84 protein-coding genes (2 of these 84 running past the window's edge) are annotated in these 115,343 nt (G+C 66.7%); 47 read left to right on the top strand and 37 right to left on the bottom strand.

Annotated features, from left to right (window positions below):
* From POL67_RS45705 to POL67_RS45690, 4 genes are all read left to right on the top strand, one after another.
* A protein-coding gene (locus POL67_RS45705; RefSeq protein ID WP_373372389.1) for a DUF6968 family protein crosses the window boundary here: on the top strand, positions 1-56 show its final stretch. The gene continues 334 nt to the left of window position 1, outside the view; the window shows 56 of its 390 coding nt (coding positions 335-390); its start codon lies off the left edge, out of view; it ends in the stop codon at positions 54-56.
* 355 nt (positions 57-411) lie between these two features.
* A complete protein-coding gene (locus tag POL67_RS45700) occupies positions 412-1,470 on the top strand; it encodes a hypothetical protein (RefSeq protein ID WP_271927755.1) in 1,059 nt (352 codons plus the stop codon).
* A 259-nt stretch (positions 1,471-1,729) separates the two neighbouring features.
* Positions 1,730-2,620, top strand: coding sequence for a hypothetical protein (locus POL67_RS45695; protein WP_271927754.1), 891 nt, complete (start codon positions 1,730-1,732; stop codon positions 2,618-2,620).
* 42 nt (positions 2,621-2,662) lie between these two features.
* On the top strand, positions 2,663-3,595 hold the full coding sequence (locus tag POL67_RS45690; RefSeq protein ID WP_271927752.1) for an RNA polymerase sigma factor: 933 nt from the start codon (positions 2,663-2,665) through the stop codon (positions 3,593-3,595).
* 177 nt (positions 3,596-3,772) lie between these two features.
* On the opposite strand, the gene POL67_RS45685 is transcribed toward POL67_RS45690, so the two are convergent.
* The 3 genes from POL67_RS45685 to POL67_RS45675 all read right to left on the bottom strand — a co-directional run bounded on the left by POL67_RS45685 (position 3,773) and on the right by POL67_RS45675 (position 6,984).
* The gene (locus POL67_RS45685; RefSeq protein WP_271927750.1) at positions 3,773-4,432 is read right to left on the bottom strand and encodes a CAP domain-containing protein; all 660 of its coding nucleotides are present in this window, start codon (positions 4,430-4,432) and stop codon (positions 3,773-3,775) included.
* Between the two features lie 117 nt (positions 4,433-4,549).
* Complete coding sequence (locus POL67_RS45680; RefSeq protein WP_271927748.1) at positions 4,550-5,782, bottom strand: PAS domain S-box protein; 1,233 nt, start codon at positions 5,780-5,782, stop codon at positions 4,550-4,552.
* The gene (locus tag POL67_RS45675) at positions 5,779-6,984 is read right to left on the bottom strand and encodes a PAS domain-containing protein (protein ID WP_271927746.1); all 1,206 of its coding nucleotides are present in this window, start codon (positions 6,982-6,984) and stop codon (positions 5,779-5,781) included. The genes POL67_RS45680 and POL67_RS45675 overlap by 4 nt, the downstream gene beginning before the upstream one ends.
* A gap of 295 nt (positions 6,985-7,279) precedes the next feature.
* Between POL67_RS45675 and POL67_RS45670 the strand changes: the two genes are divergently transcribed.
* The 7 genes from POL67_RS45670 (at position 7,280) to POL67_RS45640 (ending at position 17,062) form a co-directional block, all read left to right on the top strand.
* A complete protein-coding gene (locus POL67_RS45670) occupies positions 7,280-8,728 on the top strand; it encodes a CoA-acylating methylmalonate-semialdehyde dehydrogenase (protein WP_271927744.1) in 1,449 nt (482 codons plus the stop codon).
* Complete coding sequence (locus tag POL67_RS45665; RefSeq protein WP_271927742.1) at positions 8,728-9,603, top strand: nitrilase-related carbon-nitrogen hydrolase; 876 nt, start codon at positions 8,728-8,730, stop codon at positions 9,601-9,603. The genes POL67_RS45670 and POL67_RS45665 overlap by 1 nt, the downstream gene beginning before the upstream one ends.
* 24 nt (positions 9,604-9,627) lie before the next feature.
* The gene (gene hydA, locus POL67_RS45660) at positions 9,628-11,034 is read left to right on the top strand and encodes a dihydropyrimidinase (protein WP_271927741.1); all 1,407 of its coding nucleotides are present in this window, start codon (positions 9,628-9,630) and stop codon (positions 11,032-11,034) included.
* Entirely contained in the window at positions 11,031-12,386 is a 1,356-nt protein-coding gene (locus tag POL67_RS45655; RefSeq protein ID WP_271927740.1) for an FAD-dependent oxidoreductase, read from the top strand. The genes hydA and POL67_RS45655 overlap by 4 nt, the downstream gene beginning before the upstream one ends.
* A gap of 3 nt (positions 12,387-12,389) precedes the next feature.
* Positions 12,390-13,775, top strand: a complete 1,386-nt coding sequence (preA, locus tag POL67_RS45650) for an NAD-dependent dihydropyrimidine dehydrogenase subunit PreA (protein WP_271927738.1) — start codon at positions 12,390-12,392, stop codon at positions 13,773-13,775.
* 35 nt (positions 13,776-13,810) lie between these two features.
* On the top strand, positions 13,811-15,334 hold the full coding sequence (locus tag POL67_RS45645) for an NCS1 family nucleobase:cation symporter-1 (protein ID WP_271927736.1): 1,524 nt from the start codon (positions 13,811-13,813) through the stop codon (positions 15,332-15,334).
* Positions 15,335-15,487: 153 nt separating this feature from the next.
* Positions 15,488-17,062, top strand: a complete 1,575-nt coding sequence (locus POL67_RS45640; RefSeq protein ID WP_271927735.1) for a hypothetical protein — start codon at positions 15,488-15,490, stop codon at positions 17,060-17,062.
* On the opposite strand, the gene POL67_RS45635 is transcribed toward POL67_RS45640, so the two are convergent.
* The 4 genes from POL67_RS45635 to murA form a co-directional block, all read right to left on the bottom strand.
* On the bottom strand, positions 17,063-18,496 hold the full coding sequence (locus tag POL67_RS45635) for an Ig-like domain-containing protein (protein ID WP_271927733.1): 1,434 nt from the start codon (positions 18,494-18,496) through the stop codon (positions 17,063-17,065).
* Positions 18,497-18,516: 20 nt separating this feature from the next.
* Positions 18,517-20,805: an FG-GAP repeat domain-containing protein gene (locus POL67_RS45630; RefSeq protein ID WP_271927731.1), complete on the bottom strand. Its 2,289-nt coding sequence runs from the start codon at positions 20,803-20,805 to the stop codon at positions 18,517-18,519.
* Between the two features lie 61 nt (positions 20,806-20,866).
* Positions 20,867-21,508 carry an ATP phosphoribosyltransferase gene (gene hisG / locus POL67_RS45625; RefSeq protein ID WP_271927730.1) on the bottom strand — a complete coding sequence of 214 codons (642 nt, stop codon included), beginning with the start codon at positions 21,506-21,508 and terminating at the stop codon, positions 20,867-20,869.
* A complete protein-coding gene (gene murA / locus POL67_RS45620; protein ID WP_271927728.1) occupies positions 21,505-22,776 on the bottom strand; it encodes a UDP-N-acetylglucosamine 1-carboxyvinyltransferase in 1,272 nt (423 codons plus the stop codon). Before murA ends, hisG begins: the two co-directional genes overlap by 4 nt.
* A gap of 135 nt (positions 22,777-22,911) precedes the next feature.
* On the opposite strand from murA, the gene POL67_RS45615 reads away from it, so the two are divergent.
* Complete coding sequence (locus POL67_RS45615; protein ID WP_271927726.1) at positions 22,912-24,282, top strand: DUF6688 domain-containing protein; 1,371 nt, start codon at positions 22,912-22,914, stop codon at positions 24,280-24,282.
* A 6-nt stretch (positions 24,283-24,288) separates the two neighbouring features.
* Here POL67_RS45615 and POL67_RS45610 read toward each other — a convergent pair whose 3' ends face one another.
* Positions 24,289-26,031 carry an AAA family ATPase gene (locus POL67_RS45610; RefSeq protein ID WP_271927724.1) on the bottom strand — a complete coding sequence of 581 codons (1,743 nt, stop codon included), beginning with the start codon at positions 26,029-26,031 and terminating at the stop codon, positions 24,289-24,291.
* 151 nt (positions 26,032-26,182) lie between these two features.
* On the opposite strand from POL67_RS45610, the gene POL67_RS45605 reads away from it, so the two are divergent.
* Together POL67_RS45605 and POL67_RS45600 are read left to right on the top strand one after the other, a co-directional pair.
* Positions 26,183-27,391, top strand: a complete 1,209-nt coding sequence (locus POL67_RS45605) for a hypothetical protein (protein ID WP_271927723.1) — start codon at positions 26,183-26,185, stop codon at positions 27,389-27,391.
* A gap of 114 nt (positions 27,392-27,505) precedes the next feature.
* A complete protein-coding gene (locus tag POL67_RS45600) occupies positions 27,506-27,919 on the top strand; it encodes a hypothetical protein (RefSeq protein WP_271927722.1) in 414 nt (137 codons plus the stop codon).
* 21 nt (positions 27,920-27,940) lie between these two features.
* Here POL67_RS45600 and POL67_RS45595 read toward each other — a convergent pair whose 3' ends face one another.
* The gene (locus POL67_RS45595; protein ID WP_271927720.1) at positions 27,941-29,365 is read right to left on the bottom strand and encodes a Kelch repeat-containing protein; all 1,425 of its coding nucleotides are present in this window, start codon (positions 29,363-29,365) and stop codon (positions 27,941-27,943) included.
* Between the two features lie 171 nt (positions 29,366-29,536).
* On the bottom strand, positions 29,537-31,405 hold the full coding sequence (locus POL67_RS45590) for a radical SAM protein (protein WP_271927718.1): 1,869 nt from the start codon (positions 31,403-31,405) through the stop codon (positions 29,537-29,539).
* Positions 31,406-32,330: 925 nt separating this feature from the next.
* On the opposite strand from POL67_RS45590, the gene POL67_RS45585 reads away from it, so the two are divergent.
* The 15 genes from POL67_RS45585 to POL67_RS45515 all read left to right on the top strand — a co-directional run bounded on the left by POL67_RS45585 (position 32,331) and on the right by POL67_RS45515 (position 50,907).
* The gene (locus POL67_RS45585; RefSeq protein WP_271927717.1) at positions 32,331-32,966 is read left to right on the top strand and encodes a DUF2589 domain-containing protein; all 636 of its coding nucleotides are present in this window, start codon (positions 32,331-32,333) and stop codon (positions 32,964-32,966) included.
* 57 nt (positions 32,967-33,023) lie between these two features.
* On the top strand, positions 33,024-33,314 hold the full coding sequence (locus POL67_RS45580; RefSeq protein WP_271927715.1) for a hypothetical protein: 291 nt from the start codon (positions 33,024-33,026) through the stop codon (positions 33,312-33,314).
* A gap of 9 nt (positions 33,315-33,323) precedes the next feature.
* Complete coding sequence (locus tag POL67_RS45575) at positions 33,324-33,824, top strand: DUF2589 domain-containing protein (protein ID WP_271927713.1); 501 nt, start codon at positions 33,324-33,326, stop codon at positions 33,822-33,824.
* Between the two features lie 44 nt (positions 33,825-33,868).
* Positions 33,869-34,117 (top strand): hypothetical protein, encoded by a 249-nt coding sequence (locus POL67_RS45570; RefSeq protein ID WP_271927712.1) that lies wholly within the window; start codon positions 33,869-33,871, stop codon positions 34,115-34,117.
* A 3-nt stretch (positions 34,118-34,120) separates the two neighbouring features.
* The gene (locus POL67_RS45565; protein WP_271927711.1) at positions 34,121-35,104 is read left to right on the top strand and encodes a hypothetical protein; all 984 of its coding nucleotides are present in this window, start codon (positions 34,121-34,123) and stop codon (positions 35,102-35,104) included.
* Between the two features lie 57 nt (positions 35,105-35,161).
* On the top strand, positions 35,162-37,348 hold the full coding sequence (locus tag POL67_RS45560; protein ID WP_271927710.1) for a HEAT repeat domain-containing protein: 2,187 nt from the start codon (positions 35,162-35,164) through the stop codon (positions 37,346-37,348).
* The gene (gene xseB, locus POL67_RS45555; protein ID WP_271927709.1) at positions 37,345-37,617 is read left to right on the top strand and encodes an exodeoxyribonuclease VII small subunit; all 273 of its coding nucleotides are present in this window, start codon (positions 37,345-37,347) and stop codon (positions 37,615-37,617) included. Before POL67_RS45560 ends, xseB begins: the two co-directional genes overlap by 4 nt.
* Before the next feature lie 11 nt (positions 37,618-37,628).
* Positions 37,629-38,357, top strand: a complete 729-nt coding sequence (locus POL67_RS45550; protein ID WP_271927708.1) for a competence/damage-inducible protein A — start codon at positions 37,629-37,631, stop codon at positions 38,355-38,357.
* A gap of 208 nt (positions 38,358-38,565) precedes the next feature.
* Positions 38,566-40,422 (top strand): FAD-binding oxidoreductase, encoded by a 1,857-nt coding sequence (locus POL67_RS45545; protein WP_271927707.1) that lies wholly within the window; start codon positions 38,566-38,568, stop codon positions 40,420-40,422.
* Positions 40,423-40,438: 16 nt separating this feature from the next.
* On the top strand, positions 40,439-41,854 hold the full coding sequence (locus POL67_RS45540) for a 1-acyl-sn-glycerol-3-phosphate acyltransferase (protein ID WP_271927706.1): 1,416 nt from the start codon (positions 40,439-40,441) through the stop codon (positions 41,852-41,854).
* An 850-nt stretch (positions 41,855-42,704) separates the two neighbouring features.
* Positions 42,705-43,379 carry a tyrosine-type recombinase/integrase gene (locus POL67_RS45535; RefSeq protein WP_271927705.1) on the top strand — a complete coding sequence of 225 codons (675 nt, stop codon included), beginning with the start codon at positions 42,705-42,707 and terminating at the stop codon, positions 43,377-43,379.
* Positions 43,380-43,507: 128 nt separating this feature from the next.
* Complete coding sequence (locus POL67_RS45530; RefSeq protein ID WP_271927704.1) at positions 43,508-47,611, top strand: phosphorylase family protein; 4,104 nt, start codon at positions 43,508-43,510, stop codon at positions 47,609-47,611.
* Between the two features lie 840 nt (positions 47,612-48,451).
* Positions 48,452-48,877 (top strand): site-specific integrase, encoded by a 426-nt coding sequence (locus tag POL67_RS45525; RefSeq protein ID WP_271927702.1) that lies wholly within the window; start codon positions 48,452-48,454, stop codon positions 48,875-48,877.
* 374 nt (positions 48,878-49,251) lie between these two features.
* On the top strand, positions 49,252-50,031 hold the full coding sequence (locus tag POL67_RS45520) for a hypothetical protein (RefSeq protein WP_271927700.1): 780 nt from the start codon (positions 49,252-49,254) through the stop codon (positions 50,029-50,031).
* 66 nt (positions 50,032-50,097) lie between these two features.
* Positions 50,098-50,907: a hypothetical protein gene (locus tag POL67_RS45515; protein ID WP_271927699.1), complete on the top strand. Its 810-nt coding sequence runs from the start codon at positions 50,098-50,100 to the stop codon at positions 50,905-50,907.
* Between the two features lie 268 nt (positions 50,908-51,175).
* On the opposite strand, the gene POL67_RS45510 is transcribed toward POL67_RS45515, so the two are convergent.
* The 7 genes from POL67_RS45510 to POL67_RS45480 form a co-directional block, all read right to left on the bottom strand.
* Positions 51,176-51,550 (bottom strand): hypothetical protein, encoded by a 375-nt coding sequence (locus POL67_RS45510; protein WP_271927698.1) that lies wholly within the window; start codon positions 51,548-51,550, stop codon positions 51,176-51,178.
* Positions 51,551-52,013: 463 nt separating this feature from the next.
* Positions 52,014-52,424, bottom strand: a complete 411-nt coding sequence (locus POL67_RS45505; RefSeq protein ID WP_271927697.1) for a hypothetical protein — start codon at positions 52,422-52,424, stop codon at positions 52,014-52,016.
* Between the two features lie 254 nt (positions 52,425-52,678).
* A complete protein-coding gene (locus tag POL67_RS45500) occupies positions 52,679-53,719 on the bottom strand; it encodes a hypothetical protein (protein WP_271927696.1) in 1,041 nt (346 codons plus the stop codon).
* A gap of 120 nt (positions 53,720-53,839) precedes the next feature.
* The gene (locus tag POL67_RS45495) at positions 53,840-53,983 is read right to left on the bottom strand and encodes a hypothetical protein (protein ID WP_271927694.1); all 144 of its coding nucleotides are present in this window, start codon (positions 53,981-53,983) and stop codon (positions 53,840-53,842) included.
* 422 nt (positions 53,984-54,405) lie between these two features.
* Positions 54,406-55,350, bottom strand: a complete 945-nt coding sequence (locus POL67_RS45490) for a hypothetical protein (protein WP_271927692.1) — start codon at positions 55,348-55,350, stop codon at positions 54,406-54,408.
* A gap of 148 nt (positions 55,351-55,498) precedes the next feature.
* Complete coding sequence (locus POL67_RS45485; RefSeq protein ID WP_271927690.1) at positions 55,499-55,795, bottom strand: helix-turn-helix transcriptional regulator; 297 nt, start codon at positions 55,793-55,795, stop codon at positions 55,499-55,501.
* Positions 55,796-55,931: 136 nt separating this feature from the next.
* Positions 55,932-56,900, bottom strand: coding sequence for a sigma-70 family RNA polymerase sigma factor (locus POL67_RS45480; protein ID WP_271927688.1), 969 nt, complete (start codon positions 56,898-56,900; stop codon positions 55,932-55,934).
* Between the two features lie 146 nt (positions 56,901-57,046).
* Between POL67_RS45480 and POL67_RS45475 the strand changes: the two genes are divergently transcribed.
* Positions 57,047-58,045 (top strand): hypothetical protein, encoded by a 999-nt coding sequence (locus POL67_RS45475; protein WP_271927687.1) that lies wholly within the window; start codon positions 57,047-57,049, stop codon positions 58,043-58,045.
* On the opposite strand, the gene POL67_RS45470 is transcribed toward POL67_RS45475, so the two are convergent.
* Positions 58,042-59,337 carry a hypothetical protein gene (locus POL67_RS45470; protein ID WP_271927685.1) on the bottom strand — a complete coding sequence of 432 codons (1,296 nt, stop codon included), beginning with the start codon at positions 59,335-59,337 and terminating at the stop codon, positions 58,042-58,044. The two genes, POL67_RS45475 and POL67_RS45470, sit on opposite strands and share 4 nt — an antisense overlap.
* A 234-nt stretch (positions 59,338-59,571) precedes the next feature.
* Between POL67_RS45470 and POL67_RS45465 the strand changes: the two genes are divergently transcribed.
* Positions 59,572-60,045, top strand: a complete 474-nt coding sequence (locus tag POL67_RS45465) for a GNAT family N-acetyltransferase (protein WP_271927683.1) — start codon at positions 59,572-59,574, stop codon at positions 60,043-60,045.
* A gap of 28 nt (positions 60,046-60,073) precedes the next feature.
* On the opposite strand, the gene POL67_RS45460 is transcribed toward POL67_RS45465, so the two are convergent.
* A complete protein-coding gene (locus tag POL67_RS45460; RefSeq protein ID WP_271927682.1) occupies positions 60,074-61,534 on the bottom strand; it encodes a rhomboid family intramembrane serine protease in 1,461 nt (486 codons plus the stop codon).
* Positions 61,535-61,601: 67 nt separating this feature from the next.
* On the bottom strand, positions 61,602-61,766 hold the full coding sequence (locus tag POL67_RS45455; protein WP_271927681.1) for a hypothetical protein: 165 nt from the start codon (positions 61,764-61,766) through the stop codon (positions 61,602-61,604).
* Positions 61,767-62,177: 411 nt separating this feature from the next.
* Here POL67_RS45455 and POL67_RS45450 point away from each other — a divergent pair, with 411 nt between their 5' ends.
* The 5 genes from POL67_RS45450 (at position 62,178) to POL67_RS45430 (ending at position 68,188) form a co-directional block, all read left to right on the top strand.
* The gene (locus tag POL67_RS45450) at positions 62,178-63,185 is read left to right on the top strand and encodes an MBL fold metallo-hydrolase (RefSeq protein ID WP_271927679.1); all 1,008 of its coding nucleotides are present in this window, start codon (positions 62,178-62,180) and stop codon (positions 63,183-63,185) included.
* 802 nt (positions 63,186-63,987) lie between these two features.
* A complete protein-coding gene (locus tag POL67_RS45445; protein ID WP_271927677.1) occupies positions 63,988-65,103 on the top strand; it encodes an alpha/beta hydrolase-fold protein in 1,116 nt (371 codons plus the stop codon).
* Between the two features lie 384 nt (positions 65,104-65,487).
* A complete protein-coding gene (locus POL67_RS45440; RefSeq protein ID WP_271927675.1) occupies positions 65,488-66,273 on the top strand; it encodes a hypothetical protein in 786 nt (261 codons plus the stop codon).
* A 718-nt stretch (positions 66,274-66,991) separates the two neighbouring features.
* Positions 66,992-67,324: a hypothetical protein gene (locus POL67_RS45435; RefSeq protein WP_271927674.1), complete on the top strand. Its 333-nt coding sequence runs from the start codon at positions 66,992-66,994 to the stop codon at positions 67,322-67,324.
* Between the two features lie 153 nt (positions 67,325-67,477).
* A complete protein-coding gene (locus tag POL67_RS45430) occupies positions 67,478-68,188 on the top strand; it encodes a tyrosine-type recombinase/integrase (RefSeq protein WP_271927673.1) in 711 nt (236 codons plus the stop codon).
* Between the two features lie 47 nt (positions 68,189-68,235).
* On the opposite strand, the gene POL67_RS45425 is transcribed toward POL67_RS45430, so the two are convergent.
* Positions 68,236-68,862, bottom strand: coding sequence for a hypothetical protein (locus POL67_RS45425; protein ID WP_271927671.1), 627 nt, complete (start codon positions 68,860-68,862; stop codon positions 68,236-68,238).
* Between the two features lie 1,544 nt (positions 68,863-70,406).
* Between POL67_RS45425 and POL67_RS45420 the strand changes: the two genes are divergently transcribed.
* From POL67_RS45420 to POL67_RS45400, 5 genes are all read left to right on the top strand, one after another.
* A complete protein-coding gene (locus POL67_RS45420; protein WP_271927669.1) occupies positions 70,407-71,846 on the top strand; it encodes an RCC1 domain-containing protein in 1,440 nt (479 codons plus the stop codon).
* A gap of 230 nt (positions 71,847-72,076) precedes the next feature.
* Positions 72,077-72,451 (top strand): nuclear transport factor 2 family protein, encoded by a 375-nt coding sequence (locus POL67_RS45415; protein WP_271927667.1) that lies wholly within the window; start codon positions 72,077-72,079, stop codon positions 72,449-72,451.
* 192 nt (positions 72,452-72,643) lie between these two features.
* Positions 72,644-75,172 (top strand): FG-GAP repeat domain-containing protein, encoded by a 2,529-nt coding sequence (locus POL67_RS45410; protein ID WP_271927665.1) that lies wholly within the window; start codon positions 72,644-72,646, stop codon positions 75,170-75,172.
* 503 nt (positions 75,173-75,675) lie between these two features.
* A complete protein-coding gene (locus tag POL67_RS45405; protein WP_271927663.1) occupies positions 75,676-76,464 on the top strand; it encodes an AAA family ATPase in 789 nt (262 codons plus the stop codon).
* 797 nt (positions 76,465-77,261) lie between these two features.
* Positions 77,262-77,786, top strand: a complete 525-nt coding sequence (locus POL67_RS45400; RefSeq protein WP_271927661.1) for a hypothetical protein — start codon at positions 77,262-77,264, stop codon at positions 77,784-77,786.
* A 19-nt stretch (positions 77,787-77,805) separates the two neighbouring features.
* Here POL67_RS45400 and POL67_RS45395 read toward each other — a convergent pair whose 3' ends face one another.
* Positions 77,806-78,858: a phosphotriesterase family protein gene (locus POL67_RS45395; protein WP_271927660.1), complete on the bottom strand. Its 1,053-nt coding sequence runs from the start codon at positions 78,856-78,858 to the stop codon at positions 77,806-77,808.
* Between the two features lie 277 nt (positions 78,859-79,135).
* On the opposite strand from POL67_RS45395, the gene POL67_RS45390 reads away from it, so the two are divergent.
* Complete coding sequence (locus POL67_RS45390) at positions 79,136-81,082, top strand: CocE/NonD family hydrolase (RefSeq protein WP_271927659.1); 1,947 nt, start codon at positions 79,136-79,138, stop codon at positions 81,080-81,082.
* A 59-nt stretch (positions 81,083-81,141) separates the two neighbouring features.
* Here POL67_RS45390 and POL67_RS45385 read toward each other — a convergent pair whose 3' ends face one another.
* From POL67_RS45385 to POL67_RS45375, 3 genes are all read right to left on the bottom strand, one after another.
* Positions 81,142-81,996 (bottom strand): hypothetical protein, encoded by an 855-nt coding sequence (locus tag POL67_RS45385; protein ID WP_271927658.1) that lies wholly within the window; start codon positions 81,994-81,996, stop codon positions 81,142-81,144.
* Between the two features lie 241 nt (positions 81,997-82,237).
* Positions 82,238-82,624 (bottom strand): hypothetical protein, encoded by a 387-nt coding sequence (locus POL67_RS45380; RefSeq protein WP_271927657.1) that lies wholly within the window; start codon positions 82,622-82,624, stop codon positions 82,238-82,240.
* A 396-nt stretch (positions 82,625-83,020) separates the two neighbouring features.
* Positions 83,021-83,980, bottom strand: coding sequence for a LysR family transcriptional regulator (locus POL67_RS45375; RefSeq protein WP_271927656.1), 960 nt, complete (start codon positions 83,978-83,980; stop codon positions 83,021-83,023).
* 87 nt (positions 83,981-84,067) lie between these two features.
* Here POL67_RS45375 and POL67_RS45370 point away from each other — a divergent pair, with 87 nt between their 5' ends.
* Entirely contained in the window at positions 84,068-85,273 is a 1,206-nt protein-coding gene (locus POL67_RS45370; protein ID WP_271927655.1) for an FAD-dependent monooxygenase, read from the top strand.
* A gap of 38 nt (positions 85,274-85,311) precedes the next feature.
* Here POL67_RS45370 and POL67_RS45365 read toward each other — a convergent pair whose 3' ends face one another.
* Together POL67_RS45365 and POL67_RS45360 are read right to left on the bottom strand one after the other, a co-directional pair.
* Entirely contained in the window at positions 85,312-85,911 is a 600-nt protein-coding gene (locus POL67_RS45365) for a cadmium resistance transporter (protein ID WP_271927654.1), read from the bottom strand.
* A 560-nt stretch (positions 85,912-86,471) separates the two neighbouring features.
* Positions 86,472-87,437 carry an RNA polymerase sigma factor gene (locus POL67_RS45360; protein ID WP_271927653.1) on the bottom strand — a complete coding sequence of 322 codons (966 nt, stop codon included), beginning with the start codon at positions 87,435-87,437 and terminating at the stop codon, positions 86,472-86,474.
* A 133-nt stretch (positions 87,438-87,570) separates the two neighbouring features.
* On the opposite strand from POL67_RS45360, the gene POL67_RS45355 reads away from it, so the two are divergent.
* The gene (locus POL67_RS45355) at positions 87,571-87,954 is read left to right on the top strand and encodes a hypothetical protein (protein WP_271927652.1); all 384 of its coding nucleotides are present in this window, start codon (positions 87,571-87,573) and stop codon (positions 87,952-87,954) included.
* A 160-nt stretch (positions 87,955-88,114) separates the two neighbouring features.
* Here the strand turns inward: POL67_RS45355 and POL67_RS45350 are convergent, their stop codons facing one another.
* From POL67_RS45350 to POL67_RS45335, 4 genes are all read right to left on the bottom strand, one after another.
* Positions 88,115-90,610, bottom strand: a complete 2,496-nt coding sequence (locus tag POL67_RS45350; protein WP_271927650.1) for a MopE-related protein — start codon at positions 90,608-90,610, stop codon at positions 88,115-88,117.
* A gap of 11 nt (positions 90,611-90,621) precedes the next feature.
* Complete coding sequence (locus POL67_RS45345) at positions 90,622-92,529, bottom strand: OmpA family protein (protein ID WP_271927648.1); 1,908 nt, start codon at positions 92,527-92,529, stop codon at positions 90,622-90,624.
* A gap of 1,074 nt (positions 92,530-93,603) precedes the next feature.
* Positions 93,604-98,049, bottom strand: a complete 4,446-nt coding sequence (locus tag POL67_RS45340) for an nSTAND1 domain-containing NTPase (RefSeq protein WP_271927646.1) — start codon at positions 98,047-98,049, stop codon at positions 93,604-93,606.
* A 125-nt stretch (positions 98,050-98,174) separates the two neighbouring features.
* Positions 98,175-99,923 carry a sigma-54-dependent transcriptional regulator gene (locus POL67_RS45335; protein WP_271927645.1) on the bottom strand — a complete coding sequence of 583 codons (1,749 nt, stop codon included), beginning with the start codon at positions 99,921-99,923 and terminating at the stop codon, positions 98,175-98,177.
* Between the two features lie 553 nt (positions 99,924-100,476).
* Between POL67_RS45335 and POL67_RS45330 the strand changes: the two genes are divergently transcribed.
* Entirely contained in the window at positions 100,477-100,701 is a 225-nt protein-coding gene (locus POL67_RS45330; RefSeq protein ID WP_271927644.1) for a hypothetical protein, read from the top strand.
* Between the two features lie 258 nt (positions 100,702-100,959).
* Here the strand turns inward: POL67_RS45330 and POL67_RS45325 are convergent, their stop codons facing one another.
* The 6 genes from POL67_RS45325 to POL67_RS45300 form a co-directional block, all read right to left on the bottom strand.
* The gene (locus tag POL67_RS45325) at positions 100,960-103,815 is read right to left on the bottom strand and encodes a serine hydrolase domain-containing protein (protein ID WP_271927643.1); all 2,856 of its coding nucleotides are present in this window, start codon (positions 103,813-103,815) and stop codon (positions 100,960-100,962) included.
* A gap of 361 nt (positions 103,816-104,176) precedes the next feature.
* Positions 104,177-108,916, bottom strand: coding sequence for a multicopper oxidase domain-containing protein (locus POL67_RS45320; protein WP_271927642.1), 4,740 nt, complete (start codon positions 108,914-108,916; stop codon positions 104,177-104,179).
* 90 nt (positions 108,917-109,006) lie between these two features.
* Entirely contained in the window at positions 109,007-110,581 is a 1,575-nt protein-coding gene (locus POL67_RS45315; RefSeq protein WP_271927641.1) for an ABC transporter substrate-binding protein, read from the bottom strand.
* Positions 110,578-111,225: an SCO family protein gene (locus POL67_RS45310; protein ID WP_271927640.1), complete on the bottom strand. Its 648-nt coding sequence runs from the start codon at positions 111,223-111,225 to the stop codon at positions 110,578-110,580. The genes POL67_RS45315 and POL67_RS45310 overlap by 4 nt, the downstream gene beginning before the upstream one ends.
* Positions 111,222-111,824 (bottom strand): SCO family protein, encoded by a 603-nt coding sequence (locus tag POL67_RS45305; protein ID WP_271927639.1) that lies wholly within the window; start codon positions 111,822-111,824, stop codon positions 111,222-111,224. The genes POL67_RS45310 and POL67_RS45305 overlap by 4 nt, the downstream gene beginning before the upstream one ends.
* Positions 111,821-113,845 (bottom strand): YncE family protein, encoded by a 2,025-nt coding sequence (locus POL67_RS45300; RefSeq protein ID WP_271927638.1) that lies wholly within the window; start codon positions 113,843-113,845, stop codon positions 111,821-111,823. The genes POL67_RS45305 and POL67_RS45300 overlap by 4 nt, the downstream gene beginning before the upstream one ends.
* A gap of 322 nt (positions 113,846-114,167) precedes the next feature.
* Here POL67_RS45300 and POL67_RS45295 point away from each other — a divergent pair, with 322 nt between their 5' ends.
* Both POL67_RS45295 and POL67_RS45290 read left to right on the top strand, forming a co-directional pair.
* Positions 114,168-114,581, top strand: coding sequence for a hypothetical protein (locus POL67_RS45295; protein WP_271927636.1), 414 nt, complete (start codon positions 114,168-114,170; stop codon positions 114,579-114,581).
* Positions 114,582-115,311: 730 nt separating this feature from the next.
* Positions 115,312-115,343, top strand: partial view of a type 2 periplasmic-binding domain-containing protein gene (locus POL67_RS45290; RefSeq protein ID WP_271927635.1) — the 5' portion only. Its footprint extends 1,096 nt past the window's final position; only the first 32 of its 1,128 coding nucleotides appear in the window; the start codon lies at positions 115,312-115,314; its stop codon lies beyond the right edge, outside the window.

Here is a 115,343-nt window from a genome sequence, read left to right as displayed (position 1 = left end):
TGAACGGACAGATCCAACTGGACGTCGCCGACATCGAATCCCCGTCGCGGCCTTGAGCCCATCCGCCTCCCCCTTCAACGTGCTCCTTCGGACGGTTTGTCCGCCCGGACCGCGGGCGGCCTCGGGGCCGCGCATGCATGTATAAGGAGCGGGCCGAGGCCTGGCTCCTCCGCTTCGACGGGACGGCAAGTGCCCCCCGTTCGTCCTGGAACAAAACGTTTGTCTCGGGCTTGACATCCACGTTTGTCTCGGGTAGGGTCATCTTCAGAGGCCGACGCGGTGCTCTGCGCTCCTGACCCGAGACCCAATCAGCGTGTCCGCGTCGGCCTCGCTTTCGTCTTCCTCGCGCCGTTGAGATGGTTTCTCACGTGACGCTTCTCCGGACCAACCTGGATGCGGTAAAGTCCGGGCATGCGTCACTTTTCCGTGCTCCTCGGCCTTGCGCTCATCACCGCGCCCGCGCTTGCGAGCGCCAACGAGGAGGTGTCCTTTCGTCTCGATTACCAGCCGGCGCGCGGGTGCATGGATCGCGACACGCTGGTGTTGTTCCTCGAAGGAGACTTCGGTTACCGCGTCGTGCGTGACGACGCCCGTCCACTCGTGCGGATTGCCCTGAAAGGCAGCGGGCGGAAGATGGAAGCGCATGTCTCCGCCTCGGACGACGCAGGGGTGGAGCGCTGGCAGGCGGTGATCCCGGGGCCGATCGATTGTCGCGAGCTGATGCAGGACACCGCCTACGCGATCTCGTTGAACCTCGGGAAGTGGGAGCTGAAGAAGCAGGAAGCGCCGTCGTGGCTCCTGCGTGTGCCGGAATTCGAGGTCGGTACGGCGGCGCCGTCTCCTCCTTTGCGTCCCTTTGTGGCGTACGATGACGACGGGCCCCTTCGCCGCCGAACCCTGGACCCGTTCTATCGTGTAGAGACGACGTCGGAGCCGCCGCCGCCTACGCCGACCGAACAGGGTTTGGCCGGTCCGACCTGGGCGGTTGGCGCGAGCGCGTTGTTTGTCCCCGCGGGTTTGCCCGGAATAGGGGCGGGTGGAGGTTTGTCCCTTGACGCGCGCTGGCGTTTATGGTCTGTCGGCGTAGAGTTTCGTGGGATGGGTACATGGGAACAGGAGGTTGGCGTGGTACCCGTCCAGGCCGCGACATGGGCTGGGCTCGGGATCGGCTGCGTGACGCCCCATGAGCGGTTTGGTCTGTGCGGCATGGGGGGCGGAGGCAGTCTCAACGTGACGTACACCACGGAGATTTCGCCAGTCGATTGGTCGGACACGCTGGTATGGGCAGGCGCGCGCGCAACGTTTTTTATGTATCGCGGCGAGCGGATGTCCGTCGCCCTGTTCGGGGAGGTCTTGGCGCCGCTTCAGGAGACGAAAGTGCTGATGAGGTCTACCTCGGGTGAGTTGATCCTCTGGCGAACCGGAGCCCTATGGACTTTGGGGATTTCGCCACGGTTCGAGTTCAAGTGAGGGTTGTGTGAATTCGAAAATTTATCTGATTTTAAGTTGTTGTTTCTTGCCGGTGATGGTCGCGGTAGCAGTGCCTGCATGTGGGAACGGCGAGATTGTAGGCCAGGCGCCCGACTGTTGGACGCCGGCGACCGGCTTCGATAACTGCTGTTGCATCGATGGCCGTTTCTGTGAGTTCTGCGATGCCGGCCCAGGTGAAGACGCCGGCACCGACGCTTCCATGGAGGAGGACGCCTCCCCAAAATGTGAGGGCACGTGCGTGCCTCTCCGGCCGACCAACGATGCGTGGAACTTCCCCCACCTGGTTTGGTTTGGCCCGGCAGACGAGGCGCCCACGTGCCCTAGCCATCTTCTCCATCAGTTCACCCGCTACCGTGATCTCATCGTCCCGGACGCGTCGTGCAAGGCGTGCACGTGCAGCTCCTCCACCGGGAGCTGCACGCCGCCGAGCACCTTCGTGGCGCATGCAGCGGTCTGCGATTTCGTATCCGGTTCCGTCGAGACCCCCTTCACCCCACCCGACGCGTGGGACGGCGCATGCACCGCGGAGAACGCCGTCCCCGCGAGCCTCGACTGCGGCGGGGTGCCGTGTGTCCAGTCGCTCGACGTCGGGCCGCTGGGCAAGACGGACGTCGGCTGCGCGCCCTCGGCGCCCTCGACGTTGCCGCTCCCCGAGCCGAAGTGGGGAGAGGTCGCCCTTGCTTGCGAAGGGCTCGAAGACACCGGGCTCTCCGCGTGCGAGGAGAACGAGATGTGCGTCCCACGCGCCGACGCAGGGTTCCGCTCCTGCGTCTTTCTCGACGGCGACTCCGTGTGCCCGGCCGAAGGCTACACGGAGCGGCACGTGTACTACCGGACCTTCACGAACACACGGACGTGTACCGCGTGCACGTGTGGCGCTGTGGAGGGCAGCGCCTGCAAGGCCGCGGTGACGGCCTACACGGACGACGCGTGCGACGCGTTCCTCCTCGGGACGTCGATCTCCTCGGACAAGGGCGCGTGCATCGACATGAGCCCCTTGGGGCAGTCCCTCGGCAGCAAGCGCGTCACGAACCTGATGTACGCCGCCGGCACGTGCGCCCCGAGCGGCGGCGAACTGGAAGGCAGCGCCGAACCCTCCGGCCCCGTCACATTCTGCTGCGTGCCTTGACGATCCCGGGAACCTTTTCCCGGCGAAACGCCAAGCATGCGCATGAGCCACGTTCCGAGCCCAAGGGACGCGATCCTCGCGCTGCGGTCCTTCGTCGTCCTCTGGATGCGATCCTTCGGTCACCAGCCCGCAGACGCTGAAGACCTCGCGCAGAAGGTCATCGCGGCCGCCATGGCCAGCGCGGACGCCTACGATCCCGCGCGCGCCACGGTGAAGAGCTGGGTGTACGGCTTCGCCGTCCGGATCTCGAAGAACCACAAGCGAGAGCTGCGACGTCACGGCGAGATCTTCGGCGAATCCGAAGGTGATCTCTTTTCCGCGCCATCCCCGTCCGCCACGCCCGAAGACATCGTCGCTTCGCGCAGCGTGCATGCGTTCGTCCTCGCCCGGCTCGAAGGCATGCGCCCCGAGCTGCTCGACATCCTTCTCGCATGCGACATGAACGGGCTGTCGGAGGAAGAGGCCGCGGAGGCGTTCAACATCCCCAAGGGGACCGTGAAGTCGCGGCGCTCGCGGGCCCGCGAGCAGGCCTATGAGCGGTTGAAGGGGTACCGCGACGAGCTCCACGCGGTCCTTCCCGCGCTGCTCGTGGCGTCGGAGATGCAAAGGCAGGGGGGCGCATGGGCGACCACGACGACGGTGCTCCTCGCCGCGGCGGGCGTGTCCGTGGCGATATGGGTCTTCATGCACGCCGAGCCGCCCAGGGTCGCCACGTCCTCGTCGCCGCGCCTGTTCGTCAGCGTCGTCGCGGGCAACGCGTGTGAAGACCTGCCGTCAAGGGAACCCCCGCCGGTTCGTGCATGCGACGAGCCGATGGGCGCGAGTCGGCCGCGGGCCATGGTGGAGGCCGTCGAGCGCGCGGTCACGCAAGGCAACGTGCATGCCGCGCGTGGCGCCCTGGAGCGGTATCTCCGCGCGTACCCGGCCGACCCGATCCGCGCGCGGGCGATGTTCGGCTGGCTCCTCGCAAAGTAGGCACCTGCCCGAAAATCGACCGAGCCGCGGAACCTTTTTCGCGCGACGAACCAACCAGGTTCATTCGCTGAACGATCCGTAGAAGCGGGCGATGGAGGTTGCGCGCGTTCTGGGCAAGCACCTCGCGTCTCCATCGCCCCCTTGTGCGGGTCGCTCCGAATCAAGACAGCATGGATTTCAGGGCGTCCCGAAATCCTGCGTCCAGTATTTCTTGTACCCCGTCGTCCCCTGGTAATACCCCACGCCGATCTGCTTGAGCGAGGCATTCATGATGTTCTTGCAATGTCCCGTGCTCGCCATCCACCCATTCACCACGGCGGCCGGGGTGGCATACCCGGCGGCGATGTTCTCGGCCGCCATCTTGTACGTGTAGCCGGCGCTCTTGATGCGTGCCCACGGCGTCGATCCATTCGATCCGGTGTGGCTGAAGAAATTCTTCACGCCCATGTCCTTCGAATGTTTGCGCGCCGCACACCGCAGCCGTTCCTCGGCCACGAGCGGGGGCGCCGGCGCATACGCCACGCCTCCACAACTCGCGCCGGCCGCGCGCCGCTGGTTCACCAGCGTCAGCACCTGCGCCTCGTAATCCAACCAGGCCTGATCCCAGGTCACGACGTCGTCGCACCACGCCACGAGATCCGCCGTGTCCGCGTCCTGGGGGAGCGCCTTTGCGTTCTCGTCGTCGGCAGCGGTGGTCTCCAGGGCCTCGCCCAGCGCCCCGCCGATTTCATCGGCCGAATCGTCCGCGTATTCGTCCTCTGCCTCCATGGGGCCGCCGCAGCCGATCACCGTGAGCGAGCCCATCACGAGGAGCAGGGACAATGAGATGTTTTTCATAGCCAAGGATGGTAACACCCTGGCCTCGATTCACGAATACCTCAATGGCGCCGCATTCGTGCTTCCATCGTATTCGTAATGGTTCGTCGTCAGCGGCGTCCGTTTGACGTAGAACCATCAGCGACGCGGGGCCTGCCCCCGCGCTACACGGAGCGCGTAGGCCACGCCGTCCCGCAAGGTCCCCTTGGTCACGATCGTTCCAAGCTCTGCCCCATTTTCCACAAATGTCCGCGCGAGCTCCGGCCCCGTCCCCGTCGTGACCACCTCCGCGCCGAGCAGCCGCGCCGCCTGCGCCGCGCGGAGGAGCGCATCGGCCGCCTCCGCGGTCGCCTCTTTCACGCCCGTCAGGTCGAGGATCACGACCTTCGCGTTCTGCTGGCCGATCCCTTCGAGGAGCACGCCGAGCATCCGCTCGGCCCGCGCAGGCTCGATCGCTCCGACGAGCGGCATCACGAGCACGCCCTCCGCGATCGGCACGAGCGGCGTCCCGACCTCTTCGAGCGCCGCACGTTGCGCCGCGATCACTTCGGCCGCGAGCCTGCGCCGCTCCTCCTCCGCGCGCCGCGCCTGCGTCAGGTCACGGACGATCGCGCAGCGCGCGATGCCCCGACCTTGCTCGTCGCGCACGAGGAACGCCGTCACCTGCGCGTCGAACGTCGTGCCATCGGCGCGCTGGTACGGGAGCACCCCGCTCCACGAGCCTTGCTCGAGCACCGCGGTCAGCACCTGCCCGCGGTGCTCAGCCTCGGCCTGCGGCGCGAGCGTGTCGTGGACCGAGCGGCCCACGAGATCGTCGCGCCCGAGCAGCCGTTCGAACGCCGGGTTCACGTAGCGCAGCGTCCCGTCCGGAGACGCGACGCCCACCCCGTCCGGCGCGTTGTGGATCAGCGCCTCGAAGATCTGCGCCTTGCGGTGCAGGTGCTCCACCCGTGTGCGGAGCTCCTCGTCGATGAGGCAGAGCGCCTCGCTCGACGTGCGGATGAACGTGCGGATCCGCGACGTCGCGTCCGGCACGCCCGCCGCGTGGAGCTCGAGCCCCACGTCGACGAACACCTGCCGCATCGCGCCGAGGACGCCCTGGAGCGTCGTCACCGACCAGCCGCGCTGCACCGAGCTGTCGATCCAGCGCTTCCAGCTCTCGACCGCGAACGGCATGCTGCCGTCGCGGAGCGCCGCGATGGCCGCGTCGACCTCCACGGCGCGGTCGGCACGGAAGGCCTCCATCGGCGCCCCGAGCGTCCCGCCGAGCACCACGAGCGCCTCCTCGGTCAGCCGATCGATGAGCTTGTCCCGGCGCGCGGCGAACACCTCCGCGAACACCACGCCCTTCGTCCCCACGGGCTCGCTCATCGCTTCGGCCCCGCCCCTCGGCGCATCTGCCGCTTCAGCCGCTCGTGCCCGATCGCGTGCGCCACGCCCGCGCGCAGCGTGCTCCACGTCTCCATGCCGCCGAGGTCCACGTCGAGATCGAGCAGCGTCTTCGCCACCGCGCCCCGCACGCCCGTCAGCACCACCTCCGCGCCGACGAGCTCCGCGGCCCTCGCCGCGCGCACGATCGACTCGGCCACCTCCGCGTCGACCACCGGCACGCCCGTGATGTCCACGATCACGTGCCCCGCGCCCGTCCGCGTGATCCCTTCCAGCATCACCTCGATGATCCGCGGCGTCCGCGAGGCGTCGAGCGCGCCGACGAGCGGCATCGCCAGCACCCCTTCGGCGAGCGGCAAGAGCGGCGCTGCGAGCTCCCGCAGCGCTGCCGCCTGCGCCCTTTGCATGTCCTCTTCGAGCGCGCGCCGCTCCTCCTCGTCCCGCTCCTCCGGCGTCGCGTCGCGTACGAGTACGCACCGCGCGATCGTCTCGCCCGCCTCCGACTTCACGCGGAACGCCTTGAGCCGCGCGTTGAACGACACCCCGTCCGCGCGCAGGTACCGCAGGCTCCCCTCCCAGTACCCCACGCGCTGCGACACCTCGGCCATGTGCGCGAGCTTCGTGTACTCGTCCGGGTGCACGAAGTTCTTGAAGTGCCCGCGCCCGGCCTCTTCCGAGCCCATCATCGTGCAGAACGCCGGGTTCGCGTAGATCACCGTCCCGTCGGGGGTGGCGATCCCGATCCCGTCCGGCGCGTTTTGCGCCACCGCGCGCAGCACCATCGCGCGGTTTGCCGCTTCTTCGGCTTTTGTCCGGAATGCCCGATTGAACGTGGCTGCCGCGGCGTTCATCGCGCCGATGATGCGCCGCGCGCCCGTGTCCGCGCCGGGCACGCCCTCGTCCACGGCTTCGAGCGCGGCTTCGAGCAGGCCTTGGCCCGTGCGTTCGAGCCACGCGAGCACCTTGCGCATGTCCCAGCCTCGCTCCCTGGCCACGTCGCCGAGGCGGTGGACCCAGGTCTCGAGCTCGCCCGTGGCCGGGTTTTCCACGGCGTCGAGCCATGCCTCGAAGCTCGCGCCGAGCTCGACGTGCAGCTCGGGCGGCACCTCGCTGAGGTCGCAGGACACGATGTCTGCGCTCGTCTCCACGAGGCGAGCGAGGATCTCCGGGCGCCTTTGCGACATCGCCTGTCGGAACGCGGAAACGTCGGCTCCCGGCATGTACGCCTCAGCGTAAGAGCATCCTGGGCGCGCTCGCAAGCGCCCGCGCGGCGCTGCACGCGCCCGAACCGTGCCCGCGACGACGCGGGGCGGCATCGGTCGTTGCGGTGCAGGGGTTCGCCCTTGGGCCTTGTCGCGGAGAGAAAATCACGGTTGATTGTGCTCGGCGCGTCTCGCGCGGCCCCCGTCGGGGCTCGGGCAACGCGCGCAGGGGGGATGGGCGAAGGCCCACGTCAGTCACGAGGAGGATCGTCGTTTTATGCGCGTGCTCGAGAACTTCATCAACGGCGCCTGGGTTGCTTCGACGGGCACCACGTTGCTCGACGTGAAGAACCCCGCGACCGGGGAGCTGCTCGCCAAGGTCCCGCTCTCGACCTCGGCCGACGTCGACGCCGCGGTGCAGGCGGCCAAGGCTGCGTTTCCTGCGTGGCGCGCCGTCCCGCCGGTGCAGCGCGCGCGGTACCTCTTCAAGTTGAAGAGCCTCTTCGAACAGCACCGCGAGGAGATCGCGGGCATCTGCACGAGCGAACACGGCAAGACGTTCTCCGAGTCGTACAACGATTTCGGCCGCGGCATCGAGAACGTCGAGCACGCGTGTGGCATCCCGTCGCTGCTCATGGGGCAGAACCTCGAGGACGTCGCCTCGGGCATCGACACCCGCGTCTTGCGCCAGCCGCTCGGCGTCTTCGCGGCGATCACGCCGTTCAACTTTCCGCCGATGGTGCCCCTCTGGTTCCTCCCGTACGCGATCGCCACGGGCAACACCTTCGTGCTCAAGCCGAGCGAGCAGGTGCCGCTCTCGCAGCGCCGCATCTTCGAGCTCATCCAGCAGATCGGCCTGCCGAACGGCGTCGTGAACCTGGTGAACGGCGGCCGTGAGGTCGTCGAGGCGATCTGCGAGCACGCGGACGTGAAGGGCGTCTCCTTCGTCGGCTCCTCGAACGTCGCGAAGATCGTCTACCGGAAGTGCGGCGAGACCGGCAAGCGCGTCCAGGCGCTCGGCGGTGCCAAGAACTTCATCGTGATCATGCCCGACGCGGACATGGAGCGCGCCGTGCAGAACGCGGTCGAGTCCTGCTACGGCTGCGCGGGCCAGCGTTGCCTCGCGGGCAGCGTGATCGTGCCCGTCGGCGACGCGTACGAGCGCGTGCGCGACCTCTTCATCGCGTACGCGAAGAAGCTCGTGCTCGGCGACGGCAAGGCGCCCGGCACCACGCTCGGCCCCGTCGTCTCGGGGGCGCACAAGGACCGCGTGCTCTCGTACATCGAGAAGGGCATCCAGGAGGGCGCGCGGCTCGTGCTCGACGGCCGCAACGCGACGGTGGAGGGCCTGCCGGATGGCAACTGGATCGGGCCGACGATCTTCGAGGACGTGCGCCCCGACATGGTGATCGGGCGCGAGGAGATCTTCGGGCCGGTCGCGTGTTTCATGCGGGCGAAGGACCTCGACGAGGCGATCCGGCTCGCGAATGCGAGCGAATACGGCAACGCGTCGAGCATCTACACGACGAACGGCAAGGCCGCGCGCGAGTTCGGCGCTCGTGTCGAGGCGGGCATGGTCGGCGTGAACATCGGCGTCGCGGCGCCCATGGCCTTCTTCCCGTTCGGCGGCCAGAAGGCGAGCCTCTATGGTGACACGAAGGCGCACGGCGCGGCCGGCGTCGACTTCTACACCGAGCGCAAGATCGTCATCGAGAGGTGGTTCTAATGGCCAGGAAAGTCATCGGCGGGCTCATCCAGTGTAGCAATCCGCTCAATGATCCGAGCGCCTCGGTGCTCGCGATCCGCGACGCGATGTACGAAAAGCACCTCCCGTACATCGAGGAGGCGGGCAAGAAGGGCGTGCAGATCCTCTGCTTGCAGGAGGTCTTCAACACCCCGTATTTCTGCCCCTCGCAGGACGCGAAATGGTGCGACACGGCTGAGGCAGTCCCGAACGGCCCCACGGTCACGCGCCTCGCCGAGTACGCGAAGAAGTACCAGATGGCGATGATCATTCCCGTCTACGAGCGGGAGCAGGCCGGCGTGTATTACAACACGGCGGCCGTCATCGACGCGGACGGGACGTACCTCGGCAAATACCGGAAGAACCACATCCCGCAGACGAACGGCTTCTGGGAGAAATATTTCTTCAAGCCGGGCAACCTCGGGTATCCCACGTTCCAGACGCGGTATGCGAAGATCGGCGTCTACATCTGCTACGACCGCCATTTCCCCGAGGGCGCGCGCCTGCTCGGCCTGAACGGCGCCGAGATCGTCTTCAACCCCTCGGCGACCGTGGCCGGTTTGTCCCAATACCTCTGGAAGCTGGAGCAGCCCGCGCACGCCGTGGCGAACGGGTATTACATCGCGGCGAGTAACCGCGTCGGCACCGAGGCGCCGTGGAACATCGGCAAATTCTACGGGACCAGCTATTTCTGCGATCCGCGGGGCAATTTCCTCGCCGTCGGAAGCGAGGACCGTGACGAGCTCGTCGTCGCGGAGATGGACCTCGACCTGATCGAGGAAGTGCGGCGCACCTGGCAGTTCTATCGCGACCGCCGGCCCGAGACGTACGAGGACATGGTCAAGCTCTTGCCCTGATCGAGGGGCGTTCGGGAGGACGAGATGGGCATCCTGATCAAGAATGGCGAGATCGTCACCGCGTCCGACAAGTTTGTCGGCGACGTGTATTGCGATGGCGACAAGATCGTGGCGGTCGGGTCCGGGCTCGTGAAGCAGGGCGCGGACGACGTCGTCATCGACGCCTCGGGCCAGCTCGTCTTCCCGGGCGGCATCGACGCGCACGTGCACATGGAGCTGCCGTTCATGGGCACGGAGAGCTCCGACGATTTCGAGACGGGCACCGCGGCGGGCGTCGCCGGCGGCACCACGTCGATCATCGATTTCGTCATCCCTGCGCGCGGCCAGCATTTGCTCGACGGCCTGGCCATGTGGAAGGAGAAGGCGAAGAAGGCCGTCGCCGATTATGCCTTCCACATGGCGGTCACCTGGTGGGGCGACCGCACGAAGTCCGAGATGGAGCAATGCGTCCGCGAGGAGGGCATTCCCTCCTTCAAGACGTTCATGGCCTATCGCGGCGCGATCGGCGTCGACGACGTCGAGCTCATCCAGGTCATGCAGACGGCGAAGGACCTCGGCGCGCTCGTCACGGTGCACGCCGAGCACGGCGATGTCGTCGTCGCCTTGCAGAAGAAGCTCGTGGCCGAGGGCAAGCTCGACCCGAAGTACCACGCCCTCTCGCGCCCCTCGCCCGTCGAGGGCGAGGCGACGAACCGCGCGATCATGATGGCGCGTATGATCGGCGAGCCCATTTACATCGTCCACCTCACGTGTCGCGAGGCGCTCGACGCCGTCACCGACGCGCGCCGGCGCGGCCAGCTCGTCTTCGCCGAAACGTGCCCGCAATACCTGATCCTCGACGATTCGGTCTACGACAAGCCCGATTTCGAGGGCGCGGCGTACGTCATGAGCCCGCCGATCCGGCCGAAGGGCCACCAGGAAGCGCTCTGGGCGGGCATCGCCTCGGGGCTCATTCAAGTGGTCGCGACGGACCATTGCCCGTTCAATCAGGTCGGCCAGAAGGACATGGGCCGGGACAATTTCACGAAGATCCCGAACGGCGCGGCGGGCATCGAGAATCGCCTCGGCCTGCTCTGGACCTACGGCGTCCTCGGCGGCCACATCGACGTGAACCGCTTCGTTGATCTCTTCTCCACGCAGCCCGCGAAGATTTTCGGCCTCTATCCGCGCAAGGGCGCGATCGTGCCGGGCGCCGACGCCGACATCGTGATCTTCGATCCCAAGGGGTCGAGCGTCATTTCGGCGAAGACGCACCACCACCGCTGCGATCGCAACATCTTCGAGGGATTCGAGGTCAAGGGCAAGGTGAGCCACACCATCGTCCACGGCCGCGTCCAATACAAGGACGGCAAGCTCGACGTCGTGCGCGGCGCGGGGCGTTATCTCCCGCGCAAGCTCGAGGCGCCGGCTGCCGCAAGGGAGGTCCGATGACCCATCATTCGCCGCACATCCCGGACGTCGAGGGGGATCGGCTCGAGGTCCTTTACGAGGACAAGAAGCCGCCGTACGAGGACGCCGAGGCCATCGCCGAGGCGAACCGATGCCTGTATTGCGTGGACGCGCCCTGCATCAAGGCGTGCCCGACCGCGATCGACATTCCCACGTTCATCCGGAAGATCGGCACGGGCAACGTCAAGGGCGCGGCGCGCACCATTCTCTCGCAGAACCTGCTCGGCAAGTCGTGTGGCCAGGTATGTCCGGTGGAGGTCCTCTGCGCCGGCGCTTGCGTCTACAACGACTGGCATCGCGATCCGATCAAGATCGGCCGGCTCCAGCGGTATGCCGTGGAGAAGGCGCTCGCCGAGGATCCGCAGATCTTCAAGCCCAAGGCGCCGACGGGCAAGCGCATCGCGCTCGTCGGCGCGGGCCCGGCGTCCATCGCGGCGGCCGGCTGGCTCGCGCTCGAAGGGCACGAGGCGGCCATTTACGAAAAGAAGCTCCTGCCGGGCGGCCTCAATACGCTGGGCATCGCCCCGTACAAGATGAAGGTCGAGGACGCGCTCCAGGAGATCACCTGGGTGCTCTCGCTCGGAAACGTCGAGCTTTTTCAGGGTGTGGAGATCGTCCCCGTCTCGGGCTCGCCCGAGGAGGTCTCGGCCTCGGCGCTGCTTCGGCAATACGACGCGGTCTTCCTCGGCCTCGGCCTCGGCCCGGATTCGCGCCTCAAGATCCCCGGCGAGGACGGCGGCGGCGTGGTGGGCGCGACGCACCTCATCGAGCGGCTCAAGGCCGACCCGACGCTGCGCTTCAAGGGCGTCGACCGGGTGATCGTCGTCGGCGGCGGCAATACGGCCGTCGACGTCGCGCACGAGCTCGCCTTGCTCGGCATCGACGCGACCATGCTCTATCGCGGCGGCGAGGAAGACCTCTCGGCTTACGAGCATGAGCTCGCGAGCGGACGCGTCGACGGCATGAAGGTCCTCTGCGAGCGCTCCCCGGTCGCGGTTTTACGGGACAACATGGGCAAGGTCACGGGCATGCGCGTGATCCGGACCGAGGACAAAAAGCCCGTCGCCGGCACCGAGGAAGACCTCCGGGCGGACCTCGTGGTCGTCGCGGTCGGCCAGAGCCGCATGACCGAGGTCGCGCGCTCGTTCCCGGGCGTCGAGCTCGACATGCGCGGCCGGGTCATCGTCGATCCGAAGACCTACCGCACCGGCAACCCCAAGGTCTGGAGCGCCGGCGATTGCGTCAACGGCGGCAAAGAGGTCGTGAACGCGGTCGGCGAGGCGAAGATCGCGGTCACGAGCATGCACGCGTACCTGATGGGCGTGGGAGCCTGAGACATGGCAGATCTATCGATTGATTTCGCGGGTATCAAGAGCCCGAACCCGTTCTGGCTCGCCTCGGCGCCGCCCACGAACACGGGCGACCAGGTCATGCGCGCGTTCGACGCCGGCTGGGGCGGCGCCGTGTGGAAGACGCTCGGCAACCCGATCGTCAACGTGTCGAGCCGGTTTGGCGGCATCGATTACGGCAATACGCGCATGATGGGGCTCAACAACATCGAGCTCATCACGGACCGCCCGCTCGAAGTGAACCTCCGCGAGATTCGCGAAGTCAAGCGCCGCTACCCGAACCACGCCGTCATCACTTCGCTCATGGTCGAGACGAAGGAGGAGTGGAAGGAGATCATCCAGCGCGCCGAGGAGGCGGGCTCGGACGGCCACGAGCTGAATTTCGGCTGCCCGCACGGCATGTGCGAGCGCGGGATGGGCTCGGCCGTGAGCTCGGAGCCGAAGGTGCTCCGGGAAATCGCGCGCTGGGCCGTCGAATTCGCGACGAAGCCGGTCATCGTCAAGCTCAGCCCGAACGTGACGGACATCGTCGAGCCGGGCGAGGCGGTGCTCGAATCCGGGGCGCATGGGATCTCCTTGATCAATACGATCAAGTCGATCATGGCCATCGACCTCGACCGGATGGTGCCCTTGCCGCGCGTCGGGAACGCCTCGACGAACGGCGGTTATTGCGGACCGGCGGTCAAGCCCGTCGCGCTGCACATGGTCGGCGAATTGACGCGGCATCCGTACGTCGCGAAGCTCCCGATCTCGGGCATCGGCGGCATCTCGAACTGGCGCGACGCGGCCGAGTTCATCGCGCTCGGCTGCACGAGCGTGCAGGTTTGCACGGCGGTCATGCATTATGGCTACCGCATCGTCGAGGACATGATCGAGGGCCTGAACGATTTCCTCGATTCGAAGGGCATGAAATCGATCCTGGACCTCCGGGGCCGGGCCGCGCCGCAATACAAGAACTGGGGCGAGCTCGACCTCGGCTATCGTGTCGTCGCGGACATCTCGACCGACAAATGCATCGGCTGCCAGCTCTGCTACGTCGCCTGCATGGACGGCGCGCACCAGTGCATCCACCTGCCTGGCCGCACCGAGGAGCAGGCGCGCAAGGCCGGGCATACCCACATCCCGAAGCTCATCCCGGACCGCGCGGTCACGGCGAGGGGAGGGGCGCCGGGCGCGCGCGTCCCGTTCGTCGACGATGACGAGTGCATCGGCTGCAATCTTTGCCAGCTCGTTTGCCCCGTCTCGGGCTGCATCACGATGAAGGAAGTGCCCTCGGGCAAACCGAACGAGAGCTGGAACGATCGTGTCCAGCGCGGCGCCGATTTCGTCCCCGGGGGCCTTCACGTCACCGAGGTCGAGCGTGCCAAACGTTAGCGGCTGATCAGATCCCATCTCTGCGGGGGCCCTCCATGACGACCGACGCTCGCCTCGCCGTCCGCGTCTCCGGTGACATTCACGAGATCGAGGGCGAGATCGTCTCGCCCTACATCAACCACGACCTCGAACCGACACGGATCAAGGATCGCAAGTGGGCGATGAAGGACATCGCCGCGCTCTGGATCTCGATGTCGGCCTGCGTGCCCACGTACATGCTCGCCTCCTCGCTCATCGCCGAGGGGATGAGCTGGTGGCAGGCCGTGGTGACGATTTTCCTCGGCAACACGATCGTCCTCTTGCCGATGATCTTGAATGCGCACGCGGGCACCAAGTACGGCATTCCTTTCCCGGTGTACTGCCGCCCGTCGTTTGGCATTCTCGGCGCGAACATCCCGGCGATCCTGCGCGCGCTCGTCGCGTGCGGCTGGTTCGGGATCCAGGCGTGGATCGGGGGCTGGGCGATTTACAAGATCATCGCCGTGTTCGTCCCCTCGTGGGAGAGCGCGCCCGCGGACATCCTCGGCATCAGCGTCCCCCAGCTCCTCTGCTTCCTGTTTTTCTGGGGGATCAACATGTGGGTCATCCACAAGGGGATCGATTCGATCCGGGTCCTCCTGAACATCAAAGCCCCCTTGCTCATCGCGCTCGGGCTCGCGCTGCTCGCGTGGGCCTATGGCAAGGCGGGCGGGTTCGGGCCGATGCTCGACACGCCCTCGGCGTTCGCCGCGGGCGGGAAAAAAGAGGGCCAGTTCTGGTCGTTCTTCTTCCCCGCGCTCACGGGCATGATCGGCTTCTGGGCGACGCTCTCGCTGAACATCCCTGATTTCACGCGGTACGCGTATTCGCAGCGGGATCAGGTCGTGGGGCAGGCGCTCGGGCTGCCCACCACGATGGGCCTCTATTCGTTCATCGGCGTGGCGGTCACCTCGGCGACGGCGGTGATCTACGGCGAGACGATCTGGGATCCGGTCGTGCTCATCACGAAGTTCAAGAACCCGGTCCTGCTCGTGGTCGCGCTCTTCTCGCTCTGCATCGCGACGCTCGCCACGAACATCGCGGCGAACGTGGTGAGCCCGGCGAACGATTTCGCGAACCTCTGGCCGAAGGGCATCTCCTTCCGCACGGGCGGCTTCATCACGGGCGTGATCGGCATTCTGATCCAGCCCTGGCGGCTCGTTTCGGACCCGTCGGGGTACATCTTCACGTGGCTCGTCGGGTATTCGGCGCTGCTCGGCGCGATCGGCGGTATTCTCATCGCGGATTATTTCATCATCCGCAAAACGAAGCTCGACCTCGTGCAGCTCTACGTGCGCGAGGGCTCCTACTGGTACCGGGGCGGCTTCAACCTGGCGGCGATCATCGCCCTCTGCGCGGGCATCCTGCCGAACCTGCCGGGGTTCCTCGGGACGATCAAGGTCATGACCGTCGACCCGATGTGGATGAAGCTCTACAACTATGCCTGGTTCGTGGGCTTCTTCGTCTCGGGTGCCCTCTACGTCGTCCTCACGCGGATCTTCGGCAAGACCGAGGCGACGGCCGTGAAGGCCGAAATCTGACGACGCCTCCGTTTTTGCGGCCGGCGCGCCCCCCTCCTGCCGGGCGTACATCGACAAAACAATTGAACTTTCCGCCGATCTGGATAATCGTGCCCGAGGTCGCGGTTTTCCCCGACGGAGGCGTCGATGCGGTTTGGTGTTTTGTCTGCCCTCATGGCCTTGGCCCTCGCGGGCCTGGGTGTCGCGAGCTGTACCCAGGATTTCGATCAGTTCGAACCGACGGGGGGCAGCGGTGGCAATGGCGGCTCGTCTGCGTGCCCGACCGGCCAGGTGAGCTGCAATGACGTGTGCGTCGCCGCCGACGATCCGGCCTTCGGCTGCGGCGCGGGGTGCAGCCCCTGCAACGTCGCGAATGCGACGGCCGTGTGTGTCGACGGCGCCTGCGCCGTGGGCACGTGCGAGGCGGGGTTCTCCGATTGCGACGGCCTCGCGACGAGCGGGTGCGAGTCGAACACGGCCACCGACCCGAGCAACTGCGGCGGGTGCGGCACGGCCTGCATGGCGGCGAACGCGACGGCGACGTGCGAGGCGGGCCAGTGCGGGCTCGGCCCGTGCACGCCGGGGTTCGCCGATTGCGACATGATGGCGCAGACCGGCTGCGAGGCGAACACCCAGGCGGATCCGCTGCATTGCGGCGGCTGTGACTCGGCCTGCACCGTCTTCGAGTCCTGCGTCGAGGGCAAGTGCGAGCCGAACCCCTGCGAACCGGGGACGGCCGATTGCAACATGAACACGAGCGACGGCTGCGAGACCGCGCTCGGCACGCTGCTCGATTGCAACTTCTGCGGCGACACGTGCGACTTCGCGAACGCGGCCGAGACGTGCGACATGGGCACGTGCACGCTCGGCGCGTGCGAAAACGGCTTCGGCGATTGCGACATGATGGACGCCACGGGCTGCGAGCTGAACCTCCAGAACGACCCGATGAACTGCGGCGCGTGCAACAACGTCTGTCCCGGCGGCCCGCTGGCGACATGCACGAACGGGATGTGCACGCTCGGCTGCGCGGCGGGGACGGGCGATTGCAACAACGATCCCTCGGACGGCTGCGAGACGAACACGGCGACGAACATCGACCATTGCGGCGTCTGCGGCCGCGCGTGCTCCGGGACGAACGTCGCCTCGAAGAGCTGCACGGCCGGCGTCTGCGATTCGACGTGTGATCTCGGGTTCGCGAACTGCACGATGCCCGCGTTGGGCAACGACAACGGCTGCGAGCGGAACGCCCAGCAAGACGACGCCAACTGCGGCGGCTGCGGCAACGATTGCAGCGGCGGTCTCGACTGCGACCGCGGCCCCCTCCAGCAGAAGTTCTGCGGCTGCAGCACGAACAACGAGTGCGGCGGAGGCGGCAGCTGCCCCTCCCCCCAGGCGGGGCTCTGTAGCTGCAATGGGACGACCTGCGCGGCCGGCGAGGTGTGCATGGGCAATGCATGCACGTGCAACGGCGGCGCCGCGTGCGCCGCGAACATGCTCTGCTGCCAGAGCCCCGCGGCCTGCGTGAATCCCTACACGGACGCCGCGAACTGCGGCGCTTGTGGCCGCGCGTGCCCGACCGGCTTCGTCTGCGGCGGCATGATCCCGCAGGCGCCCACGTGCCGCTGCGACGCGGACGCCGATTGTAATGCCGGAACGGCGGGCACGTGCGGGGGCAACGGGCAGTGCACCTGCGGCGGCACGGCATGCGGCGTGGGCGAGCGGTGCTTGCCGAACGGGATGTGCGGCTGATCAGGGACGACGGCCGCGCCGCCGTGCGACGAGCGCCATGCATGCGCCGGCGAGCGCAAGAAGCGACCCGGCGCTCGCCTCGCGGCGGGCCGGCGCGGCCGTACAGCTGCTCTCGTCCTGCGTGACGGGATCCACGTTCGTCGGCGGAGGCGGCTCCTCCTCCTCCGGCGGCATCTCCTCGGGCCGCATCGTATACCCCGCGTCGAGCTTCGGGCAGGACGAGGCGGGCGGCGGCCCGACCTGCACCGGGCAATCGCCGCCCGGGGACGCCGGCGTGCAGGTCGTGAACGAAAAGACGTGATCCTCGGTCGGCGAGACGCCGGCGAGCGTCTTGATCGACTTGTGCAAGGTCGCCGTGTATTTCGTCGACGGCTGCCAGGGCTGCTGCGCCGCAATGCGCAGCACGTTCGCCCACTGGTCGCCGCGATACACGCTGACCGTCGTGGGAACCACGGCCCCTGCGCCGTCGCGCACGGTCACGACCGCGTCGTCGATCGTGGCCCGGTCCATTCCCTCGCCGAAGAACAACACGATGTTCCCGTCGGGCCGCGTGTTCTCGAGCGTCGCGAGCGGATAAGCCTCGTCCGGGTATTGGCCGATGACCACGGCGTCGGCCGAGGGATCGCCGTCGAGGCGGCGGAGGATCTCGCGGTAATACCCCATCGTGACCCGGGCGCCGAACGGATATCCGCCGGGCGTCCGCGGATCACGCAGGCTTTGCCGGGCCCAGGGGAACCTCTCCCCGTACTCGTCGGCGCCGATGTACAGGTAGTTCGCCACCAAGAAGATGCCGGACCTGGCCGTCGACATGGCCTTCTGGATCGCCTCGGGCGTCACGGGATGGGCGATCTTCTGCTCGAAGATCTCGCTTTGTGTCTTCGCGTCGACGGCGACCTCGGGCAGGTAATACCGCGGATGGTCGTGGACGAGGAAGATGTCCATCGCCATGTCGAAGGTATCCATGTCGCCCGGGTCGACCTGGTCCGCGCGCTCGTAGAGCAGCGAATCAAACGTCGAATCCGTGATCCCATGCGCCGCGAGCCCCATCAAGAACGCCACGTGCACCGCGGCTTCCGGGTTGTCGAGCGGCTTGTCCCCGTACCGCGCGCGGATCAGCTCGACGTATCCTTGCACGTATTGCTCCCAGTGCGGGATTTCGCCTTGATCGTGGTCCTCGGCGGTGTAGCCGGAGTCGGGGAAAAATGCGCCGTTCGAGAGGTCGTTCAGGTGGGCATCGAAGACGGCGCGGAGCCGCGGCTCCGTGACCTGCTCGGCGGCGCACTGGGCCATGTAGATATGGCCCTGCATGCCCGTGGCCGAGGCGGTCTTTGCGGCGCCGAGCGTCGCGAGGAGAACGCCGAGGGCGGCGAGGGGGCTCTTTATCGAGGAAAAGCGCGGGGCGTGCATCATCACCTCCAGGGAGGGATGATACATGGGAGCACGAAGGGAGGGCGTCAGTTCGGCACGGCGCCGCACTCGACGCCGGTATAAAGGGCGTCGTTGTTCTTCTCGTGGCACTCGAGCGTCTGCGTCTGCGGGTCGACGCGGACGTAGATGTCGAGCTTCTTGCCGCCGAGATCCGCCTGGCAACTCACGATCGTGCACTCCTTCACGCCGAGCGCGACCGGGATCGCGGCCGTGCAGAGCGCGGGCCCCATCGCCGAGCCGTCATAAAACGTGACCTCGGTGCCGCTCACCATCGGGAGCGTGCCGCGGTTGCATACCCGGGCCTCGATCGTCGCGAGGGTCCCCACGCATTTCACGGCGCCCACGTCCCCGCCCGCCGTGAGATCGGGCTGCCCGAGCGCTTCGAGGTCGCCCTGCACGTTCTGGCGGAAATTGTTGAGCTCCGGCGCCTTCCAGTTGATCGCCACGCTCGACGTCTTGGGGATCTCGCCGTGATCGCCGACGTGCGTGACGGCGTACGCGTGCTGATTCCACACCGGCCGCGAGGCCGCCCAGCGCTCCTGCTCGTCGCGCAGGACCAGAATGCCGTGGTTCTGGCTGAACGTCGCGTTCGGGAAGAGCGGATCCGTGGCGGGGCAGCCGAGGTTGCCCGCGTAGTTGTTCACGGCCGTGACGATCTCCGTGTGGTAATCCCCGTCCACGTCCACGATCACGGGGTTCTCGTAGGTCGTCCCCGACGAACGCGCGACGCTGTAAATGACGGCGCCCGTCGTCCCGTCGTAGACGCGGAGGAAACATTCGTCGGCGTAGACCGCCTCGGCCTTGCCGTCGTAATCGAAGTCGAAGACGCTCGACCCGGTCACGTTGGAGCTCGCGTCCTTCGAAGGCTGGCTCCAGAGGATGCCCGTGCCCGGCGCTTGCCCGCCGCATTTCGCGGGGTCGCCGCCCGCGAGGCAGTCGAAATCGAAGACGACGTACTGCGTCCCGCCCGCGCTCGCGAATTCGCGCCGGCCATCCCCGTCGAAATCGGCGATCGTGGGGGGACCGCCCGTGCCGCCGCCCGGGATCGTGACGGGCCCGAAGACCACGGTGCCGGTGAGCGTCTGCACGCGAATGCTCCCGCCCGACACGACCACGACCTCCGCGCGATCCTGTCCGCCGAACGCCTCCAGCGGGAAGTTGCCGAGCTCGGCCACGGCCACCTGACCCGCGGCGAGGCCGCCGGGCGCGAAATAAGCCTCCACGACCCAATCGCCGGCCGCGGCATCCCATTGATAGATGCCATTGCCGAGCACGAGCTCCATCTTCCCATCCTCGTCGACATCGGCGACGACGGGCACGAGGCCCTTGCTGTAGGCAGGGAAGCCGAGGCTGTTCGACGCCATGCAGCCATCGGCGCGGTAGACCGTGGCGCCGTAGAGGATCTCGGGTTTGCCGTCGTCGTCGAGGTCGTGAATCGAAGGCCCGCTCCATTTGTCCGCGCCGCCCGTCGTGTCGAACGTGGTCGGCGGGCCGGAGCCTCCGGGGCACGTGCCGGAGCGCCAGAGCTGGGCGAACGTATTCGTCGCGGGATCGAAGCGGAACGCAAGGACGCCGCCGCCGTGGCGCGCCGCGACGATTTCCGCCCGGCCATCGCCGTCGAGGTCACCGACGGCCACCGACGCGGGCGACATGGTCGCGTCCGCCGCGGCGTCGAAGCTGAATTGTTGCGAGCAATCCTTCCCGCTGATGACGCGCAGGACGCCGGGGTTCGTGTAGCTGCCCGCCGTGGGGAACGAGGTGAAGACGATGGAGGGCGAGAGCGTGTTCGGGTCGCTGTCGAAATCGAAATCGACGACGACGGGCGTGGCCATCACCTGAAAGTTGTTCGGATGCGCGTCGCCGTCGGGCGGCCCGGTCCAGCGGCATTGCTCGGACGGCACGATGGCGCCGATTTCCACGGGGCTCGTGCAGCTCGGATCGTTCTCCTGCGCGCCGGGAATGCCATAGGGGACGCATTTCCCCTCGTGGCAGTAGCTATCGAACAAGCAATCGTCGTTCGTCGTGCAAGGCGGCTGCTCGCGGGCGCACGTCGTCCCGAGCGCGCAGGTCTCGCCCGTGGGGCAGCACGCGTCGCCGCAGATTTGCGCCGTCGGGCATCCGGCGTCCGTGAACACGTCGCCGCCCGACCCCGCATCTCCGCCCGTCCCGCCGCCGCCTGTAGCGCCGCCCGCGCCCCCGGAGCCGCCCGCGTTCGTGCCCGTGGAGGTCGTGCTCCCGCCGTCTCCGCAGGCGAACACCATTCCGCCCGCGAGCAGCCCGAGCGCCGCGACGCGCATCGTTCCGCGCATGTTCATGATGGATTCCTCGCTTTCTACGATATCGTAGGCCGGCTTCGAGAGCGAGGTCAACGCCGGATCAGGGAGAGGCAGCCTCCGCCACGGCCTTGCCGAGGGCCTCACAAAGCGGCCGGATCTCCGCCGCGCGGAGCTTGTACGCGGCGCGGTTCGCGATGAGCATCGTGCTCACCTCGGCGACCGTCTCGATCACTTCGAGGTCATTCTCTTCGAGGGTTTTCCCCGTCTCGACCACGTCGACGATCAGGTCCGACAAACCCACGAGCGGCGCGAGCTCCACCGAGCCGGAGACGGGGATCACCTCGGCCTGAATCCCCTTTTTGGCGAAAAAATCCGCAGCGATACGCGGGTATTTCGTGGCCACGCGCGGCACGTCCGGCGCCGGTTTGCCCCGCGGCCCCGCCACCGCGAGGCGGCATCGGCCGATTCCGAGGTCGAGCGGCGTGTAGAGGTCCGCCTTTTTTTCGAGCAACGTATCCCGCCCGGCGATGCCGAGGTCCACCGCGCCGTACTCCACGTACGTCGGCACGTCGTCGGGCTTGAGGAACACGTAGCGCAGGCGGCCGGCGGCGTCGTCACGCACGAGCCGCCGGTCGTCGGCGAGCAGCGGGCCCACGTCGAGGCCCGCCCGGGAAAACAGGGGCGCGAGCGCCTTGAGAATGCGGCCTTTCGGGACGGCGATCGAGAGCGGACCCTCGTTCACCCCGGCTGCCCCTTGATCCGCACCGTATCCGCGCCAAGCGTCGCGAGCTTGCGCTCCATGTATTCGTAGCCGCGATCGAGGTGGTAGACGCGCAAGACCTCGGTCTCGCCCTCCGTCGCGAGCAGCCCCGCGATGACGAGCGACGCGCTCGCGCGAAGATCCGTGGCCATGACCTTCGCGCCCGAGAGCGGGCGACCGCCGTGCACGTGCGCCGTGTGCCCGTCCGTGTCGATCTCCGCGCCCATGCGGCGCAGCTCCGGCACGTGCATGAACCGGTTCTCGAAGATCGTCTCGACGATCCGCGACGTCCCGCGCGCCAGGCACATCAGCACCATGAACTGCGCTTGCATGTCCGTCGGGAAGCCGGGATGCGGCGCGGTCACCACGTCCACCGCGCGCAGCGGCCGGTCGGGGTCGCGGCGGATGCGCACGCAGTCGCCCTCGCGCCCGACCTCCACGCCCGTCGCGCGGAGCTTCGCCACCACGGCTTCGAGGTCCTCGAGCGGCGCGTTCTCGAGCAGCACGTCGCCGCCCGCTGCCGCCGCCGCGACCATGTACGTCCCGGTCTCGATGCGGTCCGAGATGATCGCATGGTCGAACGGGTCGAGCTCGTCACGCCCCTCGATGTGGATGACGTCCGTGCCCGCGCCGTCGACGCGCGCGCCCATCTTGTTCAGCACGCGGCCGAGCTCCTCGACCTCCGGCTCGCGGGCGCAGTTGACCAGCGTGCTGCGGCCCTTCGCGAGCGCCGCGGCCATCATGATGTTCTCGGTGCCCGTCACGGTCGGCATGTCGAAGACGACCTCGGCGCCCTTCAGCCGCTTGCACTCGGCGTTGATGTAGCCGTTCGCGAGGCGGATCGTCGCGCCGAGCGCTTCGAGGCCCTTCAAGTGCTGGTCGACCGGGCGCGAGCCGATCTGGCATCCGCCGGGGAGGCTCACCTTGGCGCGGCCGTAGCGCGCGACGAGGGGCCCGAGCACGAGCACGCTGGCGCGCATCTGCTTGACGAGCTCGTAGGGGGCCTCGGGGTTCGCCTCGGGGCCGCCGGCGACGCGCACGAGGGGCGGGTCGACCATCACGTTGCGCCCGAGCACCCGGAGCAGCTCCCCCGTGGTCTCGATGTCCTTCAGCGCCGGCACGTTGCGCAGGATGCTCTCGCCGTCCGAGAGGAGCGTCGCGCACAGGATCGGCAGCGCCGCGTTCTTCGCGCCGCTCACGCGGATCTTGCCCTGAAGCTGCTTTCCACCGCGAATCCGGATGACGTCCATGGCTCCGACTCTTCGCATGATTCGCGCGGGAAGGCGAACGTTTGGCGCGCTGCGCACCGTACCGCGTATGTAGGCGTGGGTAGGATCCGCGTGTCAGCTCGCAGGGCACGAGGTACGATGGGCCGCGGAGAGCGCATGGATTCCGAGGAACACGAACGCGACAAGGGGCCTGAGGCACCCGCCGACGAACATGCGATCCTGCCGCGTTCCGAGCCGCTCCTCACGTGGCCGCCTGGGTCTTTGCCTGAGGCTCCGCCCGAGGCTCCGCCCGAGGCTCCGCTCGTGGTGCCCGAACCGACGCCCTCCACGCACAGCCGCCTCGCGGACGCCGCGCTCGTGACGTTGCTCGTCATCGGGTACGTCTCACCGACCGTCGCGGCTCTCGTCGCGCTCGCCACGGGAGCCCGCGGCCTCGCGTTCATCTGCTTCGGGATCGCGGCCGTCGGCATCGGGATCTGGGCCGTCATCAAGCTCTACCGTCGCACCCGAACGCAGGGGCGCGGCGCGGCTCTGGCGTGGGCGGACGTCCTCGTCCTCGGCATCCTCCCCGCGTGGGGGCTTTTCTACAACCACATCGTCAACGCGACGTGCCAGGTGATGGAGTGCGAGGCGAGCGGCGAGGTCTTCCGCCCGCTCGCCGAGCCCGAGGTCTTCGGCCTGCTCGCGTTTCACCTCGTGACGGCGCTCGCGTACGTGGTCTCGCGGCGCAGGCGCGCGGCGTTGCACCCGGCGATGGCCGAGCTCCTCGTGCACGCGGGCATGCTCGCGGGAATGGCCATCCACGTGCTGCTCGCGGTGCATTTCGGCAAATGGGTGCTCATTGGCGTGGTGTTCCCGCCGGCCTTCTTGCCCTGTTTGTCCCCGGTCCTGACCGTGATCCTCTACGGCGCGGAGCTCCGCCACCGCCTGCGCTCGCGGGGCGCGGAGGCGCGGGCCATCGGAAAACCGCTTACCGTGTATCGTGAAGGCCCGGAGCAATCCTTCCTGCCCGACAAGATCCATCTCCCGACCCTGCTCCGCGCCCTCGCCTTGTCGCCGGTGCTGCTCGGCGCGCACGCGGTCCTCCAGGCGGTTTGGCTGGGCCACGCGGCGGGCGCGCTCCAGGTCTTCACGCGGACGTGCGACTACACGCTCTCGCGGCTCCCGGTGGAGGTGCTCCCCGGCGATTGCCATTACCTCTGCACCGTGGCCGCGCGCGGTCATTCCTGGCTCGTGCGCCCGCTCCGCATGGGCCGGCGCGGCGGCGTACCGATCGTGGTGAACCGGCAGCTCGCGGTGGCGAACGCGTTCGAGGATCTCCTCCACGAGCGCTGGCCCCGCTTCGGTCGTTTGGCCCGACGAACATACGACCTCCTCGCGCGGCCCGTGTGCAACCACCTGCGCCCGGCGTGGGTGTCGGACGTGGTGTACCTCGTGATGAAGCCGGCGGAGTGGGTGTTCTACGTGGCGCTCGTGCTCTTCGATCCGCGGTCGCCGGAGACGCGGATCGATCGGATGTATCGCTGACGCAGCTCAGCGCTTGCGCGCTTTTTTCCGGGGGGAGGGCTCCTCCGGCGAGAGCGTCGCGGCGCGGACCCATACGCGTTTTCCGTCGAACGCGGCGGCGAACGCGTGCACCGGCTCGGCCCCTGCGGCCCGTAGCTCGGCGGCGTACTCCTTCTCGCGGATCTGCGCGAGGCCTTCGGCGAGCGCTTTCTCCGGGGCGCGGCGCGCGGCCTTGACGACCTTCAATTCGAGCACGACGCCCGGCTTTCCCGGACGAGCCGGGCGCACGAGGACGTCCGCGCGCCCGTGGCCGGATTCGCGGTCCGAGCGGACCTGGTAGTCCGGCTCCAGCGTCGCCAGCAGGCCCACGATGAACGCCTGGTACACGCGCTCCGGCCCGAAGAACCCGACGTCATGGTGCGAAAGGACGTTCGTCACGAACGCCTGGAGCAGCCGCTCCAATCGCTCCGCGTCTCCCCGCAGCAATGCGTCGAGCAGCGCATCGAGAGCCCCGCCCCGACCGCCGAGGCGCGCGGCCATCCATCCCCGGAAGGTGCTCGTGTAAAGCTCGCGCACCTCTCGATTGGGGATCGAGAGCCGGTGCATGGGGCGCTCCATGGGCCCGCGCGAGTGGCGCTCGGCCTTCAGGTATCCGGCGAAGACGAGCAGGCTCCAGAGCGCGTTTTCGCTCGTGCGCAGCTCCCCGAGCGGGACGTGCTCGTCGAGCACCTTTTCCACGGAGTCCCCGGTCAGGAGGGCTTCGAAGAGGGGTTCGAGCTCGACGGCGCGCTCTTGGAGGAGCTCGCGGATGAGATCGTTCGAGCTCGTCGAAAGCCAGTAGGGCTCGGGGTCCTTGTCCTCGGCGGCCAGGAAGTTGAGGACAGACCAGGGATTGTAGATGACCTCGCCTCCGAAGAGATACCCGTTGTACCAGGCGCGCAGCGTCTCCAGACGGTCCGTCCGGCCGGCGGCGGTGAGGAGGCGCTCGACCTCCGGCTCGGTGAAGCCGAAGCAGGTATTGAACTCCGAGCGCAGCAGGGAATAGACGGTGACGTTGTTCAGGCCGGAGAAGATGCTCTCGCGCGCGACGCGCAAAATACCGGTGAGCACCGCGCGGAAGAGGTGCGGATTGCCCTTTAATCCTTCACCGTAGAAGGCGCGGCAGAAATCCAGGATGCGGGGCGCGTACCCGTGCGTGTACCCCGCGTGGATGGGCTCGTCGTACTCGTCGATGAGCAGGAGCACGCGCTCGCCGTGCGCTCGGTGGAGGTAGTGGCAAAGGTCGAGGAGAGCCCGCCCGTACAGCACGTCGTCGGCGGTGCCATCGAGGATGGCGCGGTACTTCTCCTCCTCCCGTGCATCGAGCGCGCCGCTCGTGAGCAGCGCCTTGTGCTCCCGGAAGAGCGCCTCGATCTTCTCGCGGATGGTCTTCCAGCACGCCTCGAAGGTCGCCTGCTTGGCGCCCTTCATCGTCAAGTGAATGACCGGATACCGCTGGAAATGCGCGCGGACTGCGTCGCCGGCCTGCCAAACCCGGAGGTCCCGAAAGAGAGGCGAGAGGTCCTCCGCGCGCTTCTCGAAGAAGCAGCGGACCATCGAGAGGTTCAGGCTCTTGCCGAACCGCCGCGGCCGCGGGAGCAGGACGACCTCGGCGCCGGCCTTTTCGAGCAAGTCCGTCACGAGGTGCGTCTTGTCGACGTAGAGCAGACCGCCCTCCCGGACCTTCTGGAAGTCGTCGATGCCGAGAGGGACGCGCAGCGGGGCGTTCATGACGGGCCGGGCCGGAGCCTACTGCTCGCGGGGGGCCAGGGGCAAGGACAGCCCGCGCCGTCGGGAGGTTTGTCCGTTTGGGACGAAGAACCGCCGAACAACCGCGCCCCTTTTCTCCGAGGTTTCACCTGGGCTAACCTACGCCCGCGTCATGCCTTTCTTCTCTTTGCGACTTGCCACGGGCCTCGCGCTGGCCGCGTCCCTCGTGACGCGCTCGGCCGCTGCGATCGAGCCTGATCCCGTGCCCTCGCTCGATCTGCGCGGGTACCGTCCTTCCACCGATCCTGCCGGGAGCCTCTTCCTCGAACCCGTCTCCACGCCCGCGCACGGCGACTGGAACCTCGCCGTCTACGGCTCGTATGCGTACAAACCGATCACGCTCCGTGATCCCGTGACGAACGAGCACGCGTTCGACGTCCTCAGCCATCAGCTCACCGGCGACCTCGTCGCCAACATCGGCGCCCTCGGCCGCCTCTCCTTCGGCGCGGACCTCCCGTTCGCCCTGTACCAGCGGGGCGACACCCCCGACTTCGACTCCGTCGCCACGCTCGGACCCACGAACATCCCCCAGCAGGCCCTCGGCGACCTCGCGTTCACCGGCAAGCTGGTCATCATCGCGCCCACCGGCGGCGACCTCGGCGGCTTCGCACTCGGCCTTCACGAGCGGTTCACCGTCCCCACCGGCGATCGTGGTTCCTTCCTCGGCGAAGGCGCCGTCACCAGCACCACGCGCTTGCTCGCCGAGTACCGCCTCCTCGTCCTCGGCTTCCACCTCGCCGCGGGCGTCAAGCTCCGCGCCGAGACCGAGAACTTCGCCTGCGCGCACATCCCCGTCTCCGACCTTCCCTACGGCTGCCGCCAGCGCGTCGGACACGAGCTCCCGTTCTCCTTCGGCCTCTCCTTCCGGCCGCAGGCCCTCGGCATCGACGAAGCTGGCCGCTTCACCGTCTTCGTCGAGACGAACGGGCACGTGCCGATCTACCCCATGAACCCTGCGCAGAACCGCACCCTCACCGCGTTCGAGGCGGGGCTCGGGGCGCGCGCGCAGCTCGGGGATTTTTCCCTCCTCGCCGGCGTGTCGCGGGGGTTTTTCGGCGGGCTCGGCACCGGACCCTTGCGTGCCATGTTGGGCATCGGTTGGGCCCCGCGTGTGCGGGATGTCGACCAGGACGGTGTGCCGGACGAGGCCGATCAGTGCCGCGAGCTCCCCGAGGACAAGGACGGGTTCGAGGACCACGACGGCTGCCCCGACGGCGACAACGACGACGACGGCGTGCCCGACAACGAAGACAAGTGCCCCAAGGTCAAGGAAGACGAGGACGGCAAGGACGACGACGACGGCTGCCCCGAGCCGGACTGAGTGTAAGTGTCCCTTGGACGGACAAATCCTCGTCGTGAGGAATCCGTTGCGATCGATGTCGTGAGGTGGTTGACGAGCGGGGAGTTCGCGTAGGATGGTGGGTGGTCTGCCTCGATGGCGCAACACTGGTTCCACTTCACGACGACTCCGCCGGATCGGGTGACGATCGAGATCGGCGGTGCGCTCGGGGATCTGATCGCGGAGGAGCTCACCGCGCAGACCGTGGACGCGCTCGCCAACCAGGCGGGCACGAAGCTCGTGCTCATGGACATCCGCGGGCTCACCGATTTTACGGTGATGGCGCGCGTGGGCCTCGGGACCTGCCAGAAGCTGCTCCGGCGGCGGCAGATCCGGACGGCGTGGCTCGTCACGACGCCGCGGCAGCACGGGCTCGCGACGCTCGTCGCGCACAACGCCGCCGATGACGGGGCCGCCGTGTTTCAGACGGTCGCGCAGGCCGAGGCGTGGTTCTTGTCGAGCGGGGGCCGGCTCGAAGGCATGATGGCGCGCGCCAAAAAGCGCCCGTGAGCGAGGCGCTCGCGCGCGCCACTAGCGCTTGCGACGGCGCGCGGCGGCGAGCAGCGGCAGGCAGAGCCAGAGGCCCGCGCTCGGCACCGCCTCGGGCCTGCGGAAGCTACACCCCTTGCCGACTTCGGTGCCTCCGCCCGAGGAAGCTCCCGCGCCTGTACTGGTCGCGGCCATTCCTCCAGCGCCGCCGCCAGCTCCTCCAGCTCCGCCGCCGCCGCCAGCTCCTCCAGCTCCGCCGCCGCCAGCTCCTCCAGCGCCCATTCCTCCAGCTCCACCCGCACCGGCTTCGCCCGATGCGTCGAAGACCTCGGCGCTGTTCAGGCGATTCCCCGGATGTTCGTACCCTCCGAGGACGAGCACCCTGCCATCGGCGAGGCGCGTGGAGGCGTGCAGGTAGCGCTTTTCGGCCATCGGCGGGCCGGCGGACCATGTGTCGGTTGCCGAATCGTAGATCTCCGTGGACGCCATCGACACATCTTCGATCGCGCCGCCCGCGACCATGAATGCGCCCCCGTCGAGCGCAACACCGGTATGGCCGTAGCGGCCCGTGAGGAGCGGGGCGGCGAGCGACCACTGGTTCGTGGCCGGATCGTACACTTCGGCGCTCGAGCCGTTCGTGAACAGCACCTTCCCCGTTGAGAGCAACGCGGACGTGGCGTCGGTGCAATCGGTGATGGGCGCGCCGATCCAGCTCCAGGAGTTGCTTGCGGGATCGTAAAGCTCCGCCGCATCAACGCCGCGGACGAACACCTTGCCATCCGGCAGCTCGGTCGCCGAGCCGCAGGAATACTCGGCGCTGGTCCCACCGGCGCTCGACCATGTATTCGTCTGTGGATCGTAGAGCTCGGCCGCGGTCTGACCGCTGCCCCCCACGATGAGCACCTGGCCGTTCGAGAGGAGCGCCGCGGAATGTGCCTTGTGCACGGCGTCCGGATGGGTCGCGTAAACCCAAGTATCCGTCGCCGGATCGTAGATCTCGGCGCTCGGCTCCGGGGGGTAAAACCCTTCCTCATCGGACGAATTGAACGAGAACCCCCCCACGACGAGGACCCGGCCGTCCGGGAGGCGCGTGGCCGTATGCCAGTTGCGTGGTCTGATCATCGACGCGGCCGCCGAGAAGGTATTCGTCTGCGGATCGTAGAGCTCGGCCGAGGCCAGCACCGTCTCGACTCCGTCCTCGAAGCCCGAGCCGCCCGTGACGAGCACCCGGCCATCCGTGAGCAGCGTCGCCCTCGGCACCCCGCGGTCTGTGGCCATCCACGCGGCCTGCGTCCAGGCGAAATCCATGCGCGTCGTTGTCCCCGGGGCCTGGGCGTGCAATGCGCCCCCGCGCGCGACGTCCACCCCCGGGAGCGGCGCACCTTGGTCCGTGCAACCGCCGATCGCCCAGGACCACACACCCAAAAACAGACACGAGCCCAACATGTAACGGTTCGCCCCACGCATGGCGCCACCTCCTCATGGTGGCGCATATCCTGGATGTGTGGTGACCCCAACACAGAGCACGGACCCGACCCGCGCCCACGTCCATCCTTCGGCGGGCGGCGTGCAATCGCGCGCGCGCATGCACGCCTCACGTCGTCGTGTGTGCGTCGCTCAGGACACGAGACCTGGGGACTAGGACGGCACGATCGGCAAGCGGACGGCCTTCTTCCGCTCCTGCTTGGCGAGTTCGTGTTCCTTCACGGTGAGGGAGTTCTCGAAGTCGGGCAGGGCGAGGTCCTTGTTCTTCGCGTAGATCGGGTGCCTGCCGTATTTGCGGTACCACTCGGCGACCGTGGCGTTCGCCTTGATCTTTTCGAGCACGTTGCGCCAGCCCACGCCCGTGTTGTACGCGCAGAAGCTGATCTCGCCCATCTGCGTGCCGTAGGGGATGATGCACATCTCCGTCCGGCGGAAATCGTAATTGAAGAGATCCTGGAACCACATGCCGGCCACGAAGAGCACGCGCCACTCGTACTCCTTCGCGTCGCTCTCGCCCGCGTGCGCGGCGCCGGTCTGGCTCATGAATTGTTTCACGAGCGTCTTCACGTCGAACCCGGGCGGCGCCTTCTCCGGCTTGTAATGGCGGAGGATGCTCGTGAGCACCTGCGCCTTCGTCCATTTCGAGCCCCGGCCCGCCTCGAAGATCGTCCGGAAATCCCGCAGGATCCCTTCCATGTCGAGGAACTCGAGCAAGGGGACCATCTGCTTCGTCTTCTTGTTGACGAAGAGCACGGTGCCAATGCCGCAGTTCGGGTGACACCCGCAATTGAGCTGACCGAAATCCTTGTCCGGCCCGTCGAGCAGATCAACGACGTCGCCGAACGGCGAGAGCGCCGAGAGCGGGAACCAATCGCGCAAGGGCTCGGTCACGCCGGTCTGCGCCTTCACGTCGCGCGCGAGGTGGCTCAGCGTGTACCTTTGCTGTTCGCGTAGCTCGTCGGAAATGTCCTCGTCCCGCCCGGTGAAGCTCACGGGCTGGAAGCTCACGACCGTGACCTTGTCGGCGTTCTCGATGGCGAACTCGATGATCGGCCCGATCATGTCGTTGTTCACGCCATTGACGACCGTCACGACCAGGATGACGTCGATGCCCGCCGCCGCGAGCTCCTCGATCGCCCGGAGCTTGACGTCGTAGAGGTTCGCGATCTTGCGATGGCTGTTCGCCTCGTTCGTGACCCCGTCGAACTGCAGGTAGGCCATGCGCAGGCCCGCCTCCTTGCATTGCTGGGCGAAGCCGGGCTCCTGCGCGAAGCGCAGCCCGTTCGTCGCGCATTGCACGGCGAAATACCCCTTCTTGCGGGCGTAGCGGATCGCGTCGAGGAAATGGGGCGAGAGCGTGGGCTCGCCGCCGGAGAACTGGATCGACATCTGCCGACGCGGCCGTACCTCGGCCGCGTCGTCGAGGATCTGCGTGACCTCCTCCCAGGAGAGCTCGTGCACGTAGCCGACCTGATTCGCGTCCATGAAGCACGGGTCGCACATCATGTTGCAGCGATTCGTGAGGTCGACCGTGAGCACCGCGCCGCGGCCGTACTGGATCGAGCTCGAACCGTGCTGGTGGATACGGTCGGGCGTCATCGCCACGTCGCGGCCCTGGAAGAGGCTCTCGATCCGCTCGAGGAATTTCGGGTCGATCGAGAGGACGTCGCTCACGCGCCCGTGCTTCGGGCACTCCTTCTCCATCCGGATCTGGCCGTCGCGCTCGACGATGTGCGCCTTGATCTCCCCGGGCTTGTCCGTGACGAGCTTCGTCCAGTCTGCGTCGCCGCGCAGGATTTCCGCGCGCGCTTCCTTGACGCAGGTGGGGCACAGGCTGTCCGTCATCCGTGGCCAGCCGAGCGGCGGCTTCGTCCGCTCCTTGCCGCGCGGGATGGGGCGATCACTCCATCGAGGTTTGAACGGCAAAGGCTCGGGGCCGAGCGTGTTCAGCCTTTGCATCACCGGCCAGACTCGGTTTGCGGAGGCCGTGACGAATTTCTCCAGATGGCGCACGGACAACATCGATGCTGCTTTCCTCCTCGGGCCCGCCCGGGACGGGTGACGTAACGTAGTTGCCAGCCGCCAGCCCGACCAGCAATTTCGTTCCGTTCTGACGATACGGAATAGTGCTGCGCCGCGGCGAGGTGGGCCGGCGCGCGCGGAGGCACGACCAAGATGGGTCTTGACAGGGGGGAGGGACCTGGGGGCGCGGGCGGAAGGCCCCGCGGCGGCCGGCGTCGGTCTCATGGAACGGTTGGGCGCGACGCGCGGGGCGTGCGGGAGCGGAGGCCCTCGCGGAGGCGGGCGAGGGTGCGTCGCCGCTCGCAGGATGGCGATCGATCGTGGCCGAACCTGCGCTGTCGCGTGACCAGGGACGGGCGCGATCCGCGTTTGGCAACGGGCAGGTGGATCGGAGGTGATCCAGGGAGGGGCGCCGCGGGGGTGCGTCCGAGCGCGATTGCGGATCGAATCCGCGGCGAAACGTGGCGTCGCGCGACGCGCCGATATCGTTGGTCGAGCCGTACGTGTCGATCACCCCCGTTTGACTCGAACGACAATGGCGCGAATCTCGCGGGAAAATACGCTGAATCTCGTTGTCAAACGACCGGGCTCGGCGGGCCTGAAACGTATGAATTCGTAACGATCCTGTCGTGGGACGAAAATTTGTTGCTCCCGAGGATCGACCGGCCGTATCTGTAGAGCACCGGCGAGCGGCCGATAGCTGCAGCCGGGGCTCGCGACTTCTTTGGCTCGGGGGTCTGCGTCTCGCTGCTTTGCCGTGATTCGCGGGCGTGATCCCACGCGACGGCGACGTGTGTCGTGCGTGGGCGCCATGAATCGTTCTTTTCGGCCAAGCGGCGTATCTCGACCTGCTTGCCTTGTTCTTGCGGTGCTCCGGTGGTGCCTCCGTTTTCGGCGCCCGGCGGCATAAAAAAGGAGTCTTCCCATGGGCGATACAGGATCCGGCGAAGCCACCGGCGGCGATCAGCAAGCCGCGACGCAGCTCCTCAGTCAGATCCCCTTCGGGGCGATCATCGGCGGTCCGCTCGTCGCGGGCGTCGAAGCGCAGACCTTGGCGGCGAACGCCACGCTGAAGTACGTGCTGGGTGTCCTCTTTGGCCTCGACAAAGACGGCAACCCCCAGATGTCGACGGACAATGCAAAGCCGACGGCCGTGATGTCCGTCACGTTCACATTCTCGCGAGGCGGCGAGACGGCGCAGCTCACGGTGCCGCTCTTGACCCTGGTACCGATCCCGTACCTGCTCGTCGAGACGATGGACATCAACTTCAAGGCGGCCATCAATGCCACGTCGAGCTTCGACACGAAGCAAAGCTCGGAGAGCCAGGCGGGCGGCGAGACCAGCGGATCCGTCGGCTTCCTCTTCGACAAGGTCAATTTCAAGGGGAGCTATTCGAGCAAGTCGGACTCGAGCTCGACGAGGGACTCGAAGTACTCCGTCGAGTACACGGTCAACGTCAACGTGCACGCCACGGGGCACGACATGCCTGCGGGCACCTCGAAGGTGCTCAACATGCTGAACGACGCCATCAAGGCGGTGCCCGGCAAGACGACGACGTGAGCTGAACGAGGGCGATGGTCGCGATCTCCACCTGCTTGCGGTTCGGGGTGAGCGTCGATGCAGGAGCGAGTCGAGCGGATGGTCACTGCAGTGCTGCATGAAATCGAGCGAGGGCTCGCGCTCGTTCGCGTGCCTGCGCGCGAGCTCTCCGGAGCGCAGCAGGTGGAGCGTTTTCGTTCGAACCTGCGCCCGACCCACGTCGTGTGCACGTTCGAATGGCCGATCGCGGAGAAGGAACGAGCGGAGCTGGGGCCGCTCCTCTTGGTGAAGATGTCGATCGAGATCGACGCGTCGGGCGTGCCGCGGCTCCAGGGAGTCACGGCCGAAGCGCCCCACGCGATCGTGTAGGAGTCCGTCATGCCGGAGAACACCGTTTCTCAGATCCCGTTGAGTCAGCTCGTGGGGAGCCTCGTCCGCGACGTCGTCGATGCGGATGGAATGGCCGCCAGGGCCACGTCGGACTTCATTCAGAACGTGGGCTTCGACGAGAAGGGCGAGCTGCGCACGGTGCAGTTCAGCTACCAGCAGGTCGTGCCGGGCGTGGGCGTCAAGCGATACACCGTCTCCGTACCGCTCTTGACGCTCGTCCCGATCCCCATTCTCGGCATCGACAAGGCGGAGATCTCGTTCACGACGAAGATCGTGGAGATGAGCCAGGGCGATTCGCAAGCGCCGAAGCTGCTCGCGAAGATCGCGGCGGACGCGCAGTCGAAGAACGACGCCACGTCCGAGACGACCAACATCAAGTTCACGCTGACGATGTCGCGCAGCGACGTGCCCGCGGGGATCACGGGCATCTTCGGGCTGCTCAGCAACAACATCCAGGTCACCGGGGCGCCCGTCGGCGGCCAAGAATAACGCAATCGCACGAACCAGGACCATCGAGCAAGGAGAGGATCGTCATGCTGCAAGGGTTGAAGGCTCAGTCCGACAATCATGGCTTCCCGTGCCCGTGCTGCAATTTCAAGATCAAGGCCACGATCGAGCAGATCCTGACCGGCCACTCCATTTTTTGCGCGGGCTGCGGCCTCCAGCTCGACATCGATCGGCAAGGCTCGGCGCATGCCATCGAGGCGCTGCAGACGCTGAACGAGGCCGTCTCGCAGGCCGAGGCCCAGGTGGCGAAGGCGAAGAAGCCCGGAGCGAGGTGAGCGATGCCCACGCTCGTGGACCTCATCAAGGGTGAGAGCAGTCGGAGCGACAAGGACAAGATCTTTGGCCCGAGCTTTCAGACGCCGGCCGACTGGTCCAAGTACCTGAAGGATCGGTTTGGACAAGGAAGTGAACCCGTGAGCGCGCTCCTCCGGTCGGCGGTGGGTCTCGACGGGTTCCAGGCCCTGTACATCGTGTGCTGGATCCATCAGCCCGTCGAGAAGGGCTCATTCATGATCGAGCTCGAGAGTCCGGGGCAGGTGAGACAAGGGTACGACGCGCTGCCGGATCGGTGGTCGAGCCATCTCGGCGAGCGCGGCAAGAGCGCGGGCGCCGGCTGGCAATTCCTCAAGGGATACAGTGAGCTCCTCGTCCAGCTCGAAAGTGTCGGATCGGCCTCGTCGGCTCTGTTCCTGAAGTCCGAAGGACATGCCGCCATCTCGGTGAAGCACATGCTGAGTTACTTCACCAAGAAGATCACCGGAGCGGGCAATACCGTCAACAAAGCCTTGCAGGCGCAAGGGAAGGACCCCGCAAGCGTGGTCGAGCCGCGCGCGGCCGAGAATTACAGCAAGTCGTACGAGAAGGTCCTCAAGGCGGTGGGCTTGAAGCCGAAGGATACGATGAACACGGTCCCGAACGTCGCGTCCGCGATGTGGAAGTACCTCGCCGCGCGCGAGAGCACGACCCTCACCGCGTATTCGAACAGCGGCGGGCCGCGGGACGCTTCCCGTGTGGCTGCGCTCCGGGGCGTGAAGCTTTCGGAATGCCTGGACAAGCTCCGCGGCGCGGCGACGAACGACCTCGGGCCGAAGGACAAGCTGCGCGTGGCCGTGCTCGCGGCCAAGGGCGATCTCGACACGATCATCGCGAACCTGAAGACCGATCCCGCGGGGACCCAGCGCATCTTCGCCGAGGTCAAGGTGACGCCGAGAGACCTCGACGAAAGCCTTCGCGACTTCCTGGCCCAGCTCGATCGAGCCTAGAACCCCCCGAGGATGAGGCGTGACAACCCGGCCTCCCTCGCCGATAGTTGCGCCGCGATGTCTCGCTGCTCCCGGGCCCTCACCGCGCTCTCCTTCGCTGCCCTTTCGTTCGTCGCGTCCTCGCTCCTGCCTACCCGCGCGGCCGAGGCCCAGGGGCTCGCCGTGGGCGTGTCGCGCAAGGCCGTCGTCGAGGCCGACGACGAGGCCGAGGCCCCGGGCCGCGGGACGCTGCGTGGCTTGTTCGGGATCCCCGTTGCCGAGCGGCTGCTCGTGTCGGGGACGGTCGAGGGGCGGCTGCGTGGCGTGCGGCGGCTCGGCGCGATCGGGACGCCCGAGGCGCTCGACGCCCTGACGAACGCGTTCGAGCAGTCGTCGCTCCTCGCGCGCGACGGGCGCACGCGCCTCGAAGGCATCCGGATCCTCGCGGCGCACGCCGATCGCGAGGCGGTGCGGCCGCTGCTCATCCGGGAGCTGACCGAAGGCGGGCCCGAGGCGCGCGCGGCCTCGCACGGAGGGCTCGCGCGTGGGGCCGCGGCGCTCGCGCTCGCGAGGAGCCGCGACAAGAAGGCCACGTCGGCGCTCGTGGGCGCCGTGATGCAAGGCGGGCCGGGTGGTGAGGCGGCGTCGGCGGCGCTCGTGGTGTACCCGCCGGCGTCGATCGCGGCGCTGCTCGAAGGGCGTCGCCGGATCGAGCCGGCCCTCGCCGCGCTGCTCGGCGACCTCGGGGACGTGCGGGCGATTCCGCGGCTCCGGCAGGGGCTCGAAGACGTGGATCTGGCCTACCGCGCGGCTGCGGCGCTCGCGCTCGCGCGGCTCGGGGACTCGAGCGCGCAAGCCGCGGCGCGCACGTGGGTGAAGAGCGACGACGTGAAGCAGAAGCGCGCGGGCGCCGAGGTGCTCGCGCGGCTCGGCGTGGAAGGCGCGTCCGAGGCGATCACGGCGCTGCTCGCGGCCGGCCCGACGCGCCTCGACGGCGTGCGCCTCGCGCTCACCGCGCCCTCGCCCGCGCTGGTCAAACCCCTCGTCGCGGCGCTCGATGCGCTCGACGGAGACGATCGGGAGCAAGCCATCGCGGCGATCGGGCGCGCGGGCGGGCCGGAGGCGGCGGCGGCGCTGCTCGTGCAGCTCGGCAAGCCCGAACATGCGACGGCCGCGGCGTTCGCGCTGGCGCGGATGCCAGGCCAGGACGCGCGCGCGGCCCTCTCGCGGGCGCTCGGCAGCACGTCGGCGAAGAAGGGCGCGCCGCGCCGGCTGATCACGCGCGCGGCGCTCGTGCGTTGGCTCGTGCTCGGGGACGAGCCGGACGGCCTCGGCGACGCGCTCGTGGCCATGGCGAACGAAAAAGACCCGGCCGACCGCGCCGTGAGCGCCTTTGGTCGGGTCGCGACGGGCCGCACGAGCGTCCGCTCCGCCCTCGACGCAGCTTGCCCCGAGAAACGCCCCTGCGACGTGGCGATCGTGGCCGCGGTGGCGCGCGCCTCGCTCGCGCGCGCGGCGCTCGGCAAGGACGACGCGCCGGCGGAGCTCGGGCGCGTGCTCGGCGCGAACGCGAAGGCGACGGGGAAGGGGGACGTTCCTTCGGCGATCGAGGTCGCGGCGGGCGTCGCGCTCCTCGCCGATCCGAGCGGCGCGGGCCTGCCCACGGCGCTGCTCGCGCGCTGGGCCGAAGGGGAGAGCCCGCTCGCCGCGCTCGCCGCGCGCGCCTTGCCGAGCCGCGACGACGAGGCGATCCGCAGCCGCATCAAGCGCCTGCTCGCCGGCACCGATCCGGTCATCCGCGCGCACACGGCGCTCGGCCTCGCGCTCGATCCGGAGCCGGACGCGACGTCGCTGCTCGCGAATGCCTACCGCTTCGAGGAGGACCCGACCGTGCGCCGCGCCGTCGTGCGCGCCCTCTCCGTGCGTCGCGAGCCCTTGCGCGCGGCGACGCTCGAACTCGCGCGGGACCTCGATCCGGACGACCAGGTCCGCGCCTTGGCCCGCGCGGCTTTGTCCGGCCGCACGCTCCTTCCGGCGCTCGCCGTGCCTCGCGGCCCGGTCGCGTGGGTCTCGCTCGTGGCGAACGCGCCGGCGGCGCTCCCGTCGATTCAAGGCCGCGCGGCGCGGCTCGTTCGCTCCGACGGCGTGGCTGTGCCGATCGTGGCGGATCCGGACGGCGTGGTGCTCGTCCCGGGCCTGCCGGACGGCCCTGCCGCGCTCACGCTTGCGCCCGAGGCCATCCCGGGGGACGCTGGGTCGCCATGAGCCAAGAGACGGCTTCGATCACCAAGCCTGCCGCCCCGGAGCAGGCGTCCGCGCTCTCGTTCGAGGAGTCCACGCGGCGGCTCTCCGCCATCGTGGAGGAGCTCGAAGGCGGGGAGCTGCCGCTCGAGCGCTCGCTCGCGCTCTTCGAGGAGGGCGTGCGCCTCGCGCGCGCCGCGAAGGACCGGCTCGACCGGGCCGAGCGCCGCGTCGAGGAGCTCCTCGGCATCGACGCCCAGGGCAAGCCCATCGTGCGCGAGTTCGAGAGCTAGGAGTTTTTTCCGTGCGAACGGCGGCGGCGCTCATCATCGGCAACGAGCTGCTCAGCGGCAAGATCGCGGACGCGAACATCGTCGTGCTCGCGCGGGCCCTGCGCTCGCTCGGCGTGGTCTTCCGGCGCGTGGTGATGGTGCTCGACGACATCGACGTCATCGCCGAGGAAGTGCGGACGTTGTCGAAGACGCACGACTGGCTCTTCACCTCGGGTGGGGTCGGCCCGACGCACGACGACGTGACCATCGACGGCGTGGCGCGGGCCTTCGGCACGCACGTGGTGACCGACCCGTCGATGGAGGCGATGCTGCGGACCTACTACGGCGAGAAGGTGACCGAGGGGCACCTCTTGATGGCGCGCATGCCGCATGGTGCGCGCCTCGCGTCGACGAAGTCGATGCCGTGGCCGACGGTCGTCATGAACAACGTGTGGATCCTGCCGGGCGTCCCGGAGATCTTCCAGGCGAAGATCCCGCTGATCCAGGCGGAGCTCGGCGCCGACGTGCCGTTCGTCTCGCATGCGGTCTTCACGACCCTCGACGAGGGCACGATCAAGCCGATGCTCGACCGCGTGGTCTCGGAGCACCCGGACGTGGAGATCGGCTCATACCCCCGGTGGAGCGGGCTCGAATACCGGACGAAGCTGACCTTCGACGGCCTCGACGTGGAGAAGGTGCGGACGGCGCGGGACGCGTTCGCGGCGAGCTTGCCGGAAGAGGCGGTCGTTCGGGTGGAGTAGGGGACACGCCGCCCGCGCGTGGCGGCGTGAGCATCGGGCCATTGAGACATTTGCGCTCGCGCAGAAATGCCGCGATGCAGCACGGCCACGTGTTGCTTCATTGCGTGGCACGACGCGCCCTCCCTGTGCTACAGGTCCGGCCTGCCTCGTCGGGCGAAAGGCTTTCGCTTGAGGCTCCATCCTTTCCGAGCAACATCCTTCGACCACCATGGCACACGACAACCGCGACAACGCATCCGGCTCGACCCTCCCTCCGCGCGGCGCACGCGCCCCGAGCACGCGCATCATCCCGAGCCCGGCGCCGCTGCCCAAAGACGACGAGAGCCTGGATGGCTGGGGCTTTGCCGATACGCGTTTCGTCGTGAAGCCGAACGGCAACGTCGTGCTCACCGGCCGCCGCTACAACATCAGCAATGTCGACCTCCCGTCGCTCTTGCCTTGGATTTCGGCCACGCTCTCCGCGCCGCTCTCCTACGGCAATCGCAATGAGCCGCATTATCCCCCGCCGGTCCCCGAGGCCATGGACACGAGCGCGGTCGTCGCTGGGCTGAAAGGCTTCCTCAAGGACGATCAGATCTCGAGTGATCCGCTCGTTCGCCTGCGCCGCGGCCACGGGCACACCGGCGCCGAGATCTGGGCCATCCGTTACGAGCGCCTCCCGCGCGTGCCCGATCTCGTCGTCTTTCCGACGTCGCATGACGAGGTCGTGAAGCTGACGGAGGTCGCGAAGGAGCACGGCGCGTGCCTCATTCCGTTCGGCGGCGGCACGAACGTCACGGATGCCTTGCGCCTGTCGATCGATGAAAAGCGCGTCGTCCTTGCCGTCGACATGCGCCGCATGAACAAGGTCCTCTGGATCGATCCCACGAACCGCATGGCCTGCATCGAGGCCGGCGCGACGGGCCGGCACATCGTCGCCGAGCTCGCGAAGCACGGGCTCACCATGGGGCACGAGCCCGACAGCCTCGAATTCTCGACGCTCGGCGGGTGGATCGCGACCAACGCGAGCGGCATGAAGAAGAACCGGTATGGCAACATCGAGGACCTCGTCCTCGATATGCAGGTCGTCACTGCGCGTGGCGTCGTCGAGCGGCCGCAGGTGGCGCCGCGCGAGAGCATTGGCACCAATCCGCGGAACTTCATGTTCGGGAGCGAAGGCAACTACGGCATCATCACGACCGCCATCGTCAAGCTCTTCCCCGTGCCCGAGGTGCAGCGCTACGGCAGCGTCATCTTCCCCGACCTCGAGCGCGGCCTCGCCTTCCTGTACGACCTCCAGCGCGCCGGCGCCGTGCCCGCGAGCGTGCGCGTCATGGATAACACGCAGTTTCATTTCGGTCAGGCGCTCAAGCCGAAGAAGACAGGGCTCCTGGCGCATGCGAAGAGCCACGCGGAGCAGCTCCTCGTCACCAAGATCAAGGGCTTTGATCCGCACCAGCTCGCCGTCGCCACGATCGTCTTCGAAGGGACGAAAGACGAGGTCGAGTTCCAGGAAAAGACGCTCTACCGCATCGCCAAGCAGCACGGCGGCCTGAAGGCCGGCGCGGCGAATGGCGAGCGCGGCTATCAGCTCACCTTCGGCATTGCGTACATCCGCGACCTCACGTTCGAGCATTGGGCGATCGCCGAGAGCTTCGAGACGAGCGTCCCGTGGAGCCGCGCGCTGGAGCTCTACGACCGGGTCCACAAGCGCGTGCTGCGCGAGCACGAGCAGCGGCGCTTGCCGGGCAAGCCCTTCTTCACCGGGCGCATCACGCAGGTGTATCCGACGGGCGTCTGCATTTACTTCTACCTCGGCTTTTACGCGAAGGGCGTCGAAGACCCCGTGCGTCAATACAGCGAGATGGAGCACGCCGCGCGCGAGGAGATCCTCGCCGCCGGGGGCTCGCTCTCCCACCATCACGGCGTCGGCAAGATCCGGCAGGACTTCGTGAAGGAAATCTACTCGGAGGGCGCGCGCGCGTTCATGCGCGACGTGAAGCAGGCCGTCGACCCGGACAACCTGTTCGGCGCAGGGAATCATGGTGTCCTCGGCGAGGTGAAGCTGGGTCACGGCGAAGGGTAATCGAGGAGGCGCTGCCATGAAGGAAACGGAGCAGACGCTCGCGGGGCGTGACCACGACGACGGGAACCAGGACCTGCCGTGGACCCTCTCGCGGAGGCCGGGCAATTGGGCGATTGGCACGCTCGCCTACGGGCTGCGCAAGACGCTGCGGCGGTGCACGTCGGTCGTGACGTTCGACCGCCGCTCGTTCCGCCGCGCGGTCGACGCGGCCCCGCCGGGCGCCCTCTTCGTCCTCGCGCCTTCGCACCGCAGCTATTTCGATTTCCTCCTCGGCAGCTACCTCTGCTTCCAGCACCCGGAGCTCGGCATCCCGGTGCCGCACATCGCCGCGGCCGAGGAGTTCTCGAACATCCCGCTCATCGGGCGCCTGCTCGAGCAATCCCAGGCGTTTTACGTGCGCCGGGGCGTCGGCAAGGAGGTGCGCGAGGTGAGCTACAAGCTCGAGCGGCTCGTCGCGCGCGACGCGTCCGTGATGTTCTTCGTCGAGGGGCAACGCAGCCGCGCGCGGCGGGCATTGCCCCCTCGGCGCGGGCTTTTGCGGGCGCTGCAAGCGACGGGGCGGCGTTTCGTCGTGTTGCCCATCGCGATTTCGTACGATCGTGTCCCCGAGGAGGGCGCATTCGAAGGGGAGCTCGGGGGCGGCGCGCGTCCGCCGATGTCGCTTACCGCGACGCTCGAATGGCTCACGCAGATGGCGCGCGACGAGGTGCAGCTCGGCCGTGTCCATATCGCATGCGGCGCGCCGCTCACGCTGGAGCCCTCGACGGAGGTGCAGCCCCTCGCCCGGGAGATCGTCGCCGAGCAGGTCCGCCAGACGACGGTGTCGAGCTTCCACCTGCGCATGTTTCTCAACCACGCCGAGCTCGAAGGCGTGGACGAGGCGTGGCTCGCGGCCGCTCTTCGTCGCCGGGGGGCATGCGTGCTGGAGAGTGATCTGGAGGCCCCGCAGCTCGCGTCGCCCGTGCTTCAGCAATCGCTGAAGAACCAGTGGATGCACTGGTTTCATGGGGATGCGCGTGTGCTCCTTGGGCACCATGTGGCCGTGCGGGATCATCTCGCGCGCCATCGGTGGTTCGATCCGGGGACGGCCGAGGATGTGCGTGATACGCGGCTGCAACGCGTCGTCGAGGCGTTGTTCGAGCCCATCGCGCTGGATTACGCGCTCGTCACGCACCAGATGGGGGAGCCTGAGCGTGCGTTGGAACACGTGAGCCCGAAGGCGCTCGTCGCGGCGTACCCCGCGGCGCATCTGCCGACGGTTGGGGATGTGTATGCGGCGCTGGGTGAGCGCGGGATCCTGGTGGAGGCGCAGCCCGGTCGGTACGCGTGGGGGCCGGCTGCGCAGGAGATTTATGCGCTGCGTGCCGAGACGCGCGCGCGGCTCCGGGCGCCGGGGAGTCTGCGTTTGGACGACGCGTGCGCGATGGCGTGACGCACATCACGTCCGGTCCTCCCTGCACGACCTGAAGCGATACGCGTATCGGTTTGGGTCCTCCCTGCACGACCGGAAGCGATACGCGTATCGGTTCGGGTCCTCCCTGCACGACCGGAAGCGATACGCGCATCGGTTCGGGTCCTCCCTGCACGACCGGAAGCGATACGCGTATCGGTTTGGGTCCTCCCTGCACGACCGGAAGCGATACGCGTATCGGTTCGGGTCCTCCCTGCACGACCGGAAGCGATGTGCGCAACATCTCCCCGCCTCCATGCACGGTTCCGTCGTGAGGATGCGAACCCGGCGTCCGTCCCGCAGCGCTTCGACGAAGGAGGCTGCGCGGGGGAAGGGATCGGAAGGGGGTAGGGGTTCCGGTGGAGTGTGTGACGGTCCTTGCATGGGTCTCCTCGCGCAGGGCGTGAGGGAGGCGGGGGGCCGTGGAGGGCAGCCGGGTGGGAGTCGTTTCGCGCGCGGCCGCCCCATCGAGCCGGATCATGCGCCGGCCGTCGCGTGCCCTGTCCTTCTGGGCCCGCCCCCTCCTCGCCTTTGCCCGCTGGGCCCCGCCGGTGCCGACGCCACGTCCGAGGCACGCTACGCCGTCGACACGCCTGAGTTCGTCCGTGAGCACGCGCTGGGGAACGCTATCGACCTTGGAGGCGGGGAGGAGGTGGAGGGCGAGAAAGATCGGGCTCGACTTCGAGGCCCAACCGAACATCGGGCGCGGAATTCTACGAGACCGTCCTTCGCTTGCTGAGCGCCTTCGTTTCCGCCGGGGTGGAATGCGGCGCAGCTCGACCTGGAGCTTTCGGAGCGGGGGCTCGCGCGGGCGACGCGGAACCATGTGCAGGTGGTGATCCGGTCGGTGCTGCGATTCGCGGTGGCGCGGAAGTATCTGCGCGCGATGCCCGAGGGGATGCCGCGGCTCAAGGCGGTGGGGCAGAGCATTCTGGAGATTGCGTCGGACGAGGAGGTCGAGCGGATCCTCGCGGCCGCGAGGGAGCGGCATCGGGTGAGTTTTGCGTGGATGGCGTATGCGGGGCTAAGGCCGAATGAGGTGCGGGCGCTGCGATGGCGGGATGTGCGGTTGCGGCGGGAGGGGGAGGCCGTGGGCGGGTTCGTGAGCGTGCGGGAGGGGCGGTCGCATGGGGAGACGCACACGCCGAAGACGGGGCAGCGCGAAGTGCCGGTGGCGCCGGAGCTGGGGAGGTTGTTGGCGGGGAGCGAGGGGGCGGGGGGTGCGGGGCGGGAGGAGTTTGTGGCGCTGAATGAGCGGGGGAGGGCGTGGGGGCAGTATGGGATCGTGCAGGCGTTCGAGAGGGTGCGGCGGAAGGTCGGGGTCGGGGGGTGGTCGGTGTATTGCTTGCGGCACTACGCGATCACGATGTGGTTGCGGGTGGGGGTGCCGGTGCACGTCGTGCAGAGGATGGCGGGCCATAAGCATCTGGCGACGACGCAGCGGTATGCGCATCACCTCAAGGAGGACTTGGAGGCGGCCGGGAGGAGGTTGATGAGGAGAAGTTAGTCGGTGGTCACGCCGAAGTGTGGGGGCTCCACAGCCCGTGGGCCTCCGGGCGATCGGAGGGAGCGTCTGCGAGATGCAGGTACGTCCAAGGACTACCTATTTCGATCTAGACGCGCTATACGAACCCCATGGCTGCCAATGACGACCATATCCGTGCGGAAGCGCTCGCCGCACGCACGACCGTCGCGGTCATCACCGCCCTGCCCAAAGAGATGGTGGCGATGAAAAAGATGCTCGACGGTTGCGTAAGCTACTCTACTCCAGGAAAAGCGCCGGGTGAGTACGTGCTTGGCGAAATCCCCGCCAAGGGCGGAGGCACGCATGCTGTGGTCCTCGCGTGTTCATGGATGGGAGAGAACCTCGCAGCAGCTAACGTCGCGATTGTCTTGGAACGCTTACCCAGTGTTAGTAATGTACTAATGGTTGGCATCGCTGGTGCAGTGCCCGATCCAGAGAAGCTAGATCACGATGTTCGTTTGGGTGACATCGTTGTATCGGACCATAACGGTGTTATTCAATATGACCATGACAAAGAAGTCCTGAGGGATGGTGTTGTTGAGAGGCTCCCCCGCCATCCGCCACGTCCCTCAGGCGCACGACTTCTGACGGCGGATCGTGATCTTCAAGTAGCCGAACTTGAAGGGCATCGCTCATGGGAAGCTCACTTCGCCCGCGCGCACGGACTCGAGTGGGCACGTAGACCTACGCATATCGATGATGACGATGTTTTGCATCGAAGTAACAATCCCAAAGAGGTCGTTGGTCGAGCAGCTCGCAGCACGGGAGAGCCTCGTGTTTTCCGTGGTCCGATTGCGTCCGCGAACAAATTGCTCAAAAACGCGCGGCTTCGTGACCGTCTGCGCGATACGTTTGGTGTGAAGGCGGCGGAGATGGAGGGGGCCGGGGTCGCCGACAGCGCGTGGCTGAACGCCGTCGGTTACCTCGTCGTGCGCGGAACCTGCGACTATTGCGATGAGCACAAGGCGGATCGCTGGCAAGGATATGCCGCAATGATTTCGGCAGCGTATGCGCGTGCCCTGCTTGAGCAAATGCGAACCGCGGACCCGGGCCCAACAGTCGACCGGAGCGCCCAGGGGGACACGATACAAGGTCCCGTGGCTGTCGTACACAATCACGCGCCCGTAACGACTCAAGTCATCGTGAATGGTCCGGCGATGTTCGCCGGGGCACCATCCGCAGTGCCAGAATCCGTGTTATGGCATGATTTCGGGTCGTACATCGGACGCATCCTTCAGGATGGCGTCCCTTCCCTGCTGCCGTCACCTCTTCAAACCGCACTCAACGGTGATGTCGAACCCCTCCTGCCGGAAGCGCTGCATGTATTTCGCCATTTTGAGAAAGACGGCAGCAACCCTCCGCTACAATTTAGCGAGGTGTTCAACACGCAAGATTCCGCGCCCATAATTCTCGTGGGCGAGTCGGGTATCGGCAAAAGTTCCCTGTTGGCGCAATTGCGCTTCCGTCAGGCACGAGCGTTTGTTAACGGGAGCAGTACGGTGGTTCCGGTGCTAATCCGACTTCGAAACTGTATTCCGTCGGTTGGCATACTGGACCTTGTTCAGCATTCACTTTCAGGGCTCGACGGATCCCCGACAACAGAATCGCTGCGTGCTCTCCTTCGGCAGGGGCGCCTCTTCCTTCTGCTTGACGCTTTCGATGAGGTGGTCGACCAATCGCGGCAAGCGGTTGAGCGCGAGCTTCAGATGATCCTTGGAGAGTACAAGGCAACGAGAGCCATCATTAGTACGCGACCCATGCGTGTGCCCACGTGGGCCGGCGCGCGCCGCTATCGCGTAGAAGACCTGTCACCAGAGCGTGCTGAGCGACTCCTGAAGCTACACCTGCCCGGAAAGCATGCCAGATTTAGCAATCAAGTTAGGGATCGCAGGCTCGAACGGCTTACATCCAACACGCTGTTGTTGACCTTGCTGGTACTTCTGTTCCGTTCGTCTGGAAGTATTCCGACGGGGAGAATGCAGATTCTGCGCGAGGTCGTGGAATCAGTAAGGAGGATCGAACTGGCGAAGGACCGATTTGAGCGAGACCTAGATTGGGATGTGAAGGTCCGCCTATTATCATGCCTTGCGTTTCGCACAGCGCGAGAGGGTGAAGGCTACAGTCTCGATGATTCATCCGCGAGAGAGGCGCTTAGATCTGCTGTAAGACAGCTGGAAGAGTCTAGAGACATGCCTTTCGGTGTGAGCTTGCCGGAGGTGCTGTCGAATATTGAGTCGACAGGTTTCGTCAGGAGGGAGGGCGACGGGGTAACGTTTTGGCATCGCGCCTTCCTCGAATATTTTGCCGCTGTGGAAGTGTCAAGGTTGCTTTCATTGGGGCGGTTGGACCTTGCCGACATGGTGTCGCGAACGCGCTACGCAACCATTCTGCCCATGGCTCTGGCGATGCTGCCGGAATCATCGCGAGAGCTTGTTTCTGCTGCTGGTAAGCTGAACTGCTTTGCAGCGGCCGAGGCTGTCGCCGAGTTGGGAGGGGCAGGGAGCAACCTATTTGTAGAAGAGGTTCTGCCCCAACTCCGAAAATGCTGTCTGTCTGATTATTCTCAAGTACGAACGGCCGGATTCGCGGCCCTTTCGCGGTTGGCCGGTTCCTCCGTAGATGCAACGTTAGCGGATATGCTGGACGTTGGAACTCCCGACATCCAGGTCTCGGCTCTTATTGAGATGGCCCGCAGGCAAATGCCGAATGTCCGTGCCGCGATCGATGGTCGATTGGAGTGGAAAATATTTGATGAAATATCGCTCGCAAGTGGGAGCGAGGCCATATTTCGTGCACTGGGCGAAATTGGGGACGAGGACGCCCAGCGGACCCTTTTGCGTATGTGGAAAGCCGCGAGCGTGCGATGGCCTGGTGCGCATGCGAGCTACGCTCTGAGAACGATTGCAAGGAGAGGGATGCTTCGATCTCAAATAGAATCTGAGCTTGTTGAGTGGTTTGTAAGTGATCAGGTTGACGACAATTACGGCACCGTCGAAGATCTCGCGGGAGTTCTAAAGGTGACCGGGAGCATCGCGGTCGCACGTGCAGTGGCGGACCGGGTCGTTCGCACCGGAGGCTCGCGTCGCGGCCATGGTTGGCCCACCTCAGACGTCGATGTGCTTGCATCCTTTGACGAGCCACTCGTCGTCCGGCTGATCGCTGACAATGCGTGTAACCGTTCATTGCCCGTCGAAACCCGGCTTGCGTTCGCGCGCGCTCTTGCGACGTCGGCTGGAGAAATCCCTTTCGACTCATGCATTGTTCTGTGTACGGATGACGATTGTCGTGTCCGAGCCGAAGGGATTGATGCCGCAGTCCGGTTTCCGTTCGCATGGATAGAGGAGCATGTGCTGCGCGCCATGCTCGATGTTTCTCATAGGGATGTGAGTGCTTCGCGTCGAGGGCACGAGCGACTTCAGTCCGCCTGCATAAAGCTTTTGGCACGCCACGGACAGCTCCGGTTGTTATTGCTGGAAGGCAATTCGCCTCGCTTGATGTATCGAATTCCACTGGAGCTATTGATGTCGTTCATGGGGGCGCAGCGGATGAGGGATCTGGTGCCACTCGTGAGTCGGTTTATATCAAGGGACATGGATACTCGATTTCTGGCGTGCGCCGCACTGGCCTTAGGTGAGGTGGGTGAGTTGACGTTCGCGCGCGAGGTATTCGAGCATATTTTGGCGGCGCCGAACAGGGAGCTATATACTGAAAGTGAGCTCATCCGTGGCGCCCATCGGCTCCCGCCCGACGAAGCGATCCGGTGGATTGACAGGACGTGGTCGATGAACGGGCACGATCGCCGGACCATGAGCGCCTATATGTCTGGCGTCTACATTGAGGCATTAGAGAAAGTCGGGACCGAGCAAGCGAGGCAGCGCCTCATGGCTCTCCTGGAGCGAGAAGCGAGTGAAGAAGAGCACGACCGGCTAGATGAATTCAGGGCTCTATATGAGATCGCCACGAGTGAGATGGAGGGGTGGCTCGTTGCGCTCTATGAATCAGACCGCTTCAGCGGCAGGTATGAGCGAGGCTGGATTTTGAGCATGCTTGGCAAGGTAGGTAGCGACCGAATACTGAAGGTCCTTGCTCAGGGCATGAATGCGGCAGACTCATGGCAACGAAATGTTGCTTTTAGGGCCAGTCAGGAGATATGGCACCGGATGGGGTATGTGTGGTTTAATGGCGAGGAAAGGTTGGCCGGCGCTGGTGCTTAACATGGTCGGGCCCGTCCGCGAGGCAGAAGGGCAAGGGGGCAATGACCGAGTCGGGGGCCTGGGGCGAGCGGCTCTGGGGGATTCTACCGTTTGACCGCGATGGATGAACGTGGGTGAGCGTGCTATAAGGCGCCAATCGCAGTCATCTGGCCTGAGATGACCTGGGAAAGGCTCCCAAGTCATGGCGGTCCGACGAACGACCCGACGGGGCATCCCGGTTCTGTTCATTGACATCCGCTACCGCCTCCCCGATGGCACCCGCCATCGATTCCGGAAAGACGCGCAATCCCAGACAATCCCCGGCGCTCGCGCCGAGGAGAAGCGCTACCTCCTGAACCTCGCCCGCTTCGGCACCCCGTACGCGCCGACGGACGACCCACCCCCAGCAGCACCCGCCGCCGGCTCCTCCCCACCCAGATCCCCCACCGATCCCGCCTCCCCACCCCCACCCCCGACGAAAACCCTCGCCGAAATCGCCACCGAGTTCCGCAGCACATACATGCTGACGGACCTGAAAGTCACGACCCGCCGCGGATACACGTCGATCCTCGAGCACACGCGTGCTCCCACGCTTCGCCGATCGACCCCTCGACAAGGTCGACGGCCACGCGGCCGCGGAGCTCGACCCCGAGCTGTCGAAGCGCAGGCTCGCGCAAAACGACCCGCAACAACATCCAGGTCGTTCTCCGTTCCGTTCTGCGCTTCGCCGCCGAGCGCGGTTCCCTCGCCGAACCGCCCAAGGGCCTGCCGCGCCTCAAGCAAATCGGCCAGCGTATCCTGGAGCTCCCCACCGACGACGAGGTCCACGCGATCCTCGCCGCCGCGCGCGACACGCACCGCTTGAGCTTCGCCCTTATGGCCTACGCCGGCCTCCGCCCCAATAAAGTCCGCGCGCTTCGTCGTCGCGACATGCTCCTCCGCTGGGACGACGATCGCCCCGTGGGTGGCTTCCTTTCGGTCCGCGAAGGTCGCTCCCACGGCGAGCTTCACACGCCGAAGACCGGCCAACGCGAGATTCCCATCGCCCCCGAGCCCGCGCGGCTCCTCGTGCCGATCGACCGCGGCTCACGCGACGGTCATCTCGCGCTGAACGAGCGAAGCAGGCCGTGGGGGCAGCACGGCCTCACGCAAGCCTTCGAACGCGTGCGCGACCGCGCCGGGCTCGGCGGCTGGTCGATCTACGCGCTCCGGCACTACGCCATCACTTCCTGGCTCCGCGCCGGCAAGCGAAATCTGATTGTGTACCGCTCGGCGCAACCAGGTTGACCAGGAACCACCTCGAATCGACCCGTCTTGGAGACGGTTCCAGGTCAACCTGCTTCCGGCTCCCGCGGCTCCCGCGGCTCCCGCCGATCCGGTCACCATTATGGGACGCTCGGTTCCCGGGCGCATCGTGAGCCACCTGGCTTGTTTTCCCTTGTCGCCCGGCCGATCAACGTGCGATTCGGGACTGCATGCGAGCAATGACGAGACGCCGCTCGGCAATGCTGGGCTTGCTGGTGTTGGGCTTTGGTGGGGCAGGGATGACGGGGGCGTGCGGGTCGCCTCTCGATCCGGGGCCTGACGATTCGTGCCTTACTCCATCCGACACCCCGACCGACACGTCGAGCGAATGCGCGGAGCCGATGCCCGATGCGTGCATGCGTTACCGCATCCCGCTCGTGGGAAACCCGAAGGAGGACGTTGCGCTGCGGAGCAAGTACATCGCCGCGTTCGGCAGCGCTTGTTACATGTCCGAGGCCGGCACGTTCGACTGCTTCTACCAAACGTGGGAAGCCGCGTGTGCCGATGCCGTGAAGATCGGCGAGGTGTCGGGAAATGCGCCGTACGACAAGGGCTACACGTGCCAGCCCGTCGGCAACGGTGACTACACCCTACAGGTCGGTCCGGATCCCGCGATCAAGATCCCGATCAAGTACGAGGACGCGCTGCTCCAGTCGTCGCTCATCGAAGTCAAAAGTGTTCCGACGGAGGTGAGCGGTCCGTACCGGAACTTGGTCGAGGTCACGACCATCAAACCGGACAAAGACTTCTACTGCTCCAGCGGCCAGGTCGGCGACGACGGCAAGTCCCTCGACCAGAGGGAGTGGATCCTCCAGGTCAACCGCAAGGCGCACAAGGGCGAGATTCGCTCCGATCTCGCGGGCTTCGAGTATCCTTGTGTGAAAAACTGCCAGAAAACGACATGCATCGAGCCGCTCGTCCTCAAAGATCCGAAAGGCACGCCTGAAAACGACCCAGATCGCGCGCAGGTGCACCACGTGGTGCCCAGGAGGGACTTGCGCAGTTGCCCGTGGGGCACGAACGCGTACAAGAACGCGGCCGTCATCTCGCGGAGGCTCAACCGCTTCCTATATTACAACGTCCCGCCGGAAAAAGAGGTGGTGCAGATCAACAAGGTTCCGCCGTACACGCCGTGACGCGGCCGGTGTACGCAGGCGGCGAGCCCGTTGACGCCGGGATCGACGGGGTTTAGGCGAAACACCATGATCGAACGGGTCACCCGTCACTTCGGACGCCTCGTCTTCGACCGAGACGTCATCGTACGCGCCGCGCTGCGCGCGTACATCGAAACCCACCTCGAGCGGATCGGGCGCTTTGCCTTCCCAGCCTGCGACGGCGCGATGTGGGAGGGCGGCCTCAAGAGGGGCGCCATCTACAACGACGACGGCTGTGGCGACTACGAGGTCGTGGCGTGGACCGAGGCAGGCGTCGTCGGCCTCGCGTGCGAGCTTGGGGCCGGGCCAATCGAGCAGCTCGGCCTCTCGCTCGACGCCGTGACCGGCGGCCCGGACGACGTGCGTGGGGCCGTGCCGGGGCTCCCCGCCGAGCTCGAGCTCGCCTTCGTGATGGCCGTCGGCATGCTCTACGTGGGGGAAGAGCATGGGGAGAGGCAGGCGGGCGTGGGCTTCTGGCTCCACGGCGATCGCGTCGGTGGCACGCTCTTCGCCGTCCACGATCCGACACGGGCCCGCGGCGCCCGCCGGCTGGCCGCGTGGGGCTTGCTCCACAAGGGGCGGCTCTTGCCGCTGTCGTGTGAGTCGTATCGTCCACGCCCCGGGGGGATCGTGACGTACCACGACCGCCCGCAAGACGCCCCCGCCCACGCGATCATGGACGCGGTGGTCGACCGCGCGCTGAAAGGCCCCACGGAGTTCACGCCCGCCGAGCTCGAAACGCTCCTTCTCCCCGCGCCCGACCCGGAGCGCGTGCTTGCCGCTCAGCGCAGGCTTCAAAAGGTGGGCATCACCTGGCCCGGCTCGCCCGAGATCCCCGAGACGTGTCTCCCCAAATGAAGGCGCAAGCTCCGGCCTTCGCCCCCGAGATCGCGCGACGGTCACCTCGCGCTGCCCGAGCGAGGCAGGACCGTGGGGGCAGTACGGCCTCACGCAAGCCTTCGAGCGCATGCGCGACCGCGCCGGGCTCGAGGGCTGGTCGATCTACGCGCTTCGGCACGACGCCATCACTTCTCGGCTCCGCGTCGGGAAAGAGGATTTGGAGGAGGGCGGGGAGGGAAGATGGCGGAGCGAGGCAGGTGCAAGAACGGAGCGCTTCGTCCGCGGTTCAATGCGGCGGTTCGATTTCTTTAAAACACGCCTCACCGATCCACTCGTGCTCTTCGCCTGGAGCACGCTCGATGAATCGAATGCCCGCCTCTTCACCGCAGCGCTCGCATGCCCCGGGGAGGACGCCCGCGAAATTCCAACGGGCCCTGTCCGGAGCTTTGAAGATCGTCCACAGCGCGGCTTTGGTCCAGCGTCGCGAGCGGTCTCGAATTGCCCACGTCAGTTTGGCGTTGGCAAACGCCTTTGCCTCCTCGAGGATCCTGGTCTCTTCGAGGTTCCACCGCGCCTTGTCGGATACTCGCACGGGGAACCCATTTTGGATCTCGACGGCCCCCCCAGAGGGCAAGTCGTGCCATCCATCTTTGAATGTCATCGTCGGTTCACTCACCCGATATCCAGTGTACAGAGGAGGCGTTGGGCTCGCTGAGGGGGGATGTCGACGGAGACGTACATGCGCATGGCGCTGTCCAGGAGATCGATGTGGGGAGGCTTGACCGGGTTTGTTGGCGGGTCAAGGGTGCGCGGTGCGCGAGGGTCGCAGAGGGGGCGAGAGCTGCGTGCCGCATCCACGTGTTCGCCCGTGTGGTCATCTGTCGATGTCCTGCGGCGGTGTCAGTTCAATCCGTCCACCGCGCGCGATATGACGGAGTCCCGACCAGACAGCGCGCTCCTGATCCACGGCGGCGCGCGTCCCGCTCTCGCCCTCAAGCATCCAGTGGCCCTCACTATCCTCGAAGAGCGTGAGCTCCGGGTTCGTCGGATCGGGCAGGGGCAAAAGGCCATCCACCGCGCGGTGTATCTCGCCCCCCTCCGCCCCTCCGGGGGCCCGGAAGAGCTCACTCCTTCGGCCCGCAGGACTGCATCTCCACGGGGTTCGTGCACCTGAGCTCCAGCGAGCGCCGCACCTCCTGCGCATTGTCTTTGTCGCACAGCCATGCGAGAGCCTTGTCCACCGGCCCCTTGCTCTTCGCTTGTGCCTTGCAGGCCGCGCGCAGATCCTCGAGCGAATCGCAGCGGTCGCTCCCCCACACCGGATCTGCGTCGCCGCAGCCCGAAGGGCAGCTATCATAAGAGAACCATCGCACCTCGTAGCGTCCGTCCACGAATCTCCCCACCGTCGCCTGACGCATGATCGAGTCGATCCTCGGTCCACCCCATACGAGCCGGAACGGCTTGTGCGCCGCGTGGGCCTTGAGCGCGCAGGCGCGGGCGCGCTCGTACGCCTCCTCTTGGGGCCTCTCGGGCATGTCCCCGCAGTCCTCTGCCACCTCTGCCCCGACGAACTCGTCAATCGCTCGGGTGAGATCGCATTCGCCGCGCCGCGACCGCCACGGCGCGGCAGGTGTGATGGACGCGGCTGGCGACGGGGATGGTGATGGAAGGGTGGCAGACGCGGTCACGAGCGGTCGCATCGGCGGGGCTTCCGGGGGTGACGTTGGCTCTGCCGAGCAGCCGAGCAGCCCGAACGCGAGAATCCGAGCTCGATTGGTTTGCAGTCCGATCATAGCCCGAGCGCGTCTCGACAGAGGCTTCGAATGCCGGTTTCCCACTCCCACCACGCGGCCCCGAGCACGAGCCGGGTCGGCGTCAGCGCCACCGCGCGCGGCGAGTTGTCGATCGGGCTGTGATATACGACCGACGACTTGCCGTCTGGATAGGACGCGCCGAAGATGGCATACTCCCCGTCTTTCGAGGAGGATAAGACCCAGCTGACGCCGTCCGTGATGACGCGCTCGAAGGGGCCTTCGTAGAGCTGCTGCGCCATCGTGCCGTCGAGCGAAGCGCGGAAAAAACCGCGCGGCGGCGTGGCGATGTCGACGTTGAAGAAGAGCGCGCCATCGCGCTCGAAAGGGTGCGAGATGTGCCCGACGACGTCCGAGATCGTGGTCGCGCCAGCGCCGTCGATGTCGAACGCGAAGAACGTGGTCCCCGACGGTACGAGGAGGCCGGCCGTGCCGCGGAAAATACCTCGCAGATAGCCGTAGTTTTTGTCGGTCACGCCCAGAGACAGCGTCGTGCCGTCTGGCCGTCGACGAAACACTTCGTGCTTGGCTTCGTAGGGGAGGAAATTGGTCCAGTAGAGCCCCGTCTCGTCGACGAAGATATTGTCGATCCTGCCTGAAGCGATATGCTCGGGCACCCCGCCTGCTTTCGGGATCCGCCAAAGACCGGGCCAGCCGTCCTTTTCGCCCATGAACGTAAAGTAGAGCCAGTCTGCGTCGAGCGCGAGCGAAATGGTGGGGTTGAGTGCCTGCACGGGGATCTGCGCGAGCAGCGTCGTCGCGCCGGTGTCCGCATCCGCCGACATCACGCGCCCTTCGGTCGCGACGTAGTAGATGCGCTCGCCTTCGGCGATGAGGGATGGGACGGCGGTCGCCATCGCGTCAATGGTGAGGGTGCACGACGGCGCGCCGCCCGACGAACTCGCGCTGCCGGCAGCGCTGTCGTCAGCGCCGTTGCCATCCGAGGGCAGGGCCGTGCGCGCGCCGCATGCCGTAGTCACGGTCAACAACAAGAGGCCAGCGACGTCGCGTGAATCCATGCGTTCGCATATCGCGATCTGGCGGTCACGTCGAGCCAGAGCCCAGCCTTGACCGCCCAACGGCTGGGGCTTCACCCGCGCGCGGAACGTGCGTCGGGTGCAAGCCCTTGTTCGGCCGTCTCATGCCCCGAGACGGCTCCGTCCTGGCTTGCCTTCGAGGACCGCGGCCACGTAGCCACGCGGATACCCGAGCGCTTGCGCCACGGCATGCTGGGTCTTCGCCGGCGCGTACGCGCCGAGCGCGCTGCGCACGCGTTCCTGCATGTCGTTCGAGAGGACAGCGGGAACGCTGGCCGGGTCTTGATCTGCCCAGCTTCCGAGGGCAAACGGGGGGGGCAACAGTGGGGCAACGGGTTCCGAGGGTTCGGCGGGGCAGCGCGGTAGGAAGCGCTAACCCCGCGGAATCATCGCCACCCCCGGCAGAAATCGGACCTGCGACCTTCGGTTTCGGAAACGGCTCAGGTAGCTTCTAGCAGCACCCTCGAACTACACGGAGATCAGCCGCAAACAGCGGTGATCCAAGCCATTCTGCGAGATCGAGGGCGCGAGCTGAAGGCGACCGCAAGGAGACGTTCCGAGAACCTCCGGTGCGTGGGTTGGGGCAAAGGGCAACGCTGGCGAGCGGACTTGGCAGGGGGGTTGAAGTGACGTGGTTTCAGCGTTGACGGTCGGATTTCACGATCGGTTCACTTCGCGCAAGCCCACGTGGCCGTCTTGTTGTTCTTGACGCTCAGCGACCAGTCCCCGCTGGTGGTGGAGGGAGCCGTCATCACGGCGCCGTCGTTCCAGTCGTTCTGGTTGAGCGCGCCCGTGATCCCGGTGAGCGCGCAGCCCTTGATGCCCGTGCCCGAGGTGATGGCGACGGTGTTCGTTGCTGAGGCTGCGGCGAATACAGAGCCCGAGGTGAACACCGTTCCTAGCGGGAAGTCCACGCACGTGCCGAAAACCCGCGCGTGCGAGCCATCGTAGGGGTCAGAAGGGAGATTGGCCTCGACGTACCATCCCGTTGTCGGGTGGGTTGCGTCCGTCGTTGTCTTCTTGACCACGCGCGCGAACCTGCTGCTGCTGCTCCACGCGCCAGAAATGCCCCAGAGGCCGGAGAGGTAGCATTGCCGCAGGTTGTTCGGGTCGAGGTCGGCAATCTTGACGGGGGGGCTGACGCTGCCGTCATCGCTCGTCCACGAGGCGTCGTCGCGAACGTTGCTGGGGAAGCAAGTGGCTTGGGCATTGACAGGATTGTTATCCCAGACCCTCTGGTTGTTCTGATCCGTGTAGGCACCACCGTGCGCATACAGAAAAGTCCCGGTCGCCGGATACTTGGCACCCACCCAGGCCATCGATTCCACGTCGTTGGACCATTGTCCGCCGCGATTGAGGTTCCCTGCGACACCGGCGAGGACGCAGGTCTGGGGAGACGCCGAGGAGATGTCAATCCCGTCGTAGTCCGTCGTGGTCCCCCACGCCCAGAAGCCCCATCCGGACAGCGCAGCCGAGGCTTCGGCGATCGATTCCTCTGCCAACTCATCCTCCTCAGGGACGGCGACACAGCCCAGGGAAAGCGCACCCAGAAGCCACGCTGAAGTCATGCGGGTGAGGTGACGGAACATCGGAACAGTCATAGAGATCTTCATTCGTTTTTTTCTCGCTTGCTTCACACGCATTCGTCGGCGCGTGACCTCTGGGGTAGAGCCACGTTCGCTCGCGTTGTGACCGTCGAAATCCTGCTGGGACAAAAAAGGGCGTCGCTGCCCTCGGCCACACCGTGGAGCGCTCGCCACGTCATCCAGCGCGCTCTTGGACATGGCTCCTCGGTCCGCTTTCTTGACCGCTCCACACCAGATCCTCCAGTCCGCCAGGAAACACGTCCTTGACCCGCAAGCCGAGGCCCACGGCAATCTTCACGCAGGTCGCGATCGTCATGTTGACGCGCCCATTCTCGATACTGGACAAGGCGCCTTTCGTAACTCCGCTCGCGTCAGCGAGGTCGGTCAGCGACATCTGCCGATCGAGGCGCAAATTCCGGATGCGCGCGCCGAGGGTGATGAGAAGCGGATGGGTCGTTGGTCGACGTGGCATGGCCGGTCCTCCGAGCTGGTGCTCGTCGACCTTGGGCGACTACGGTGCAGCCTGCGAGCACCTGTGCGCGAGCAAGGAGCGGCCACACCGAAGTCGCCCAAGGCCGACGAGTCGTGTTTCGCGAAACTGAAAAGCGCTACTTCGTCGCCTCGGCGTCCCGAAGCGCGTTCGCGATGATCCAGGGCGCCGGCGAGCGGTCCTCGTAGCGACCCCCCGGCGGAGGTCGTGGACTTGTGACCTTCGGGGCCTCTGCCGGGATGGGGGGCTTGGGTCTCGACTTGACGAGGCCAGCATGCCGCGCGAGATCGTCCGCGATTCGGCCTTCCACGCAATGCGCGCGAGCAGCGAATGCACGCTCTTCGCCTGCGCACGACCCGAGGTGCGGCGTGCCTGTGAAGATTGCGGCTGCCGTGCCAAGGCTTCCGATGAAACGGGCAGGGGTGCGGTGGAGAGACCCGACCAGCCGTGTCCAGAACGAGCCCACCTGCGCGCGCGCCTCGCGGGCGACCAGGCCAAACAGGGCCAGCGGAATGGCACCGATCCGGCGCCGACGGCGACGTTTCGGCCGCGCCGCAGGCTCGTTCACCACAATGCGCGCCCGATGGGTGACGTTATCCATCCGCTCCCGCATCGTCGCCCACGCCACACCGCGCTCCGCGGCGAGTTCTTTGATCGTCGTCCCCTCGTAAAAATGCTCATGGAGCAGGGAGCCATCGTCATGGCTCAGACGCTCGAATACCCTGGACGCGTCGACCTTCGCCTCGTAGTTCTCGACGTGCGCGCCACTGGCATCGATTGCGCGCACGATCTCCTCCGTAGGCGTCGCGACTTCCCGCGAGCGGGATGCGTCCTTGCGGTTCGTCAGGGCCGCGTATTTCGCGACCGCGTTCAGCCATGCGCCGAACGCTTCTTCGTCGTATGGATCGGGTCGCTCTGCTTTGGGCTTGCGACAGGCGACCAGGAATGCATGATGGACGATATCCATCCCATGCGCCGAATCGACTCCGACCGAACGAACCACCGCGGCCATAGCATCCAGATACCGGAGCGTGGCCTCTCTGGAGATCCCGAGTTCGTTCGAGCAGTCGTCGATGACGCGTGTCATGCCCCAGACCTCTCGGTCGAGGCTCGGCACATGGCGCCGCCTCTGCTCGTGCTCACGGGTCCCATGAAGACAAAGGGCAGAAGTCGCCCTCCATCACGGGAACAATCGACCGACCCCTCCACATTTCTCGTCGAAGGGGCTGCGGAGTGAGAACGCACACTCTCCGGGTCGCGGTCGGCACCTTCGCGCTGGGCTTGACCTTGGCATCCTCGGCCGTCGCGGCGGACGAGATGCCGCACCACCGCGTCGAGCTCACAGCGGATCGAACCCTGCCCGGTTGCGCGGATGCGTTCGAGTTCAAGGCCCTCCTGACGAACTGGGTGCCCGTGAGCACGATCGATCCGACAGCGACGCGCGCGCTCGTTGTGCGGATCCGGCGACTCCCCGATGGCGGGAAGTCGGTCGATACGACGATCACGGATGAGAACGGCGTCGCCGTATCCACAGATCACCGCGACTACTCACCCCGGACCGACTGTTTCAAGGTGCTTTATTGGACGGCATTTGATGCGGCGACGCGGATACGAGCTGCGGCGCCGAAGAAGGAGACGCAGGCGCCAACACCACCGCCAGTCCCTCCGCCACCTCCCAAGGCGGCACCATGCCCACAATGCCCGGCGTGCCCACCGTCCCCGGCCACGGCAACGCCGGCTCCAAAGAAGCGAGGTTTCGTGGCGCTCGGAGGGGTCGTGTCTTCCGGTCTCATGCCGGATTGGGCACCCGGGCTCCGGGTTGCCGGCGGCGTGCAGCTCCCGCAGCTCTCGCTTGAAGTCGACGCGCGGTGGATGCCGCTCTGGAAGACGCGCCCTGCGAGCTCAACCAAGGTCGAGGCGCACACGTTCACAATGACGGGTGCGGGATGCCTGAAGCGCGCGCCGTTCGTCGGTTGCTTGTTCGTCATGGGCGGGGCCGTTGGAGCGACGGCCCTGAACAGGTTGTATGTCGGCCATGGCGTGCAAGGCCTGTTTGGTGTTGGGGCGCGCAGCGCAGTTGAGCTCCCATTCGCGGAACACTTCGCGGTGCGCCTGGATGTCGAGGTCGCGATCCCGCTTTTCGGTACGGGTCTCGACACGATCGCTCCTTCCCTATGGGAGACGCTGCGCCCCTTCACGACTGGCGGTGGGTCGCTCGTGTACGCGTTCTAAGTCACGGGAGCGGAGCAGCAAACCGTGACGGGCTCGAGCAGAACGAGCTCTCCTTCTGCGTTCCCCCCGCTCGGCGTGCACGCGCCCTTTGTGTACTCCAGGATTGCGGCCGATTTGCTGGAGAGCTGCGTCCCCGGCATGAGGTCCTTGCAGGGAGCGGTCATGCCGGTCGAGACGTCGGCGGCCTCCTTCTCGATGGTGCAGGCCGCGTCGCTGAAGATCCGAAACTTCACGCTGCAAGTGCCGCCGCTCGGCTCGCTGCACTCGCATTCGGCGCAGCTACGTTTGTCCTCCACGTACCCGTAGAGGAGCGTCTTCTCGCCCCAGCCCTCCGGACACGCATAATCCCCCTCACGGTACAAACAAGAGGAGAAGCTGGGGGGCTTCGGGACACAGACCTTCCCCTCCGCCTCGATGCAGTTCGGCAGGGCGCTTTCGCTCGTACAGACTCGTCCGAGCGTGATCTCCGGTCCGCCATTCCGGGCCTTGGGAACCTTGGGCTCTGGATCCCCGATGTGGTGCGCTTGGCACGGCAGTTCCTCGATCACCGGGGGTGAGATCGTGATCGAGCGGACGCACGGAACACCGCCGCAGAGTTTGTCACCGAGGATCGACTTGTCACCGTTGCAGGTCCCATCCCAGTTTGTCGGCGGATCGAAGTTTGTCTTGACACCGCCACCCGGATCTGCGCAGGCCGCCGAGTTGACGCTCCACGTCTCTGGGAGCTTGCACGTCCCCTCGGGCGCATCGCACTTGCACGTGCCGCACGAGGGCGGGGGCGGCGCGGTCCACCCCTCGAATGCGAGGATCGGCGTGTTCTCCGGGCACGAGGGGGCCTCGATGTCCCATCCCTGCCAGAAGCTCATCGGCCCTTTCCAGCTCGCGGGTCCCGGGGTCACGCACGTTCCGCCCGTGCAGAGCGAGGACATCGAGCCGTCGCTGCCCGCGTCCGTGCCGCCATCGAGTGAGTGGCAGTAGTCCGGGACCTGGACGTATATCTTGCCGCCAGGGCACCACTCGGGGCTGGGGCACTCGCAGCACTCGTAGGGGATGCCTTCGGGACAATCAGGTCGGCAGTAGTCGGGGACGGTCACATCCTTCGGAAACCCGGCCGGGCACGCTTCGGGGGAGGGGCAAATGCAACACTCCCGCGGGATGAGGAGGTTGCCGTCGTCGTCGATGGGACAGTCGGCACCAACCGTTATACTGCCGATGATGCAGGCCGGGACGGCGAGCGCGGCAAGGCCAGCGCTGACTGCGAGCACGAGCGCTGTACGTGCGAGTCGAACCATGGCGCGAGGGTACGCCATCCGAGCGTGGCGCGGCAAGCTCTACAGCGCGGATACCGTGTCGTTGACGATGCGCGGGCAAACCCCGCGGGGGAAGGGACAAACGTGGTCTACGGGGTGCCAGGGAACGGCATCGAACTTTCGGGCTCGGCGGGACATTGACGCGCACGCGGCTCCCGTGCGACCGTCTCGACCTGCAAGCGAGGGCAGCGGTCAAGGCCAGCACGAGAGGGAGTGATGAAGCTGCGTGACTATCGACCGGAGGATCGGGCGGCGTGCCTCGCCGCGTTTGACAGCAACACCCCGCGGTTCTTTTCGGTCGAGGAGCGCGAGCGATTCGGGCGCTTCCTCGACGATTTGCCGGGCCGTTATGCCGTGATCTGCGACGACGACGGCACCGTCGTCGGGTGCGGGGGGCTCGCGCCCACGAGGCAAGACCCACGCGTGGCGACGTTGACGTGGGGCCTCGTTCATTCGTCGTTGCACGGGAAGGGTTATGGGAAGGCGCTCACCGAGGGCCGGCTCGCCTGGCTCGCGGACATGCCCGAGATCGAGCTCGTGCGCATTGACACGAGCCACTTGACCGAGGACTTTTATGCGCGGCGCGGGTTCCGGCTCCTGCGACGAATCGAAGATTTCTATCAGCCCGGGCTCGATCGATGTGACATGGAGCTCGTGGTGCGTGATCGGTCGACCGAGCTCCCCCGCTAGATGCGCATCAAAGAAGAGGGCGCGCGGCTCACGAAGGAACGCGCCCGGACTTTGCGGGCTCGCGTTGGTCGAGCGCTTCGAGCTCGACGAGGGCCGCGTCGTCGAGCTCCTTCGTCGAGAAAGGCGACTCGCGCGCCGCGGTGAAGAGCGCGCGCGCCTCCTCGATCGCCCCGAGGCGCGCGGCGATTTTTGCGTGCGCGAGGATCGCCTTCACGGCCAAGAGGGTCTCTGCGTTATTCCGGTGCACCGCCTCGTACGCGTCCGTCGCGTCGCGCGGAAAATCGGCGCCATCGAGCGTCTGTCCCATCTGCATGAGCGTCACGGCTGGCAGCTCGAAGAGCCGCTTCTCGGTGCGCACCTCGCGGAAGAGCGCGATCGCGCCATCGGCCTCGCCCGCGCGGACGTAGAGCTGCATGAGTCGAGCGTAGGCCGCCATCTCGCGCGCGCTCTGGCCGAGCATTTTCGTGGCCCGCAGGATCTCGAGTTGCACGTCGATACTCGAAGGCATCTCTGCGTGGAGCTCGTCGAGGAGCGCGAGCGCCTCGGCGGCGCGGCCTTGCGTGGTGAGGTCCGAGGCCTCGACGATGCGTGGATCTTGCATTGTCGTCACGCTCTGTTCGACGGCGGCGTCGAGCTTCTTCTCGACGCCGCTCAAGCGCAGGGCCCCAGCGACGACGACGCCGAACACGAAGCCTCCTACGTGCGCCGCGTAGGCGACGCCGTTGCGCGGCGCGAGCATCAAGTAGGTGATCTGCAAGGCGAGCCAGAGCGGGAGCATGACGAACGCAGGCGCCGTGAAGAAAATGGGGCGCAGGCGGACGAAGGTGACGAAGCCGATGCGCGTCTTGGCGAACGTGACGAGAAACGCGCCCATGGCGCCGGCGATGGCGCCCGAAGCGCCGATGAGGGGGACGTTCGGCGAGCCTCCCAAAAGTTTGTGCGCGAGCGCGGCGACGATGCCGGCCGCGACGTAAAACGGGCCGTAGACGGCGCGGCCCCATCGGTCCTCCATGTTGCAGCCGCAGAGCCAGAGGAACCAGAGGTTGAACAAGAGGTGCAGCCAGCCGCCGTGGAGAAACGGATGTGTCACGAGCCCGAGCACGTCCCCGCGCGCGGGCACGTAGCCGAAGCGGCGCGTGGGGAATGCGTCGATCGTTTTCTGCACGGAGAGGCCGAGCTCATCGAAGTGCTGCTGCTGCCGCGCCAACGCTTCCTCGTCGTCCGGTGCCTTCTCGGGGCGCGGTTTTTCGGCGAGGAGCGGGAGCTGCCTGTAGCCGACGATTTCGTCGAGCGGCGGGCGCGTTTTCAAATACGGGTGCGCTGCGTGGTAGGTGAGGGCTTGCGAGACGAGCGCGTTGAGGTCCCGCGTCTGCGAGCGCTCCGTGGCGGCCACGAAGGAATGGATCACGAAGCAGATCGCGATGATGACGAGGGTGACGACGGGCCACCTCCGCGCCTCCATGTTTTCGTGGGTGATGGGGAGGATCATCGTGGAAGCCGTGTGCCTCGTGACCGGAGGGGAGGGCAAACAAACCGGGATTTCTCCTCCCCGGCGCCTAGCAAGTCGTCTCGGCGAGGACAGGGACGACCTCCCACACGACACGCTCGACGACGTCGCGTGAGAGCGCCCGCCCTCGGGAGCCTTCGTGGTGCCTGTCCGCCGCCTCGGGCGAAGGGTTTGGCAGGAGCTTGAACACGCCCGGGTGATCCGGATCGTCCACGCGCGCCGTACGTGTCTCCAGCAGGCGATGCAGGTAGCCCTCGGCTCCGCCGGGCGGGGTTCCGCCGGACCCGAGTCGACGAAGGCGCGGATCCGAAGGCCCCCGCGACCGCGCCGCGCCCGAACTCAGGACGAGGGCGGCGTGCTCGAGACGCGGCTCCAGATGCTTCTCTCGAGCCGCTGACGAGCAGGATCAACACGTCGCGCAGGTATGCCCTGGGCTCATGCCGTCGGCCGCACCCGAGGACGGGCACGGTTGGCCGCCGCATGGGGAGCATGCTACGCGCCGAGGAGGTAGAAATTTTAGTTTATTCGTCGTAAGCGCTCCAGGCATCGACCGCGCAAGTACAAACCAATCGCCGCATTCGCACCGTCGAGTCGATGGTTGGAGCCCCTTCACTGGAGATACGTCATGGGTATTCGCAAGATTTTTTTGATTTTGATGGCGGCCGGCGTCATGGGCTCGGCCACGCTCGGGCTCGTTGGATGCGGCGGCTCACATGTCGCCGAACCGAAGGGTGCAGCGCGCGGACGGCTGAAGTCGCAAGCGCCCGCCTTCTACCGCATGCAACTGGGCGACTATGAGCTCACGGCGCTGTCCGACGGCACCGTTTCACTGCCTCTGGATCAGATGATGTCCAACATCACCCCCGCCGAGGTGCGTGGCTTGCTCACGGCGGGGTTCGAAGCCTATCCGACCGAAATTTCGATCAATGCGCTCCTGGTCAATACGGGCAGCAAGCTGTTGCTCATCGATGCTGGCGCGGGAACGCTCTTCGGCACCAGCGGCGGCCGGCTGCTCAACAACCTCAAAGCCGCCGGCTACGACCCGGATGAAATCGATGCGGTTCTGCTGACGCACCTGCATGGTGACCACTCCGGCGGCCTGACGGTCGATGGCAAACGCGTCTTTCCCAACGCCGTCGTCTACGTGGACAAGGCCGACCGCGACTACCGCTTCGATCCTCAGGCCGAGGCGGCCGCTCCCGCCAACCAGAAAGACATGTTCCCGCAGTCGCGGGCTGCCCTGATGCCGTACGAGGCTGCGGGAAAGGTGGCCCTGTTCCAGGGGGGCGGCGAGCTGTTTCCGGGCGTCAAGACCATTCCCGCGCACGGCCACACACCCGGGCATACCCTTTTTCAAATCGAGAGCAAGGGAGAAAAGATCGTGTTCTTTGGCGACCTGGTGCATGCGGCCGCCGTGCAGCTGCCCCAACCGCAAGCGACGATCAACTTCGACGCGAATGAAAGCGCTGCCGCTGCGGACCGATGGGGGATGTTCAAGAAATTCGCAGACGACCGCACGCTGGTGGCCGCTGCGCACATCTCGTTCCCTGGCTTGGGTTATGTCCGATCCGACAAGGCAGGAGGCTTCCAGTGGATCCCTCGCTACTACAGTCTTCAGGGCCTGACCCGCTGATGACCGTCTGCGCGTATCCGTTCGGCCTTCCGCATCATGGCGTGCATCGAGGCTGCCGCGTAAGGTTCGGCCGCAATGCCGCAGCATGACGAGTTCGTCGTGGATGACGCGTCCTGACAGGGCGGCCACGGTCCGGGCCCGACGCTTCGGGCGGCGTGGGGCGTGCGTTGGGATGACGCGTGCGCTCCGGCTTGATGGGTACCGCGTCCGGTCCTCCCTGCACGACCTGAAGCGATGCGCGTATCGGTTCGGGTCCTCCCCGCACGACCGGAAGCGATGCGCGTATCGGTTCGGGTCCTCCCTGCACGACCGGAAGCGATGTGCGCATCGGTTCGGGTCCTCCCTGCACGACCTGAAGCGATACGCGTATCGGTTCGGGTCCTCCCTGCACGACCGGAAGCGATACGCGCATCGGTTTGGGTCCTCCCGCCACGACCGGAAGCGATGTGCGCAACATCTCCCCGCCTTCATGCACGGTTCCGTCGTGAGGATGCGAACCCGGCGTCCGTTCCGCAGCGCTTCGACGAAGGAGGTTGCGCGGGGGAAGGGGTCGGAAGGGGGTGGGGGTTCCGGTGGAGTGTGTGACGGTCCTTGCATGGGTCTCCTCGCGCAGGTGCTGCGCTGGGGCAGCGACCCGGGGCGGGAGGAGTTTGTGGCGCGGAATGAGCGGGGGAGGGCGTGGGGGCAGTACGGAATTGTGCAGGCGTTCGAGAGGGTGCGGCGAAAAGTTCGCCAGGTCGAGCGCCAGCGGTAGATGTCTTCACCGAGGTCCGACATGCGACGGAAATCACCGAGAGTAGACGTGGAAGAAACTCTCAATAACCTGCGCGAGTGGGGGCTGCGCGAGCGCGCGATTCTGGGAATCGCGCTGGTGGGTTCTCATGCCCGCGGCATGGCGCGACCGGAGTCCGACGTCGACCTGGTCATCCTGCTGGACGATCCACTGGCGCTCGCAGGCGACGCCGAGTGGATGACCCGGTTTGGAAGTGTCCGGCGTGTGAGCGACGAAGACTGGGGTCCGGTCAAAGCGAAGCGCGTCCACTACGCCGACGGCAAGGAGGTGGAGTTCGGTTTCGCCTCGCCCGCGTGGGCCGCGACAGAACCATGCGATGCCGGCACGCTGGGCGTGGTCAAGAGTGGCATCCGTGTCGTGTACGATCCCAAGGGTCTGTTCCGCAACCTGGCCATCGCGGCACGACCCGACCGGCCCGAGCGCCACGTTCTCCGAAGCACCTGCGGCCGATACGAGAGGCGGATCTGGTTCGTGCCCGGGATCGAAGACGGGCGGCACGAACTCGCGGTCTTCCTCGACGGTGAGTTCTACCTTCACGACATGGACTGCCTGCCCGTGATTCGCGAGTGCATGACGGCCGGAGGCGTTCTCTCGATGTCCTGCGTCTTCGTGTCGTTTCAGGACTCCGCGTCCAGGCACAAGGACTATACATGCAATGCGGATTACTCCAGATTCATCGCCGAAGACGTCGTGGCGTGGGCGAGGAAGCATGACGAGCGCATTACCAGCCCGGATCATCTGATTTGCGGCGTCAGCCTCAGTGGGCTCGCGGCCGCGTACACCGTGATGCAGCATCCGCACGCCTTCTCGTCCGCTCTCTGTCAATCCGGTTCGTTCTGGTGGCTCGCGGACAACGCGATATTGTTTCCCTCGACAAGCGCGAGGTTCTGGTTGAGCGTCGGCACGCAGGAGATCGAAACGCGGGTCCCTCATCCGCCAACGGGCCTCTTCCAGCGCGTCTCGCAGATCGAGGGCGTGGAAGCGGCGGCTCGGTCGTTCGAGTCACGAGGCGGCACGGTGCACTACAACCTGTATTCCGGTGGTCACGCTTTTTCCTCTTGGCGGGAAGAACTCGCGCCGGCGCTGCGCTGGCTCGTCGGCAGCGCAGGATCGTCGAGGTGTTGAGCGCTCATTCAGGCGGGTGACGCGCGGAACGAGCCCCTGACGGAGTAGGGACCGCGGTCGTCCGCGGCCGGCGCGTTCCCGGCGGGACCGGCCGGCGAGAGAGGCACGTCGCGGCGCGGCATCTGCGGCCGGGGCGAGGTGGAAGAGGTTGTCCACGGCCGGGGGTCGTCGCCATCGCTGGGCCCGCGATAGGGGCAGGTTCGACGCCGAATGTGCGAGTGCCGGGGATGAACCGTGTGTTCGAAGTTGGCTGCTTCGAGCGACCGCCCAGCATCCTCCAGCCGCCATGCACGTTTTTGTCGTGATTATGCGAACGCGGCGTCCGTCCCACCCTCCGCTACAACATCCATGTCCCCCGGGTTTTGCCCGGGAGGAGGAATCCACATGTCTCGTTCGTTCTCACCGACCCAGCTCGTCGCGTTGCCTCGCATGACGGCCGTCTCCACCGCTCGCCTCCTCGCCGAGCTTCTCGAGACGGCCTCCCGTGAGCCGGGACTTCCCATCTCCATCGCCGCCGATCGCAATACACTCGCCGCCACGCACGAGACCCTCCAGGTGGAGCTCGGCAAGCGCGTCTTCGCGGAGGGCGAGGCGCCTCCGGTGGTCGCCGTCGCCGATCGCGTCGAGGACAATGCGTTCAGCGCGCTCTCGTCCTGGCTTCTCTCCATCAAGCGATTGCCCGTCGAGCGGTACCCCGCGGCCGCGGACGCCGCGAGGGTGCACGATGCGCTTTTCGGCCAGGGCCTCGGCTTCCTGCGGCTGCGCGCCGCCGACGAGTGGCAGGAGGCCGAGACACGGATGCGAATCCTCATGGAAAAAGGGTTCGACGTCGTGATCGCGAATCTCGGAGGCAAGCCCTTCCTGGACGAGCTCATCTTCGCGCATACGGCGTATGGGGAGGCGCTCGGGATCACGAAGGCCCGGCCCGCGGCCGATCCGCACAGCTTGGGCAAGGCACAGGGCGAGGCGCTCGATGCGCTGCGGAGCTACGTGCTGCGCGTCGTGGCGCACGTGCGGGAGAACGAGCCCGCGACGGCGGCGCTCACGGAGAGGTTGCTCGCGCCGCTCGCGGCGTGGAAGGGTCGGCGGTCGAAGAATCGGCGAAGCGTTGCGGCGAAGGAGGCTGCACGGGGGAAGGCGCCGGATGAGGTGGTTGTCGCGGGCGAGTGAACGAGGGTCCTTGCATGGGTCTCATCGTGCAGGCGCTGGGTTGGGGTAGCGCCTCAGCGCAATGGCCGGCGATGAGACCCATGTGCAGGCCGTGAGCAAGGCGGGGGGCCGTGGAGGGCGGCCGGGCGGGAGTCATTTCGCGCCCGGCCCTTCATTGGTTCTCCCCCGAGTTCTTTCGCGAGCACGCGCTGGGGGAACGCTATCGACCTTGCGGGCTTTGATTTCGGCCCGCTGCCGAAAGGGCAAAGCCTGCCGGAGGGCATCCTGGCCCGCTTCAAGAACGGCTTCGAGGTTCGCGTGCTCTCGCACGGGGGGCCGGTGCGTGTCGTGCGGAGGATGGCGGGGCATAAGAATTGGGCGACGACGCCGCGGTAGGTGCATCCTCTGAAGGAGGATTTGGAGGAGGCGGGGAGGAGGTTGAGGGGGAGAAGCGCCTCGCCTGCTACGCTCAAGCTAACTTGAGGCCCATGGAGCGTCTTCCCGCGGAGCACGAGCCCACCCGCGGGGCGACCGCCCGCGGGGCGGTGAGGCGGACGTAAGCCGGAAAGGTGGACGTGCACCCAGTCGAACGAGTATGCTGGCCATCATGAGACTGATAACGTCCGCAATTCTCGCCCTCTCGCTAGCTGCCTGTTCGAAGCCGGACGCCGCGCCGACGCCGACAACCACCTCGGCAGCCCCCGCCACGCCTGCTCCGTCTCCCGCAGCGGCTGCGCCCTTGAAGAAGGTCACAGCGAAGGAGGCGGCCGACAAACTCACCGCCGAGGGCATTCTTGCAAATTGCAAAGAGGTCGTCCCGGGCGGCCTCTCGGCGAGAGCCAGCGAGCGCTGGGATTGCGAGTTGCCGAGCGTGCCCGGTAAAGGCGCAGCGGTCCTCGGATTCGACACGGACGAGGCGTACACGGCGACCGTCAAGGCGTACGACGATGCGGCGGTGCTCGTGGGTGCGCACCGGTACGGGAATGCAGGCCCGCGCGTGTTCGTTCAATTGAACTCGGAAGCGCCGCTCGACGTCGGAAAGAAGACGAAGGCACTCGTCGCCGCGCTGTAGTTCCCGTCCCCCACAACATCCGCCCCGCCCCCGCGCGCCTTCGCTCACGGCATGCCAGCCTGCGTGGGACGCAGAGGGAATCACCTATGCTTCGCCAGCGACCTGGAGCTGTCGGAGCGGGGGCTCGCGCGGGCGACGCGGAACAATGTGCAGGTGGTGATCCGGTCGGTGCTGCGATTCGCGGTGGCGCGGAAGTACCTGCGCGCGATGCCCGAGGGGATGCCGCGGCTCAAGGCGATGGGGCAGAGCATTCTGGAGATTCCATCGGACGAGGAGGTCGAGCGGATCCTCGCGGCCGCGAGCGAGCGGCATCGGGTGAGCTTCACGTTGATGGCGTATGCGGGGCTAAGGCCGAACGAGGTGCGGGCGCTACGGTGGCGGGATGTGCGGCTGCGGCGGGATGGGGAGGTCGTGGGCGGGTTCGTGAGTGTGCGGGAGGGGCGGTCGCACGGGGAAACGCACACGCCGAAGACAGGGCAGCGGGAGGTGCCGGTGGCGCCGGAGCTGGGGAGGTTGCTGGCGAGGATCGAGGGGGCCGGGGGGGCGGGGCGGGAGGAGCATGTGGCGCTGAATGAGCGGGGGAGGGCGGGGGGGCAGTGCGGGATCGTGCAGGCGTTTGAGAGGGTGCGGTGGAAGGTCGGGGTCGGGGGGTGGTCGGTGTATTGTTTGCGGCACTACGCGATCACGATGTGGTTGCGGGTGGGCGTGCCGGTGCATGTCGTGCAGAGGATGGCGGGGCATAAGCACCTCGCGACGACGCAGCGGTATGTGCATCATCTGAAGGAGGACCTTGGGGAGGCGGGGAGGAGGTTGGCGAGGGGGAAGCGCTTGGCGCGCGTAAACGGTTTGTCAGGTGCACGCTGACAAACTTTGGCGCCGCGGATCGGGTACAGTCTTGGGCGTCGTCTTCTTCATTGGTCCACGATCAGGGGTAGGCCCAGGCGCGCCGCGTCCTGGAGCGCTGCGCGGAGCGTCTCGACAGCGCTCGCCGCCCTTGCCGACCACGGCCTGCTCGACAGCTCCTGAAGCGCCCGCGGGGTCGAACCCACGCGCCGCTCGAAGGGCGAGCTCATCTCAATCGGCGTGGCGAGGTCGCACGGAACCAGGAGCGTCATGCCAAGGTGCACCACCGCCGAGGGCGCGGTGCCGAAGAGGCCGAAGGGGCCGCGTTTCCGAGGTCGCGCCGCCTCCTCCAGCAGGGCCTCGTACGACCCCGGGTCGACGCGGTGAAAAGCGGGCTCCGCAGCGGAGCGCTCGTCCCACGAGGCGTCTCCGATTGCGGGGAGGGCGCGCAGGTCGCCGAGCAGCATTTCCAAAATGGCCTCGCGCCGGGCAGGTGCGTCCGGACCGCCGAAGGGTGTGTCCTTCGGTATCTGCAGCATGCCGTGAGGGCCGAGCAGCGAGTAAGGCAAGCCCGCATCCCACGCGGTCCGCATCGCGGGCGAGATAAAGTCACCAGCGATGTAGCGGCTGAGGGGCATTACCATGAAGTCGATGGCCATCTCCAGCCTCTTCGGCGGACCGGACCGATTTGTCAAGCGCATTCTCCACCGGCTTACCGTGTGATCCGGTCGGTGCTGCGATTCGCGGTGGCACGGAAGTTCCTGCGCGCGATGCCCGAGGGGATGTCGCGGCTCAAGGCGGTGGGCAGAGCATTCTAGAGATTCCATCGGACGAGGAGGTCGAGCGGATCCTCGCGGCCGCGAGCGAGCGGCATCGGGTGAGCTTCGCGTTGATGGCGTACGCGGGGTTGCGGCCTGCGGGTGCTACGGTGGCGGGATGTGCGGTTGCGGCGGGATGGGGAGGTCGTGGGCGGGTTCGTGAGCGTGCGGGAGGGGCGGTCGCACGGGGAGACGCACACGCCGAAGACGGGGCAGCGGGAGGTGCCGGTGGCGCCGGAGTTGGGGAGGGTGCTGGCGGGGATCGAGGGGGTGGGGGTGCGGGGCGGGAGGAGTTTGTGGCGCTGAATGAGCGGGGGAGGGCGGGGGGTCGGTACGGGATTGTGCAGGCGTTCGAGAGGGAGCGGTGGAGGGTGGGGGGTGGTCGGTGTATTGCTTGCGGCACTACGCGAACACGATGTGGTTGCGGGTGGGCAAGCGGAACCTGCTTGTGTACTGCGGAGCTGGGATCTGCTACGATCGGCCGTACGGATGGTTCGCACAGGCCTGCTCATCGCGCTCCTCTTGGTTTCCTCCTGTGCCAAGTCGGCATGGACCGCGGACGAGGTCGTTGGCGAGCTTCGCGCCTACGGCCTGCCGACGCGCGGCGCGCGGCGCGCGGGCGCCTGGCCCAGGCGACTGCCCCGTGGGAGGCGCGCATTCTCGCAACGTGCGCCGCTTCGACGGTGACACTGCCAGCGCTGCGGGATGGGCGTGCATCCGCCAGTTCGACGATGCGGCGACGGCGTCGGAGGCGCACACGGAACTCCGTGGTAGCAAGGGTGTAGGCAGCGCTTCGCAGCGAGACAATATCGTGTTGCTGCTGAGCGCCGACTTTGATGGCGCTTCCGCGGCCGCGTACGGGAAGGCGCTCCAGAGGATGTGGGGCGGCGAATGAGCGCTTGAGACGAGCGAGGATCCCGGCGGCCCGGCTGAGGACTTGGCCGTGTCGCCGACGGCCGGCGATGAGACCCATGCGCAGGCGTGCGGGAGTCGGGGGGTCGTGCGGCGGGTGATGCGTCATCGGATCACCAATAATATCCAGTCTGCCAGTCCCAGCCGTGGTCGATGTAGCCGAGGTTGTCGGTGAACCTCCAGCCGACGATCGCGCCGTTGACGTCCCTCGTCCAATGGAAGGTGTGGACCGAGGCGGCGCCGGGGGCGGGCGAGGCGGGATAGAGATCGTCGTTGTCGTAGGCGATCGTGACCGCGCTTGACCGCGTAAATCCGCGGGCTCGACATGGGGCATGCGCAGCGCCACCGACCCTGGCGAGCAGGGAGCGCCGCGCTCGTGCTCGTCTGCCTCGTGCATCGAGCGGCGCTCGACGTCAGCCGCTCTCGACGGGCGGCTTGCTCTACGATAATATGTCCTCCCCCAGTCATAATATCTTCCGCAACGCCAGTCGCGTGAAAGGACAACCAGGATGAAATCGGTAATGAATTTCAGTGCAAGTGCATATGTCGCCATTTTTGTATTTCTCGTGGCCGCGTGCGGCCCCTCAGAATCAGAGGTCAGCAGCGGTCAAGGCGGCCAAGGCGGCCAAGGCGGCCAAGGCGGCCAAGGCGGCCAAGGCGGTCAAGGCGGACCTTGTACGCCCAATATGGCCGTGGATTGCTATTCGGGGCCATCGGGAACCGTGGATATTGGGATCTGTAAAGCAGGAAAGATGGTTTGCAAGCCGGACGGTTCGGGGTACGAGCCTTGCACTGGTGACGTCAAGCCGAGGGAGGAGTCCTGCACTCAACCTGGAACGCAGGCCGAGGATGAGGATTGCGACGGCAACGTCGACGAAGTCGGTGCAGTTTGTAAGTTTGTGGCCATTGCTGCCGGAACGTTCCATTCATTAGCGCTGCGTAAGGATGGCACCGTCTGGGCATGGGGACGTAATAGTTTTGGCCAGCTCGGAGACGGAACGCTTGCCTCCAAGAGCGCCCCTACCGCTGTTGTGGATCTTGCCGGAGCCACGTCCATTGCTGCAGGGGCGGGCTATTCGCTCGCATTGCTTGCAGATGGATCGGTTCGAGCATGGGGTAATAATAATGGTGGTCAACTCGGCAACGGCACAATGGTAAGCGAAGCGTTGCCGTTTAAAATCGTGAGCTTGAGCGCAATTGAGAGTATTGCAGCCGGAGGGGACCACAGTCTTGCTGTTGGCAATAGTGGAACTGTCTGGTCCTGGGGTCAGAACGCTGTCGGCCAGCTCGGTGATGGAACCACCGTGGAACGATTGCTGCCTGGGCTGATTCCAGGTCTCAATAATGCCAAGCTCGTCGGTGCTGGTGGCGAGTATTCTGTGGTTGTCCGAGCAGATGGAACCGTCTGGTCATGGGGAAGAAACGACAAGGGGCAGCTTGGTGATGGCACGAAAATCAACCGTTTGAGTCCTGTCCAGGCCGATGACGTGCAAGGCGCCAAAGCCGTAGCAGCGGGACAGGATTTCGTTCTTGCTCTTCTTAACGATGGAACTCTCCGCGCGTGGGGCTGGAATGGCAACGGGCGACTGGGAGATGGCACAACCGCGGACCGAACAACCGCAGTGCCGGTGCTGGATTTTAGCAGTGGCAGTGCCACGGCAATCGCTGCTGGTGCGGCTCATTCTGCTGCATGTCGTGCTGACGGTTCGGTCGCCACTTGGGGGTTCAATAGTCACGGGCAACTGGGCGACGGAACGGTGGCGGATTCACTTGCACCAAAGACGATGGGGGGGATCGGTGATGTCGTGGACGTGGCCGCGGGCTCCTACCATACGCTTGCACTCACCAACGACGGCACGATATGGGCGTGGGGACGTAATCAGGATGGAGAGCTCGGCGATGGAACGACGACAGACCGGCCTATGCCTGTAAAGGTCGTTCTGCCCTGAATTGAACGCGATTGGTAACGTTCAGGCCTTTTCCCATGGTGGGGTCGAACTCGGCGCTGCAGACGTTATCGAACGTGCCGGGCGTGCCGGGCTTGGGCTCCTCGCAGCCGAGACCGAGGGGCGCGAGCGAGCAAACGTCGCTGGCGCGGAAGGGGTCGCCCGCGTTTGGCGTTCCCGAGTGCCGCCGCGCTCGCCATGGGTGCGCGTGTGCCTCCAGGGGACACAGCGACATGAACCCCCGATGCGCTCTCGTTCTCTTCGCCCTTCCGCTCCTCGTGACCTCATGTCAATCGCAAGCTCTCGTCGTCCCTCCGAGGAGCATCGGAGAGGAGTTCCTGACCGAGTTATGGGTTTACAATCCGCCCCAGGACCTGAGCGGCATCGACAACGACGGCACCGATGTCGTGGGACGTGATGCCTTCAAGGCCTGGGCAAAGTCCTTCAGCAGCAAGAACGGCGACATGCGCCTGACGAGCCTCGACATGTTCAGCAGCGCGGATGGCAAGCGGGTCGTGTCGCGCTGGAAGGTCACCGGGCGCAATCTCGGCGTGCTCGGTACGCATGCCGATAACCGGCCCATCGAGTTCACCGCATCGCGCGCCTGAAGCAGCCTGCAGAGTGAGCGCCGGTGCGGGACAGGCCCTGCTGCAGCGAGCCGGCGTACGCTGCGCTCGGCGCAGCGGGGCCCGGTGCAAGGCCCTGGCTCACTTCCACGTCGACGGGATCACGTGTATAGGAAAAGGACGCGAGCGTGGGGCGCTCCCGTATCCGTTACCCGAGTCCTTCCTGAGAGGAAAATGAAGACGCATTTCACCTATCTAGCGTTCATTCTCGGCCTGCTCGCCATTCCTATCGGATGCGACTCCGGTGGCGGCAGCGGCAGCGGCGGCGACGGCGGCAGCGGCAGCGGAAGTGGCGGCGACGGCGGAAGTGGCGGCTCTCCTTGTATGCCGGTGGATGACGGGAATCCATGTACCAACGACGTGTGCGAAAACGAGGTCCCCGCCCACCTCCCCACGCCGGTCGGCAGCGCGTGTTCGGTCGGAGGGACGTGGTGCGACGGCATGGGCGCCTGCGTCGAGTGCCTCGCGCCGACGGATTGCCCCGGCTTCGACGACGTCTGCCAGCCGCGCACCTGCGAGGCCGGCGCCTGCACGGACGGCGACCCGCTCGTCTGCATCGACGGCGCGAGCTGCGTCGCGGGAGCGTGCGTCGCACCCTCCCCATGCACCGGGACGCTGGGATTGCCCACGCAGCCCATCCTGGAGGTGGCGCTCGGGACGAGCTCCTCCTCGATCGTGACGGCGGACCTGAATGGCGACGGAAACACCGATCTCGCCATCACGAATGTCAACGGCAGCGGCAGCACCGTGAGCGTGCTCCTCGGCGACGGCAGCGGGGGCTTCGCTCCGAAGGTCGATTTCCCGACGGTGCCCAATTCCAAGGGAATCACGGCGGCGGACTTGAACGGCGACGGCATGCCCGATCTGGCCGTGGTCGGCAACACCATGCACGTGCTGCTCAACAACGGCGACGGCACCTTCGCAGCGCAGGTCGAATACCCCGCGGGGTCGGCCCCCTGGTCGGTCGCGGCGGCAGACGTGAACGGTGACGGCAAACCCGACCTCGCCGTGGCGAACTACTCCAGCCACACCGTGAGCGTGTTCGTCAACAACGGCGACGGCACCTTCGCTCCGAAGGTCGATTTCCCCACGGGCAACGCCCCCTATTCGGTGGTCGCGGCGGACGTGAACGGCGACGGAAAGCCCGACCTCGCCGTGGCGAACTACTCCAGCCACACCGTGAGCGTGCTGCTTAATCTGGGCAACGGCTCCTTTGCGGCGAAGGTCGACCATCCCGCGGGCCAGAGGCCTCGGTCCATTGCGGCGACGGACGTGAACGGCGACGGAAAGCCCGACCTCGCCGTGGCGAACTACGACAGCGACACGGTGAGCGTGTTCGTCAACAACGGCGACGGCACCTTCGCGGCGAAGGTCGATTTCGCCACCGGCGAGGACCCCTTGGCGGTCGCGGCGGCAGACGTGAATGGTGACGGAAAGCCCGACCTCGCCGTGACCAGCTCCAGTTCGGACACGGTGAGCGTGCTGCTCAACAACGGCAGCGGTACCTTCGCGCCGAAGGTCGACATCTCCTCCGGGGGCGGCGGCGGTCCGATCGTGGCGGCGGACGTGAACGGCGACAGCCAGCCCGACCTCGCCCTCCTGCGCGCGACGAGGGGGCTGACCGTGCTGTTCAACCGAGGTGGCGGCAGCTTCGAAGCGAAGGTCGACCATCCCACGGGACCGCAGCCCCTCACCGTCGTGTCGGCGGACGTGAACGGCGACGGGAGGCCCGACCTGGCCGTGGTGAACGCGGGCGACATGTTACCGGGCTCCGTGAGCGTGTTCGTCAACAACGGCGACGGCACCTTCGCCACGAAGGTCGATTACGGTCCGATATACTATCCCTTTTCGGCCGTCCTGGCGGACCTGAATGGCGATGGCCGACCCGACCTCGCCGTCACGAACAGCGACGACGACTTGGTGAGCGTGCACTTCAACAACGGCGACGGCACCTTCGCAGACGCGGTAGACTACCCCACGGGTCAAAGTCCCCTGGGCGTCGTCGCGGCGGACGTGAACGGTGACGGAAAGACCGATCTCGTCGTGGCGAACGACATCTCGCTCACGGTGAGCGTGCTGCTCAATGACGGCGACGGCACCTTCGGCCCGAAGGTCGACCACCCCACGGGCATTCGACCCCGATCGATCGTGGCGGCGGACCTGAACGGTGATGGCAAGCCCGACCTCGCCTTCATGAATGCCATGTTCACCGGCGCTGTGGGCGTGCTCCTCAACGATGGCAGCGGGGGCTTCGCCCCGAAGGTCGACTACCCCACGGGCCGGTTCCCCGCTTCGGTGACCGCGGCGGACGTGAACGGCGATGGAATGCCCGACCTCATGGCGGCAAACGAGGAGGACGGCTTGTCCCCGAGCACCGTGAGCGTGCTCTTCAATGACGGTGACGGCACGTTCGCCCCGAAGGTCGATTACGCCACGGGCGACCAACCCAAGTGGATCACGGCGGCGGACATGAACAACGACGGCAAGCTCGACCTCGCCACCACGGGCTACGGGTCCAACACGGTGAACGTGCACGTCAACAACGGCGATGGCACCTTCGCGCCGAAGCTCGCCTATCCGACGGGCGCGAGGCCCTTTTCGGTCGCCGCGGCGGACCTGAACGGCGACGGAAGGCCCGACCTCGCTGTGACGAACTCCGGCGGCTCGTCGGCGAGCATCCTGCTCAACACCTGCCTGCCGTAGAGCGCCGCTGCCGCTGCCGCCCCCCGCCTCGGCTGCCATGCGCCGTATGTCGTCCGCCGCGGTCAAGGCTCCAGAATCTCGAAAGCGTCGATGCGCCGGCGTTCGACCGGATCGACCACGTCATCGCCACCCTCGGCCGCCTCATCTACCGCCGCGCGTCCTGAACCAGCAGAGCGGGCCATCCTCCCCGTGCGGCCCGCCCGTTCCACGTGAATCACGGCCCACCCGACGTTCTCGCTTCCGCCCTGCGATCCATGAGGGATTGAGCTCGTGCGCCAGGTATCCTCCCTCCAAGCGAGGAGATGAGCTCATGCGCAGAGCAGGCGGGAGGGGGCGGCGGCTTGCAGGGGTGGCGTTTCTCGCTACGTGCATGGCCGCATGCATGATGCCGATGGGATGCGGGGCGAGCGACGAGTACCCTGCCGTGCCGGAGTACCGGGCAGACGGGGCGCTCCCTTTTCCGGATCCCGAGCCCGACAACATCGCGTGATCGGGCAACGACCATGACGTCAAAGAGAGCCGCAAAGGCGCCGTTCGCGGGCAAGATGTACCTTCAGGGCGTGTACGCCGTCGCCGAGCGCATCCCCGGCGAGGCCCGCTTCCCGTTCAACCTTCCCTTCGTTCGGGGGCTCGACGTGGGGCTCGATCAGCCGGTGACCTTCTTCGTGGGCGAGAACGGCTCCGGGAAGTCGACGCTGCTCGAAGCCATCGCGGACCTTTGTGGCCTCCACGTGGCCGGCGGAGGGAGCGTCGACACTTTGTACACCTCGCACGAGCAAGGCTCCGAGCTCGCCCGCGTGCTGCGTCCGCGCTTTCGTCATCGGCCCCGAGACGGCTTTTTCTTCCGCGCCGAGACGCTCGTGAACTTCGCGACGCTCCTCGAAGAGCGCCAGCGCGATCCGGATTTCATGGGAGATCCCTACATGCATTACGGCGGCAAGTCGCTCCACCTCCGGTCGCATGGCGAGGCGTTCCTCGACGTCTTCCAGCATCGCATCCACGACGGGCTCTTCCTCATCGATGAGCCAGAAGCGGCGCTGTCTCCCCAGCGGCAGCTCACGCTCCTTTATCTCTTGCGGGATCGCGTGGAGCGCGGCCGGGCGCAGTTCATCATCGCCACACACGCGCCCATCCTGCTCACCTTTCCGGGGGCTGTCATCCACGACTTCGACGACCCCGCATTGCCCGAGATCGCCTTGCAAGATACGAAGCATTACCAGATTACGCGAGGGATCCTGGAGCACCCCGAGCGGTACTGGAGATCCGACGGAAGCGACGACCCAGCAGGTTGAGCGCGGAAGGAAGATCCGCAGCCGCTATCGCTAGGCGGGAGCGGAAGTGGACAGTGAGGCCACAGCTTTGGGCGACGGGGGAGGGAGCGAGGGGACCTCTACCTTGGGCATAGCCTTGAAACTCCGTCTTTCGGGGTTTCGGAGGCAGACGCCGGTCGGTGATGCGTGCGCACCCGCCCGGCCTACCTGCCAGAGCGCCGGACGACAGCGCAGCGGCCTGCGTCGCAGCGGGCTCCATGGGCCGCGAGATCGACCTGCACGGGTGGGGGACCGATGCAGCTGAGGCAGATGACCGAACAACGCGCCCTCTCGGCCGCCTCCTTCTCAGCGAGGAAGGCCTTGGCCCGGGCGTGATGGAGCGCCACCGGAGTACGGCGCGCGACCTGGCCGCAGGGCGGGCCACAACCGTGGTCGATGCAGCTCGGGAGACCGAAGACGGCACAGTCCGCGTCCGAGGTGCAGGCGTCGGCCTCGCCTGCCGTGCTCACCGCGGGAGGAGGAAGGGCCCGAGCAGGAGGGGGGTCCGCCTGAGGGGGAGCACCAGGGGCCGCCGTCTGGCAGCCGAGCAGGAGCAGGGCGAGGAGAAGGGTACGCATGCGCCGAGAGTCGCACAAATCGGTGGCTTGCGGCACTCGGCCGGGATGCCGCCCACCACGAATCCCGCCGTCGAAATCGTCGCGAGCTGCCGCGCCCCACCGAGCTCAGCTTGCTCCTCCGGCACGCATCCTCTGTTCGGACATCGCTCCAACATCGAGGGGTTCGTCGCATCGTCCTCGATTTGGCCGAGGATCACCGCCATGCAATCATTCTCCTTGACCACGCCAAACATCGGGAGTATTCGCACGCCCCGAACACAGGAAAAAGAAAGGCATTACCTCATGATCAGCACGCGAACGCCCCTTGCCCTTGTCGCCATTGTGTTTTTCGGACTGTTTGGCGCGGGTTGCGATAACAAGCCCGCGGCGGAGGGCGCCAAGCCCGGAGAGGCCAAGCCGGAAGGCAAGGCCGAGCAGAAGGCCGAAAAGAAAGCAGAGCCCGCAAGCGCCAAGGTCGCCTCCTGCAACGTCATCAAGGCCGAAAGCATTTGCCGGCAGTTCGGCGATGCGAACATCTCGGCGGCAGGCGAGGACTTCCTCAAGAACATGTGCACCGGCGAATTCAAGATGGCGGCGTGTCCGGCAGACAAGCGCGTCGGATCCTGTGCGACCCCGGAGGGAACGAAGATCTACTACAACGACGGCCCGCTCCCCATGGCGGCGGATGCAGCGGCCAAGGCGTGCAAAGAGGGTGTGCCCGCAGGGGAATGGAAAGCGGGACAGTGAGCAGGGCAAACAATCCGCCCTAGATTGGTTTCGTGAAGGGCAGCAAGCGGCGGGGGTTGTCGATGAGCAGCTTGCGCAGCTCGGCGTCGGTCAAGCCCACCTTGCGGAAGCGCGGCACGACCCGCTTGAGGATGTGACCATAGCCCCAGCCGCCGCGGCCCTCTAGCATCATCTTCATGCAGATGTCCTGGGCGACCAGCACGTGGTCGCCGTGGCCCGCGTCGAAGAGGTGCTTGACCGCCCGGATCCGCGTGTCGTCCTGCGGCATTTGCATGTCGATGCGCGTCCAGTAGGACTCCATGCCGAACACGTCGTATTCAATGGTGACGCCGCGCCGGATCAGGCTGGTCTGATATTCGAGATCCTCCTCGCTCCCGTCCATGTGACTGAAGACCGTGCGGCTCAGATCGCCTCCCGCGGCCTCGATGGCGTCCGCGATGGCGTGCCCCTGGCGCTTGAGGACCATGTAGATCTGGTGGATGTTCAGCATGGCGCCCGTGGCGCGCTGGGCGCGGGCGGCGGCGCGCACGACCTTCATTTCGTTGGGGGTCATCGCGTCGACCCCGATTTCGCCGATGTGACCACACTTGATGCCCGTGCCGTCGACCCCCTCGTTCACCTCGCGCACGATCTGCTCGTAGATTTCGCCCTCGCTCAACACATCCATGTCGGCCGGGTGGGAGACCGCGGCGTAGTAACCTGCGCCCATCGTGACATGCAGCCCAGTGGTCTCGGCGATGCGCGCGAGCGCCCGCGGATCGCGGCCGATCCCGAGGGTGGTTGTGTCGACGACCGTTCCTCCGCCGGCCTTTTTGAACTCGAGGATCTCCGCGATGGCCTCCTGCTCGTCGAGCAGCATGACGTTGTCGCGGTTGCCCCCGGGATCCGAGAGGATATCCATGCGCCGCTCGATTGCATAAGGCAGCTCGCCGAGCGAGGGATCGCCCTCGGGCGGCAAGTAACGGCAGCGCATGTCGATGAGCAAGTGCTCGTGCATCAGGGTCGTCCCCATCTGCTCCGGCTCGATCAACCCCAGAACCGTCTGCACCTTGCCCACGCGTTCGTTCTGCAATCGACACCTCCTTCGAGCGGCCAGTATCGCCTGGGTTGCCTTCGATATCAGACCCGTTGCGCGACTGCGCTCATCCCGCGAGGATACACGCGCTGGACGGCGCTCATCCAGGATTTGGAGGAGGCGGGGAGGAGGATCGCGAGGGGTAGAAAGGCGAAGGGTTCGGCAGGCCGTTGAACCACCCCCGGCTGATCCAGATCGGCCACGCGCCGGTCAAGCGCCCAGCCGATCCGCGACGAGGGCGCGGTGGATGCCTGTGACATGCTACGCTCCGCCCGTGCGCCAAGCGGCCCCCCTCCTCGCCCCGCTCCTCGCGCTCGCGTGCGCGAGCGCCAATCCGACCTCCAGCGCGAAGCCCGCGGAAAACTCCCCCACGCCCGCCCGGGCCGACAAACCCGCGCCCGAGCCTGCGCCCAGGCCCCCCGCTTTCACGATGACGAAGGCGATGGTCCCCATGCGTGACGGGGTGAAGCTCGAGACGGTGATCTTCTCGCCCGTCGACGCGAAGAAGCCATTGCCCGTGCTCTTCCTGCGCTCGCCTTATGGCATCCCCGAGGACGCCTCTGTCCTGGAAAACCCCGGGGTAGACGCGCTCCGCGCGGACGGCTACATCATCGCGGCCCAGAACTGCCGCGGGCGCTTCGGCTCCGAGGGGACGTTCGTCATCAGCCCGCCGCCGCACGACCCGGCCGACCCGCGCGGCGTGGACGACGCCACCGACGCGCACGACTCCATCGAATGGTTCGTGAAGAACGTGCCCGGCAACAATGGCCGCGTGGGGATGATGGGCACCTCGTACGGCGCCTGGACGGCCACCATGGCCCTGCTCGAGCCGCACCCCGCATTGCGCGTGATCGTCGAGGAGGCCTCTCCCGCCGACGAGTTCACCGGCGACGACTTCCGCCACAACGGCGCATTCCGGCTGGCCTACGGCTTCGAGTACGTCGCCAGGATGGAGACGAGCAAGGAGGCGAACACGGTCTTCTCGTACGGCCGCTCCGATCTCTACGATTTTTTCCTCGACCTCGGGCCGCTCGCCAACGCCGACGCGCGCCATTTCCACGGCAAGATGCCGACCTGGAACGATTTCGTCGCGCACCCGAACCTGGACGCGTTCCTCGAGCGGCGCGCGATCGTGTCGCACCTGCGCAAGGCGACGATCCCCATCCTCAACGTCGCGGGCTGGTGGGATCAGGAGGATTTTTACGGGCCCTTCGGCATCTACGCGACGCTGGAGAAGAGCGACGCCGCGCGCAAGAACCACCTCGTCGTGGGCCCCTGGAACCACGGCGGATGGGGCAGCCCCGGGCGCAAGCTCGGACCCGTGGATTTCGGCAGCGACACCGGCGTGCATTACCGGGACAAAATCGTGGTCCCCTGGCTCGCCCACTGGCTCCACGACAAACCCACCGAGGACCAGCCCGAGGCGACGATCTTCGAGACCGGCACGAACCGCTGGCGCACCTTCGATCGCTGGCCGCCCGAGGCCGGCGTCACCAAGAAAAAGCTCTACCTGCGCGCGGGCCGGGCCTTGTCGTTCGAGCCGCCCACGGAGACGGGCCGGGGCGCCGTCGACAGCTACGTCTCCGATCCGCAGAACCCGGTGCCCTTTGTCTCTCGCCCGATCCAGCCGCTCTTGACGGGCAGCCAGTGGCAGACGTGGATGGTGCAGGACCAGCGCTTCGTCGATCACCGGCCCGATGTGCTGAGCTTCTCGACGGGCCCGCTCGACGCGGATCTCACGGTGGCCGGCGATATCGTCGCCGAGCTCTTCGCGTCGACGTCGGGCACGGACAGCGACTGGATCGTGAAGCTCATCGACGTCTACCCGGAGGGCGATCCGAAGCCCCCGCCCGAGGCGCAGGCGGACGGTGAAAAAAACGCCGAGCCGGCCGCCGACATGCGCGGCTATCAGCTCATGGTCGCGAGCAGGGTCCTGCGCGGGCGCTTCCGCGACAGCTTCGCCAAGCCCGCGCCCATCCCGCCCGGCAAGGTGCTGCGTTATGCCATCGACCTCGAGACCCGCGCCCACACGTTCCGCAAAGGGCACCGGATCATGGTGCAGGTGCAGAGCACCTGGTTCCCGGTCATCGATCGCAATCCGCAGCGCTACGTGGACAGCATCTTTGCGGCGAAGGAGTCCGATTACGTGGCCGCCACCCAGACGATCGCGCGCTCGCGCGAGGCGCCCTCGGCGATCGTCCTGCCGGTCCTGTCGCCGTGACGCTTCAGAGCCGGCGCGCCGCCCGGGGCTTGAACGCGCCCAAACGGACGACGACGCTGTCAGAACCCCCAGCGCACGCCGAAGCCTGCCTGCACGACCGCGGGAGTCATGCGGTAGTACCCCACTTCGTTGCCGGCCAGCGCGGTGAAATAGAGCTGATAGAGCCCCTGCGTGGCCGGCCGCAGCGCGACGCCCGTATCGAGCACGAGGCGCCGCTCGGTCGCCGCGAGCTCGTTGCTCACCAGCCACGCGCCGTGCAGCGCGACGAAGAAGCGGTAGGGATACCCTTTGACGAACGTGCCGTCGAATACCACGTCCATCGCGGTCTCGAACGTGACCGAGCCGCCCTTTCCGCCGTAGTTGCCGCACGTCACGGCGTTCGTGGTGCACGTGAGCACGTGCAACCGAGTGACCAGCGCCACCGTCAGCGCGTGGATCCCGAGCGCGACGGTGGAGTCGCCGCGCAGCGAGAGGCTATTCAGGTTCACGAAGCCCGGGTGCCCTTTGGACGAGTGGTCGCTCTCGTGCTCCACCGCGAACGCGCCCGCGAACGCTGCCCGGCGTGCGCCCAGCGCTACCTCACGACGGTAGATCGCTTCGATGGCAAGCCGGCCGCGCCAGTACTCCCACGGGACGGCCTGCGTCGGCGACGTGTTGTGCAGCTCGATGAGCGCCGGCAGCTGCAACAAGAACCCCGTGCCCGCGAGCGCACCCACGATGGGCATGCGCACCCCCACTGCGCCGCGCAGTGTGCTCCGCCAGCCCAGCGACACGACAGGGGCGTCGGGGCTTGCGGACAGCATCCGCGCGTCGGACTGCGCCTGCGCCGGGGAGGCCTGCGTCGATGCGGGGCGCACGACAGGCTGCGCCGAGGCCCGCGCCCCGCTCGACACGAACGCCAACAGGAATGCCACGCATCGCACGATGGAGGGGAAGCGAGGTCGGTTTGAAGAAACGCATTTGGGGGAAGCCCCACGGCTGGAGGTCGTCATTGTTGGGACTTCCATACGATCATGACCCGGTCTCGTGCAGCGTTTGGTTCCGTGATGCCTCTCCGCCGCCTCGGGCGAAGGGTTCGGCAGAGTGCTCGTCGGGTGAATGATGGGGCCCAGCGAGCCGGAACGGCTGGACGGCGCTCATCCGGGCGGTCCGTCGTCAGGACTTGTCCGGGATGGGGCGCGAGGCGTCCCGGAGCTTCCCCTGGACCTCCAGGTGTCGGAGGCCTTGGTCGACCTGCTCCGGGCTCAGGCCTGGCACCACGAAGAGGTGCGGGAGGAACAGGCCGGGAGGGTTTGAATCCAGCACCGCCCGCAATGCCTCCGGCGTGGCGACGTGGAGCGACCGGAAGGTGCCGTCCGAGAATTCCAGAACCACCTCCTCGATCAACGTCGGATCCACCTGCTGGCCGGGGACGTGATCGAACCTCCAGCGTACGAGCCGCGGAGGTTCCCGGTCGGAGAAGCAGTAGGAGGGGAACCACCGCACTCTGCCATTATCGCCGCGAACGCGGTACTGGCGCTTGTCCCGGTCAAAGTGCAGCACTTCGTATGATTTTCCGAAGGTGAGGGCGCCGTCGAACGTTCCCTGGCAGCAGCAGTATACGCTCGCTGGATCTGTATCAAAGGACCCCACTGGCGCAGACTCCCATCAAAGCACGCTCCGCCGCAAGCCACGCCTGCGCCTCGTGAGCACCCGATGCGGGACCCTCAGCGAGCGGCAGTCATTCCTTGCGATGGCGCTGTTTTGACGCGCCTCGAACCACTCCTTCTCCTGTCGCGAGGGCGCGGCCAGAGGCGTCCCACTCCCGGTGCTCGGGGCAGTTGTCTCGGGCTCGCGTGGCTTCGCAGTCTCGGGCATGCGTCGACCTCCGTAGGGGCAAAGCCGCCGCCCGCGCGCGGAGGGGGCACACGTTGTTTTCGCGGTTGCCCGCTGAGACGCTCAGCGCTTGCTGCGACGTTTTCGGTGGGTGGCCTTGGAGGAGCGCGTGCGGCCGGCAGCGCCTTGCAGGAGCGGGCGCACGTCGCGTGCGCTCTCGATCAACGCTCGCACCACGGGCGCGTCGACGTCCTCCGCGCGCCAGGTGACGAACTCACGCAGATGGATGTGGAGGTCTTCGACGGGTCGCCACAGCAACGAGGTCTGCGAAGCCGGTTCCCAGAACTTCTCCGAGAGGAAGGTGACCGCGTCGCCGATCACCACCAGCGCCAGGAGCGCCTCCAGGTCGAGCACCTCCGCCGTCACGTGCAGCGCCACGCCCTGTGCGCGCGCCGCCGTGATGATGTCCGCGTGGAGCCCTGGATAGAGCTGACGTGGCTGGAGCAGCACGCGCTCGCTCTCGAGGTCTCGAAGCCAGATCTTCTTGAGCCGTGCGAGTCGATGCTCCGGGGAGAGAAGCAGCCCGAGCCGGTCACGGGCCATTTCGAGGTGGGCAAGGGCGCCGTCCCTGGGCGCGTAGGCACCGTAGCCGAAGTCAATGGTCCCCTGCCGGAGCGCCGCCCACTGCTCGACGCTGCTCATGGGGACGAGCTGCAGGCCGACACGGGGCGTTCGCTTTCGGAACGCTGCGACGAGGGACAAGAACGCACCCATGAAGGTCGTTCCCGTCTCAAAGCCGATGACCACGGTGCCGAGCCTGCCTTCGGCGATTCCCTTGGCTTCGTCGACGGCCGTGTCGACGCTCGCGAGGATGCTCCTGGCTCGCTCCGCGAAGACCTTCCCTGCGGCCGTGAGCTTGATGCCACGCCCCTCGGGCGCGAAGAGCTCCACGCCCATCTCTTCCTCGAGGTCCTTCATCTGCCGGCTCAGCGGCGACTGTGAAACGTGGAGTCTGGTGGCGGCTCGGCGGAAGTTCTGCTCCTCGGCGATCGTCACGAAGTAGCGCAGGTGTCGGAGTTCCATGGGCTCGAGACCGTTCCTCTAGAGGCATCATAGCATTGCGATCAATGTCTTGGACGACTCGGTACGAGAACCATAACCTGCTCTCCCATGAACTCCACGACTCCGACGTGTACCGACACGCGGGTGCTGGTCTCCGGCGCCAGCATCTCCGGTCTCACCATCGCCTATTGGCTCGCTCGTTTCGGCTTCGCGGTCACGGTGGTCGAACGCGCTCCGCATCTGCGTCCGGGTGGCCATGCGCTCGATGTGCGCGGTCCGGCCCTGGAGGTCGCAGAGCGGATGGGCATCCTCCCCACGATTCGCGATCGGAGCACGAAGCTGACGGGCATCGCTGTGGTCGACTCGGCCGGTCAGGAGATCTTTCGGAGCACCGAGAGCACCTTGACGGGCGGCCGGCTCGACAGCCCCGATGTCGAGATCCTGCGGGACGACCTCTGTGACGTTCTCCACGAAGCCGTGGGCAGCCAAGTCGAGTACATCTTCGGCGACTCCATCGCGTCGCTGACCCAGGACGAATCGGGCGTCGACGTCACGTTCGTCACGGCCGCGCCTCGCCGCTTCGAGCTCGTGATTGGCGCCGACGGATTGTATTCGGGGGTGCGGCGGATTGCCTTCGGCCCCGACGAGCAGTTCCTGCGCGCTTTCGGTGACCTGTACGTCGCGACCTTCGGCATGCCGAACTTCCTCGGTCTCGAGCGCTGGCAAGTCATGTACCAGCAGCCTGACTCCGTCGGCGCGCTGGTCATGGGCCTGCGAAAGGATGTCAACGCGAGGACGTATCTCGGCTTCAGCGCTTCGAAGGGGATCGACTACGACTTCCGCGACATCGACGCGCAGAAACGGTTGCTGGCCGATCGCGTCGCCGGCGCGGGCTGGGTGATTCCGCAGATCGTGGAACACATGCTGCACGCGACCGACTTCCATTTCTACTCGTTGAGTCAGGTCCGCATGAACAGTTGGTCACGCGGGCGGGTCGTGTTGGTCGGCGATGCTGGCTACGCCGTCTCTCTGGGTACGGGTCAGGCCACCTCGGTCGCGATGGTCGGCGCCTACGTCCTGGCCGGTGAGCTCGCCACGCACAAGGATGATCTGGTTCTTGGGATAGCCGCGTACGAGCACGGCCTGCGCGCCTATGTGATTCGCAATCAGGACATTGCGCTGGAGCAGAACGCCAAGCCTGACGAACCGACGGACGAGGGGGAGACCGCCCCCCCAGGCGGCATTCCGGACTTCGGAGCGCTGACGCTGCCGTTCGCGCTCAAGAACTACCAGGATCCGGTGCGGCTTCCGTGAGCTCCACGAATCCCAATCCCCCGCGCCGCGCGAAGCGCTCAGGAAGGCACGACGAGCACAAGGGCACTGGACAAGATCCATAGGCCCAGTCCGATGAGAACGAACGGTAGGGCGATGCGGCCGTAGCGCGCGATTTGTGTTCCGAGGATCGGATTGTTGACGAGGTAGTACCCAGCCGCGCACCAGACAGCGGTCATGACGGCGAACACCACGACATAAGCAGGGACGAGCCGCGGCTCTCTGGAAAACAGCGGAATATAGACGCCGAGGTTGTCTCCTCCGTTCGCTATCGTGATGCTCGCCACTTCGAACACGCGCGACCCGGGGTTGACGGGGCGCGTCTCGTCCGATTCGTCCTTCTTTGCAGACCCGCGAAGCCTCCACAAACCGCGCACGCCGAGCACGAGCGGAGCGATGCCAAGCAGCCCGATCCAACCAGGCGGGATAGCGATCGCGAGCAGCGCGCATAGCACACTCGCTCCGACCAACGCCGCAATCCCGAGAAACTGACCGGCGATGACCTGGCGCGGGGTGTACCTCGGATCGGAGAAGAAGGCCGAAAGCAGCAAGATGTCGTCGACGTTCGTGGAGGCAAACACGACAACGCCGATTCCCAAAGTAGCGATGATCTGCGCCATGGCGATGGGGGCTCTTCGATGCCTACGCGTCAAAAATCAAAAAATACGATTCTCGACAACAGAACGTCACCGCGTTCTCCTCGTCCTCGACCGCCTCCCCGATGGGCTCCCCCCCGCCGGCCTCGCAATTGCTCCCGCTCCGCAGGGCTGGCACGCCAATCACGGTTTACGGCATCATGCAGAAGAGCGGCACCCTCGGCCGGCCTCCCTGCCTTCACGAGCAGAACGCCCAGCCGACCCGCGATCCATGGATCCGGCCGGACCTTCAATGCTTCGGAGTAGGCGATCACCGCGTCGGCCATCTGTCCCGAGGCCCGTGCGCGGTCGCCGCGTTGCACGTACTCCGTGAACCGCGCTTCCTCGGCAGCCGCCTGTATCGTCTCTGGATCCAGCTCGCCATGCGGGGGCGTGTCATCTGCTCGTGCAGGCGCGGCAAGCCCGAGGAGCCCGACGATCGAGAGACAGCCTGTCCGCATGGCACGAGGGTAGACAAACCGAGGAAGTGAGGCAAGGGGTTCGGGAAAGACGAACCCGGGCACAAGGAATGCCGGAGGGCTCGACTATCGCCCGTTTTTGGGATCATGGGTCCTTCCTCGAAGGACCTCGTCGACCTTGCGCTCTGCCTCGGGGGTTAAGGTAAACGACGTGATCGGGGCCCGAGGAGCACGACGGACGGGAGCCGGATCCGGGGCCGGATCCGGGGCGGGCGCAGGGGGCTCGAGGGAGACGACGGGCTCTTGTGGGGGATCGCAGAAGATGACCAGCACGTACGGCGCGTGGTGAAGGTGGCGAACGCGCGGCGCATCGGCCGACGGGCGCAACCACGCCGCAACGGCCGTACCGACGAGAAGGCCGACCAATGGCGCGACAATCTTGTCCGGCGACCACGGGAGCCGAGTCCCCTTGGACGATTCCCCGCCCGGCGATCCACGCCACCCACGGTCGGAAAGGAAAAGAAGCAGAAGCGGAAGGACACCGCGCCGGTCGCGGTCGCGCTCGCACAGCGCGGCGTAGAGCCGCATACGCGCTTCGAATGCCGCATTCCGCGCCGAGGTCACCGGAATGCCGAGCGATCGAGCGATCGTCTCGTGTGATTTTTCTTCGATGTCGTACCCAATGAAAGCCGCGCGTTGCCACGGGGTCAACTTGGCGAGCGCGTCCTGGAGGAACCGAAGGAATTCGGCGCGCTCGGCCGCAACCTCGGGCGAGACGTTGGGGGACACGATCTCCTCGGGAGAGACGTCCCCGCCTGACGTGTGGCGTCGCTCGCGACGTAGGTACTTGCAGGCCATCCGCGCCGTGATGACGAACAACCACGGGCGCAGCTCGTCCTCCGGGACGTCTGCGCCCGTGCGGCATGTCGCGGCCTCCCACAAGACGTCCTGCGTGATATCGTCGCGATCGGCCGGGGAACTCACCCAGCGGCCCGTCCACGCGAAGATGACGGGACGGAGCGCCGCAAGCGCGGCGAGGCGCGGACGGGAAGCGGAAGGGGGATCGGTGGAGGCGTGCGCGAAACTGGTCACGCTGGCTATATGCCGACCACGCGGGCAAACATACCGACGGGGCCGGTCGATTTTTGCTGAGCGTGGATGGTCTCTCACACAACGCCTGAGCGGACGATGGTGCGCATGGGCGGCACGAGCGGAGGGCGAGGCCGTGCTTCGTAAGGACGGAGTGGCATTTCCCAAGGGCGGGGGCTCGTTCCGCGAGGGCGTGGTGGCGTTCCGCGAGGGCGTGGTGGCGTTCCGCACGGGCGTGGTGGCGTTCCGCACGGGCGTGGTGGCGTTCCGCACGGGCGTGGTGGCGTTCCGCAAGGGCGTGGTGGCGTTCCGCGAGGGTGGGGTGGCGTTCCGCACGGGCGGGGTGGCGTTCCGCGAGGGCGTGGTGGCGTTCCGCAAGGGCCGGGTGACGTCCCGCAAGGGCGTGGTGGCGTTCCGCAAGGGCGTGGTGGCGTTCCGCAAGGGCGTGGTGGCGTTCCGCGAGGGCGGGGTGGCGTTCCGCGAGGGCGGGGTGGCCCGGGCGGTCAACTCGCCGTGGTAACGCTCTGGTAACGGGAGAGCGGATTGCGCAGCTTCTCGATACCACTCGGGGCACCAGCGTCGCAGGAGCACGCCGTCGGTGTCACGACGGGGATGGGCGAGGACTTATGGAACGAAGGGCGGCCCGAGCCGAGGCCCGAGCCGCCCACCGAAGGCGGCTGTCAGGCCGCCTTGCGGTTGCGAGAGACGAGGCGGGCGAGCGCCATCAGCCCAAGCAGCCACGCGGGGCTCGCCGAGCCGTTGTCATTGCCGGGCTGCTGCACGCTGCAGAGGCCCGAGCCCTCGCCGAAGTACGTCCCCGGCTGGTTGCAGATCGAGGCGTCGTCCACGGTGCCGTTGCAATCGTTGTCGATGCCGTCGCCGCAGGTTTCGCCCTCACCCGGCGGAAGGGGCGTAGCGTCGCACTTGGCTTCGCCGGTGGCCGTATCGCAGACGGTCTTGCCCTCCGCCGCGCAGGCGCCGACGCCGATGGTGCAAACCTTGCCGATATCGAAGTCCTCGTCGGTCTCGCCGTCGCAGTCGTTGTCTTTCCCGTCGCAGATCTCGTCGTCCTGCTCGCCCGCCATCGCGTCACAGATGGCCGGTTTCGTGGGGTCGGAATCGCATACGCGCTTGCCGGAGGTCTGGCACTCGCCGACGCCGACGGTGCATACCTCGCCGATCATGAAGCCCTCGTCGGTCTCGCCGTTGCAGTTGTTGTCCTTGCCGTCGCAGATCTCGGTGCCTGCCGGGCCCGGTGTCCCATCACAGATGGCCGGTTTCGTGGGGTCGGAATCGCATACGCGCTTGCCGGAGGTCTGGCACTCGCCGACGCCGACGGTGCATACCTCGCCGATCATGAAGCCCTCGTCGGTCTCGCCGTTGCAGTTGTTGTCCTTGCCGTCGCAGATCTCGGTGCCTGCCGGGCCCGGTGTCCCATCACAGATGGCCGGTTTCGTGGGGTCGGAATCGCATACGCGCTTGCCGGAGGTCTGGCACTCGCCAACGCCGACGGTGCATACCTCGCCGATCATGAAGCCCTCGTCGGTCTCGCCGTTGCAGTCGTTGTCTACCCCGTCGCAGAGCAGCTCATCCTCGGTTCCCACGCCTGGCTTCGCGTTGCATATGGCCGGCTTCATGGTGCCGCTCGGGTCGCAAATGAGCACGCCTATGGTCTTGCACGCGCCGACGCCCTCGGTGCACTCATTGCCGACACCGAAGCCCTCGTCCGTGGCATTGTCGCAGTCGTCGTCCTGGTCGTTGCAAACTTCCGTTTGCGTCATGGGCTTGATGTCGGGATCGCAAGAGAGGAGCGAGTTCTCACACTTCCACTTTCCAGCCTTGCAAACACCGTACTGCATGTTGTTGGTGCAATTCTTGCCGACCGTCGGGATGTTATCGTCCGCAGTCCCGTTGCAGTCGTTGTCCAGGCCGTCGCACGTCTCCTCCGAGGAGGGGCCGGGCGCGCATGTCGACATGTTCGGGCCCGTACATACCTTTTGGCCGTTTGTTCCGCACACGCCCGGAGCGTTCGCCGCACAGGGCGTTCCGTAGTCCGAGCACTCGGCCACATAGATCTTCAAGAAGCACGTGCCCACGAGGCCCATCTGATTCGTGAAATTGATGAGCACGTAGTGGGTTCCGTAGTCGCTCGCCGAGTTCGGCGTCCACGAGAACGTGACCGTGAGCGGGCTCGCGACCGGCATTCCACCCAACGGCGGATTGAAGGTCGCCCCAGCCGAGGCGCCTTGTGCGCTGTGCAGCAATTGGCCCCCCGCTCCGACGTTGTCGACGCCCTGCACGGTCACCGTGACGGCTTGATTGAGTACCTTGGTTGGAATCATGCCGTTGCTGGGGGTTATGATGCTGCAGGTGGGCAGCGGCGATGACACAATCTCGACGATGAAGTCGACGGCCGTCGAGCTCTTTATCTTGTTGTGCTCCGACTCCATGACGATGTGAAGGACGTACTGTTGGGCATCGTTGGCTTGCGTGAGATCCCACGAGAACCTGCACCCGTTGCTGGTCATTGACAGGGACGGCTGCGATGCGGTGTTCGTCACCACGGGCACAGCATTCGCCGCCAAGAGTCCCGACTCGGTCGACGTGCCGAATCGACACGTCACGTTGTCGAAATCCGGATCCGTCACTGGCAGCGTGTAGGACCGAAGATCACCCCGCTGCAGTTGTACGACGGGGGGTACGGTCGCGACAGGGCCGCCGGTGTTGTGGACCCCGTTGGCGGGAGGGCCGGCCAGGTCGACCGTGGCCTGGACCCGGTACGGCTGGTTGCTGCCGTTTTCGAGCCCTGCAATGCGCTTGAGGTTCCCGGAGTCGAAGTAGGCTACCCACGGCCCAGCCGAAGCGTAGGTGTGGGAGGCCTTGTACTCGACGACGGTGTAACTGCCGCCAGCGATCGAGGTACCGCTCCCCTTTTCCTTGATCTCCGTCACCGGGTTGGGCGTGAAGGTGACACCATCGCCGAAATTCAATGTCGTGACATAGCTCGAACCTGTGGTCCATGCCGTCCGAACGGTGAACTCGACCGTGCGCGGCGAGGCTTGTAGATTGGGTACCCTCCACGAGATCGTCCCGAACCGGAAATGGTCCGCCTCCGCAGTTCTGCTCCCGAGCAGCCCCACCAAGGCGAACAAGAACGCAAGCAATACGCGTTTCATGCTCCCTCCACCTACTTCTTCTCGGCCTTGACCGTATTGTTGAGCACCACGAACTGCACGCGGCGGTTCTTCTCGCGCCCCGCTGCCGTCTTGTTTTCGGCGATCGGCACCGACGGGCCGTACCCCTTCGTCGTGAGTCTGCTCGCGTCGATGCCGCGCTTGACGAGCGCGTCCTTGACGCTATCGGCGCGCGCCTGCGAGAGCTTCTCGTTGAGCTTGGCCGAGCCCGTGCTGTCCGTGTGCCCCTGAACCTCCACGAGCGCGAGCTCCGGGTAGTCCTTCAAGACCCTGGCCACCGAATCGAGGATTGCGTTGCTTACCGGTTTGATCGTGGCCTTGTTCAGATCGAACTGGATCTGCTCCGTGATGACGATCTCGGTCGGCTTGATGATGACGTTCTTCGGCGGGCAGCCGTTCTTCGTCGGATCGGGGTCCCTCACGCCCTTCACGTCCTTGCACGCGTCTTCCGGATCCAGGATCTTGTCCTCGTCCGTGTCCGGGCAACCGTTGAGCTTCGGATCCGCATGGGCCTTGCCGGGCGCATCCGGACAGGCGTCCTTCGCATCCGGAATGCCGTCGTTGTCCTTATCTGGCGGACAGCCGTTCTTCTTCGGATCGGGATCGGCCACACCGGGTACGTCGACACATGCGTCCTTCGCATCCGGAATGCCGTCGTTGTCCTTGTCGGGCGGACAGCCATTCTTCTTCGGATCGGGATCGGCCACGCCGGGCACGTCCGGGCAAGCGTCCTTCGCGTCGGGAATGCCGTCGTTGTCCTTGTCGGACGGACAGCCGTTTTTCTTCGGATCTGCATTCTTCACGCCGGGCACGTCGACACACGCGTCCTTCGCATCCGGAATGCCGTCGTTGTCCTTGTCGAGCGGACAGCCGTTCTTGTTGGGATCAGGATCGGACACGCCGAACACATCGGGACACGCGTCCTCGGCGTCCGGGATGCCGTCATGGTCCTTGTCGCTTTTCTTTTGCTCGGGCGTGTACGCGAACGTGAGCACGCCGCGGAAGCTCGGCGTGCCCTGGCCCGACGTGAGGCCGGGGCCGGCGGCGAGGCCCGCCTCGAAATCGTTCAAGAATCGGAAGCGCGCCGACGCGAGGAGCTCGGCGTTCGTGTTGCGCGAATTCGGGTCGTCGAGCACCGTGCCGATCGAGCTCTCGAGCCCAATCTGCACGTGCTTCTGCTCGCCGAGGAGGTAGCCCGCGCCCAGTCCGAACTGGAAGCTCGAGCCCTGCTGCACGTTCGCAATGGTCTTCGCGCCGCGAATCTCGACGCCGAGCGTCGTGCTCCAGACGATCCGGTCCTTGACGAGGCCGCCCGCGATGAGCTGCGGGAGCGCCCGCACCGAGCCGTCGCTCACATACGAGCCTGCGTCCGAGCTCCCGGTCGGGAGCCAGACGTAGCCGCCGACGGCGACCTGGACCGGGTCCCAGTATTTGCCGAGGACGCTCAGGCGCAGGCCGAGGCGGACATCGCCAATCTGAGCCGACTGCGGCGAGGTGAAGTTGTCGGTGCCGATGGCGGGGTTGTCGCCGCCCTGATAGACGGCGAGCGGGACGTCGAGGTTGATGCCGAGCCGGTTCCAGAGCGCGAGGCTCGCGTTCAGATGCAAAAAGAGCTGTCCCCCCACGACCGCGCCGATCTTCTCGCCGTCGCGGCGGAGCACGAGCGGGTTGTGCGCGTAGTCGGCCACGAGCATCGCGTGCGGCGTGAGGTGCCCCGCGACGAAGGGCGAAGAAACGCCGAACATCCGATCCCCCGCGAAGGCAGGCTGAAAACGATCCAGGGCGAAGGCGCTTTGCGTCCCGTCCTGAGTTTCCTGAGCCGAGGCGACGGCCGCCGATGCGGCGACGGCCGCAGCGACGGTCGCGCTGAAAAGCGTGCGACCACGAACGATGGTTCTCATGCGTTCCCTTTCCCCAACGAAGGCGGACCGACCTTCCGATACGAGACGTTCGAGATCCGCACCCACAAACGCGCCTCGGGGACCGCGGATCGCCAAGAGTGACGGTCGCGCTCTGCAGAGCTCTGCGCCATGGGCCGGGTTGACCAGAAAAAAAGCCTTTCATCTCCAGGGGTCACAGCGAAAACGACGTTCGAGAAAGTTCATGCTCACATTGGTGTTGACGACGGAACCGCCCCCGTAGGACAGCAAGCGATGATGCGCCGGCTCTGGAAGACGGCGATTCTCCGCGCGCGTAATGCCAATGCCTCCAGGTCGATATCGAGGCTCGACCACGAGCGTGCCACCCGCACCACCGACCGCGGATCGCCCGCCATCTCCACGCTCGGGTGAACCATGCGCGCCTCGTTGGCTTGCGCCGGTCCGTGAATCCCCGCTGTATCGTCGGGATCTCCGCTCGCCCCCCACGGGGGAGCGGCGCGCCCTTCATCACCCCTCAGCGTCGACGCCCCGTTCGCACTCCTTCGTCCGAGTGTCGATCTGAGTGATAAAAACACTCAATGAACGCATCGTGCACCTTCCAGTGCGCTATGATGCGATGTCAACCGCGCACCTCGACCACCATTGCTGTCGAGCCGCTCGCCAGCGGGAGCCAGTGTCCTGGATTCGACGTGAGACCCTCTTTGCAGCGATCGTGCCACGTCGAGTCGGGATGTGTTCGTGTAGGCAAAGTCACCGGAGCTGCCCGTCGCTCCGTTGATTCGTTCCAGAAGCGCGTCCGGGAGAGACGCGGCGCGTCCCGGAGCGACGTACCGGGGGAGGCGAAGGAGGTCCGGAGATCGAGCCCCGCAAAGCGAGCGATGCGTCGAACGGGTGTGGCATGGGGCGTGCTCCGGTCGCACCCCGCATGTCGCGAAGTTCCGCGGGGATCTCTATGACCGCGTCAATGTCCTGCCCGTGCGTCGCCTCGCCTACGACACCTCGCCGGAGACGAGCAGGCGTCGCTGACAAACTCCACTCCCACAGGGAGCCGTGTGCTCACCAGCCAGGCGGGGTTCTTTCCTGTGAAGTTGGAGTTCACCGACCGGGTCTTGCACGTGCTTCTTCGACGCGGCGCTGGCAGCGCTCGAGATCGGCGCGAGATTGATCCTCCGGAAAATCGAACAATTGGCGGCGAATATCGAGCGGCATGCAGTATCTGGTGGCGGTCCAGAGCTGGGGATCGTCGGCGTCCCGCAGCGGCGCGAGGTCGCTCCAGATGATGATGGTCTTGTCGTCCGAGGACATGAGGATGCGCTTGCCATCGGGGCTCCACGACGCGGAAGTGAGGGCCATCTTCGAGGCGCGCAGGACGATCGGCTCCCCCGTACCGTCGGCGTTCCAGATGCGCACCGCGCCGTCGCTCGAGGCGGAGACGATGCGTTGGCCATCGGGGCTGAAAGCTGCCGCATGGGCGATGCCGTGGTGGCCTTGCAGGACGATGGATGGTCCCGTGCCGTCGGCGTTCCACACCCGCACCGTCATGTCCGCCGACGCGGAGACGATGTGCTTGCCATCAGGGCTCCACGCCGCCGTGTAGACGGTGGAGTCGTGACCCAGAAGGACCCGGGGCTGTCCCGTGCCGTCGGCGTTCCACACCCGCACCGTCTTGTCCTCCGACGCGGAGACGATGCGTTGGCCATCGGGGCTGAAAGCCGCTCCGTGGACGGCGCCAGCGTGACCTAGGAGGACGATGGGATGCCCCGTTCTGTCGGCGTTCGACACCCGCACTGTCATATCGTGCCCCGCGGAGACGATGCGCTGGCCATCGGGGCTCCACGCCGCCGTGTAGACGGAGCCGTCGTGGCCTTGGAGGACGATGGGCTGCCCCGTTCCGTCGGCGTTCCAGATGCGCACCGTTTTGTACGCCGACGCGGAGACGATGCGCTTGCCATCGGGGCTCCACGTTGCCGCGCAGACGGCGACGTCAGAGTCTTTGAGGACAATGGGTTGTCCTGTCCCGTCGGCGTTCCACACTCGTACCGTCTTGTCATAGGACGCGGAGACGATGCGCTGACCGTCGGGGCTGAACGCCGCCGCAGAGACGACCTCGTCGTGGCCTTGGAGGACATTGATCTGACGGTTTAGGTCCGCGCTCCATACCCGCACCGTCTTGTCATAGGATGCGGAGACGATGCGCTGACCGTCGGAGCTGAACGCCGCCGAACCGACGCGGTTGCCGTGTCCTTTGAGGACGATGGGCTGCCCTGTTCCGTCGGTATTCCACACGCGCACTGTCGTATCGTGCGACGCGGAGACGATGCGCTTGCCGTCGGGGCTGAACGCCGCCGTGTAAACGGTGCCGTCGTGTCCTTTGAGGACGATGGGCTGCCCCGTTCCATCGGCGTTCCACACCCGCACCATCTTGTCCCAGGACGCGGAGACGATGCGCTTGCCGTCGGGGCTGAACGCCGCCGACCCGACGAAACCGTCGTGTCCTTTGAGGACGATGGGCTGCCCCGTTCCGTCGGCATTCCACACCCGCACCGTCTTGTCATTCGACGCGGAGACAATGCGCTGGCCATCGGGGCTGAACGCCGCCGCAAAGACGGCATTGTCGTGTCCTTTGAGGACGATGGGCTGCCCCGTTCCATCGGCGTTCCACACCCGCACCGTCTTGTCCCAGGACGTGGAAACGATGCGCTGGCTGTCAGGGCTCCATGCCGCCGCGAAGACCGTAGTGCCATGTCCGTTGAGGACAACCGGATTTCCCTCGCCGTCGGCGCTCCACACCCGCACCGTGTTGTCCTCCGACGCGGAAGCGATGTGTCGGCCGTCGGGGCTCCATGCCACCGCGTGGACCGTCTTGTCATGCCCTTTCAGGACAGCCGGCGGTCCCTCACCGCTGGCGTTCCACACCCGCACGGCCTCCGCCGACGCGGAGGCGATACGCTGGCCGTCGGGGCTAAAGGCCGCCCAAGAGACCTCCGCCTCGTCATGGAGCACCACCTCCGCGACACCAGCCCTCCGTGCCCACTCACCGAGCTCCGCCCACCCATGCGGGACCGAGCCAGGCTCTATCTCGCGCAGCAGCGCGAGCGCCGTCGTCGGATCCCCCTGCTGGCTCTCGCGGGCCGCCGCCATCCTCGTGGCATTCCTCGCGCGCAGGGCGCTCTGCTCCGCGGCGTCCCTCTCCGCCTCGGCGCGCGCCGCCTCCCGGTTCGCCCGGAAGAGGAGGACCGAAATGAGGAGCGTGACCACGCCGAGGCCTGCAAAGAGCGCCCCGACCATCCCCCTCCGCCTGCGCCTCGTGCGCTGCGCGAGCCGGACGACCGCCTCCAGATACCCGCGCTCCCTTTTCCCGAGCCCGCGCATGTCCTCCGCTTTGCGCCGCTCGAGCCATTGCCCCGCCTCCAGCGCGGCCCGGTCCCGCCACAAAAAATCGTTCGCCTGCCCGTTCTTCTCCCATTGCTGCGCAGCATTCCGCAACTCGACCAAAAACTGCGCGTCCTGCTCGTCCGCGTCCAGCCATTGACGGAGCTTGGTCCACCTGTCGATGAGCGACTCGTGGACGATCTCCACCGTCCTGCCCTCCCGCTCGCCCCCGGACTCGATCGCGAGCAGCCGCGCCTCCGCCAGGCGCTGCACCACCCCCTCCACGGCTGCGGCGTCCTCGGACAGCGCAAAGAGTTCATCCAGGCGCACGATCGCCCGCGTCCGCTCCGGCGTGACGAGGCGCATGAAAATGACACGCGCGAGTCGCTGCTCCATAGGCGACATCCCGGAGAGCACCGCGTCCGCGTGCGTCGACAGCGCCCCCGCCACGCCGCCAAGCGAAAGGTACGCCGCCCGCGTGAGCAGCCGTCTCTCCCGATCGCGCCCCTCCCAGAGCTTCAGGGCCGTGAATTGCAAGAGCGGCAGCGGGCTTCGGTTCCCTTCGAGGCCGTCCAGCATCTCCCCGACGAGCGCCTCGTCCTCGAATGCATACCGTGCAGCTTCGAGCGGCTTCATGAGCGCAGCCCGTAGGCCCTCGCGCTTCATGGGGGGCAAAAGGAAGAGCCCCCGCGTCACCTCCGCCGAGAATCGCCGCTCCTCCGCGAGTCGATCGAGAAAATCCCCGCGCATGGCGAGCACGACGCGCAAGGGCGAAGAGGCGTCATCGGCAACGCCCTCCAAACACGCGCAGAACGCCGCCCGCTCCTCCGGCCCGCTCCCCAGCGTATACAGCTCCTCGAGCTGGTCCACGAAGAGCAAGATGCGATGGTCGACCCCGCGCCTCCTGCACCGCGAGCGCAGCCGGTCGCCGAGATACCCCGGCTGCGACCGCAACGTCCCGGCAATCGCCTCCAGATCTGCCTCGCCAGGCGCATCGCCCGTGTCCGCGAGAAACGCGAGCACATCCGAAAGCGCGGCCAGCGGCCGCCTCCCCGGCCGAACGACGAAAGCCTCCGCGTCCCGCCCCGCGCGCTTGAGCGCAGGAATGACCCCTGCCCGGAGGAACGAGGATTTTCCCGCGCCCGAGGGGCCTGCAATCATGATGAGCTGCTGGCTGCGCAGCCTGCCGAGCACCGCGGCGATATCGTTGTCACGACCGAAGAACCGCGCCGCGTCCGCTTCCTGGAACGCCGACAGGCCCGCGAACGGCCCCTCGTCCTCGGCGAGCGCGAGCTTGCTTTTATCCGCGCCGATCCGTTCGAGCGCCTCGGCCAGCTTCCGGGCCGAGCCCATCCGCTCTTCCTTGCGCTTCTTCAAGCACCTGTCGATCACGTCTGCAAGCGGCCCGAGATCAGGGCGCCGTTCGCGCACGCTCGGCATGGGCGTCTCCAGATCCATGACCTCCACGAGCCTCGCGAGCGTGGGCGGCTCCAGCGGATGCGCGCCGGTCGATAGCTCGAAGAGGATGATCCCTGCCGCCCAGATATCGCTCCGGGCGTCGAGCGGCTCTTCCAGCCATTGCTCGGGCGACATGTACGGCTGGGTGCCGACCAGCGCCCCGTCCTGCGTCAGCAAAGCTTCCGCTCGATGAATCGCCCGCGCGTCGGGCAGCGCCGCGGCCTGGCCCATGGAGACCTGCTTGGCGATGCCAAAATCGACCACCTTCACCGCGCCATCGTCGCCAAGCAGTATGTTTTCGGGCTTGAGGTCCCGGTGAATGAGGCCCATTTCGTGCGCACAGGCCAGCGCGCGGGCCACCGGCAGCATGACTTCGATGGCGACCGCTGCGGTATCATGCGCCCTCTCCGCCATCTCCGCGCGCAGCGTGCGGCCCTGGATGTATTCGAGGACCATGTAAGGCGAGCCATCCACTTCATCGACGTCGTGGATGACCACAATGTTCTCGTGCCTGCACAGCGCCGTGGCCCGCGCCTCGCCGAGGAAACGCTCCGCTGCCGTTCCGGTACGATCGAGCAGGAACTTGATCGCCACCAGCCGCCCGAGCCGGATATCGCGGGCCAGGAACACCACCCCCATCCCGCCCGCGCCGAGCTGCCGGATGAGCTCGTAATGTTTGAACACCGTGCCTGGCTCGAGCCTGAAACCCACGACTCCCGGCCCGGCTTCACGGGTGGTAGCAAGGGCGCCCCCCTCGGGGATCGTCATCGAGTCCTCCAGCCGCAATTGAACATGGATTCTCTGCAAGGAGCCGCGGCCGCTCGATACGCGACGCCTCAACGCCCTTCGCCGGATTCTTCGGCGGCATCTAGTGCCGCAACGAGCGCCGGATCGACATCGCCGCCCACCACGCGCAAAAGCTCGCGCACGCGCTCGAGCTCCCTCTTCAGCGCGCGGTGGTGGTTTCTGTTCTTGAGGAGCTGCTGCTGGCCGAGCAGCACGAAGGCATCGTCACGACCTCGCCGCTGCACCGCGGCGACGAGCACCAGCCCCCGGAAGGCATCGGCCATATCGAGCGAGAGCGGGCCCGCGCTCGGCCCGCGCCGCTCGGCCTCCTGCACGAAGGCGCTCGCCGCGCGCCAGAGCTGCTCGACGAACGCGCCCGTCTCGGGTGAGGCGTCGTAGGCGAGCGCCCGCTCCACGTGCCGCCGCGCGAGCACGAGCTCATTGCCCACGCCGCCACGATCCGAGAGCGAAATGGCGTATGCTCTGCGAATGATGTTGTCGAGCTGCCGCAGGTTGCCCGGCCAGGGCACGCTCGTCAGCAGCTCGATGGCCTCGCGCGCCAGTCGCACCGCGCCGCCGCCCGACTCTTCGTGCCTCCGGCCGAGCATGTATTCGGCCCACAAGGGCAGCTCGTCGAGCCGCTCGGCGAGCGCCGATAGGCGCACGGGAAGGACATTGATGCGGTAGTAGAGGTCCTCGCGGAACTTGCCGGCGCGGACCTGCGCGCGAAGGTCCGCGTTGGTGCCGACGACGAACCGCACGTCCGCGCGCTGCTCGGCGCCCTCGTCGCCGAGGGGCCTGTAGCGCCGCTCCTCGAGCACCCGCAGCATGCCCGCCTGGGCCTTGAGCGAGAGCTTGTCGATCTCGTCGATGAAGAGTGTGCCCTGCGATGCGCGCGCGATTGCGCCTGCCGAATCCTTCGTGGCGCCGGTAAACGCACCGCGCTTCCAGCCGAAGAGCTCGGCCATCTGCAGTTCCTCGGGCACGCTGAGCAGATCGAGCGTCTCGAAGGGCTTGCCCTTGCGCTGCGATTGCTCGTGACACCAGCGCGCGAGCCGGGATTTTCCCGTGCCGGTCGGGCCGCTGACGAGCACGGTCTCCTCTTGTTGGGCGAAGACGCGCAGGACCTCGATGAGCCCTGCCGTCGCCCGTCCGACGACCGGCAAAAGCGCGTCTGTCTGCGCGCCCTGGACCGGGCGCGGTGGCAGGGCACCGAGGTAAGGCGCCGCCGCGCTGGCGACGAGCTCGAGCTGCTCCTCGCAGTCGCCCCACACAAACTCGCGCCCGATCGCGGCCTTGGCGTGCGCTTCGAGCGCGATCATGCCTCCCACGCCGCCGCCGGGCGTGCGCAGCGGGACGACGTGCACGTGCGTGGCGTCGCGGCCGAGCATGCGCTGGCGCGTCTCGTAACCCGGCACGCCGGCCGCTTCCTGGGGCTCGTGTCGCACGACCGACCCATCGGGCAGCCACGCGTGAAGGCCGCCGAGCTGCACGTCGATCGAGACCGCGCAGCGATGCTCGGCGACCCACCGCCAGACGTTGGCGGAGGTGAGGTAGCCCGTGCCCTCGACCTGCGCGCGGGTGCGGTGCTCGATGCCGAAGAGGCGCTGGTATCCATCGCTCGGCCGGAGGTGCACCACGGCGCGGAGCAGACGTGCGCTCGTCGCGAAGCGGCTCTTGGCGATCGCCTCCTCCGCGCAAGCGAGGATCGCCTCGAGCGCAGCCGTCGCGGCGTCCTCGAAGCAAGCTGCTGCCATCAACCGGCCGAGCAGCGCGGGGAGCAAATCATGGCGCGACATACGGAGCTGCCACCCTATCACGGTCTGTGATCCCGTTGCCGCCCGTTCCGCGTGTGTCTTGTGGAGCAGGCGTGTCAATCCGAGGAGGCCATCGGAGCTGGGTGTTCGTTGTATCTCTCGATAGATCATCGGTTCGACCTGTCCGCGCGAGTTTTGGCCGCACGGCGGGGACACCTGCCGCCCCTCGCTCGCCGCGGGTCGACCGCGCTCCGCCCCGGATCCCTGCGCGGACGGCCGGAATCCAAACAGGGTGGTGGTGACCGCGCTCCGAAGGTCGACCTGCCGGCAGAGCTCAAGACGCAGCTCAAAGTGGAGGCTGTCGAACTCGATATGCTCGTCCGAGGCTATGTTCGCGAGAGCCTAAAGGAAAGGCTTCCTCGGGATGTCCGACAGAGGTTGAGGGAGCAAGCCGAGCAGAAGGGCACGAAACAACCGCGCCGCTTGGGGAAACAGGCGGTGCTCGATGAAGTCGGCGGCGTGAGCGGAGAGATCGCCGCTCCGCAGACCGGCCGCCGGATCCTCGAAGCCCCGGCCCGCGTCCGATCCGCACAGCTTGGGCAAGGCCCAGGGCGAGGCAATCGATGCCCTGCGGAGCTACGTGCTGCGCGTCGCGGCGCACATGCGGGAAAACGACCCCGCGACGGCGGCGCTCGCGGAGAGGCTGCTCGCGCCGCTCGCGGCGTGGAAGGGTCGGCGGTCGAAGAACCGCCGTGGCGCTTCGACGAAGGATGCTGCGCGGGGGAAGGGGGCGGAAGGGGTGGGGGTTCCGGCCGAGTGAGCGATGGTCTTTGCATGGGTCTCATCGCGCAGGTGCTGCGCTGAGGTAGCGCCTCAGCGCAATGGCCGGCGATGAGACCCATGCGCAGGCCGTGAGGGAGGCAGGGGGCCGTGGAGGGTGGCCGGGCGGGAGTCGTTTCGCGCCCGGCCCTTCTTGGTTCTCCCCCGAGTTCTTTCGCGAGCAAGGGCTGGGGAACGCTATCGACCTTGCGGGCTTCGATTTCGGCCTGCTGCCACCGGCGACTCCGTCACCGTGCTCTTACAGAACGCAGCGGCCTTCTGCGTTGCAAACGAACTCGCTCGGATACCCCCTCAGGTGGCATTGAGCGGTGGATGCGCACTCGTTCACGCACTGCGTGCCGTTCCAAACCGTCCCCATCGTCGCGCATGTGATGCCGTCGGGGCCGTCGAGCGCGTCGAGGCACATCGCGTACAGGCCACCTTCTTCGCGGTGATAGCAGGCGCCCGTGTTGCCGTAAATCATCGTACAGTCAGCCTGGCAATCCCACGAAGGCAAAGGCTCGCTCACCAGGACGCACTTCCCCGACGAGTACGTACCTAGCCCGTTGCTGTTGTAGCCCGTCGTCGGGATGCACATGAGCTCGGGGCTTTGCGCGCCGCACGAATCCACGTGGTTCGGATCGCACTCGCAGCCGGGCCACTTCGTCTCGTTCGTGCACGTGCGGCAAATGCCGACGTGTTCGTTGGGATTGGTGCCATACGCGACGCACACGCGCTCGATGCCCGTATCGGGATAGTCGTCCAGGCAATATTTGTTCTGCGCAAAATTGCCGTCCGGATGCCAATACTCATCCATCTGGTCGAGGGGCGGCCCCTGGTCGACGGTCGCGCACAACCCGCCCTCGACGGTGCCACAGCCCTCGGACGGGCAGTCGTCCGGCGGCCCAGGCGGAGAAGGCTCCGGCGTCGGCGGCACATAAGCCATGTCGCCGCAGCAGAGGGTGCCCGCCCTGTTGGTCGTGGCCGTGCCGCAGCCTCCGAACCACTTGTTCTGTACGCTCCCGTCGAGCCCACATTGAATGATGTCCACCTGTCTGCCGAGCGCGTCGGTCGTGTTGTCCGTCGTGACGCGCATCGGCCCTTTGCCGGTCGGGCACGGAATGTAGGCCGTGCCCGTGCCAACCGTACAATTGCCGGACGGCGGCATTCCGCCCGCGGCTGCTCCGCGATATCCGAGGGCATCGTCCGTCCAGTAGTTGTAGAGGGGGCGCTCGTTGTCCGTATTCAGGTTCACGTATTCGCTTGCGTCGCAAACGTGGAACCCAGGCGCACAGAGGCTCGCGCGATTTTGCCAGGTCACCTCGCCGGAGCAGCCGAACATCTTCGTGCCGCTCAGCGCCTGGTTCGGGTTCGTATAGAACCGCTGCACATTCTTGACGCCGCCACCATTGGTGTCCGTGCACCCGTGGGACACCGCGAGCTCGGTGTCGACCACGCACGAGAGGGAGACCGGACAGTCTTCGTCCCCGTCACACCGCTGCTCGTAACACGTACCGTTGTCGCAGAAACCGCTGTCGCAATCCTCGTTGATCTGACATGCCGCCAGGCCATCGCATGTCCCGAGGTTGTTCTTGTACGGGTAGGCCCGCTTGAGATCGGCGATGACCTTGCCGACGGCGCCGGTATCCTTGCCCGTGTTGTGCACGAAGGCGATGTAGGCGATATCCGCCTCGGGCACGAACTGATACCATGTACTCCCGTACAGCACGCCTCGATGGCTCAGGAAGGTCCGGTTCTCGACGAAGTTCAGGTCGGTCGAGTTCGATCGGCTCAGCGCCAAGTTTCGACCCGTGCTCGAGAAGAAAGACGGGTCCCTCGTCATCCTCTTGATTTCCGGCGAAAGGTCGCGGTTCATGCGAATCAAGAACCTCGCTGCATCGTCGGCGGTGACGGAATAAGATCCCTGCGGCGCAGGCGGGACCCAGCGGCCGGATGTCCAGGCGTTGGCGTCCGGTACGCTGTAGCCGTTCTCGATGGCGTAGTTCTTCGATACGAGGACCGAGTGCGTCTCCCGGAACAGATTGCCAACCCAATTCGCCTTTTCCGCCGCCGTTCCGGTGAACATCGTCGAATCTCGGTCCAGGCTCGCCGGGTATCCAAGGAAGGTGTTGGACACGCTCGGCCCCCAGGGTTGTGCGGTTTGGATGTAGGTCTCCAGGCCGACCTGCGACCAGTAGTCGATGACCGCCGCGGCCATGAAGATGGAGGTGTTCGAGTAAACGCCGTCATCGTTTTCGTCCCCGTCGTTGTAGTCGACGGTGATGGGAATCGGGCAGTTGGGGACACCGCTTGTGCTGTCGTTGTAGAACAACGAGAGCTCTTGCCGCATCTGCGCAGGCGTGCGCGCCTTCCAGTAGGCCGCCGTGGGCGCGGGGTATGCCTTTCCTTTTTGGGGGGTCACACAGTCCCCGCCCACGTTGCAGTCGGCATCCGCGTCGCAAATCTTCTGGCTGCACGTGCCGTCGGCGCGGCACGTTCCGCTGTCACAAACGGTCGCCTCGTTCGCCGCTGTACATGCCTCTCCTCTCGTCGAGCAATACCCAGCGTCCGCCAAACTCGGCTCTTTGCAGTATCCTGCTCGGTGCGAGGCCAGGTGCTTGAGCTTCTTCAGCTTCCGGAAGTTCCATTCCGGCGTGTTGAGGTTCACCCACGGCATCGCGTCGGCGAGGGTCGACTCCCACGTGAGCGTGTGGCCGTTGAGCGTCGGGGCCGACTCGATGAGCTTCGACAGCGCAAGGATGGTGTAGACCTTGGAGATGGAGCCCAACTGAAAAGCGTCGTTGATTTCCATGTCCTTGGTCGCGTTGGGCGCATTCCAGAACGAGCGGTTCTTGTACGCGAGCCCTGACGCGCCAATGGCGATGATCCGGGTTCCATGAACGACGGCCGCGATGCACCCCGCCTCGTGCTCCCGGTCCGTGCGCTTCGAGAATCGCGTCCCACAATGCGTCGACGACAACAAGTAGCCCAGGTCATCGTAGTTGTCCGAGAAGATGGAGGGGATAACCGCGGCCTGCTGCGCCGAAGCGACGTTCTCGGCCGGTGAAATCGATTCGAGTCCTGGCTGCGGTCCCTGCGAGCATGACCATGTCATGACGCCGGGCAGTAGAAATAGCCCAACCGTTGCAGCATTCAGCTTGCGCGTCCGGTTCATTGAATTGTCCTCCAGAGGAGCGGATAGGACGTGATGTGCCTACGCGACTTCCAGCAAGCCACGTGCCGACGCCCGTACGTTGCGGACAGAGACCTCGGTGCCGACGGCGCGTACGCGCCAGACGAGGATCCCACGCCTCTCCGAGAGGACTGGTACGTTGCCGTGACAGAAGGCTGTCATGGCAACGTGACAATGTATCAGGCGCGTGACACCGCGCGGCCGCTCGCCGAACCATTTCGCGGAGGCCACCACGATGCGCGGCACCTCGGCCAAATCGGCCAGCGTATCCTGGAGGTCCTTATCAATGGCTGACCCGGAGGAATCCCCAGCACCCGTTCGTGTATCCGAAGCTGCCCTCGTCGCGGTACAGGAAATCGCCGACTACGCCGAATTGCCCGCCGGCGCCGTAAAGGGGCAAGAAGTTGTACGCCGTCTGGACGCTGGCCCCGCCTTGCGTGGAGACCACGAACCAGTCGGGGTTCGGCCCGATCACGGTCGAGTGGAGAAGGAACGGGCGGTCGATCCATTCGTGGCCCCACAACGTGAAGGCGTGCTGCCGCGCATGCCCGGAGGGCTGGAGCTGCCGGATCCGCAAGGCTTGCCCCGCCTTCGCCTGCAGGATCGGCGTGGCCGGGTCGCCGAACACGTTCGAGTTGTGGATGTCGCCGAGCTGGAGCTCGTTGTACACGTTGAAAGCGGTCTCGGGGCGGAGGCCGAGGCGCGCCCAGATAGGCTCGGTGGCGTAGTTCCACGCCTTGTGCCCCGTATCCTCGGCGTCGTCCTCGCCGCCGAGGTTGCGGATCGCGTTGCCGCAGTTGAGATCCCCATTTTCGCAGCGGAACCGAGGATCGTCCGACCGCATGGGTACGTCGTCCTGGAGCAGGAGGACGTGCTCGCGGAACGATTTCGCCCCCCCGAGGCCGGGGTGCGTCACGGTGGCTTGTGCTTCCGTGCCGGGATCGGTCGCCCAGGTGGCGAGCTCCGGCTCGATCACGAGCGCGCCCACGCCGCCGTGGGCCCCGCCGTGCACGACGTCCGCCAGGTTGCGCAGGTTGATCGCGCCGAATTCGATGGGCCGGGGCTTCTTGTCCTGCCAATCGCCGGCGTACCAGACGTACGTGCGCTTCTCTCCCGGAGCCACGGTCTGCGGAGGGTTGTGGCCGACGTTCGCGCCGTCGGAGAGGGCCACGTCGTAGGTCACGAGCTGCGGGTGCAGCGAGACGTGCGTCGATTTTCGCACCTGGTTCACATTGAACCCGTCGGTGATCGGCGGGTGGTAGTTCCAGTGCGGGGTCTGGGGCAAGACATGGGGCAGCTCGTTGCGCAAGGTCACGCGAATACACTCCCCCGCGGCCGCGCGCAGGATGAGCGGCTCGGGGCGCCGGAGCCCATGGCGGAGATCGGAGAGGTGCTCCTCGCGCACGAAGAGGATGGCCTCCGGATCGTAGAGGTCGAAGTCTTCATTGTACGTGAGCCGTCCGTCCGGCAGGTTGTCCGCGGCGGTGATGGCGACGACGTCGTATTCGCGCACATTCGCGCCCGCGGGGCAAACGCGCGCATCCGTGTCGTACGAGCCGCCCATGGGGACGCCCGCCCAGGTAGATCCGGGCAGCGGCCGGAGCCAGGGCTTTCGCTCCCCATAGCAGCGCATGAGCCCCCACATCCCGTTCCAGAGGTCGTCCGTCGGCGCGCTTGCGTAAAGGTAATCGACGAGGTCCGCCCCCGTGCTCATCGACCATTGATTGCCGGGCATGACGAATTCGAGGTGCTCGGAGATCCCGATCGGATTGCTGTTCATGTATCCGCTCTCCGGGTCGGCGAACTCGTAGAGCCACTTGTTTCCGTGCAGGGTCCAGACGTGTTGCTCCTCGTGGGCCCCTTGGATCAATCGTATCTGCACCTCGTCTTCGGGGTACGCTTCGAGGATCGGCGTCGAGGGCTCGCCATGCAGATCCGAGCGGAAGACGTTGTGCATCTCCCCGACCGGGCCGTCTTTTTGCACGAGCGTGCCGTCCGGGCCGGGCTTCCCGATGCGCAGCGGGATGGGCTCGTTCCGGTAATTGATCAGCATGGTCCCCGGGTCCTCGGCGGAGATGGCCTCCGGCGGGAAGGGCTCGTGCGTGACCGCGAGCGGCAGAGGCGCCTCGGCGGTCCCGGGCGGGTTCACGGGCTCGCCGTAGGCGTCATAGGCGAGCGCGAAGTCCGCGAAGGCGATGTTGAACTCGCGGAACGACGTGCCGTCGCCCCTCGTGACGTCGGCGCGGAAGCTCGTCGGCCCGCCGTCCTTTCGTGTGCCGAAGGCTTGCCCCGTCCTCGAATCGCGGAAGGTCGAGCCCTCGGGCTCGATGACGAGCGCGCCATAGAGGCCGTGCTGCTGGTGCGAGGACGCCGATAGATGGTCGTGCGTGAAGACGGTGCGGCTCGTGCGATCCCGGCCGATCTCGTCGAGGATCGGCGCGGCCCACTGGCGCTGCACCGTCGTCTGCGCGGCGAAGGCCTTGGGGATGCGCGGGTGCGCCTTGGGGGCGAGGAAGACGCGGTTCCCTTTCGGCGTGATGGCGCCGCCGCTCGCGTTCGCCGCTGCGATGCGCTCCTCGACCTCCCCCGCGGCGAACGTACCGTCCTCGTAATTGAACCCGTTCGCCCCTCCGTCCGAGCTCATCACGTCGAATTGCACGAGGTGGATGTGCTGGCCCACGGTGTCCGTGGGGGTGCGGACCTGGAAATCGTCCTCCTCCAGCACCTTGGGGAGCAGGTTCGTGGCCTCGGCATGAATGCAGTCGTTCGAGCTCACCCGCATGTACAGCGGCTCCGGGGGCCGCGTCCCTGCGTAGGTCGCGGGCAGGTCCTGCTCGAGCACCAGCATCCGGAGCTGCGGGTCGTGCCAGCCGGCGTCGTTGAGCAGGCCGTCGATTTCCACGACCGCGAAGTTGAACGTGCGCAGCGGGACGTTTTTCGGGCAGGGGTCGGCGAACGGCGCGCCCATCGCCGGCGGCCTGCCATTGACGAAGAAACGCGCGACCTGACCGAGAGGCGTGCGGGTGGGGTAACTCGCGCCGGTCCAGCCGTAAAGCGTTGCGTCTGGCTTGCCGCCAGGGAACGTGCCGGCGTGGAAGGCCATGGCCCCCTGCTCCGAGGCCGTTCCATTTTGCGGCAGGAGCACGAGGTCCGCCTCGAGGATCTCCACGTCGAACCGCGCGACCCCGCTGCCCCGCACGATCGCGTCGTCGGGGACCGCGTCGATCTTGTGCCGGGGCAAGCCGCCGTCGAAGACCATGTCGAGCGGCGGCTGCGGCGGCCTGTGCCCCGCGTCGGCGGGGACGTAGAAGGGATATCCTGGCATCGCCGGGCGCCATACCTTCTTGTTCCCCTGGACGACCAGCGTGGGCTCGTAGGTGGGCATGGGCGCCATTCCACGCTCGGGGATGGGGACGACGGCGGGCGTCGGGGTGCCGCTCGAGATCTCTCCGTCCGGCAGCCTCCGCGACGGCGATCCGTTCTCGAAGACGTCGTGCACGCGGAGCAGCGCCCACATGCCTTGCGCGAAATGGGGATAGAGGTGGCAATGGAAAATGGCGTCGCCGGGCGTGAGGACGCGGTTGCCTGCTCCCCCGAACAGGAGGTCGTAGGTGAAGGCCGCGCCGGGGCCGATCGTCTGCGAGTCGCGGGCCATGGCGTCGTCATGGCCCGGGGACTGGAGCCATTGGTGGGCGTGCAGGTGGAAGACGTGCGTCTCCTTGGGCCCCGCGTGCAGGTTCCGGATGCGGACCGGATCCCCGAGGTAGGCGTGGTGGACGTTCGAGGGATCCTCCGGGAAGAGGGCTCCGAGCGCTCGCCCCTCCTCGTCCCGCGACACGAGGATCGCCGGATCGCCGTTCGCCCACGACGAGAGAAAGAACTCCTCGAATTTGCATTCGGCGCAATCGGCCGCGGGCCCGAGGCGGGCGCGGTTGGCGAGCAGCTCCGCGCCGAGCCCCGCGGAGCCGTAGTTGATGCCAAAGCCGTCGCGCACGCCGTGGAGGCTCGGGTCCTCGTCGAGTTCGGGGAACGCCTGCACGGCTTTGAGCTCGTCGTGGAAGAGCACCGTCATCTCGCGGAAATGGCCCTGATCCTTGGAGTTCGTGGTCCCCGCTTCGGTGTGCGTGTAGCCGGTGATGATGGCGTAGAGATCGCCGTGCACGATCTCCAGCTCGCCGTCTCGGTCGTCGAGGATACGAAGGATGGGCGTACCATCGGGATACGTCGCGTCGTAATCGATGCGGGGCGGCAGGAGCGGGTCCTTGTCGTACGTCGCCACGGCCGCGAGTTCCTTGCCCGTGACCTGCGAGCGGTACCAGACCGCGTTTCTCGGCTCGACGTGGACCGCGCCGAAGAGCCCGAGCACGGTTTGCCCCCCGAGACCCTCGCCGCCCGTCATGGCCCCGCCGCTGTGCGCGAGGAACGTGCCTTCACGGTCGGCGAGGAACCGATACGTGCGGGTCTGGCCCGGCGCCGCGAGGGCGGGCGCGTTTTTCCCGACGTTCCCGGCCAGCGATTTCTGATCGAAGACCTGGAGCCCGTTCACGTGGAACGACGCGCGCCTCGTCGCGGTCGAATCCGATCCGATGTCGCCTCCCACGTGGAAGGGGACCTCCGCGTCGGGGGAGATGTCGCCCACCGTGGGGGCGAGCAGGTTCTTGAAATGAACGACGAGCTCGTCCCCGACGTTGACGCGAAGCACGAGCGGCCTCGGTCGCTTGTCGGGCGCGAGCATGGCGTTGCCCGGACCGATCGGCTTCGCGTCGTCAATGGGGACGACGTCCCGCTCGAGGGCGAAGATCATCCCGTCGGGGTTGAACGAGCCAAACCTATTGTATACGTACACCTGATCGAGCGCGACCACGCGCGCGACGATCGTGCGGCCTCCGTGGGGGGGGCCCGGCGAGGGCTCGCTCGGCGGATCGACGACGGCGAGCGAGGCCGCCCCTGCCGTCCCCGCGCCGGGCGGTGGCCCGTCGGGGCCGCTCCCTCCGCACCCCGACGCCAGGAGGACGAACGCCATACATCGCAACAAAGAAGGTGCAAGTCTGGGCACGGTATACTCCCATCACATGGATTCGATGTGCCTACGAAAAAGCGCAATGGCCCGAGATCACCGGTGGGGGGCGACGGTGAGCCATTCCGATACCCGCACGATCTCTCGCGCGATCGGATCGACGCGGACGACGTACGCGCCCGTCACCCCGACGTGATTCCCGCGGCTGAAGCTCAGCGGCGCCGAGAGGCCGGCCTCGAAATCGCGCAGCGTCTCGAGCGCCGCGACAAAGGCTCGCCGTGTCGGACGACCCCCTGCGCGGCGAAGCCCCTCGATGAGGGTCCGGGCGGCGACCTCCGCCGATATCGCGAGCCCGATCCGTCCTGCCGGGGCGCCTCGCGCTTGCAGGCGGGCGCGGAGGTCCCGGACCTTGGCGGAGACGCGATCGTCGACGGGGCCCGCGTGCACGAAGAGCGTCCGCCGCGCGGCGCGTGGGTCGAGCGCGGCGGGCGCATCGCCGAGGATCGCGGACGGGGCATAGATCGGCACCTCGTCCGCGGAGGAGAGCGCCCGGACGAACGCGCCGAGCTCCTCGGCGGTCCCGCCGAAGAGAATGGCGTCGGGCACACGCGCGCGCGCCTCCGCGGCCGCCGCCGTCGCGTCGAGGGAGCCTGGCACGAAGAGCCATTCGGAGGGCGCGGGCAGGTCTCGCCGCGCTGCCTGGCCGCGCGCGAGTCCGTCCCGGAGCAGCCTGCCCGCGGCGTCGTCGGGAGCGATCACGTGGAATGCGGGGCTTCGCCGGGACGTGGCCGCGTGCGCGAGCACGATCTGCGCCAGCATATCGAGGCCTGGTCGCACCTGGAATACGCGCTCGGCGTCCGGCGGCGTCGGCCCGAGGGGCGCGAGATGGGGGATCTCCTCGCCTTCGTCGTCCCGGAGTGGCTCGGCCGCGATCGGACTCGACATCATGGCGAAGACCTCGCGCCGGGCGAGGCGCGCTGCCGCCGCATGCGGGCCTCCGGGGCCATTCGAATCCTCGAGCACGAGCTCGATGCGACGTCGAAACACCCCGCCCTGGGCCTCAATCTCGGCGAATACGTTGGCGGCGGCCGCGGCCATCGCCGCCCCTTGCGCCATTGCTGGGCCCGACATCGGCCACGCTGCGCCGACACGGATCACGCCCTCGGAGACGCCCGGCTCGCGCTCGTGACCGAGGCAGACGAGGTACGCTCTCAGATCCGCGAGGGCCGACGTATCGAGCGTGAACCTCGGCATGGCCGGACCGAGTCGCCGCGCACCGACGTGCCCGTCCCGGATCGCGGCGAGGAGCGTCGCATCGTCGTGTCCGGGGCGGCCCTTGCGTGCATCGGGCGAAAAGAGGCTCTCGGGCGTGAGCGCGGGCGCGGCGATGCCTCCCTCCTCGGTCCCTTCCCCCGAGAAACCATGGCAACGCGCGCACGCCGCGCTCGCCCCCGAGAGCATGGCGGAGCCGTCGCCGACGAGCCCCACGATGGGCTCTCCCTCGGCGCCCCGGCCCTGGTGATAGATCGCCTTGCCGCGCCGCGCGGCGGGGCCGAGGCTCGCGCATGAAGCGCCTCGGTCGCGCGGCGCCTCGGGGCGGCTTTCGCTCCCTCCGAGGAGCAAGCAAGCGCCCATGAGCACGACGGCGCTCATCCCCCAGCGCTCGATCACGGCTCCTCCGTGGTCTCCGCGCGACGACGCAGCGCCGCGATCTCGGCGCGCAGGCGCGCGGGTGAGGCGAGCCCGTCGACGAGGACGAATTTGCCCTGGCCGTCTCCGATCACGGTGAGCGGGCGATGCTCCTCCTTGACCCTCGCATCGCCGCCGAGCGCGCGAAGGACCCGCGACAAACGATCCGGCCTCCCCGTGAGGAACGTCCAGCCCTCCCGCCGCCCGAATAGGTCCGCGTAACGGCGCAACGCCTCGGGGCCGTCGATGGCCGGATCGAGGGTGAGCGACACGAGACGTACGTCTTTGCCGAACGAATCGCCGAGGTCGTGGGCGAGCCGCGCGAAGACGGCCGTCATCGGCGAGCAGATCGTCGTGCACGTGGTGAAGACGAACTGGATCGCAAAAGCGCCCGGGCCGAGGGCGGCGCGCAGCGGCACCGTTTGCCCGTCCTGATCGACGAGCTCCACGTCTGGCACGACAACCTCGGCGAGGGGCGCGATGCGGACGTCGGCGCCCGGGGTCGGGAGCGGGACGGGCGGCGCGCCCTTGCTTTCCCCCTCGCATCCCGCGGCGAGTATGGCGGCACCCACGAGGACCAGGGCGCGCGCGTGCCGGAGCGGATGATTTGCAATGGCCATGCTCATCGCTTGGGGTCGTCGAGGTGGTCGACGAGATAGACGATGTCCTCGGGGCGCGAGGTCGCCTGGGTCTTCACCCAGTTGCCGGTCGAGAGATTGCCGACGTAGAGGGTCGTCGCGTGGTCCTCGGGCTTGCGCAAGAGGCCCCCGATGCGGCCGAGCACCTTGTTCACGTCGTCCGGTGCGCCCGTCAGGAAGTACCATCCGGCCGTGGCTCCGTGCCGACCGGCGTACTGCTTGAGTACGGCCGGCGTGTCGTTCTCCGGGTCGGCCGTGACGGTGATGATGTGGATCTCCTTGCCCACCCGCGCGCCGAGGAGACGCTGCACCTTCGCGAGGTTCGCCGTCATGGCGGGACACGCGCCCTTGCACGACGTGAAGGCGACGTTGATGAGCACTTTCTTTCCCCGCAGGAGGTCGTCGTGGAAATGGCGGACCTTTCCGTCCTGATCCACGAGCTTCGTATTGGTGAAATAGCGCGCCGCCGCGTCTTCGTTGGCCTTCGCGCTCGACGCTGGCGGCGCCTCGGCCACCACGGGCGCCGCGGCGAGCGCGGCCAGGAGCCCGAGCGAGACCTGCAATGGGATGACCAGGAGCCGCTTCACTTTCGACCCCCCTTTCCCTCTTCGCTCGCGGGCAGAACCTCGGAGTCGCCTGCCCGGACGCCGAGGGTCCATGTCGCGCGGCGCATCAAAGGCCCCGCCTTCTGGTTCGGACGCACGACGAGCCGATATCGGCCGGGCGTGGAGGGTTTCACCGTGATCGCATAGACCGAATCTCCCTCGGCCCGCGGCACGCCGCGCCACACGTATCCCGTCGGATCCTGCGCGAAGAGCGCCGTGAGCGCGCGCGGGGCGATGGGCTCCCGTAGCCGGAAGCGGAGGGTCGTTGCCTGACCCGCGACGAGCTTTTCGCCAGGATCGAAGAGGGGCTCGATGCCGAATGCCTCCTCGCCCGGGCGCGATTCCCCGTCCGGGAGGGACCATTCGAGGCAAGCCGTGACCTTGCGGGGTCCGTCGATTTGCACGGCCACGTCGTGGACGCCGCCGCCGTCCATGCGGAACGGCGCTTCGTAGACCCCCGGTTCAATTTCGCGGAGCGAACGATCGACGATTCGCACGGCGCGCGGCGAGCGCCCGTAGGCGGGGTGCGTCGCGATGGGCGCCATCATCCCCTCGGCGTATCCATAAAGCGTCCGGTCCACGGGGTGCGCGACGATCATTCCGCCCCCCTCGGGCAACGGGGCCATCGGAGCCGCGAAGCTCGGCGCGAAGTCCCCGTCCGGCGCCGCTTGCCCCATGGCGACCTGGACGAGCTTCGGCGGCTCGTTCGCCGGGTCGCCCGCGAGCCCGAACATGGAGAGGTGGCTCGACCCGAGCTCCCGCACGTACACGAAATGCCGCGTGAAGGAGACGTGATCCGGGCGGGACAGCCTTCTCGTCGTCTGCACGATCTTGCCCTGGGACGCATCGAACACGTGCACCACGCCCGCCTCCCGCTGGGCCAGCCAGGCGAACCTGCCGCCGGGCGCGAATGCGATCGACGCGCCGCCGCGAGCCACGGGGATTCGCCGGGTCACGGCCCGGCTGGTTTCGTCGACGACGACGAGCTCGCCATTGTCGCGCACGGCGAGGATCATGGCTGCCTCGTCGCTGCCCGCGAGGGCGACGACACCTCGGCCCACGTTGACCTCGGCGAGGGGCTCGCCGTGTTCAGCGTCGAAGACCTTCATCGTCTCGCTGCCCGACGCCGATACCCAGGCGCGCCGCCCCCCCGCGATGAAGACGATTTCCTGATGTCCTGCGCCCCCGTCCAACGTCTTCCGTTTCGCCCGCGATTCCCCGTCGATCACGCTCACGGTCCCGTCGCCGTCATTGGCGACCCAGAACGAGCGTGTATTGCCGCGGGGCACGATGCGCGTCGGGTGGTCGCCGACGTCTTGGTTCCTGCGCACGCGGCCGCGGAGCACGTCCACCTCGGCGACCACGTCGCGCTCCGGGATCGTCACGAAGACCGAAGTGCCCTCCGGCGCCGCGGCCCAGTCCGCAGCCTGGCCGGGCAGGGCGACGAGGCTCTGGAGCTTCGTGCGCGCGAGGGCGACGCGCGGGTCGATGATCGAGAGGCTCGGGTCTTCATTGAGCGCAAGGACGAGGTATCCGTCGAGGACCGAAGCAGGCTGCGCGGAGAGCAACCCCCCGGCGAAGGACGCGACGAGGTTTCGGCAAGCCTCGTGATCGAGCTTCGTGCCCCCTTCTTTCCGTGCGGACAGCCATACGCGGGGCCGGAGGCCGACCTGCGCAGCGCCCGTCGCGGCGTCCATCACGGAGAGCCTCGCGCGGGCCACCCGCCACGCGCCGGCGGCGTTCGTCGCGCCGTCTTCGAACGTCGCGGACCACGCAATCGTCAGGCCATTTTCTGCGACCTCGACGGACACCGGGGCCGAAGGCGCGCCCGCGCTTTCTCCCGCGGCCGCCGGGAGCGAGGGCTTTTCCTTGGGATCCTGCCTCGCGCAGCCGCCTGTGTGCAGCAGCCAGGAGGCGAGCAAAAGGACGAGCGCGTGTCGCTCCGCCAGGGCTCGGAGGCAAAGCCGCCGCCGCCCCCATTGCACGACAGAATTCCGTTCCATGGTAACCACTGTCTCCAGGTTCGGGCGACTTGGATGTTGAAGAGCTGCCGTGCGCTTGCCGCATCTTCGGTCAGGCGCCTCCGGAGCCGCCTCCAGGTGCGCCTTGTCGGGGCGCTGCCCCGGACCCCGCGGGGGCTGTTCGCCCCGCGACCCGAACCAGGGCCAGCCCTGGACCTTTTTGGAAGAATTGCGCAAAACGCAATTCCTCCACCCGCGCGATGTCGCTCATCTCATCCATCGCGCGACGGGAGGGCCGTCGTCGTGGTGGATCGGGCCGCCGGATATGGCGGAGACCGTAGCGCATCCTGTATGCTGGGGACCGATGAAGGTCTTGACGCGCGGCGCGGTGATGGCTGGCGAACTCGCCGTCTTCGAGGTGGTGGCTGCTCGGGATGACGAGGATCGTCTCGTGCTGACGTTCGAGGGCGTCCTTCGGGTCGACAATCCCTATCGCTGCCTGTGGAGCTTCCTCGAAGAGCTCGGCCGGATCCTAGCCGAAGCCGCCTTCGCGTCGATCCGGATGGACTTCACACGGATGCGGTTCGCCAACGACAATTGTTTCTACGTCATCATGGATATCGTGGACGCGGTTTACCTCGGTGTCCCCGGAGCTCCCGTCACCGTCCGCCGCGGCGCGAACGAGGATTGGCAACAAGAGACATTGCCGATCCTCCTCAACCTGAGCGAAGAGGGCATCGCCGCGAGGACGACGTTCGAGGAGGTCGCGGTGCGATGACGCAACGATCCGTTCTATCTCCCAAACCGCCCCCCGGGCCCCGTGCGGCACTTCGACGCGGCGGAGCTGGAACAGCGGCGGATCACGGTGACCGCGTGATGTTTTGCCATGGCAACGAGACATGGGCTGCTACGGGCGGCTGGACGCGCCCCACGACGGCCATCGCGACCGGCAGCCTGCTCCCCGCGATGAACGCACCGCTCACGCGGTCCCCCCACCCGGGTTGCCCGGGACGTGGATTCCCAGCAGCGGACACGGCATGCCGTGTGCTAGCGGAGGGGTTTGGATTTCTCTAGTAGATCCTGCACGGGCTGTGAGATCCTTGCTGTTGTGAGCCTGGGTGGTGTTGGCAGATTCCGGTCAGCGAGCCACGCTCGTGGGGGGGGTCTTCGCCCGTCACCGATCAAGTGGGCTCACTTTGCCGGGCGTACGCGGAACTTCGCGCGGTTGGCGCGGCGACGCTGCCCGAAGCGGTCCGCTTCGCGTTGCGGCAGAAGCGGTCGTTGGGCAGATGCGAAAAGCCTTCTCGCCAGGCGCGGAAGAGCTTCGGAAATGACAGCAGTGATCGTTTGACCGACGGAAACTGAGAGACGGGAGAGACGTCATGCCATCAACCACCATTCGTTGCACTGCCCTGACAGCCGCCTTCGTGCTCCTTCTCGGATGTACGGCGACCCCAGCCGCCTCGACGAACGCGAACGCAGACTGTGCTCCTGCTCCTCGACGTACGTTGACAGTCGCCCTCTACCCCTTCCTGCCTGA

It is taken from the genome of Polyangium mundeleinium, from assembly GCF_028369105.1.
Classification (GTDB): Bacteria; Myxococcota_A; Polyangia; order Polyangiales; family Polyangiaceae; genus Polyangium; species Polyangium mundeleinium.
This window is presented reverse-complemented; position numbering and strand designations above follow the sequence as displayed.

Coding starts and splice junctions, on each gene's coding strand:
- POL67_RS45640 (WP_271927735.1), top strand. CDS start 15,488: ATGGCCTTGGCCCTCGCGGGCCTGGGTGTCGCGAGCTGTACCCAGGAT.
- POL67_RS45410 (WP_271927665.1), top strand. CDS start 72,644: ATGAAGACGCATTTCACCTATCTAGCGTTCATTCTCGGCCTGCTCGCC.
- POL67_RS45700 (WP_271927755.1), top strand. CDS start 412: ATGCGTCACTTTTCCGTGCTCCTCGGCCTTGCGCTCATCACCGCGCCC.
- POL67_RS45665 (WP_271927742.1), top strand. CDS start 8,728: ATGGCCAGGAAAGTCATCGGCGGGCTCATCCAGTGTAGCAATCCGCTC.
- POL67_RS45350 (WP_271927650.1), bottom strand. CDS start 90,610: ATGAAACGCGTATTGCTTGCGTTCTTGTTCGCCTTGGTGGGGCTGCTC.
- POL67_RS45605 (WP_271927723.1), top strand. CDS start 26,183: ATGCCTTTCTTCTCTTTGCGACTTGCCACGGGCCTCGCGCTGGCCGCG.
- POL67_RS45540 (WP_271927706.1), top strand. CDS start 40,439: ATGAAGGAAACGGAGCAGACGCTCGCGGGGCGTGACCACGACGACGGG.
- preA (WP_271927738.1), top strand. CDS start 12,390: ATGGCAGATCTATCGATTGATTTCGCGGGTATCAAGAGCCCGAACCCG.
- POL67_RS45485 (WP_271927690.1), bottom strand. CDS start 55,795: ATGCCACGTCGACCAACGACCCATCCGCTTCTCATCACCCTCGGCGCG.
- POL67_RS45670 (WP_271927744.1), top strand. CDS start 7,280: ATGCGCGTGCTCGAGAACTTCATCAACGGCGCCTGGGTTGCTTCGACG.
- POL67_RS45310 (WP_271927640.1), bottom strand. CDS start 111,225: ATGAGCATGGCCATTGCAAATCATCCGCTCCGGCACGCGCGCGCCCTG.
- POL67_RS45405 (WP_271927663.1), top strand. CDS start 75,676: ATGACGTCAAAGAGAGCCGCAAAGGCGCCGTTCGCGGGCAAGATGTAC.
- POL67_RS45610 (WP_271927724.1), bottom strand. CDS start 26,031: ATGAACGCCCCGCTGCGCGTCCCTCTCGGCATCGACGACTTCCAGAAG.
- POL67_RS45490 (WP_271927692.1), bottom strand. CDS start 55,350: ATGAAGATCTCTATGACTGTTCCGATGTTCCGTCACCTCACCCGCATG.
- POL67_RS45420 (WP_271927669.1), top strand. CDS start 70,407: ATGAAATCGGTAATGAATTTCAGTGCAAGTGCATATGTCGCCATTTTT.
- POL67_RS45565 (WP_271927711.1), top strand. CDS start 34,121: ATGCCCACGCTCGTGGACCTCATCAAGGGTGAGAGCAGTCGGAGCGAC.
- POL67_RS45465 (WP_271927683.1), top strand. CDS start 59,572: ATGAAGCTGCGTGACTATCGACCGGAGGATCGGGCGGCGTGCCTCGCC.
- POL67_RS45560 (WP_271927710.1), top strand. CDS start 35,162: ATGTCTCGCTGCTCCCGGGCCCTCACCGCGCTCTCCTTCGCTGCCCTT.
- POL67_RS45415 (WP_271927667.1), top strand. CDS start 72,077: ATGAACCCCCGATGCGCTCTCGTTCTCTTCGCCCTTCCGCTCCTCGTG.
- POL67_RS45470 (WP_271927685.1), bottom strand. CDS start 59,337: ATGGTTCGACTCGCACGTACAGCGCTCGTGCTCGCAGTCAGCGCTGGC.
- POL67_RS45495 (WP_271927694.1), bottom strand. CDS start 53,983: ATGCAGGAACGCGTGCGCAGCGCGCTCGGCGCGTACGCGCCGGCGAAG.
- POL67_RS45375 (WP_271927656.1), bottom strand. CDS start 83,980: ATGGAACTCCGACACCTGCGCTACTTCGTGACGATCGCCGAGGAGCAG.
- POL67_RS45575 (WP_271927713.1), top strand. CDS start 33,324: ATGCCGGAGAACACCGTTTCTCAGATCCCGTTGAGTCAGCTCGTGGGG.
- POL67_RS45370 (WP_271927655.1), top strand. CDS start 84,068: ATGAACTCCACGACTCCGACGTGTACCGACACGCGGGTGCTGGTCTCC.
- POL67_RS45635 (WP_271927733.1), bottom strand. CDS start 18,496: ATGTATCATCCCTCCCTGGAGGTGATGATGCACGCCCCGCGCTTTTCC.
- POL67_RS45325 (WP_271927643.1), bottom strand. CDS start 103,815: ATGACATGGTCATGCTCGCAGGGACCGCAGCCAGGACTCGAATCGATT.
- POL67_RS45365 (WP_271927654.1), bottom strand. CDS start 85,911: ATGGCGCAGATCATCGCTACTTTGGGAATCGGCGTTGTCGTGTTTGCC.
- POL67_RS45400 (WP_271927661.1), top strand. CDS start 77,262: ATGCAATCATTCTCCTTGACCACGCCAAACATCGGGAGTATTCGCACG.
- POL67_RS45295 (WP_271927636.1), top strand. CDS start 114,168: ATGAAGGTCTTGACGCGCGGCGCGGTGATGGCTGGCGAACTCGCCGTC.
- POL67_RS45685 (WP_271927750.1), bottom strand. CDS start 4,432: ATGAAAAACATCTCATTGTCCCTGCTCCTCGTGATGGGCTCGCTCACG.
- POL67_RS45690 (WP_271927752.1), top strand. CDS start 2,663: ATGAGCCACGTTCCGAGCCCAAGGGACGCGATCCTCGCGCTGCGGTCC.
- POL67_RS45595 (WP_271927720.1), bottom strand. CDS start 29,365: ATGCGTGGGGCGAACCGTTACATGTTGGGCTCGTGTCTGTTTTTGGGT.
- POL67_RS45335 (WP_271927645.1), bottom strand. CDS start 99,923: ATGTCGCGCCATGATTTGCTCCCCGCGCTGCTCGGCCGGTTGATGGCA.
- POL67_RS45530 (WP_271927704.1), top strand. CDS start 43,508: ATGGCTGCCAATGACGACCATATCCGTGCGGAAGCGCTCGCCGCACGC.
- POL67_RS45500 (WP_271927696.1), bottom strand. CDS start 53,719: ATGGATTCACGCGACGTCGCTGGCCTCTTGTTGTTGACCGTGACTACG.
- POL67_RS45585 (WP_271927717.1), top strand. CDS start 32,331: ATGGGCGATACAGGATCCGGCGAAGCCACCGGCGGCGATCAGCAAGCC.
- POL67_RS45615 (WP_271927726.1), top strand. CDS start 22,912: ATGGATTCCGAGGAACACGAACGCGACAAGGGGCCTGAGGCACCCGCC.
- POL67_RS45345 (WP_271927648.1), bottom strand. CDS start 92,529: ATGAGAACCATCGTTCGTGGTCGCACGCTTTTCAGCGCGACCGTCGCT.
- POL67_RS45645 (WP_271927736.1), top strand. CDS start 13,811: ATGACGACCGACGCTCGCCTCGCCGTCCGCGTCTCCGGTGACATTCAC.
- POL67_RS45460 (WP_271927682.1), bottom strand. CDS start 61,534: ATGATCCTCCCCATCACCCACGAAAACATGGAGGCGCGGAGGTGGCCC.
- POL67_RS45440 (WP_271927675.1), top strand. CDS start 65,488: ATGTCTCGTTCGTTCTCACCGACCCAGCTCGTCGCGTTGCCTCGCATG.
- POL67_RS45580 (WP_271927715.1), top strand. CDS start 33,024: ATGCAGGAGCGAGTCGAGCGGATGGTCACTGCAGTGCTGCATGAAATC.
- xseB (WP_271927709.1), top strand. CDS start 37,345: ATGAGCCAAGAGACGGCTTCGATCACCAAGCCTGCCGCCCCGGAGCAG.
- hydA (WP_271927741.1), top strand. CDS start 9,628: ATGGGCATCCTGATCAAGAATGGCGAGATCGTCACCGCGTCCGACAAG.
- POL67_RS45450 (WP_271927679.1), top strand. CDS start 62,178: ATGGGTATTCGCAAGATTTTTTTGATTTTGATGGCGGCCGGCGTCATG.
- POL67_RS45630 (WP_271927731.1), bottom strand. CDS start 20,805: ATGAACATGCGCGGAACGATGCGCGTCGCGGCGCTCGGGCTGCTCGCG.
- POL67_RS45505 (WP_271927697.1), bottom strand. CDS start 52,424: ATGCCCGAGAGGCCCCAAGAGGAGGCGTACGAGCGCGCCCGCGCCTGC.
- POL67_RS45515 (WP_271927699.1), top strand. CDS start 50,098: ATGATCGAACGGGTCACCCGTCACTTCGGACGCCTCGTCTTCGACCGA.
- murA (WP_271927728.1), bottom strand. CDS start 22,776: ATGGACGTCATCCGGATTCGCGGTGGAAAGCAGCTTCAGGGCAAGATC.
- POL67_RS45655 (WP_271927740.1), top strand. CDS start 11,031: ATGACCCATCATTCGCCGCACATCCCGGACGTCGAGGGGGATCGGCTC.
- POL67_RS45300 (WP_271927638.1), bottom strand. CDS start 113,845: ATGGAACGGAATTCTGTCGTGCAATGGGGGCGGCGGCGGCTTTGCCTC.
- POL67_RS45680 (WP_271927748.1), bottom strand. CDS start 5,782: ATGAGCGAGCCCGTGGGGACGAAGGGCGTGGTGTTCGCGGAGGTGTTC.
- POL67_RS45590 (WP_271927718.1), bottom strand. CDS start 31,405: ATGTTGTCCGTGCGCCATCTGGAGAAATTCGTCACGGCCTCCGCAAAC.
- POL67_RS45675 (WP_271927746.1), bottom strand. CDS start 6,984: ATGTCGCAAAGGCGCCCGGAGATCCTCGCTCGCCTCGTGGAGACGAGC.
- POL67_RS45480 (WP_271927688.1), bottom strand. CDS start 56,900: ATGACACGCGTCATCGACGACTGCTCGAACGAACTCGGGATCTCCAGA.
- POL67_RS45520 (WP_271927700.1), top strand. CDS start 49,252: ATGCGTTACCGCATCCCGCTCGTGGGAAACCCGAAGGAGGACGTTGCG.
- POL67_RS45510 (WP_271927698.1), bottom strand. CDS start 51,550: ATGACATTCAAAGATGGATGGCACGACTTGCCCTCTGGGGGGGCCGTC.
- POL67_RS45545 (WP_271927707.1), top strand. CDS start 38,566: ATGGCACACGACAACCGCGACAACGCATCCGGCTCGACCCTCCCTCCG.
- POL67_RS45570 (WP_271927712.1), top strand. CDS start 33,869: ATGCTGCAAGGGTTGAAGGCTCAGTCCGACAATCATGGCTTCCCGTGC.
- POL67_RS45320 (WP_271927642.1), bottom strand. CDS start 108,916: ATGGCGTTCGTCCTCCTGGCGTCGGGGTGCGGAGGGAGCGGCCCCGAC.
- POL67_RS45600 (WP_271927722.1), top strand. CDS start 27,506: ATGGCGCAACACTGGTTCCACTTCACGACGACTCCGCCGGATCGGGTG.